Annotated in this window: 97 protein-coding genes (1 of these 97 running past the window's edge); 43 read left to right on the forward strand and 54 right to left on the reverse strand. The window is 35.6% G+C overall.

Annotated elements, in window-relative coordinates; genetic code table 11:
- From PXD56_RS15380 to PXD56_RS15415, 8 genes are all read left to right on the forward strand, one after another.
- Window positions 1-1,404: the 3' portion of a TldD/PmbA family protein gene (locus PXD56_RS15380; RefSeq protein ID WP_276494232.1), read on the forward strand. Its footprint begins 237 nt before the window's first position; only the last 1,404 of its 1,641 coding nucleotides appear in the window; its start codon lies beyond the left edge, outside the window; the stop codon is at window positions 1,402-1,404.
- A 25-nt stretch (window positions 1,405-1,429) separates the two neighbouring features.
- Window positions 1,430-2,746: a TldD/PmbA family protein gene (locus tag PXD56_RS15385; RefSeq protein WP_276494233.1), complete on the forward strand. Its 1,317-nt coding sequence runs from the start codon at window positions 1,430-1,432 to the stop codon at window positions 2,744-2,746.
- Window positions 2,747-2,841: 95 nt separating this feature from the next.
- Window positions 2,842-3,462: a DUF4159 domain-containing protein gene (locus PXD56_RS15390; RefSeq protein WP_276494234.1), complete on the forward strand. Its 621-nt coding sequence runs from the start codon at window positions 2,842-2,844 to the stop codon at window positions 3,460-3,462.
- 11 nt (window positions 3,463-3,473) lie between these two features.
- Window positions 3,474-4,478: an AAA family ATPase gene (locus PXD56_RS15395; protein WP_276494235.1), complete on the forward strand. Its 1,005-nt coding sequence runs from the start codon at window positions 3,474-3,476 to the stop codon at window positions 4,476-4,478.
- A 22-nt stretch (window positions 4,479-4,500) separates the two neighbouring features.
- Window positions 4,501-5,400 (forward strand): DUF58 domain-containing protein, encoded by a 900-nt coding sequence (locus PXD56_RS15400; RefSeq protein ID WP_276494236.1) that lies wholly within the window; start codon window positions 4,501-4,503, stop codon window positions 5,398-5,400.
- A 1-nt stretch (window position 5,401) separates the two neighbouring features.
- Window positions 5,402-6,697, forward strand: coding sequence for a BatA domain-containing protein (locus PXD56_RS15405; RefSeq protein WP_276494237.1), 1,296 nt, complete (start codon window positions 5,402-5,404; stop codon window positions 6,695-6,697).
- Window positions 6,697-8,934 (forward strand): tryptophan-rich sensory protein, encoded by a 2,238-nt coding sequence (locus PXD56_RS15410; protein ID WP_276494238.1) that lies wholly within the window; start codon window positions 6,697-6,699, stop codon window positions 8,932-8,934. The genes PXD56_RS15405 and PXD56_RS15410 overlap by 1 nt, the downstream gene beginning before the upstream one ends.
- On the forward strand, window positions 8,927-10,681 hold the full coding sequence (locus tag PXD56_RS15415; RefSeq protein WP_276494239.1) for a hypothetical protein: 1,755 nt from the start codon (window positions 8,927-8,929) through the stop codon (window positions 10,679-10,681). The genes PXD56_RS15410 and PXD56_RS15415 overlap by 8 nt, the downstream gene beginning before the upstream one ends.
- Before the next feature lie 7 nt (window positions 10,682-10,688).
- Here PXD56_RS15415 and PXD56_RS15420 read toward each other — a convergent pair whose 3' ends face one another.
- From PXD56_RS15420 to PXD56_RS15450, 7 genes are all read right to left on the reverse strand, one after another.
- Window positions 10,689-11,102, reverse strand: coding sequence for a DUF6691 family protein (locus tag PXD56_RS15420; protein ID WP_276494240.1), 414 nt, complete (start codon window positions 11,100-11,102; stop codon window positions 10,689-10,691).
- Window positions 11,103-11,663 (reverse strand): YeeE/YedE family protein, encoded by a 561-nt coding sequence (locus PXD56_RS15425; protein ID WP_276494241.1) that lies wholly within the window; start codon window positions 11,661-11,663, stop codon window positions 11,103-11,105.
- 125 nt (window positions 11,664-11,788) lie between these two features.
- A complete protein-coding gene (locus PXD56_RS15430) occupies window positions 11,789-12,088 on the reverse strand; it encodes a hypothetical protein (RefSeq protein WP_276494242.1) in 300 nt (99 codons plus the stop codon).
- 15 nt (window positions 12,089-12,103) lie between these two features.
- Window positions 12,104-13,180, reverse strand: a complete 1,077-nt coding sequence (cydB, locus tag PXD56_RS15435; RefSeq protein WP_276494243.1) for a cytochrome d ubiquinol oxidase subunit II — start codon at window positions 13,178-13,180, stop codon at window positions 12,104-12,106.
- Between the two features lie 3 nt (window positions 13,181-13,183).
- Window positions 13,184-14,515, reverse strand: coding sequence for a cytochrome ubiquinol oxidase subunit I (locus tag PXD56_RS15440; protein WP_276494244.1), 1,332 nt, complete (start codon window positions 14,513-14,515; stop codon window positions 13,184-13,186).
- Window positions 14,516-14,771: 256 nt separating this feature from the next.
- The gene (locus PXD56_RS15445; protein ID WP_276494245.1) at window positions 14,772-15,251 is read right to left on the reverse strand and encodes a Dps family protein; all 480 of its coding nucleotides are present in this window, start codon (window positions 15,249-15,251) and stop codon (window positions 14,772-14,774) included.
- Window positions 15,252-15,339: 88 nt separating this feature from the next.
- Entirely contained in the window at window positions 15,340-15,867 is a 528-nt protein-coding gene (locus tag PXD56_RS15450) for a DsrE family protein (protein WP_276494246.1), read from the reverse strand.
- 181 nt (window positions 15,868-16,048) lie between these two features.
- Here PXD56_RS15450 and PXD56_RS15455 point away from each other — a divergent pair, with 181 nt between their 5' ends.
- Window positions 16,049-17,086, forward strand: a complete 1,038-nt coding sequence (locus PXD56_RS15455) for a c-type cytochrome (RefSeq protein WP_276494247.1) — start codon at window positions 16,049-16,051, stop codon at window positions 17,084-17,086.
- A 4-nt stretch (window positions 17,087-17,090) separates the two neighbouring features.
- Entirely contained in the window at window positions 17,091-18,425 is a 1,335-nt protein-coding gene (locus tag PXD56_RS15460) for an OprD family outer membrane porin (RefSeq protein ID WP_276494248.1), read from the forward strand.
- Between the two features lie 12 nt (window positions 18,426-18,437).
- On the opposite strand, the gene PXD56_RS15465 is transcribed toward PXD56_RS15460, so the two are convergent.
- Window positions 18,438-18,641 (reverse strand): YgaP family membrane protein, encoded by a 204-nt coding sequence (locus tag PXD56_RS15465; protein ID WP_276494249.1) that lies wholly within the window; start codon window positions 18,639-18,641, stop codon window positions 18,438-18,440.
- Window positions 18,642-18,878: 237 nt separating this feature from the next.
- Here PXD56_RS15465 and PXD56_RS15470 point away from each other — a divergent pair, with 237 nt between their 5' ends.
- Window positions 18,879-19,754 carry a sterol desaturase family protein gene (locus PXD56_RS15470; RefSeq protein WP_276494250.1) on the forward strand — a complete coding sequence of 292 codons (876 nt, stop codon included), beginning with the start codon at window positions 18,879-18,881 and terminating at the stop codon, window positions 19,752-19,754.
- Between the two features lie 25 nt (window positions 19,755-19,779).
- Here the strand turns inward: PXD56_RS15470 and PXD56_RS15475 are convergent, their stop codons facing one another.
- From PXD56_RS15475 to PXD56_RS15510, 8 genes are all read right to left on the reverse strand, one after another.
- A complete protein-coding gene (locus PXD56_RS15475; protein WP_276494251.1) occupies window positions 19,780-20,049 on the reverse strand; it encodes a cation transporter in 270 nt (89 codons plus the stop codon).
- A gap of 3 nt (window positions 20,050-20,052) precedes the next feature.
- Window positions 20,053-20,694, reverse strand: coding sequence for a Tll0287-like domain-containing protein (locus PXD56_RS15480; RefSeq protein WP_276494252.1), 642 nt, complete (start codon window positions 20,692-20,694; stop codon window positions 20,053-20,055).
- Window positions 20,695-20,795: 101 nt separating this feature from the next.
- A complete protein-coding gene (locus PXD56_RS15485) occupies window positions 20,796-21,143 on the reverse strand; it encodes a rhodanese-like domain-containing protein (protein ID WP_276494253.1) in 348 nt (115 codons plus the stop codon).
- Between the two features lie 86 nt (window positions 21,144-21,229).
- A complete protein-coding gene (locus PXD56_RS15490; RefSeq protein ID WP_276494254.1) occupies window positions 21,230-22,639 on the reverse strand; it encodes an MBL fold metallo-hydrolase in 1,410 nt (469 codons plus the stop codon).
- Between the two features lie 125 nt (window positions 22,640-22,764).
- Window positions 22,765-24,180 (reverse strand): MBL fold metallo-hydrolase, encoded by a 1,416-nt coding sequence (locus PXD56_RS15495; RefSeq protein WP_276494255.1) that lies wholly within the window; start codon window positions 24,178-24,180, stop codon window positions 22,765-22,767.
- 82 nt (window positions 24,181-24,262) lie between these two features.
- Window positions 24,263-25,063 (reverse strand): sulfite exporter TauE/SafE family protein, encoded by an 801-nt coding sequence (locus PXD56_RS15500; protein ID WP_276494256.1) that lies wholly within the window; start codon window positions 25,061-25,063, stop codon window positions 24,263-24,265.
- 69 nt (window positions 25,064-25,132) lie between these two features.
- Window positions 25,133-25,765 carry a Crp/Fnr family transcriptional regulator gene (locus PXD56_RS15505; RefSeq protein WP_276494257.1) on the reverse strand — a complete coding sequence of 211 codons (633 nt, stop codon included), beginning with the start codon at window positions 25,763-25,765 and terminating at the stop codon, window positions 25,133-25,135.
- Between the two features lie 6 nt (window positions 25,766-25,771).
- On the reverse strand, window positions 25,772-26,161 hold the full coding sequence (locus tag PXD56_RS15510; RefSeq protein WP_276494258.1) for a DUF983 domain-containing protein: 390 nt from the start codon (window positions 26,159-26,161) through the stop codon (window positions 25,772-25,774).
- Between the two features lie 185 nt (window positions 26,162-26,346).
- Between PXD56_RS15510 and hemN the strand changes: the two genes are divergently transcribed.
- Window positions 26,347-27,708: an oxygen-independent coproporphyrinogen III oxidase gene (hemN, locus tag PXD56_RS15515; RefSeq protein WP_276494259.1), complete on the forward strand. Its 1,362-nt coding sequence runs from the start codon at window positions 26,347-26,349 to the stop codon at window positions 27,706-27,708.
- Between the two features lie 53 nt (window positions 27,709-27,761).
- Complete coding sequence (locus PXD56_RS15520; RefSeq protein ID WP_276494260.1) at window positions 27,762-28,583, forward strand: universal stress protein; 822 nt, start codon at window positions 27,762-27,764, stop codon at window positions 28,581-28,583.
- An 81-nt stretch (window positions 28,584-28,664) separates the two neighbouring features.
- Here the strand turns inward: PXD56_RS15520 and PXD56_RS15525 are convergent, their stop codons facing one another.
- From PXD56_RS15525 to PXD56_RS15570, 10 genes are all read right to left on the reverse strand, one after another.
- Complete coding sequence (locus tag PXD56_RS15525; RefSeq protein WP_276494261.1) at window positions 28,665-30,122, reverse strand: vanadium-dependent haloperoxidase; 1,458 nt, start codon at window positions 30,120-30,122, stop codon at window positions 28,665-28,667.
- Window positions 30,123-30,183: 61 nt separating this feature from the next.
- Entirely contained in the window at window positions 30,184-30,675 is a 492-nt protein-coding gene (locus PXD56_RS15530) for a GTP-binding protein (RefSeq protein WP_276494262.1), read from the reverse strand.
- 27 nt (window positions 30,676-30,702) lie between these two features.
- Window positions 30,703-31,407: a sulfite exporter TauE/SafE family protein gene (locus PXD56_RS15535; RefSeq protein WP_276494263.1), complete on the reverse strand. Its 705-nt coding sequence runs from the start codon at window positions 31,405-31,407 to the stop codon at window positions 30,703-30,705.
- Between the two features lie 3 nt (window positions 31,408-31,410).
- Entirely contained in the window at window positions 31,411-31,857 is a 447-nt protein-coding gene (locus tag PXD56_RS15540; protein ID WP_276494264.1) for a FixH family protein, read from the reverse strand.
- Between the two features lie 18 nt (window positions 31,858-31,875).
- A complete protein-coding gene (gene ccoG / locus PXD56_RS15545) occupies window positions 31,876-33,294 on the reverse strand; it encodes a cytochrome c oxidase accessory protein CcoG (RefSeq protein WP_276494265.1) in 1,419 nt (472 codons plus the stop codon).
- 47 nt (window positions 33,295-33,341) lie between these two features.
- A complete protein-coding gene (locus PXD56_RS15550; RefSeq protein WP_276494266.1) occupies window positions 33,342-34,298 on the reverse strand; it encodes a cbb3-type cytochrome c oxidase N-terminal domain-containing protein in 957 nt (318 codons plus the stop codon).
- The gene (locus tag PXD56_RS15555; protein ID WP_076550414.1) at window positions 34,295-34,486 is read right to left on the reverse strand and encodes a cytochrome C oxidase subunit IV; all 192 of its coding nucleotides are present in this window, start codon (window positions 34,484-34,486) and stop codon (window positions 34,295-34,297) included. The genes PXD56_RS15550 and PXD56_RS15555 overlap by 4 nt, the downstream gene beginning before the upstream one ends.
- Window positions 34,487-34,497: 11 nt before the next feature.
- Window positions 34,498-36,696 (reverse strand): cytochrome-c oxidase, cbb3-type subunit I, encoded by a 2,199-nt coding sequence (ccoN, locus tag PXD56_RS15560; RefSeq protein WP_276494267.1) that lies wholly within the window; start codon window positions 36,694-36,696, stop codon window positions 34,498-34,500.
- Window positions 36,697-36,698: 2 nt separating this feature from the next.
- A complete protein-coding gene (gene ccoS / locus PXD56_RS15565; protein ID WP_276494268.1) occupies window positions 36,699-36,908 on the reverse strand; it encodes a cbb3-type cytochrome oxidase assembly protein CcoS in 210 nt (69 codons plus the stop codon).
- Between the two features lie 286 nt (window positions 36,909-37,194).
- Complete coding sequence (locus PXD56_RS15570; protein WP_276494269.1) at window positions 37,195-39,591, reverse strand: heavy metal translocating P-type ATPase; 2,397 nt, start codon at window positions 39,589-39,591, stop codon at window positions 37,195-37,197.
- A gap of 116 nt (window positions 39,592-39,707) precedes the next feature.
- Here PXD56_RS15570 and PXD56_RS15575 point away from each other — a divergent pair, with 116 nt between their 5' ends.
- The 14 genes from PXD56_RS15575 to PXD56_RS15640 all read left to right on the forward strand — a co-directional run bounded on the left by PXD56_RS15575 (window position 39,708) and on the right by PXD56_RS15640 (window position 56,561).
- A complete protein-coding gene (locus PXD56_RS15575; RefSeq protein WP_276494270.1) occupies window positions 39,708-40,397 on the forward strand; it encodes a Crp/Fnr family transcriptional regulator in 690 nt (229 codons plus the stop codon).
- An 80-nt stretch (window positions 40,398-40,477) separates the two neighbouring features.
- Window positions 40,478-41,350: a universal stress protein gene (locus PXD56_RS15580; protein WP_276494271.1), complete on the forward strand. Its 873-nt coding sequence runs from the start codon at window positions 40,478-40,480 to the stop codon at window positions 41,348-41,350.
- 129 nt (window positions 41,351-41,479) lie between these two features.
- A complete protein-coding gene (gene rpiA / locus PXD56_RS15585) occupies window positions 41,480-42,157 on the forward strand; it encodes a ribose-5-phosphate isomerase RpiA (RefSeq protein WP_276494272.1) in 678 nt (225 codons plus the stop codon).
- 243 nt (window positions 42,158-42,400) lie between these two features.
- Window positions 42,401-44,431 (forward strand): transketolase family protein, encoded by a 2,031-nt coding sequence (locus PXD56_RS15590; RefSeq protein WP_276494273.1) that lies wholly within the window; start codon window positions 42,401-42,403, stop codon window positions 44,429-44,431.
- Between the two features lie 55 nt (window positions 44,432-44,486).
- Complete coding sequence (gene fsa, locus PXD56_RS15595; protein ID WP_036155370.1) at window positions 44,487-45,140, forward strand: fructose-6-phosphate aldolase; 654 nt, start codon at window positions 44,487-44,489, stop codon at window positions 45,138-45,140.
- A gap of 133 nt (window positions 45,141-45,273) precedes the next feature.
- Window positions 45,274-46,305 (forward strand): hypothetical protein, encoded by a 1,032-nt coding sequence (locus PXD56_RS15600; protein ID WP_276494274.1) that lies wholly within the window; start codon window positions 45,274-45,276, stop codon window positions 46,303-46,305.
- A gap of 45 nt (window positions 46,306-46,350) precedes the next feature.
- Entirely contained in the window at window positions 46,351-46,704 is a 354-nt protein-coding gene (locus PXD56_RS15605) for a DUF7668 domain-containing protein (protein ID WP_276494275.1), read from the forward strand.
- 135 nt (window positions 46,705-46,839) lie between these two features.
- Window positions 46,840-47,352, forward strand: coding sequence for a hypothetical protein (locus PXD56_RS15610; protein ID WP_276494276.1), 513 nt, complete (start codon window positions 46,840-46,842; stop codon window positions 47,350-47,352).
- Between the two features lie 278 nt (window positions 47,353-47,630).
- Window positions 47,631-48,038: an energy transducer TonB gene (locus tag PXD56_RS15615; RefSeq protein ID WP_276494277.1), complete on the forward strand. Its 408-nt coding sequence runs from the start codon at window positions 47,631-47,633 to the stop codon at window positions 48,036-48,038.
- 111 nt (window positions 48,039-48,149) lie between these two features.
- Window positions 48,150-49,118, forward strand: a complete 969-nt coding sequence (locus tag PXD56_RS15620) for an MBL fold metallo-hydrolase (protein ID WP_276494278.1) — start codon at window positions 48,150-48,152, stop codon at window positions 49,116-49,118.
- Between the two features lie 111 nt (window positions 49,119-49,229).
- A complete protein-coding gene (locus PXD56_RS15625) occupies window positions 49,230-50,363 on the forward strand; it encodes an amidohydrolase (RefSeq protein ID WP_276494279.1) in 1,134 nt (377 codons plus the stop codon).
- A gap of 37 nt (window positions 50,364-50,400) precedes the next feature.
- Window positions 50,401-51,960 carry an arylsulfatase gene (locus PXD56_RS15630; RefSeq protein WP_276494280.1) on the forward strand — a complete coding sequence of 520 codons (1,560 nt, stop codon included), beginning with the start codon at window positions 50,401-50,403 and terminating at the stop codon, window positions 51,958-51,960.
- A gap of 226 nt (window positions 51,961-52,186) precedes the next feature.
- Window positions 52,187-55,378: a beta-galactosidase, LacZ type gene (gene lacZ / locus PXD56_RS15635; protein ID WP_276494281.1), complete on the forward strand. Its 3,192-nt coding sequence runs from the start codon at window positions 52,187-52,189 to the stop codon at window positions 55,376-55,378.
- Between the two features lie 49 nt (window positions 55,379-55,427).
- Window positions 55,428-56,561, forward strand: coding sequence for a formylglycine-generating enzyme family protein (locus PXD56_RS15640; protein ID WP_276494282.1), 1,134 nt, complete (start codon window positions 55,428-55,430; stop codon window positions 56,559-56,561).
- Window positions 56,562-56,567: 6 nt separating this feature from the next.
- Here PXD56_RS15640 and PXD56_RS15645 read toward each other — a convergent pair whose 3' ends face one another.
- Complete coding sequence (locus tag PXD56_RS15645; protein WP_276494283.1) at window positions 56,568-57,263, reverse strand: LytR/AlgR family response regulator transcription factor; 696 nt, start codon at window positions 57,261-57,263, stop codon at window positions 56,568-56,570.
- Window positions 57,264-57,483: 220 nt separating this feature from the next.
- Here PXD56_RS15645 and trxB point away from each other — a divergent pair, with 220 nt between their 5' ends.
- On the forward strand, window positions 57,484-58,461 hold the full coding sequence (gene trxB / locus PXD56_RS15650; protein WP_276494284.1) for a thioredoxin-disulfide reductase: 978 nt from the start codon (window positions 57,484-57,486) through the stop codon (window positions 58,459-58,461).
- A gap of 70 nt (window positions 58,462-58,531) precedes the next feature.
- On the opposite strand, the gene PXD56_RS15655 is transcribed toward trxB, so the two are convergent.
- The 7 genes from PXD56_RS15655 to PXD56_RS15685 all read right to left on the reverse strand — a co-directional run bounded on the left by PXD56_RS15655 (window position 58,532) and on the right by PXD56_RS15685 (window position 64,895).
- Window positions 58,532-58,978 (reverse strand): hypothetical protein, encoded by a 447-nt coding sequence (locus PXD56_RS15655; RefSeq protein WP_276494285.1) that lies wholly within the window; start codon window positions 58,976-58,978, stop codon window positions 58,532-58,534.
- Between the two features lie 119 nt (window positions 58,979-59,097).
- Window positions 59,098-60,150, reverse strand: coding sequence for a pyridoxal phosphate-dependent aminotransferase family protein (locus PXD56_RS15660; protein ID WP_276494286.1), 1,053 nt, complete (start codon window positions 60,148-60,150; stop codon window positions 59,098-59,100).
- Window positions 60,150-61,163, reverse strand: coding sequence for a dipeptide epimerase (locus PXD56_RS15665; protein ID WP_276494287.1), 1,014 nt, complete (start codon window positions 61,161-61,163; stop codon window positions 60,150-60,152). Before PXD56_RS15665 ends, PXD56_RS15660 begins: the two co-directional genes overlap by 1 nt.
- 90 nt (window positions 61,164-61,253) lie before the next feature.
- Complete coding sequence (locus PXD56_RS15670) at window positions 61,254-61,985, reverse strand: head GIN domain-containing protein (protein WP_276494288.1); 732 nt, start codon at window positions 61,983-61,985, stop codon at window positions 61,254-61,256.
- A gap of 113 nt (window positions 61,986-62,098) precedes the next feature.
- Window positions 62,099-63,889, reverse strand: coding sequence for a PspC domain-containing protein (locus PXD56_RS15675; protein ID WP_276494289.1), 1,791 nt, complete (start codon window positions 63,887-63,889; stop codon window positions 62,099-62,101).
- Window positions 63,890-63,891: 2 nt separating this feature from the next.
- The gene (locus tag PXD56_RS15680) at window positions 63,892-64,227 is read right to left on the reverse strand and encodes a PadR family transcriptional regulator (RefSeq protein WP_036158368.1); all 336 of its coding nucleotides are present in this window, start codon (window positions 64,225-64,227) and stop codon (window positions 63,892-63,894) included.
- Window positions 64,228-64,412: 185 nt separating this feature from the next.
- On the reverse strand, window positions 64,413-64,895 hold the full coding sequence (locus tag PXD56_RS15685; RefSeq protein WP_276494290.1) for a DUF4870 domain-containing protein: 483 nt from the start codon (window positions 64,893-64,895) through the stop codon (window positions 64,413-64,415).
- Between the two features lie 194 nt (window positions 64,896-65,089).
- Here PXD56_RS15685 and PXD56_RS15690 point away from each other — a divergent pair, with 194 nt between their 5' ends.
- The 4 genes from PXD56_RS15690 (at window position 65,090) to PXD56_RS15705 (ending at window position 67,917) form a co-directional block, all read left to right on the forward strand.
- Window positions 65,090-65,551, forward strand: coding sequence for a DUF4442 domain-containing protein (locus PXD56_RS15690; RefSeq protein ID WP_276472913.1), 462 nt, complete (start codon window positions 65,090-65,092; stop codon window positions 65,549-65,551).
- Window positions 65,552-65,556: 5 nt separating this feature from the next.
- A complete protein-coding gene (locus tag PXD56_RS15695) occupies window positions 65,557-66,072 on the forward strand; it encodes a hypothetical protein (RefSeq protein ID WP_276494291.1) in 516 nt (171 codons plus the stop codon).
- Window positions 66,073-66,134: 62 nt separating this feature from the next.
- On the forward strand, window positions 66,135-66,932 hold the full coding sequence (locus PXD56_RS15700; RefSeq protein ID WP_276494292.1) for a TIGR00266 family protein: 798 nt from the start codon (window positions 66,135-66,137) through the stop codon (window positions 66,930-66,932).
- Between the two features lie 331 nt (window positions 66,933-67,263).
- A complete protein-coding gene (locus tag PXD56_RS15705; RefSeq protein WP_276494293.1) occupies window positions 67,264-67,917 on the forward strand; it encodes a DUF2461 domain-containing protein in 654 nt (217 codons plus the stop codon).
- On the opposite strand, the gene PXD56_RS15710 is transcribed toward PXD56_RS15705, so the two are convergent.
- On the reverse strand, window positions 67,918-69,486 hold the full coding sequence (locus tag PXD56_RS15710) for a M81 family metallopeptidase (RefSeq protein WP_276494294.1): 1,569 nt from the start codon (window positions 69,484-69,486) through the stop codon (window positions 67,918-67,920).
- Between the two features lie 182 nt (window positions 69,487-69,668).
- Between PXD56_RS15710 and nudK the strand changes: the two genes are divergently transcribed.
- A complete protein-coding gene (gene nudK / locus PXD56_RS15715; protein ID WP_276494295.1) occupies window positions 69,669-70,250 on the forward strand; it encodes a GDP-mannose pyrophosphatase NudK in 582 nt (193 codons plus the stop codon).
- A 24-nt stretch (window positions 70,251-70,274) separates the two neighbouring features.
- Complete coding sequence (locus PXD56_RS15720; RefSeq protein WP_276494296.1) at window positions 70,275-70,775, forward strand: peptide-methionine (S)-S-oxide reductase; 501 nt, start codon at window positions 70,275-70,277, stop codon at window positions 70,773-70,775.
- Here the strand turns inward: PXD56_RS15720 and PXD56_RS15725 are convergent, their stop codons facing one another.
- Window positions 70,776-72,044, reverse strand: a complete 1,269-nt coding sequence (locus PXD56_RS15725; RefSeq protein WP_276494297.1) for a D-alanyl-D-alanine carboxypeptidase/D-alanyl-D-alanine-endopeptidase — start codon at window positions 72,042-72,044, stop codon at window positions 70,776-70,778.
- 144 nt (window positions 72,045-72,188) lie between these two features.
- Here PXD56_RS15725 and PXD56_RS15730 point away from each other — a divergent pair, with 144 nt between their 5' ends.
- Together PXD56_RS15730 and PXD56_RS15735 are read left to right on the forward strand one after the other, a co-directional pair.
- Window positions 72,189-72,386: a hypothetical protein gene (locus PXD56_RS15730; RefSeq protein ID WP_276494298.1), complete on the forward strand. Its 198-nt coding sequence runs from the start codon at window positions 72,189-72,191 to the stop codon at window positions 72,384-72,386.
- Window positions 72,387-72,461: 75 nt separating this feature from the next.
- A complete protein-coding gene (locus PXD56_RS15735) occupies window positions 72,462-72,878 on the forward strand; it encodes a lipocalin family protein (protein ID WP_276494299.1) in 417 nt (138 codons plus the stop codon).
- A 4-nt stretch (window positions 72,879-72,882) separates the two neighbouring features.
- Here the strand turns inward: PXD56_RS15735 and PXD56_RS15740 are convergent, their stop codons facing one another.
- The 5 genes from PXD56_RS15740 to PXD56_RS15760 form a co-directional block, all read right to left on the reverse strand.
- Window positions 72,883-73,818 carry a LysR substrate-binding domain-containing protein gene (locus PXD56_RS15740; protein WP_276494300.1) on the reverse strand — a complete coding sequence of 312 codons (936 nt, stop codon included), beginning with the start codon at window positions 73,816-73,818 and terminating at the stop codon, window positions 72,883-72,885.
- A gap of 81 nt (window positions 73,819-73,899) precedes the next feature.
- The gene (locus tag PXD56_RS15745; protein ID WP_276494301.1) at window positions 73,900-74,319 is read right to left on the reverse strand and encodes a DUF2141 domain-containing protein; all 420 of its coding nucleotides are present in this window, start codon (window positions 74,317-74,319) and stop codon (window positions 73,900-73,902) included.
- A 155-nt stretch (window positions 74,320-74,474) separates the two neighbouring features.
- On the reverse strand, window positions 74,475-74,963 hold the full coding sequence (locus tag PXD56_RS15750; protein WP_276494302.1) for a DoxX family membrane protein: 489 nt from the start codon (window positions 74,961-74,963) through the stop codon (window positions 74,475-74,477).
- 108 nt (window positions 74,964-75,071) lie between these two features.
- Window positions 75,072-75,566 carry a CIA30 family protein gene (locus PXD56_RS15755; RefSeq protein ID WP_276494303.1) on the reverse strand — a complete coding sequence of 165 codons (495 nt, stop codon included), beginning with the start codon at window positions 75,564-75,566 and terminating at the stop codon, window positions 75,072-75,074.
- Window positions 75,567-75,667: 101 nt separating this feature from the next.
- Window positions 75,668-76,276 (reverse strand): FMN-binding negative transcriptional regulator, encoded by a 609-nt coding sequence (locus PXD56_RS15760; protein WP_276494304.1) that lies wholly within the window; start codon window positions 76,274-76,276, stop codon window positions 75,668-75,670.
- A 127-nt stretch (window positions 76,277-76,403) separates the two neighbouring features.
- Between PXD56_RS15760 and PXD56_RS15765 the strand changes: the two genes are divergently transcribed.
- Window positions 76,404-77,240 (forward strand): alpha/beta fold hydrolase, encoded by an 837-nt coding sequence (locus PXD56_RS15765; protein WP_276494305.1) that lies wholly within the window; start codon window positions 76,404-76,406, stop codon window positions 77,238-77,240.
- A 100-nt stretch (window positions 77,241-77,340) separates the two neighbouring features.
- Here PXD56_RS15765 and PXD56_RS15770 read toward each other — a convergent pair whose 3' ends face one another.
- Entirely contained in the window at window positions 77,341-79,368 is a 2,028-nt protein-coding gene (locus PXD56_RS15770) for a S9 family peptidase (protein WP_276494306.1), read from the reverse strand.
- 126 nt (window positions 79,369-79,494) lie between these two features.
- Between PXD56_RS15770 and PXD56_RS15775 the strand changes: the two genes are divergently transcribed.
- Together PXD56_RS15775 and PXD56_RS15780 are read left to right on the forward strand one after the other, a co-directional pair.
- Window positions 79,495-79,884: a glyoxalase superfamily protein gene (locus PXD56_RS15775; protein WP_276494307.1), complete on the forward strand. Its 390-nt coding sequence runs from the start codon at window positions 79,495-79,497 to the stop codon at window positions 79,882-79,884.
- 72 nt (window positions 79,885-79,956) lie between these two features.
- On the forward strand, window positions 79,957-80,940 hold the full coding sequence (locus tag PXD56_RS15780; protein WP_276494308.1) for an SDR family oxidoreductase: 984 nt from the start codon (window positions 79,957-79,959) through the stop codon (window positions 80,938-80,940).
- A gap of 752 nt (window positions 80,941-81,692) precedes the next feature.
- Here PXD56_RS15780 and PXD56_RS15785 read toward each other — a convergent pair.
- Window positions 81,693-82,385, reverse strand: coding sequence for a Type 1 glutamine amidotransferase-like domain-containing protein (locus PXD56_RS15785; protein WP_276494309.1), 693 nt, complete (start codon window positions 82,383-82,385; stop codon window positions 81,693-81,695).
- 37 nt (window positions 82,386-82,422) lie between these two features.
- The gene (locus PXD56_RS15790; RefSeq protein ID WP_276494310.1) at window positions 82,423-83,718 is read right to left on the reverse strand and encodes a DEAD/DEAH box helicase; all 1,296 of its coding nucleotides are present in this window, start codon (window positions 83,716-83,718) and stop codon (window positions 82,423-82,425) included.
- Window positions 83,719-84,251: 533 nt separating this feature from the next.
- Here PXD56_RS15790 and PXD56_RS15795 point away from each other — a divergent pair.
- A complete protein-coding gene (locus PXD56_RS15795; RefSeq protein ID WP_276494311.1) occupies window positions 84,252-84,488 on the forward strand; it encodes a hypothetical protein in 237 nt (78 codons plus the stop codon).
- A gap of 203 nt (window positions 84,489-84,691) precedes the next feature.
- Here the strand turns inward: PXD56_RS15795 and PXD56_RS15800 are convergent, their stop codons facing one another.
- The 6 genes from PXD56_RS15800 to PXD56_RS15825 all read right to left on the reverse strand — a co-directional run bounded on the left by PXD56_RS15800 (window position 84,692) and on the right by PXD56_RS15825 (window position 90,061).
- Entirely contained in the window at window positions 84,692-86,242 is a 1,551-nt protein-coding gene (locus PXD56_RS15800) for an NAD(P)/FAD-dependent oxidoreductase (RefSeq protein ID WP_276494312.1), read from the reverse strand.
- Between the two features lie 75 nt (window positions 86,243-86,317).
- Window positions 86,318-86,929: an alpha-ketoglutarate-dependent dioxygenase AlkB family protein gene (locus tag PXD56_RS15805; protein WP_276494313.1), complete on the reverse strand. Its 612-nt coding sequence runs from the start codon at window positions 86,927-86,929 to the stop codon at window positions 86,318-86,320.
- Window positions 86,930-87,058: 129 nt separating this feature from the next.
- Window positions 87,059-87,538 (reverse strand): hypothetical protein, encoded by a 480-nt coding sequence (locus tag PXD56_RS15810; RefSeq protein ID WP_276494314.1) that lies wholly within the window; start codon window positions 87,536-87,538, stop codon window positions 87,059-87,061.
- 107 nt (window positions 87,539-87,645) lie between these two features.
- A complete protein-coding gene (locus PXD56_RS15815) occupies window positions 87,646-88,020 on the reverse strand; it encodes a hypothetical protein (protein WP_276494315.1) in 375 nt (124 codons plus the stop codon).
- Between the two features lies 1 nt (window position 88,021).
- Complete coding sequence (locus tag PXD56_RS15820) at window positions 88,022-89,494, reverse strand: potassium/proton antiporter (protein WP_276494316.1); 1,473 nt, start codon at window positions 89,492-89,494, stop codon at window positions 88,022-88,024.
- 123 nt (window positions 89,495-89,617) lie between these two features.
- Window positions 89,618-90,061: a hypothetical protein gene (locus PXD56_RS15825; RefSeq protein ID WP_276494317.1), complete on the reverse strand. Its 444-nt coding sequence runs from the start codon at window positions 90,059-90,061 to the stop codon at window positions 89,618-89,620.
- Window positions 90,062-90,177: 116 nt separating this feature from the next.
- Here PXD56_RS15825 and PXD56_RS15830 point away from each other — a divergent pair, with 116 nt between their 5' ends.
- Window positions 90,178-90,447, forward strand: a complete 270-nt coding sequence (locus PXD56_RS15830; protein ID WP_276494318.1) for an ArsR/SmtB family transcription factor — start codon at window positions 90,178-90,180, stop codon at window positions 90,445-90,447.
- Between the two features lie 48 nt (window positions 90,448-90,495).
- Window positions 90,496-91,512 carry an LLM class flavin-dependent oxidoreductase gene (locus PXD56_RS15835; protein WP_276494328.1) on the forward strand — a complete coding sequence of 339 codons (1,017 nt, stop codon included), beginning with the start codon at window positions 90,496-90,498 and terminating at the stop codon, window positions 91,510-91,512.
- A 13-nt stretch (window positions 91,513-91,525) separates the two neighbouring features.
- Here PXD56_RS15835 and PXD56_RS15840 read toward each other — a convergent pair whose 3' ends face one another.
- The 4 genes from PXD56_RS15840 to PXD56_RS15855 all read right to left on the reverse strand — a co-directional run bounded on the left by PXD56_RS15840 (window position 91,526) and on the right by PXD56_RS15855 (window position 95,448).
- A complete protein-coding gene (locus PXD56_RS15840; protein ID WP_276494319.1) occupies window positions 91,526-92,500 on the reverse strand; it encodes a carbon-nitrogen hydrolase family protein in 975 nt (324 codons plus the stop codon).
- Window positions 92,501-92,607: 107 nt separating this feature from the next.
- Entirely contained in the window at window positions 92,608-93,753 is a 1,146-nt protein-coding gene (locus tag PXD56_RS15845; protein WP_276494320.1) for a ligand-binding sensor domain-containing protein, read from the reverse strand.
- Between the two features lie 25 nt (window positions 93,754-93,778).
- Entirely contained in the window at window positions 93,779-94,630 is an 852-nt protein-coding gene (locus tag PXD56_RS15850) for a tetratricopeptide repeat protein (RefSeq protein ID WP_276494321.1), read from the reverse strand.
- 17 nt (window positions 94,631-94,647) lie between these two features.
- Entirely contained in the window at window positions 94,648-95,448 is an 801-nt protein-coding gene (locus PXD56_RS15855; protein ID WP_276494322.1) for a PIG-L family deacetylase, read from the reverse strand.
- 231 nt (window positions 95,449-95,679) lie between these two features.
- On the opposite strand from PXD56_RS15855, the gene PXD56_RS15860 reads away from it, so the two are divergent.
- Window positions 95,680-96,246 (forward strand): peptidylprolyl isomerase, encoded by a 567-nt coding sequence (locus PXD56_RS15860; RefSeq protein WP_276494323.1) that lies wholly within the window; start codon window positions 95,680-95,682, stop codon window positions 96,244-96,246.
- The last annotated feature ends 112 nt before the right edge of the window (window positions 96,247-96,358 follow it).

Here is a 96,358-nt window from a genome sequence, read left to right on the forward strand (position 1 = left end):
AAAGTTCAAAACGTGGTCAATACAGAATCTTTCGGTATAGGTATACGAGTAATCGCTAATGGTACATGGGGTTTTGCCTCTACCAATAGTGTTACCGAAGATGGTATTAAAAAAGCAACGGAACAAGCAGTTGCCATTGCAAAGGCAAATTCAAAAATTCAAAAAGAACCGGTAAAGTTAGCTCCTGTTAACGCATACGGAGAGGTGTCTTGGAAGACGCCGATCAAAAAAGATTTTAAGGAAGTTCCTGTTTCAGAAAAGGTAGACCTTTTATTAAGTGCTAATGCAGCCGCTTTAGATAACGGGGCAAACTTTGTAAACTCTGCCTTATTTATGGTGAACGAGCAAAAGTATTTTGCATCTACTGATGGTTCTTATATAGACCAAGATATTCATCGCTTGTGGCCAACTTTAAGAGTGACTGCTGTTGATAAGGCTGCCGGTACTTTTAAGACCAGAGAGAATATGAGTGCTCCCGTAGGTATGGGCTATGAATATTTAGACGGATTGGAATCTGAGAAAATCGATGGTCCAGCAGGATTACGCTTATATAAAAATAGCTATGACATGGTAGAGGATGCCACTATAGCAGCTAAACAGGCGAGAGAAAAACTAACAGCGAAATCTGTAGACGCCGGTAAATATGATTTAGTCTTAGAACCAAATCACCTTGGGTTAACCATTCACGAATCTGTAGGTCACCCATTAGAACTTGATCGTGTATTGGGTTATGAAGCCAACTATGCAGGTACAAGTTTCGCTACATTGGATAAATTAAAATCGGGCAACTTCAAATACGGTAGTGATATTGTAAACCTTGTTGCCGATAAAACCCAGGTAGGTTCTCTAGGTGCTGTTGGGTATGATGATGAGGGAGTGAAATCGAAGAAGTGGGATTTGGTACGTAACGGAGTGTTGAGCAATTTCCAAGCGATACGTGACCAAGCACATATGATCGGGGAAGAGGAATCTCATGGTTGTTGTTATGCACAAAGCTGGGACGATGTACAGTTTCAACGTATGCCAAATGTTTCTTTAGAACCGGGCAAAGAGAAGTATTCTAGTGCCGAAATGATAAAAGATGTAGAAAAAGGTATTTATATAGCAGGTCGTGGATCGTATTCTATTGATCAGCAACGTTATAATTTCCAGTTTGGTGGTACTGTATTTTACGAAATTAAAGATGGTGAAATTGTGGGTATGTTAGAAGATGTAGCTTACCAAAGTAACACCCAAGAGTTTTGGAATTCTTGTGTTAAGATTTGCGATAAAGATGATTACCGTTTGTTCGGTACTTTCTTTGACGGTAAGGGGCAGCCTTCTCAGGTGAGCGCTGTATCTCATGGTAGTTCTACTGCCAGGTTCAATGATGTAAATGTAATTAACACTGGTAGAAACATTTAATTGTTTCACTCAAAAAAGAACAACAATGGCAATTTATACAAAAGAAGAAGCAAGAAAAATATTGGAGAAAGCATTGAGCTTTTCCAAAGCCGATACCTGCGAGATAAATTTAAGCGGTTATAATAGCGGTAATATAAGATATGCACGAAATACGGTATCTACATCTGGGTACAGTTCTAATCAAAGTTTGGCGGTACAGTCTAGCTTTGGTAAAAAATCTGGGACGGCTACTATTGATGAGTTTGATGATGCATCATTGGAAAAGGTAGTTAGAAGGGCTGAAGAATTGGCACAATTATCTCCTGAGAATCCAGAATTTATGGAGCCTTTAGGTCCGCAGATGTATGATGAGGCTATCACATATAGCGAATCTACAGCAAAGATCACTCCTGAGTATAGAGCTGAGGTAGCAAGCAGTAGTATTGTTCCGGCAGATGCAAAAGATGTTACTGCGGCAGGTTTTTTAAATGACTCTGCAGGTTTTAGTGCAATGATCAATTCTAAGGGATTATTCGCTTACAATCAATCTACCGATGTAGATTTTACCGTAACCATGCGTACAAATGACGGTACCGGTTCTGGTTGGGTAAAAAGAGATTTTAATGACGTAGATAAGTTTGATGCTGATGAAGCTGCAAAAACTGCAATTGATAAAGCGGTACTCTCTAGAGAGGCAAAAGCGATTGAACCTGGTAAGTACACGGTAATATTAGAACCAGCTGCTTCGGCAGATTTGTTACGTAACATGTTCCGCTCACTAAATGCGCGTTCTGCAGATGAAGGTAGAAGCTTTATGTCTGCTGCAGATGGTAAGAACAAGATTGGTGAGAAAATAGTGGACGAACGTGTTAATATATATTCTGACCCGTTGAATCCTGAAGTACCAACATCTACATGGAACGGAGAAGGGCAGCCACTGAAGAAAACAAGCTGGATAGAAAACGGAGTGGTTAAAAATTTGGCGTATGACCGTTTTTGGGCAAAGGAAAAAGGTGTTGAGCCAGTTCCTTTTCCACCAAACGCTATTATGACAGGTGGTGATGCCAGTTTGGAAGAATTGATCAAGAGTACTAAAAAGGGAATTTTGGTAACCCGTTTATGGTACATACGTAGCGTAGATCCACAAACCTTATTGTATACGGGACTAACGAGAGACGGAACGTTCTATATAGAAAATGGACAAATTAAATACCCTGTAAAAAACTTCAGGTTTAATGAGAGTCCGATCATCATGCTGAACAATCTAGAAACGTTAGGGCAACAAGTACGTATTAATGGTAATCTAATACCATATATGAAAGTGCGCGACTTTACGTTTACCAGTCTTTCAGATGCAGTTTAAAACATCATAAAATTATAGAAACTGGTTGTTTGTGGCACATCACGACAACCAGTTTTTCTTTTTTCTATCGGAATAAAAACACAAACTACTTGCCCTTGAGCAACGAATTTTTCTTTACGAGATTACAGTATGAGTCCGGCGATTGGGATGTGGATCAGCGCATGCCATCTAACCTTTTGAATTCATTGGTAGAGTACACTACGTTAAAGGTTGATGCGCAAGAGAAGATCATCACTTTGGCAAGCGATGATATTTTTAAGAGTCCGTTTTGCTATATCTCGGGTCACAAGTTGGTGGAGTTTACAAAAAAGGAACAAGAGAATTTTGAGAAATATGTGCGCAATGGCGGCTTTGTTTTTGCCGATGATTGCAATCACGATATTGACGGTTTGTTCGCCAAATCTTTTGAGCGGCAGATGGAAGAAATATTTGGTGCATCCGCATTAAAAAAAATACCCAACGACCACGAAATCTATACAATATTCTTCGACTTTGAAGACGGTCCGCCGACCACATCACAAGAATTGAATGGTTGGGGAGATGATCTGGTACACGATTATTTAAAAGCTATTGTGGTAAACGGTAGAATTGCGGTACTGTATAGCAACAAAGACTACGGTTGCGAGTGGGATTATGATTTTAGAAACAAACGCTGGTACAAAATAGACAATACACGGTTTGGGGTCAACATTGTTATGTACGCCCTAACCTCATAAAATATTTTTGAATGGATAAAGAATTACAACGCATTGCAGATGAGGTAGAAATGCTCTCAGGTAAATTAAGTGCCCTAAAGCAAGAAATTGGAAAAGTGATTATTGGGCAAGAAGAAACCGTATCGCAATTATTGATTACGTTTTTAGCCGGTGGTCATGCATTGTTAGAAGGGGTTCCCGGTTTGGCAAAAACCTTAATGATCAGAACTTTGGCGAATGCCATCGATTTAAAGTTTAAAAGAATACAGTTTACGCCCGATTTAATGCCTTCGGATATTATTGGGACCGAGATTTTAGAGGAAGATCAAACTACCGGTAAAAAGTTCTTTAAGTTCAACAAAGGTCCTATTTTTTCTAATATTATCCTGGCGGATGAAATAAACCGTACCCCACCAAAAACACAGGCAGCATTGTTGGAAGCGATGCAAGAATTTGAAGTAACCTACGGTGATAAAACCTATCCCTTAGATAAACCATTTTTTATACTAGCTACGCAAAACCCAATTGAGCAATCAGGAACATTTGTTTTGCCGGAAGCACAGCAAGACAGATTCTTGTTATACATCAAAATAGGGTACCCAACAAAACAAGACGAGGAAGCTATTCTAAAGGCTACCACGGGAACCTTCAAAAAGAAACTGAACAAAGTAATTTCTGGTGATGATATTGTACGCCTTCAAGAATTGGTTAGAGAAGTATCTATCAGTGACGCCTTAATCAGTTTTGTAAGTGATATTATTAGAGCAACCCGCCCAGAGACCACTACCGATGCTTATGTAAAAGACTGGGTAGATTGGGGTGCAGGTCCGCGTGCAGGTCAAGCAATGATCTTAACGGCGAAGGCTAACGCTTTGTTAGAAGGTAGATTAGCAGTTACGTTGGATGATATCAAAAGTGTAGCGTTACCAGTACTTCGACATAGGGTGTTGGTAAATTTCAGGGCAGAAGCAGAAGGCATTACTTCAGACAAAGTAGCAACACACTTATTGAATGCTATTGCAATAAAAGGCGAATAACTAACGCTCCATTATCGAGTACATGGCAAAACAGGACTATCACAATTTATTAAAACCAGAAGTCATCAATACGGTTGAGGGACTTTCCTTGATATCGCGCATTGTGGTAGAGGGGTTTACGTCTGGTTTAAATAGAAGTGCTAGTGTGGGTCCTGGGATGGAATTTAGCCAGTACAGAGGTTACGAACCCGGTGACGATTTGCGATTGCTAGATTGGAAAATGTTGGCACGTTCCGGTAGATACTACATCAAGCAGTCAGAAATTGAAAGTCAGGTGACCATTAAGTTTATCGTAGATGCCAGCGCATCTATGTTGCATAAAGAAGAAGCGCTTTCAAAAGTAGATTTTGTGCGTGTGTTGGTAGCGACGCTGGCATACATGGCACATAAGCAAGGCGATGCCGTGGGGCTATTTGCTTTAAATGAAAGTGATGTAGTCAGTATTTACCCTAAGGCAGATAAAAAGCATTACAACAGACTGTTATTAGAATTGATAAATATTTCAACTACAGGCAAGTGGCCGGCAACCCATATTTCTAACAAACGCATACCTAACAGAGGAGGGAAGGAGTTAGTTTTTTTCCTGACGGATATGTACGAAACTAGTGAAGAGATTTCAAAATTTATAAAAGGATTGAAATCCGCCAGAAATGAGGTTGTAGTCTTGCAGGTTATGGGCGCTGCGGAGATGGATTTCAATTATGGACCTAATATCACCTTTGAAGATTGGGAAACGGGAGCAAGAATAAAAGTAGATACGCAGCAGGCGAAAACTGAATATTTAAACAATCTGGAGTTCAGGTTAAAAAAAATCAAGGAAGAATTATTGTCCAACGGGATAGATCACCATGTATTTAGAATGGATGCACCATTGGGCGAAGCTTTGCTATTATTTTTAAAACAACGAAAAAGACTCGGTTAATATGTCATTTGCACATCCTTCATATTTATGGGCTTTATTTGGACTTCTAGTTCCGATAGCAATCCATCTATGGAGTAAAAAGGAAGCAAAGACGATAAAGATTGGTAGTGTACAGTTGTTGTCAGAATCAAAATCTAAACAATCTAGCAGCATTCAATTGAATGAATTATGGTTGTTATTATTGCGAATGGGCATTATTTCGTTAGTGGTTGTTTTGATGGCAAAACCACAATGGCATGCAAAAATTAGTAATAGCAAAGTCACGTATGTGGTTGAACCAGAACTGGCACAGAATGCCGATTTCATGTCTCAATTTATAGAAGAAGGCAATGATCAAGAAATAAGACTTTTACAAAAAGGGTTGCCTTTAAATGAGGGAGAGGAACAAGTTACAAAGCTAGATGCTGTGCAAGATTACTGGGCGCTGGTATCTGAAATGGAAGAGTTGCCTACAGACAGCATCGTGGTTTTTACAAATGGTTTTGCCAGCGGGTTAAAAGGAGCAAGACCAGAAAGCAGACAGAACATAAACTGGATCGTTATTGACAGCGCATTATCAAAAGAAACTCCGTTACTAGCATACAAACGAGAAAACGAATTACAATTATATACAGGATGGAGTGGTGCTGGTGAAACTAAAGTCAGTAGTAGAAAAATAGCCTTGGGAGAAGATTTTACACTTTCTTCTAGTGGTGATAGTCTGGTGATCTCAAAACATGACCCAGTAAAAAAAGTACCTGTAATTGTACAAAACCCTATAGAAATAGCCCTCTTTTATGCGGATAGCTTGCAGCAAGATAAAAGGTATATAGAGGCATCGTTAAAAGCCCTTGCTATTTATTTGGATCGGGAAATTAATGTAACGTCTAAATTAGATAGCGAGGAAATTTCAAAAAACGAGGCAGATGTAGTTATTTGGCTTAGCAATAAACCACAACCTGAAGCAGCACAGAAACTATTGGTATTGAGAGAAGATGTTATGGCACAGTCTATCATAGTTACTGCAGAAGAGGATGCTGTCTATTATTTGACTAAGCGTATAACATCTGAAAATGCAGTATCGGAAAGAGTAACGGAGAAATTACTTGATGTCTTAGAGGTTAATAGTGAGTTGCAAGAATTACTGATTCACGTAGATAAACGTTCAGTTGCAGCATCAGAAATACAAACCAACTATGTAGCTGTAAAAAGCAAGGAAAAACAGTTGGCAAGTTTTAATGTGAATCCGTATTTATGGGGATTACTTCTAGTATTATTATTGGTAGAACGCTTTGTGGCACATAAACGTAAACAGTAATGGAGCAGGGCAAACTACATTTAACGAAATTTCAAAAGCGTTGGCAGTTGTTGTCGTACACCGAGGCTGTTTTGTATGCTTTAGGCATTGCTGTGTTATGCTATTTTATCACTAAAAATATACTAGTAGGCTTGGTAGCATTTGTAGTTGGTTTGCTCTTTGTTATCCTGGTAAAAAAACCTTGGCAACATAACTTAAATACCACTAGCTCGTTTATTGACGCCCATGTTTCAGAAGCATCTTTCAGTACAGGATTGTTGTTACAACCAGAAGATTCATTGTCCAATTTAGCGAAATTACAGCGCTATAGAGTATCAGAAGAGCTGTCTAAAAGGTTAGGAGGCATAACTCCGCCAAACGGATTAAAACAAGCATTTTTGGTTATGTTGGCATGCATTGCTATTGGGTTAATAGTACATCAAATGAACCTATTTCAAAGTGTAGATGAAATACTGAATAACCCCAAGAATACGGAACAGATTCAGTTTGTAGCAATAGATAGTCTACAAAAAGATAGTAGTATACCTGAAATTGAGAATCAGAAAATTACAGTTGTTTATCCCTCCTATACTAGATTAGGCAGTAAAACTACCGCTAACGCAAATATTAAGGCAGTTGCGGGTTCTAAAGTGATATGGAGCCTACAATTTGATAATCCTGTTGTTGAACCCGTTTTAGATGTAATGGGAGAACTAAAACCATTAAATAAAGTAGGGGACGATTATCAAATAGAATTACCATTGAAAGCATCAGGATTCTATAGTTTCAAATTCAAAAATGAGGAAGGAACAGAGTTTACGTCAGATTTGTTTTCGTTAGAAGCTACGGCAGATGATCCGCCAGAAATTGAAATACTTGGCTTGGAACAGTACACCTATTTCGATTTTTCAGACAAGAAAATTGTGCAACTACAAAGCTCCATTACAGATGATTTTGGAATTGATGAAAGCTACATCATCACTACGGTAAGTAAAGGAACTGGCGAGTCGGTGAAATTTAGGGAAGAAAAATTGAATTTTAAGGAAGCCATGTCAAAAGGAGTTAAATCTATACGAGCAACCAAAACATTGGATTTAAATGCCCTAAAAATGGAAGTAGGCGATGAGCTGTATTTCTACATAGAAGCCTTTGATGAAAAACAACCGAGAAGAAATGTAGCTCGGAGCGAAACTTATTTTGCAGTCATCAAAGATACGGTTAGCGAACAATTTGGAGTAGAAGGAACTTTAGGCGTAGATCAAATGCCCGATTATTTCAGAAGTCAAAGGCAATTGATTATTGATACGGAGAAGCTCATAAAAGATAAACCGAGCATAACGATTGAAGAATTTAAAACTCGAAGTAATGAACTAGGGTTTGATCAGAAAGCGCTACGTTTAAAATATGGTCAGTTTATGGGTGATGAAGCTGAGATGGAAGAAGCGCCTGCTGAGATCGAAAGTCATGAAGAAGGTGAAGAGCATGATCACGCTGAAGATCAAGAAAATGTAATAAAAGATTTCATGCATGATCATGATGGTGATAATGAGCATAATTTAGTAGAACAACATGAACATGGGCATGAAGGTGATGCGGAAGAACCAGAAGACCCCTTACATGATTATCTTCATAATCACGATGATCCAGAGGAATCCACATTATTTGAAGAATCGTTGAAAACGAAATTGCGAAAGGCATTAAGTATTATGTGGGATGCTGAATTACATTTACGATTGTATGAGCCAGAAAAGTCTTTACCCTTTCAATATGACGCTTTAAAATATATTCAAGAAATAAAAAATAGCGCGCGTATTTATGTACACAGAATAGGTTTTGATCCACCACCGATCAAAGAAGACAGCAGACTTACCGGTAAAATAAAGGATATTAAAAATTATAGGAAAAATGAATCGACTACAGCAGAAGAACCTTTTGAAGCCATTGAAAAAGCTATTGGTCGGTTAGAACAATTGGTGCAAAAGGAAAATGCGTATACTAAGAGCGATAATGCCCTTTTTACAGCTGCAGGTAATGAATTGGCACAGTTGGCAATAGAGAACCCTGGTAAGTATTTACAGGTGTTACAAGGTTTAAAAAGGATAGAGAACAATACAGGTAGAACAATAGAAAATTTTAGGTTTGTTCAAAAGGGATTGTTCTTGGCATTACCAAAAGCTCCACAAAAACCCGGAGCTGAAAAAATGTATGTAGACGAAATCAATTCATTATTTCTAAAACAGCTGGAAGTATATGATTGATGGTTATTCATTTTTACAGCAAGATTTGATAGTTCCCGTAATTATGGGCGGTGTGTTGTTGCTTGCAGTCTATATTTTTAAGGAATGGAAGGCACCAAATAAAGGGCGGTTTATTCTGAATTCGTTAATCGCATGTGTCTCAATTTTATCGTTGGCATTACTAATTCTTGAACCTACCAAAGAATTGGCTTTACAAGATAAACAAGGACTGCTTTTAACAGATGGTTTCAGGAAAAAGCAACAAGACAGTTTAGAGCGTATTTACAAGGGTATTCAGGTGTTAGAGTATAATCCTAAGAAATCGATTCGTTCGGCTTTAGATTCGCTCACCAATCTAATCATTATTGGTAATGGGGTAGAGCCCTACGATTTTTATGCATTTGATAGTCTCCCTACAACGTATATTCCCAATAAAATTCAGTCTGGCATTACACAGTTAGACTTTACTAAGCAAATTGTTTTAGGAGATGATGTAAAGGTAAAAGGGAAAATTTCTAAACCCATAGAAGGTTCATTTCTTGTATTGCAAGATTCTAGAGGAAATGGTCTTGATTCCATTGATTTTAAAGAGAATTCTGTGAATGATTTCTCGTTGAAGTCGGTTCCAAAAGTGAGTGGCGATTTTGTTTTTCTATTGACAGAAAAAGATAGTGTTGGTAAAGTGGTGAAGGCAAATCCGTTACCGATAACTATTCGGGAAAAGGAGAAAGTCAGCATTTTAATAGTCAATACGTTTCCTACGTTTGAAACTAAATATCTAAAAAACTTTCTTGCCGATGCAGGTTATGAAGTAACGGTACGCAGTCAACTCACAAAAGGCAAGTATAAGTTTGAATATTTTAATACCAAGGCATCGCCCGTTTATCAATTTACCGAAGAATCTTTGAATACTTATGATGTGGTCATTGCAGATGCAGATACCTATTTCAATTTTGGTAGATCTGTAAAGCATCGTTTTGAAAATAGTATTAGGGAAAACGGATTAGGTCTTTTTCTACAACCAAGTGATTGGTTATTTAATTTAGGAGCAAATACCTCTTATTTTACATTTAAGAGAGACGGTATCAAAGAAGTTCAGTTACCAAATACTAACATTACATTAGAAAAATATCCATTTAAGTTTACGAAAGATTTTGCTACAAATGTTATAAGAGTCAATGGAGCTACAGATTTGTCATTTTATAAACAAATGGGCTTAGGTAGGGTTGCAACTACAACAATGTTAAATAGTTATCAATTATTGTTGAATGGGAAAGATCAAGTATACAAGAATATTTGGACCCAGATTTTAGATAACGTAGTAAAGCAAAAAGAGCTGTCGGTACAGTGGCAATCCCTAACAGAAATACCTAAAGTTGATGAGCCTTATTCTTTCGCATTACGTACAAGTTTAGAAGAATTATCTGTTATACAAACAGATGAAAATAGGGTTTCTTTGCTTCAGAATGCAACGGTTCCTTTTAAATATACGGGAACAATTTATCCCACGAAAAAAGGATGGAATACCTTAAAAGTTAAGTCTGACAGTACCTCAAAATTTTCATACTACGTGTATGGTCCTGATGATTGGAAATCTTTATCCGCATTCAAAAACAGAGCTGCCAATACCAAACATTTTAGCGCTGAGGTAAAAGAAAATAGGGCAGTAGTAATAAAAAGCCCTATGTCTCCAATTCTATTTTACATCCTATTTTTATTGGGTGTGGGGTGGATGTGGCTGTCTCCTAAAATATCAAACCACAGTTAAACCAGTTTTAATGAGGTAACTTGTCTTTTATGATACCATATACGAAAGTTCCAAGAATGGCACTTGCAATTACAATTAAAATTGAAAAATAGCCTGCTCCTGCAAGCACATACATTGGTCCTGGGCAAGCACCTGCCAACGCCCATCCTAATCCGAAGATGATACCACCAATTAAATAACGGGCAACACTTTTGTTTTTAGGGTGTAAGTTCATTTCAGTACCGTCTATAGATTTAATATTGTTCTTTTTAATGATTTGTACACCCACAACACCTATGGCCAATGCAGAACCAATAATACCATACATATGAAAAGATCCAAATTGGAACATTTCATAAATTCGAAACCACGACGCAGCTTCAGATTTATACATGATGATACCGAAAAATATACCTATGGTCAAATAACTTAAATACTTCATTTAGCTAAAAATTAGAGGGAATAAAAGGTGAATCATAACTAGCCCACCAATAAAGAAACCGACAACGGCAATTAAAGAAGGCAATTGCAAATTACTTAGACCAGATATAGCATGACCGCTAGTGCAACCACCGGCATAACGTGCACCAAAACCAACCATGAATCCGCCTAAAATTAAAACAGCAAGAACAGAAGGGTCGGTTAGGTTTTCAGAAGCAAATAGCTCAGGTGGTAAATATGCCTCGCCGGCACTATTTATTCCATAATCCGTAGCAAGTTGTTGAGCAACCTCCGGATTAATATTTACCGTGTTGTCCGACATGAAATTTGAAGCAATAAAACCGCCGATTATGGCACCTAGCACAACTACAAGGTTCCAACGTTGCGCTCTCCAATCAAATCTGAAAAAATCAGAATATTTAGCCGCTCCACCAATAGAACACATGGTTCTAAGGTTTGAAGACATGCCAAACTGTTTACCTACATAAAGCAGAATAAACATTGTCAAGGCAATTAAAGGACCGGCAATATACCATGGCCAGGGATCATATAGTAAATTCATTTTCTTGAAAAATCTAGTTCTAAAGCGCAAAGAACGTATAAAGGACATCAATATAAAGTAACAATAGTTACATAGTTATATTCCAAACAAGGTTATGATGTTTAAGTGTCTAATAGTGAGTGATTTTAGCTATTGTTAAGTTTTTGATAAACTATTTTTGCAACGACCAAAGCTAAACAGCCACCTAATGTGGATACTACTAAATTAATGGTTAATAGTGAGCTGCTAAAATCGCCGTCTTCTATTATATACCAAGCGTTAAAGCCTAATCTACCAAAGGTTTGAATGACGAGAATACTGCCAAATACACCTATAAGCGTGTTTCCGGTGACACCAAATGAATAGTGCTTAAACATCAACCCCATAATATTTGCAGCTATAATACCCATAGCTATGCTTAAAAGAGAAATTAATGAGCCAGTCATTATTATAAAATTTTTTTAATGCTCTCCATAGCCCACGTCATCCATTTTACCGTTGAAAATGCGGTATTGTACAAACATGTAAACGGCAACTAAAACTATGGCAATGGCAAACCAGTAAACACCAACGGATAATCCGTATTCATCAGCTGCCACGTTATAAATAGTCAATGATGGGTTTATAGAATTGGTAGATGGTAATACTTTTGGAAAAATAGAAGCCGCCGTAGAGGCAAAACCACCAAACAGAAATAAAGCCGAAAAGAGAAAACCATATCCGTCTTTTTTAAATTTTTTAATCCAAAATTGACCAACAAGACCTGTTATAGTAATAGTAGGGAAAAGCCATAGAAAAGGTTTGTCAAGAAAATTTGTAAATGGTTTAGGTTCTATGATATGCCAAATAAGTATTGAAGTAATTACAAGTGCCAACAATACAAAATTCAATTTAAAAATTATTGATTTTAATCTAGTATTCAATTCTGCATTGGTCTTAAAAATAATCCAGTTAGCACCATGTATGGTAAGTGCAACCACACTAATGATACCTAGCAATAAGGTAAACCAATCTATAATACCTAAATGTTCTGCCGTGGGACTAAAGGTGGGGTTCCATAGGGGTAAAAAGAAGTAATGGGCTTCATAGGCAGATTCTCCATTTTCTACCATACCTAAATTTACACCACGTACAACATTGCCTAAAGCTACACCAAAAAATAGTGCTAGTAACAAGCTTGCTATACCAAAAGCCTTGTCCCAAATAGACTCCCACATCTCGTTATGGTATTGCCCCCTAAGTTCTAGACCAATGGCTCTAAAAATAAGCAACCATAAAATCATTATTAGCGGTAAGTAAAAACCACTAAAAGAAGACGCATACAGGGTAGGGAAAGCAAAAAATAAAACTCCACCAGATGCAATTAACCAAACCTCATTGGCATCCCAAAAAGGACCTATAGCGTTAGTTACCGCTTTTTTATCTTTTTCTTTTTTAGCAAAGAACAGATGTACTATACCAGCACCAAAATCGTAACCATCTAGAATGACGTACATACCAAGCATGCCCATTAAAACAATGTACCAGAATAATTCCATAATTTATAAGTTTTGAAGTTCAGGTCCTTTTTTTATGATTTTACCGGCGAGAATTAAAAATAACATTCCCAGCAATAAATACAGCCCTATAAATCCTAAAAGGGTAAACAGCGTATTGCCTGCAGATACGGTAGGTGAAGCACCTTCAGAGGTTCTTAGCAGGTTATATACCAACCAGGGTTGGCGTCCAAGTTCAGCAGTGTACCAACCAGTGGTATTTGCAATGTATGGAAAAGGAAGCATGAACATGATAGACCATAAGATCCACTTGCTAGTATATAATTTTTTACGCCATAGTTGAAAAGCAGCTATACCCATTAAGCCTATGAAAATAGTTCCCAAGCCAACCATAATATGATAAGAATAGTATAATCCAGGTATATTTGTAGGGTAGTCTTTTTCATCGAACTCATTTAGACCTTTTATTTGGGCATGCCACTTTTGATACGTTAGAAAGCTAAGTACATTGGGAACGGCAATTTTATTGTCCAGTTTTTTGAACTCCATATCTGGTTGCCCGATCAATACAATTTCAGAACCACCTTCTTCAGTTTCAAAAATACCTTCCATTGCAGCAAATGTCACAGGTTGATATTTTACTACATTTTTTGCCACAAGATCACCAGTTGGGAATGCAACAAGTACAGAAGACACCAATCCGAAAATTACACCGGTTTTAAGAAATAATTTACCAAATTCATTATGCTTCTTACTTAACAAATAAAAAGCACCAATGCTCGCTACTACAAAAGAAGCCGTTATAACGGAAGCTAATTGGTTGTGCAAATAAGATGGTAGTAACCACGGATTAGAAAATAATGCACCAAAATTATTTAAAACAAATTTTCCGTTTTCTAAAATTTCAAAACCTACAGGGTTCTGCATCCATGAATGTGTAGCAATTATAAGATAACCACTGGCCCATGAACCTAGAAATACTAAAAAGCCAGTTAAGAAATGCAGCTTTTGACCCATTAATTTTTCTCCGAAAAGAAAGAGACCTAAAAATGATGATTCCAAGAAAAAAGAGAACATACCTTCCATAGCAAGTGTCTGTCCTATTATTCCACCTGTAAGTTCAGAGAATTTTGCCCAGTTAGTCCCAAACTGAAATTCCATAGGTATACCCGTGACTACACCCATAGCAAAATTAAGAGCGAAAATTTTCATCCAAAATTTAGCGGCATCATTATATTTTATAATTTGAGTTCTAAGAAATTTCCATTTAAAATAGACGATCATTAATGAAAGCCCCATAGTAAGTTGTGGAAACAAATAATGGAAAGTAATAGTGAAAGCAAATTGCATTCGGTCATAGAAAAGCATGTCTTCCATAGTCTAAATTCTTTTCAATTTTTTTTATATGTAAAGGTATAATTCACATGATAATTAAAGGTAACCAATGTTACATTTAAAGGCGAATAATTATGGTAAATATGTTTTAAAATTCATGTAATGAAAACAGGTTTAGTTTTAATCTAAAAATCACCTATTCAAAAGGTTGTTCTATATTTTTCTTAAAATGATAGTAAAAAAAATCCCCAAAACTTGTTTAGCAAATTTTGGGGATATAAAAGATATTTTTGAGAATTTAGTCTTGATAGGCAGATAGCATCCAAACCAATTTCTCTTGTTCGGTAATATAATCGCTCATTAAAGAAACAGTGCCTTCATCCTCGGCTTCGGCAGCTATTTTTAGGGTAGCTCTTTCTTTTTTTAAAAGTATGCTTAAACTATCTAAAATGTTGTCTATAGCTTCATCGCCATCAACTACATTTTCACTAGCCTCTATTTCAGATTGTTCAATATATTTGGTAAACGTATGTATTGGAGTGTTGCTCAAGGTTAGCACTCGTTCTGCAATTTCATCAACCTTGATTAAGGCATCATTATAAAGTTCCTCGAATTTCAAATGAAGCTCAAAAAACTTTCGACCCTTAATATTCCAATGAAAACCCCTAAGGTTCATATAAAACATTTGGTAATTTGATAATAGGTCATTTAAATGTGTTGCAATATCGTTTGAATCTTCTGTATTTAATCCAATCTTCGATAAACTTGAATTTGCCATTGTTAATATTTAAAAGTTATAGTAATGTAATCTTTTCAAAAGTCGCTTTTGTATGTAAACCTTACGCCTTATCTAAATAGATAAGTGCTTACGGCATAAAAATATATCCGTCCATTTGATAATTGGCAAGAACCATCATTGCGGATAATCCTAATTCTGTATTCGGGTTTAAATCTGCAGCGCTAATATCTCTTGCGGCAGCAGCTTGCGCGCAAACATAAAATTCTACTCCGTAATCTTTTAATAATTTTATTACAGCTTCATTTGGGTTTGCCTTTTCATATTTAGCCTTGTATTTAGTTTCGTTTAAAGCAGTGAAAGTGGCACCACCATGTACAGCAGCGATGATATTTACTTTATCGGCAGAAACGCCCCCTGCACCTAGCATATTAATCATTCTTGCAATTTTAAAATAACCAATATTAATGCCATCCAACTCACGCTCATCTTTTAGGTCAAAAACAAGTTTATATTCTTTGTTAGGGTCAGGTTGTATGGCTACCTCTTTGAATTCCTTAATTTTTCCATAACCTTCTATTATAGGTGTTGTCCATTCTTGTGCCGTTGTAAGTTGTACTGCCATAATCGCTATAATAAGTAAAAGTGTTTTTCTCATGTGCTCGTTATATTTAAAATGAATGATTTGTTGGTTTAATAATATGAGTTACTAATGTCCGTAATTTTAGAAAAGAATGAAAGTAAGTTAAAGCATTTAACGCAAGTGTAACTATTGTTACATCAATAAACTTTCAATATTTATAGATTCGTTATTTAAATTAGCGTAAGATTACATTTCTATGGGTGATTTACGAATTTTAGCGAAACAACTATTTAAGCTCTTTACAATTGTGTTTGTGTTAGTAGGGCTAGTCTTTATATGGCTTTTGAACTATGAGCCTACTAAAGAAAGTGAAGAAACAATACAAGTAAAGGATATTGTAGTTATTGACAAATGGCAACCCAAAGATGCAATCGCTGAAATTAAGAATATGTCGACGGTGGTCAAAAAAGGCTATTATTTAATAGCTGAGACTTCAAAATATATGGGTCCCAATGCAGCCCGTGCCGAAGATAGATATAGCGGTAATAATTTGGCTTGTGCCAATTGTCATTTACAAAAAGGAGCTCAGGCAGGTTCAGGGTCATGGGTAGGTATTTTAGAGAGATTTCCACAGTTTGGTGGTAGGGGCAATAAAGTGGGTACTATTCAAGATAGAATTAATGGGTGCATGGAGCGCAGTATGAATGGAAAAATGCTTCCGTCAGACTCAGATAAATTGGTGGCCATAGTAGCTTATATGGATTGGTTGAGTGAAGGGGTGCCAGAGGATAGAAAGGCCGAGTTTAAAGGATACCCAAAAATAAAGATACCTGCTGTAGCTGTGAATTTAGAAAAAGGAAGACAGGTATATCAAAAAGAATGTGTTATCTGTCATGGGGAAAATGGAGCGGGAGTTCTCAATGCTATTGATGGTAAAAGCTACACGTATCCACCACTATGGGGTCCAGATAGTTTTAACGATGGTGCAGGTATGAATAGAGTAATCACTTCGGCAGAATTTATTAAGAGTAATATGCCCTATTTACAAGCGACCTGGGATAACCCTAAACTGACCGACGAAGAAGCGTATCATGTAGCAGGATATATTAATAGTTTCTCTAGGCCACATAAATTGAATACTGTAAACGATTATCCTGATAAGAAGCTAAAACCAGTCTCTACACCCTACGGACCGTGGGTAGATGATTTTTCTCCAGAGCAACATAAAAATGGACCATTTTTACCAATAATGGATTTCTATAAAGAGAAATACGGAATCACTAAAACAAAGTAACCCCATGCGATTAATATATCTGCTCATTTTTTGTCTGCCTATATTTTCTAAGGCACAAGATTCTGTTGCGGTAAAGAAAAAAGGCACATTATCTGGGCAATGGCGAACCTATTATATGATGACGTCAAATAAAGGGGAATTGAAAGATTTTCATGCATTGGCAACGGGTGGTAAAATAAAGTACGAGTATAAATTATTAAAGAATTTAGAATTAGGAGTGGCCCTTTACAACTCAACCAATATTGGCTTACAAGATTTGAAGGCACCTGATGCCACCACAGGAAGAATAAGTAGGTATGAAGAAGGGTTATTTGATAGGCTGGATTTAAGTAATGATGCTCTCTTTTTATTGGGAGAACTGTATGCGAAATATCACCTAGCTCAGCATTCATTTGCGCTTGGGCGGATGAAAATTAATACACCGTTGATTAACCCAGAAGATGGCAGAATGATACCTACTTTGGTCCAAGGGTTTTGGTATAATTTTAATGTAGAAAAAACAAAGTTTCAATTAGGTGTACTAAATGAAATAGCACCAAGATCTACCGGAGAGTTTTATGGAATAGGAGAAAGCATAGGAACTTACCCCGTAGGTAGGAACAAATTAGGTACGGCATCGCGGTATGCCAATAATACGGCATCTGATTATATACTATTGGCAAATGTGGATTATAAGATAACCGATAAATTTAAAGTGAATATATGGAATCAATTTGTAGATAATATATCGAATTCTATCTATTTAAAACCATCTTATAGTATATCTGAATCATTGATGTTAGAAGGGGAGTGGTTGCATCAAAATAAACTGGGTAATGGTGGAAGCAGTGTAGACTCGCTTCGCTATTACAACCAAAATTCTGCAGATATAGTAGGATTAAAAATTGCTCATGAAAGCAAAGCAGGACTGCTATCTTTGGCATACAATAGAATATTACCCCATGGTCAATTTATCTCGCCAAGAGAATGGGGTAGAGAAGACCTTTTTAGTTTTCAAAAGCGAGAACGTAGCGAAGGTTCTGCAGATAATCATGCATTGGTTCTAAATTATAAAGAAGACTTTGCATTGTTAAATGATCTAAATCTTATATCTATATTAAGTATTGGTAAGCACTGGAAACCAGATCCAACCAATGCTGTTTTAAATAAATATGCTATGCCAGATTACACGCATATAAATCTAGATATTTTCTTCAATATTAAAAAGCTGAAGCGTTTAAGACCAGAGCTATTATTGACCTCTAAAATAGGAAATGGTGATATACCAGATAATCCTAATTTATTTTTTAATAAGGTAGATATGTTTCATTTAGATGTCATTCTAAACTATAATTTTTAGATAATAATCTTACTATTTAACCTTACAAGTACTGCCACCAAATAGCGTATACAGAGGGCAAAAACTTACGAAAGAAGTTAATATAAAAATCGCTGCAATAGCTAATGCAACATAACCCAAAATACCAGTAACTGCATTTGTGAAAAACGCAATTAGAAGAATAGCGGCAATTATGAATCTTATAAACTTATCTGTTGTTCCCATATTTTTTTTCATGATACTAGTTTTTAAATTATGATTTAAAACATTATGTAATGTTGTTGCTCAATTTTAGACTTAACTTAAAGTAAGCAACGTTTAGTTAACTTTTCAATGGTAAGGTAGTACTAAATTGAAGTGCTAAAAATGATATTGGTCATAAGTAAAAATGCTAAAAATCAGTCAATTGAAATGTAACATTGGTTACAGTGATTTTGTTATTTAAAAAGTATTTTTGCAAAAAGCGTTATAGTAATGAAAGCATATTTAGATGCCTTTTTAAATGCAATTACAGGAACTTTAAGTTGGACATGGAAATCCATTATTTTCGAAGTGCCCTGGTACCTAAATTACTTCTGGGGACTCATTCTAATTTCCTTGATTGTATGGTCATTAGAAATTGTTTTTCCTTGGAGAAAACAGCAGGGTGTATTTAGAAAAGACTTTTGGTTAGACGGTTTTTATATGTTCTTTAATTTCTTTCTATTCGCCATAGCCATAAGTGGTATTTATAAATTATTACAGGTTTTTTTTAATGATATTGGTATAAAAGCAAATAGTTTAGCGATCATAGATATATCTGCCTGGCCAATGTGGGGTCAATTACTATTATTTTTTATCGTTCTAGATTTTGTACAATGGTTCACGCATACCTTATTGCACAAGTATGCTTTTCTTTGGAAATTTCATCAAGTTCACCACAGTGTCAAAGAAATGGGTTTTGCGGCGCATTTACGATACCATTGGATGGAAAACTTATTATACAAACCTTTAAAAACTTTTGGTGTAATGATTCTTGGTGGTTTTGAACCCGAGCAAGCCTATATTGTACATTTTGCAGCAATTGCCATTGGGCATTTTAATCATTCTAATATAAAGATTACATGGGGACCTTTAAAATATATAGTAAACAACCCGGTAATGCACCTATATCATCACGCCTATGATTTACCTGAGGGTACTTATGGTGTAAATTTTGGTATTAGCCTAAGTCTTTGGGATTATATATTTAAAACCAATTACATACCAGAAGATAGTGGTGATGTAAGATTAGGTTACCCGGGTGATGAAGATTTACCACAAAACTTTTTAGGACAAATAACCCATGGTTTCAAAGCAAAGAAGAAGTAATTTATATTACTTCTTCTTTGTGTGATTAATTAGATAGTTTACCCGTGGCGCAACTTACATAAGATTTAGCTTTTGAAAGCATAGAGTTATCATCATCTAAACTAGGATAACCTATTAATTTTAATTTTGTTTTTGCGAGTAGTATATCTTCTGGTTTCAAAGCATCAAAAGAGACCGATGACGATTCTACAGATACCGCTACATTGGTAATTGTTGCTATCTCCTCTAATTTTGAAACGATTGTTTTGGCACAACCGCCACATTTTAAATTTTGAATAGGAATTACTGATGTCATATTTTATTTATTTTGATCGTCTTTAAAACTAATACTCCAAATACCTCTAACCTCATTTTCTGTATAGCCAACAGCCTGGTCATATGGGTATTTATCGTTCAAAAGCTGTGTAACCTTTGGGTCGATATTTGTTTCTGGTATACCATGGCAATTTAGACACATGGTGTTCGTAACAATAGGGGAATAAAAATTTGTGATTCCATTATCGTTCGTTAATATAGGTTTATAAGACTCGTTGTTATTAATTTTTGATTTAAAAAATTCAATATATTCAAGCTCTTTTTCGCTTGCTTTATTATTAGTATTTCTTGGTCTGTCAGTTACTCTCTTAATCTTGGCATGATGTACAATAGCCATACTATCTGTTAATGGATATGCTTTTTCATTACAAAATTCTACAGCACCTACAAGACCATTTTTTTGAATGTTTAACATAAGGTTTTGGCCCAATACTTTTTGCGTGCTTTGGGCTATCATTTTACCTTTTTTTAAAAATATACTATCATTTGTTTCGGTATCAGCATCTTTTATAGAATCATATGAAAATTCATCTTTAGAATTATCAATTGTCTGTTGTTTTCCTTTAGAAAAATCTTTGCAACTAAAAGCAAAAACAATTGTGAGTAATAAAAATATCTTTTTCATAAATTTATATTTATAGCCAATTCTATAATTTTTAGAACGCATATGATTAACAAATTAATGTAGGGTATTAAGCAAACCGTTAAATGATTGCTCGTCTACTTTTAATTCCAAGAGTTATAACCACCTTTTAAATCAAATACTTGCTCAAAGCCCATTTTTAAAAGTCTACGAGCTGCTTTTTGACTTCTGGCGCCTGACCTGCAATAAACATAAACAGGCTTTTCTTTATCTAATTTTTCAAAATAATTTTTGAAGTTACCAGAATTGAAAAAATCAATGTTTATCGCTTTCTTAATATGGCCGCTATTATATTCTGATGAGGTTCTAACATCAAAAGGTTTTATGTTATTGGCAATAATTTGTGTGGCATATTCTCTTTTGTCCAACACAGTTATATTGCCTGTAGTTTCTTGTTCTTTATTACCAAAGAGTGTACTTAAAAATGACATGATGTTTTGTTTTAATTAATACTTAATGATAGAAAGAAACGGTCTTGGTATATGACCGTCTCTTTCAATAACCAACCAATAAAAAATTATAATGTAGTAGGGCAAACAAATTCCGTTACAGGTATACCAGCTTCTTTAATTGCTTTGAATCCGCCTTTTACATCTATAAGGTTGTGAATACCTCTGCTTTTTAAAATTGAAGAAGCAATCATACTTCTATATCCACCGGCACAATGCAGGTAAAAGGATTTACTGTTAGGAAATTCAGCTAAATGATCGTTTAAATAATCTAGCGGAGTGTTCACGGCATCTATAATATGCTCAGATAGAAATTCAGATTCTTTTCTAACATCAAAAACAGAAACATTTTCAGTTTCAATTAATTTTTTAAGTCCGGCTGCATTCACTTGACTTACGGTATCATATTCCATTGATGCTTTTTTCCAAGCATCGAATCCGCCTTCTAAAAAGCCTAGTGTTCCATCAAAACCAACTCTAGATAATCTAGTTACGGTTTCTTCTTCCATTCCTAACGGTGTTACCAGTAATATAGGTTGTAGCACATCTGCAATTAGAGCGCCTACCCAAGGGGCAAAACTACCATCTAAACCAATAAAGATGGATCGTGGTATGTGTCCTTTTGCAAAATCATCTTGGTGACGAACGTCTAATACTATAGCTCCAGTTTCGTTTGCAGTTGCCTCAAAAGCAGCGGGCGATAATGCCCTTGTACCACGTTCAAGTACTTTTCCAATATCCTCGTAACCCTCTTTATTCAGTTTTACGTTTAAAGGAAAGTATTGTGGTGGTGGTAAAAGACCATCAATTACTTCTTCAATGAACTCTTCTTTGGTCATATCTGAACGCAAGGCATAATTCATTTTTTTCTGATTGCCTAAGGTGTCTACAGTTTCTTTCATCATATTCTTGCCACAAGCAGAACCGGCACCATGAGCAGGATAAACAATTACGTCATCTGCCAAAGGCATAATTTTATTTCGTAAACTATCATATAAATAACCAGCAAGATCTCTTTCTGTTAACTCGCCCATTTTTTGAGCAAGATCTGGTCTACCAACATCACCTAAAAACAAAGTGTCTCCGCTGAATATAGCATGGTCTTTTCCTTTATTATCTTTTAATAGATAGGTAGTACTCTCCATTGTATGACCAGGCGTGTGTAAAGCCGTAATGGTGATATCACCAAGTTGAAACACTTGATTGTCAGTAGCAATAATGGCATCAAAAGACGGATTGGCTTTAGGACCGTAAATAATTTGAGCTCCCGTTTCCTTTGCTAAGGTTACATGGCCACTTACAAAATCGGCATGAAAATGCGTTTCAAAAATATATTTGATTTTGGCATTATCGGCATTTGCTTTATTAATATAAGGCTGTACTTCTCGTAGAGGATCAATAATTGCCACCTCTCCTTTACTTTCAATGTAGTAAGCACCTTGCGCTAGACAGCCGGTATATATTTGTTCTACTTTCATATGCTTTAATTTAGTATTGAAACAAAAATAAAAATGTAAATACAGCTATACAGTAACTTAGGTTACATAGTATTTAGAAATTAACAGCTCTGAAGAAGAAATCAGAGCTGTTTTTAAATGTAGTGTTATAATAGTGTCGACGGGCACACATATGCTGTCTTAGGTATGTTTGTCTTTGAAATAGCTTCAAAACCACCTCTAACATCTGTAAAATCTGTCCAACCTCTTTGCTTTAATATAGATGCAGCTATCATACTTCTATAACCGCCTGCACAATGTAAAACAAACGCATCGTCTTTTGGAAATTGGGCCAAATGCTGGTTAATTTCATTTAAAGGAATGTTTATGGCACCAACCACATGTTCAGAATCGAATTCGCTCTTTTTTCTAACATCAATAATTAAAGGTTTATCGGCGTTATATTCAGCTTCTAATCCATCGGCATCAATTCTGTTGCTTACCTCAAAATCTTTTCCTGATTGCTTCCAAGTATCAAAACCACCATCTAAAAAGCCAACGGTATTGTCATAGCCAACTCTTGCTAAACGGGTAATGGCTTCTTCTTGCTTGTCTTTGTAAGTGACCAATAAAATCTCTTGTTTAATATCGGGTATCATTTCACCGACCCATTGGGCAAAACTACCTTCTAAACCAATGTTAATACTATTAGGAATAAAACCTTTTGCAAAATCTTCGGCATTTCTAGTGTCTAAGACCAAAGCACCTGTTTCATTGGCAACAGCCTCAAAAGCATCTGGTAAAAATGGGGTAGTAGCCCTATCCATAATCTTATCTAAACTTTCATAACCTTGTATATTCATTAAAACATTTTTAGGGAAATAACCTGGGGGAGTGGTTAATCCTGTCAATAATTCCTTAATGAATTCTTCTTTGGTCATATCTGGGCGTAAAGCATAGTTTACTTTCTTTTGATGTCCAAGGGTATCAGTAGTTTCTTTACTCATCATCTTACCACAAGCAGAACCTGCGCCATGGTTAGGGTAAACGATTAAATCATCATTAAGTGGCATGATTCTATTTCTAAGCGACTCGTATAAATACCCGGCAAGCTTTTCTTCGGTTAAATCTGCAACCACATGTTGTGCCAAGTCTGGTCTACCAACATCGCCAATAAATAAGGTGTCACCGGTAATAATACCATGTTCTTTACCGGTCTCATCAATCAAAAGATATGTGGTACTCTCCATAGTATGACCAGGAGTGTGTATTACTTTTACCTTATAATCACCTAATTCAAATACTTGGTTGTCTTTAGCTGTAGTTGCTTTATATGCAGGTTTTGCACCAGGTCCAAATACAATTTCTGCACCTGCTTTCTTTTGTAAATCTAAATGTCCGCTAACAAAATCGGCATGAAAATGAGTTTCAAAAACGTATTTTATTTTTGCATTGTCTTTCTTGGCCCTGTCTAAATAAGGCTGTACCTCACGCAGTGGGTCAAAGACTGCCGCAACTCCCTTACTTTCTATATAATAGGCTGCATGAGCCAAACATCCGGTATAAATTTGTTCTATTTTCATGTTGTTGTATGTTTTGATTAGTAGCATAAAATTACCCTTTGTAATAGTCTTATACTGTGACTTTTGTCACATAAGCCAAAATTTATTTAAAGAATTCCATATAGAAAATAAAGACAGCCATAACAAGAATAAAATAGCCAAAACCTTGCTTTAGTTTTTTACCGTCAATGAAACTACTGAGGTAACTACCAATAAAAATACCTACGAATGAGATTGATGTAAAAATGGCAAGAAACTCCCAGTCTATGAGCATTGTCATGGCGTCGCCCAGAAAGAAACCCATTAAAGATTTAATGGCAATTATAATTAAAGAGGTGCCTACGGCAACTTTCATTTCAACATTCGCCAAAACCACTAATGCCGGTATAATCAAGAATCCGCCTCCTGCACCAATTAGTCCCGTAATGCTACCTACCAATAGTCCTTCTAATAAAATTAAAGGGTAGTTATAGGCAACCACTCCCGTATTCTCAATCTTCTTTTCTTTTTTAAGCATTGAGTACGCCGCAGGAATCATTAAAATTGCAAATAGACCAAACATGGCCATTCTACGTGTAAATTGAAAATTATCAATTTCAAATAAAATATTGGGCATTGCCGGTACCACATAATGTCTAACCAACGTTACACCTATTATTGCAGGAATACCAAAAACGATAGCGGTACGCCAATCTACATAACCTTTTAAATGTTGTTTCCAGCCACCTACAAGTGCACTGGCACCAACTATAAAGAGAGAATAGGCGGTAGCGGCTTTTTCGTTAATAGAAAAAAGATAAGCTAAAACGGGCACAGCAAGAATAGAGCCGCCCCCACCAATAAGACCTAAAGATATACCGATTATTAGGGCACTGATATACCCAAAAATATGCAAGATTTCCATGTAATATAATTAATATTACAAATGTAAATTGAGTAAGAAACCTGCGCAGTAACAATGGTTACAGAGGTATTATAAATCTAATATTTCTAAATAATTACGGTGAAGTTTAATTTTACCCATTTCTTCTAACTTCTTTAAAAGTCTAGAAATAACCACTCTAGAGCTATGTAGGTCATAGGCAATATCTTGGTGGGTACTATGAATAATATTGTCATTTGTTACTCTTGCCTTTTCTTTCAGATAACCAATTAAGCGCTCATCCATTTTTTGAAAAGCAATATTGTCCAAGGTGCTTAAAAGCTCATTTAATCTAACATGGTAGCTATTAAATACGAAGTTTCTCCAAGATTTGTATTTAGCGGTCCATTCTTCCATTTTCTGAATAGGCACCATAATCAATTTGGCATCTGTTTCGGCTATGGCTCTTATTTCACTTTTTTTATCGCCCATACAACATGCCATGGTCATAGAGCAGGTATCACCTTTTTCTAGATAATATAAAAGTAACTCATCACCATCTTCATCTTCTCTTAAGATTTTAATGGCTCCAGAAATTAATAAAGGCATACCTCTAATGTAGTCACCGATTTCCATGAATTTATAACCTTCTGGCACTTCTTTAAAAGTACCTACTTGTACAATTTCATTGATGAGCTCTTCTTCAAAGATATCTCCGTATTCTTCCTTTAAGTCCTGAATCATTCTTGGTTAATTAATTTTCTTTGCTATTTCTTTATCAAATTTAAAAAATATATTCGCCCAAATAGATTTAGAAACTGCAGCGATCCAGGGCATTGCTAATACCAATGCGGTAACTATCACTACAAATAACGCACCTATAGAAAGCTCTAGGCCAAAAAGTAAGGTTAGAACATACGCTGCAGCAGCTACGGCAATACCAACTGCATAAGACACGTACATAGAACCTGTGTAAAAACTAGGTTCAATGCTATATTTTAAATCACATTTTGGACAACGCTCTTTTACTTTATTGAAGTTACTTAATTTATAAGGATTAGCCTCAAAGAATTCACCTTTGTGGCAACGTGGGCATTTCAAAAATATAATACTGTACAATTTAGAACCCTGTGGTAACATGCTATTAAATTTAAAAACAAAATTATTAGATCTTACATGTTAGTATTGTAACATTGGTTACATAAGCCTGTCTATTGATCCGTTAGTTTTTTTGGAAAGTTATCTTTTTTCATTAATGCTTGAACTGATATAAATCATATTTTAAACTGGTAATGACATGTATGTTTGTCAAAAAACAAATTCATATGTGTTCGCTTGTTCAAAAGTATAATGTGCCTGGTCCTCGCTACACCAGTTATCCTACGGTTCCTTTTTGGGATATCAATACCTTTTCTGGAAAAAAATGGGAAGCTTCGGTAAAAAAGAGTTTTCATGTGAGCAATGCAGTATCTGGTATTAGCCTTTATATACACCTGCCTTTTTGCGAAAGTATTTGTACGTTCTGCGGATGCCATAAGCGTATTACAAAACGACACGATGTTGAAATGCCCTATATAAAATCTGTCTTAAAAGAATGGAGATTATATAGTGATATGTTTGATGAGAAACCTATAATAAAGGAACTGCACTTAGGTGGAGGCACACCAACTTTTTTCAAACCAGAGAATTTAAAGTATTTAATAGATGGAATTTTAAGAATTGCCGATAAAGCAGCTGATGCCGAGTTTAGTTTTGAAGGACACCCAAACAATACTACCAAAGAGCATTTACAAGCTTTATATGATGTTGGTTTTAGAAGGGTAAGTTTTGGGGTTCAAGATTATAATGAAACCGTACAGAAGGCAATTCATAGAATTCAGCCTTTTATAAACGTAAAAAATGTTACAGATTGGTCTAGGGAAATAGGCTATGAATCTGTAAGTCATGATATAATTTTTGGCTTGCCACATCAGAAATTGGAACATGTAAAAAATACCATAGAAAAGACCAAAGAACTGAAACCAGACCGTATTGCCTTTTACAGTTATGCGCATGTGCCTTGGTTGGCAGGTAATGGACAAAGAGGGTATAACGATGCAGATTTACCTGCGGGAGATGAAAAGAGAAAGCAGTATGAAGCAGGTAAGGAATTGCTTTTGAACTATGGCTATCATGAAATAGGTATGGATCACTTTGCTTTACCTACAGATGGTCTGTACAAGGCTATGCAAAATGGTAAACTACATAGAAATTTTATGGGCTATACCAGCTCTAACACCCATTTAATGATTGGGTTAGGGGCATCTAGTATTAGTGATAGTTGGTATGGTTTTGCGCAGAATGTAAAAAATGTAGAAGAATATCAGAATTTGGTAGATAATGATATTATACCGCTTTATAGAGGTCATATTTTAACAGAGGAAGATCAAATTATAAGAAGACATATCTTAAATTTAATGTGTCAGTTTAAAACATCTTGGAGCGAATTTAAATTACATCTACCACAAATGGATAGTATTCTAGATAGGTTAGAAGAAATGAGAGAAGATGGCTTGGTAAACATTACCGAACGTAGTCTTCAAGTAACCGAAAAGGGTAGACCATTTGTTAGAAATGTATGTATGGCTTTTGATTTGCCATTACAAAAGAAAAAACCGGATACCAAGTTGTTTTCAATGACGGTTTAAGTAATAAAAGAAAAAGAAGTTCCTAATCTTAATAAATGCTAAATAAAATTACCATGAAAAAAATAATTGTACTTACAGATTTTTCAAAACAATCAGAACAAGCACTAAAGGCAGCATCTGATTTGGCTAAAAAGCATGATGTTGAGCTGTTAGTGGTTCACATGTTAGAACTAAATCAGGCAATACTATCATCACCTGATGGTATTTATATTGAGCAAACCGTATTCTTGGTAAAGCTTGCAGAAAAGAATTTAAAGGAGTTTTTGGAAAAACCTTATTTAGAAGGGGTAAAAGTAACGCCGGTAATAAAGCATTATAAGGTATTTAGTGAGTTAGATGCCATTGCGGAAGAACATAATGCAGACTTAATTGTAATGGGTTCTAATGGCGCTAGCGGATTAGAAGAAATGTTTATTGGTTCTAATGCTGAAAAAGTAGTTCGTAACGCAACGGTACCTGTTTTAGTAATTAAAGGCGAGATTACTAATCTAAGTTTAGACCGTTTTGTGTTTGCGTGCGATTTTAACGATGATAACTTACCTGCCTTTCAAAAAGCTAAGGAATTTGCAGAAATGTTAGGTGCTAGTATGGAGGTTGTTTTCATTAATACGCCAAACGATGAATTCTTAAGTAATAGAGATGCCTATCAAAAAATAAATAAATTTTTAACTAAGGCCAATTCGGCACAACAAGTTGAGATTTACAACGATTACAGTGTAGAACAAGGTATATTGAATTATGGTAATACCATTTTAGCAGATGCCATAGCAATGCCTACACATGGCCGTAAAGGAATCTCACATATGTTCAATGGCAGCATTGGGGAAGATGTAGTTAATCATGCTAGAATACCTGTAATCACATTTAAAATATAGCTACTAACCTATACTATAGATAAGAATAAACCCAAGGTGAAAGCCTTGGGTTTATTTGTTTTAGATATTCTTAAAAGACACTTATTTAATACCTAAATGCTCATTATAAAATTTCCATGCTTGAGCTGCAACATCTCTGCCTAATTCTAAACCGGCTATGTTGTCCGCTTGAATATGGTAACCTCCCATAACTCTAGACATACCAGCCATATTTGCTGATTCTGTAAATGTTGGGAAGGTTATAGTCACTGGTTTTCCGTAAAAAGCAGCATCAATTTCAGTTAAGGTTCCTGGTGTTAATTCTACCGATTCACCAAAGTAATCATCGCCAGTAAATAAACGCAGTACTTCTGCACAGCCACCACTAATGGTACTATGACCAGAAGTATAACTAGGAAATGGTGGGCATAAGAAAATATCTGGAGAATAAGGTCTCCAATCTTGTCCTTTCATTTCTATTACACCAACTCCAGGTCCGCCCCAAGCTTTAATCGTTTTGTCTTTGTAATATTCATGAACCAATGCGTAAGGTCTTGCATAGTCATAAAACATCTTAGAATCCCAAGACGCTATAAAGGCATCCATAGCGGTAATCTCAGTTAAGAAATACATTTTTACATCTTGGTCTAAAGTATGTTTGTCACGTCTTGAGACATCTTGGGCAAACTTTAGCCAGTGGCCAGCTTGTTGAACAGATTGTGGGCCGTCACGCATGAACTCGACCAAAGCCTTATCTTCATCAGAAAGGTTGGCTTGTAAATCAACTACTTCTTTTACTTCTTTTTTCAACTGCTCAGAACCATACATTGGTGGCGGTCCCGGTCTAAATTGATCGGCAGATGTCATAGTAACAGGTGTTACTTTTTGCCAGTATGGCGTAAGGCACCCTGGTGCATATTGTCCCCCTTTTCCATCAGAAAAGTACTTAGGTTGCCAACGGTTAATGTCTGTACTTTCATCTGCAGTATTTACAGGATTATAATTAGTATAGTCAAAATAAGCTTCTCCGTTCGAGCCTTCTGAATTGCCATATTGATTACTACCATCATTTTTTCTTGCTTCTATAGTTGCTTTGGCGGCTAAGTTTCCAATACCTTCAGGGGTAGTGGGGTCCATTGATGTGTTGTCTGGATCAAGACCTAATTCAACCATAAATTTCCTGAACATTTCGGTATCTGAATAATAGTATTCTTTCATGGCGCCAAAAGCGGCATAACTAATGGCAATTTCTTTATTTGAAAGTATTTGTTCAGCTAAAGGTCTTCTTTCTATATTTTTTAGGTAAACAGGAATTGCATTTTCATCATATAACGACCATGCATCAAAAATAGAAATGAAAATCAACCCTAAATATCGCGAAGTAATTGTTGGTCTTGGTTTAAATTTTTCGGTATCGGATGCTGTTGCATCCAAAGCCATTTTTCCCCATTTATAGGCTATATTATTAACACCTTTGGGTTCTTCTTTTTGTTGTTGGGCAATAGTAGTTTCTGCACTAAGAAATATTAGTGTTATTGCTAAAAGTAAGATGCGTTTCATTTTTTATTCGTTAGTTATTCTGGTATATTAAATATAGTAAGGAGTTTAAAAAAAATAAAATTTATGCTGTAAGAACATTCTGCATAAAGTCTAGTAATTGCTGCATTTGTGGCTCGCCTTTCTTTTTACCACTTCTACCGGCAAAATATAATACAAACCAAATAAGAACCAATAGCACCATAAGACCAACTTGTATATGATAGTTTTTACCTAATGATGCACTTGAATATGCCCAAATACCTATAATTATAAATAAAGTAGCAACTATAAAGTGTACAAACATAAAGAAGGTCCATAGGGTAGGGTTAGGACCAAAAACACCATATAGCTTACAGCTAATATCATCTACTTCATCTATTTCTAAATGGAGCTGTGGTGACCAAAAGTGATGCTCTTTTTGATTGAATTTAATGAATACATGCTCATCTAATCGTTTTACCAAAAACGGATTCTCTTTTGATTGTTGAAACCTGCTAAGAACAATTTCTTTATTCTTTGGAATGTGCAGTTGAAACCTAGGGCGAAGTACAATCTCGTTCGGTAACGGTTTCATATGAATAGATTTATTTGGATATCGTCATTAGTTATGACATTCTATAGCACTAGATACTAATTGGGTAACTGGGGCAGGGGATACATAAGGAATGCCCAAGCCAAGACCTCTAAGAATAAAGAGAGCACCAATGATAATAACAAATACAGGAATGGCTTTTTGCACTTTTTGACGTATACCGCCTTTTAATAAATTACTGAAGTAAATGGCAGCTGTCATAAGTGGTAAAGTGCCAACGCCAAAAAGCATCATGTACAAACTACCTTGTAAAGCATCGCCCATAGCAATAGATCCAAAAAGAGCCATGTAAACCAGACCACAGGGTAAAAATCCGTTTAAGAAACCTATGGTTAAAAATGTATCTGGCGATTTCTTTTTAAGCTCTTTACCTAATTGGTTCTTTACTTTAGATATGACTTTGTAAATAGGTTTTGATAGGTTGTATTTGTTGAAGGTTTTGTAAGGAATCAATACAATCAATATCATGATAATACCTATACCAATAGACAGTTTTTGTTGTATGCCAAAAATGGAAAGTCCTTTTCCTAACAGACCAAAAACAAGACCAATTAGTCCATATGCCATTAATCGACCAAAGTGATAAATGAATATTTGTCCAAATTTTTTATAATTGTTTGTTCTATCTACCGGAAGCATAAAGGCAATGGGTCCGCACATACCAACGCAGTGCAAACTTCCCATGAGACCTAATATGAGGGCAGATAATAGCATAATTTAAAATGTTATACTCTCTTTATGAAGAAACTCTTTTTCTTCGTGTTCCCAGAAAACCTTAATATCCCAACGACCATCCAACAATTGATTGTCAGGTATGAGCAAATGTGAATTGGATAAACTAATGGGTAAGTCAAAATCCAAATTCTTGTTGGATGGTCTATAAAGGGATACGATACCTTTTACATTGGTATCATCATATCCATCAGGAAAAATTACGAGTAAACCCTCAGGAGATTTTTTAATTTCTATTTGTGAAGAGGCAATACTTGCATTTCTTTCAGCATCGATTTCTTTCTGGTAGCCAAGTTCGGCTTTATAATATTCTTCTGTTACCAAATCATGATTAGCATCATGACTAGTAGTCATTGTAACTACAAAAAACATAATAAAGCTAATGAATGCTACAATGGCAATTACAATACCGGTACCCCAATTAATCTTCATAATATTTCTGTTTAATTACTATTTATAACTACGTGGTGCTAGAAAGCGAGCCGTAGTGGTCTCAATTAGTTTATCATTACTGTACACCCCAATTTTAAGGTTGTTCTTATCACCACTTAAGGCAGATTGGTTAATTTCAATGAACAATGTACCTTCTGCCAAAGCCTCTGGGTCAACATCAAAATTTTCGTGGCGCACCAGTTTAATTTCTCCTTTAGGTGATATCAATTTAAAATGAACATCTTCTACGGTTTTCGTAGTCTTGTTCAGTAATTTATAGGTGTATACATTACTTATAATATTACCTTCTTTGTGTTCGTAAAGCTGACCAGGTAACCTTAAAATATTTGCTTCTAGGTCATTTCTTAAGAACATCATACCAACTAGAACACCCGTTAAAATAACTAGAACTGCAGTATACCCTTTTAGACGTGGTGTAAACTTGAATTTCTCTTTTTTGGTAATTTCATCTTCACTGGCGTAGCGGATCAAGCCTTTTGGCAGATTCACTTTTTCCATAATAGTATCGCACTCATCTATACAAGCGGTACAGTTAACACATTCTAGTTGCGTTCCATTTCTAATATCTATTCCTGTAGGGCAAACATTTACACATTGGTTGCAATCAATACAATCACCATTGCCTAGAGCTTCACGGTCTTCATTCTTACGCCATTTTTTTCTGCCATTTTCAGCTTCGCCACGTTCATAATCGTACGCAACTACAATAGATTTATTATCAAGAAGCACCCCTTGCATACGACCGTAAGGGCATGCAATGATACAAACCTGCTCTCTAAACCAGGCAAAAACAAAATAGAAAACACCGGTAAAAATCAATAAGGATACCATGGTGCTTACGTGCTGGGCAGGACCATCTGTGATGTATTGAATTAAACGGTCGCTACCAATAAGATAGGCAAGAAAGACATTGGCAATAATGAATGAAATGATAAAAAAGATAAACCATTTCAAGACACGTTTTCTAATTTTTTCAGCATTCCATTCTTGTCTATCTAGTTTTATTTGGGCACCTCGGTCTCCGTCGATCCAGTATTCTATTCTACGGAAAACCATTTCCATGAAAATAGTCTGCGGACACATCCATCCGCAGAAAATACGTCCAAAGGCAACTGTAAACAGTGCTATAAAAATTACCCCGATAATCATTGAGATTACAAAGAGGTGAAAATCTTGAGGATAAAATGGAAAACCAAAAATGTTAAAGCGTCTTTCCAGTACATTGAACATTAAGAACTGGTTGCCATTTATTTTTATAAAAGGAGATGCAATCAAGAAAATAAGCAGAACATAACTTACATACTTACGGTACTCATAAAGCTTACCACTTGGTTTTTTTGGAAATACCCAAGCACGTTTACCATCTTCCTTAATGGTACCTATGGAATCTCTAAAATTATCTTGATCTTGTGACATTATTTCTCTCTTTATAGGCTAAGAGAGGTTTTACCCTCTCACTATACTCAGTTCATGGTGACCGCAGCAGAATCTATAACTACCTCAGTAGCTTCTGCCTCAGCGGGAGCTTCTTGCTCTGGAGCATTTGGATCTACCCAAACATCACCTTCGGGCGCCTTAGGGTTAGCAGGTGTGGTACCTTGAAAACTTAAAACGTAACTAGCTACCTGAGCAATTTCTGCAGGTTTTAAGTTCTGTTTCCAAGCGATCATACCCTTACCGTCACGACCACCTTCAGAAATGGTATGGAAAACGTTTTTAATACCACCACCAAGAATCCAGTTTTGATCTGTTAGGTTTGGTCCAATACCACCGCCACCATCTGCCATATGGCAAGCAACACAGTTACTTTCAAAAATGCCTTTACCGGCACTAATATCAGATGCATCGGTTAATAATTCTACCGTATTGGCATCAACAAGACCTTTGGCTGTCTTTTTATATGCTTCAATTTCTAATTGTGCTGCAGCAACTTCTTGTTCGTATTCCAGTTTTTGATTGTAATCATTAAAGACATGAAAACGAAGTAGGTAAACTACTCCAAATACAATAGAAGCATAAAATAGATACACCCACCAAGGTGGTAAGTTGTTGTCCAACTCGCGAATACCGTCATAGTTATGGTCAAGAATAATTTCACCTTCAGACTCTATAGGTTTACTGCCCAACATTTTGTTGTACATGTTTTTTCCCCATGTCCATTCCCATTTTTCTTCTTTGGCTTCTAAATAGCGCAGTCTTGCTTCTTCATCTAGCGTATTGTATAAAACATTCTCAATAGCTTGAACTATAAAGGCTATTGCTATTAAAAGCAATAAAATAAGAGCCATAAAGCCAAACATCATTGTAGGGTAAGCTAGAAAAGCTGGTTTATCACCACTATCAATGTAAACTTCCATAAGTACTACGACCAGGAAAAAGGCCACTGTTATTCTTAACCACCAGGCTGTATTGTTTTTCATAATTGGTTGTTTTGTTGGTTATCTTCTTCTAAAGGCAATTCGCTAACTTCTTTAATGTATGATTTTGATGCTGTAATAACCCACCAGAATAATAGGGTGAAAAACACAAAGAAGATTAGTAATGATATCATAGGGTAGGTTGCTACCCCATCTATAGTTTCCATGTAACCTTTTACAAATTTGAACATGATTTTTTGTTTTAGTTATCAGATAATAATTCACCAGTTTCCTTGATCTTAATATCGGTACCCAAACGTTGTAGGTATGCAATTAAGGATACAATTTCACGGTCTCTCATTTCTATGAATTCCTCTCCGTTTTCAGCAGCATACTTTTTGTCTGCCTCATAAGATTTTGCAAAATCCGGATCACTATATAAGTTTTTCTCAATTTTTTCTGCCTGAGCATCCATCAATTCGTACGCATTTGCAATTTCTTCTTCAGAATAAGGAACACCTAAAGTCACCATTGCTTCCATTTTCGTTTGAATATTACTTCTGTCATGTTCATCTCTAACAAGCCAAGCATAGGCAGGCATTATGGAACCAGATGAGGTACTTTGAGGGTCGTACATATGGTTCAAGTGCCAGTTGTCTGAGTATTTACCACCGACTCTTAATAAATCTGGACCGGTACGTTTACTACCCCAAAGGAATGGGTGATCGTATACGAATTCACCAGCCTTGGCATATTCGCCATAACGTTCTACTTCACTTCTAAACGGACGAACCATTTGTGAGTGACAGCTAACACAACCTTCACGAATGTATAAGTCACGACCCTCTAGTTCTAAAGGTGTATATGGTTTTACACTTGTAATGGTGGGTATATTTGATTTTACCAAAATGGTAGGTACAATTTGTATAAGACCACCGATCAAAATAGCTACAGTTGCTAAAATGGTTAATTGAATAGGCTTACGCTCTAACCAAGTATGAAAAGTTTCACCCGCAGTTCTTCGTTTAGAAACTGTTGTAAGTGCTGCTGCTTCTGCCAATTCATCTTCTATTACGCTACCAGATTTAATAGTGCGTACAACGTTGTAGATCATAACACATGCACCAACAATATAAAGGCTACCACCAATGGCACGCATCCAATACATAGGCATAATTTCGTGTACAGTTTCTAAGAAATTACCGTAAACTAAAGTACCATCTGGGTTAAAGTCTTTCCACATTAAGGCCTGGGTAAACCCTGCAACGTACATTGGTAGGGTATACAGTATAATACCTAGTGTACCAATCCAGAAGTGGAAATTAGCCAATCCAATAGAGAATAATTTATTTTTCGTCATTTTAGGTACCAACCAATAAATCATACCAAAGGTCAAGAATCCGTTCCACGCTAAGGCACCTACGTGTACGTGAGCAATAATCCAATCACTAAAGTGGGCAATTGCGTTTACGTTTTTAAGTGAAAGCATTGGACCTTCAAAAGTTGCCATACCATAACCGGTAATTGCAACTACCATAAATTTTAAAACTGGATCTGTACGAACCTTATCCCAGGCACCACGAAGTGTTAGAAGTCCGTTGATCATACCACCCCAAGATGGAGCCAACAACATAATTGAAAAGGCTACCCCTAAATTTTGTGCCCAATCTGGTAAAGCAGAATATAATAAGTGGTGTGGACCCGCCCAGATATATATAAAAATCAATGACCAAAAGTGAACTATAGATAATCTATAGGAGTATACAGGTCTATTTGCGGCTTTAGGTACAAAATAGTACATAAGACCTAAGAAAGGTGTAGTCAAGAAAAATGCAACCGCATTATGACCGTACCACCATTGTACTAATGCATCTTGTACACCAGCATATACAGAGTAACTTTTTAATGCACTAACAGGTAATTCTAAATTGTTGAAAATATGCAGTACCGCTACAGTTACAAAAGTTGCCAGATAAAACCAGATAGCCACATAAAGGTGACGCTGTCTTCTTTTTATCATGGTACCAATTAGGTTAACACCGAAGGCAACCCAAATTACGGCAATAGCAATATCAATAGGCCATTCAAGTTCGGCATATTCTTTAGAACTAGTATACCCTAGAGGTAGCGTAATGGCAGCAGAAACAATAATGGCTTGCCAGCCCCAAAAATTAAGTTTACTAAGAAAATCGCTGAACATACGCGCCTTTAGCAAACGTTGGGTGGAGTAGTAGACTCCTGCAAAAATTGCATTACCTACAAATGCAAAAATTACTGCATTGGTATGTAATGGACGTAAACGACCAAAACTTAACCACGATATACCATCGGTTACATTGGGGAAAATGAACATAAAGGCTAACAATAAGCCTACAGACATACCCACAATACCCCAAAACATAGTGGCATAAAGGAAATTTTTCACGATTTTGTTATCGTAATAAAACTGCTGTACTTCCATAATTATACTTGTTTATTTAGTTGGATTTTCTCTTGTTTAAAATCTTTAGTTTTGGTCTCTTTTGGTTTGACCAGTTCATCTTCAAAAAGCATACGTACAGATGGGGTGTAAGCATCATCGTATTGTCCTTGCTTGACCGATACGATAAAAGCGACAAAAAAGATAATTGCCACAACTAGACTAATTGCTAGTAAAACATAAATTACACTCATACCTACCTGAATTATTCCGTAAAAGTAAGAGTGAAGCAAACCTTAGAAAATGACAATTGTCATACTTTAAAAATTTTCTTTAAATATTTAAAATGACTGATAAGTTTGGTGCTGTTTTGTAGTTATTAAGTAGCGGAAAATCAACAAATAAAATTAATTTGTAAATGGCGTGTTTCTGTGGATTAAATTATTTTAATACGGCTACAGAAAGAAAAAATGAATACTAGATTTACCATCTTAAATTACTAAGATTGGTGTAAAATGAATTTTGATAATAATTCTTTGCTTATGGAAGTTTTCTGCCAATGAGGTTGGTCATAACCGTAGTAAAAATAACAATGCTAATAGAACTTAAAGGCATAAGAATTGCCGCTATTACGGGTTCTAATTGACCTGTTATGGCAAAATATAGACCCACGCAATTGTAGAGTAATGACAATATAAAACTCATTTTAATAATTCGCATTGCTTTTTTAGACGCCAGTATATAAGAGTATAGCTGTTGAAATTTTGTAGCATCTAAGATAGCGTCGCAGGCAGGGGAGAAGACATTGATGTTTTCAGAAATGGCAATGCCTACGTTACTTTGCGCAAGCGCCCCTGCATCATTTAATCCGTCACCCACCATTAAAACTTTTTTGCCTTGGTCTTGTAAAGATTTTATGAACTCTAGTTTTGTTTCTGGTTTTTGGTTAAAGTACAACGGAGTCAATTTTGGCAACAGCGCTTCTAGTCGTTCTTTTTCGCCTTCATTATCACCAGATAGTATTGCCAGGTTTAAAGTTGCAGACATGTTTTTAAATACAGATGAAACTCCATCACGATATTGATTTTGAAAAACATACCGTCCTTTATAAGCGTCGTTAGAGCTGATGTAAATAGAAGTATCCAATAGATTTTCTGAGTTGCCCTTACCTACAAAATTGGCAGAGCCGATCTTCATGTTTATATCATCTTTTGAGCTTTCAAGCCCTTTGCCAACATGTTCTTCATACTCATCTAAGGTGATGATATTCTGCTCTTTAAGTAGATCATATAAAGATCTGCTTAAAGGGTGGTTAGAAGCTCTTATGGTGTTCTTTAAAATAGATTCTTCTTCTGGGGATAATGGCATACCTTCATAATGAGCCGTACTTTTTTGAGAAGTGGTAATTGTTCCGGTTTTATCAAATATGGCGGTATCTATTTTTGCCAAACGTTCAATAGTTTGGGTGTCTTTGATATAGAATTTCTTTTTACCGAAAATACGCAGCATATTGCCTAACGTAAACGGTGATGCCAGCGCTATGGCACACGGGCAAGCAATAATCAATACTGCAGTAAAAACGTTCATGACTTTAGACGGGTCATAGTATAGCCAAAAAGCAGTGGCAATAAATGCAATAGAAAGTACGGCAATGGTAAAACGTTTACCAATACTATCGGTAAGGTTTTGAAAAGCGGTTACTTTATCCGTTTTAAAAACAGCATTTCCCCATAACTGTGTCAAGTAACTTTGTGATACGGATTTTAAGGCAATCATTTCAATAACACCGTTCAGCTGCTTTCCGCCGGCAAATACTTGTTCTCCAATTTCTTTGGCCACAGGTTCAGATTCCCCTGAAACAAAGCTATAATCTATTTGTGCATTACCGTATACCAAAGTACCGTCAACAGGAATCATCTCTTCGTTTCTGATCAAAATTCTATCGCCCTTTTCAATTTCTTGAACAGGTACCGTTTCTTCTTTACCTTTTAAATTTAATCTGGTAATAGCAATAGGAAAATACGATTTGTAATCGCGCTCAAATGATAAAAAGCTATAAGTTCTTTGTTGAAAGAACTTGCCTAGTAATAGAAAGAATACGAGTCCGGTGAGGGAATCAAAAAATCCACTGTCCAGGTTAAAAGCAATATCATATGTACTTCTTAGAAATAATACTAAAATACCCAGTGCAATGGGCACATCAATATTTAAAAGCTTTGCTCGTAACCCTTTGTATGCAGACACAAAATAATCCCACCCGGCATAGAACACAACGGGTAATGAAAAGATGAACATCATCCACCTAAATAAGTCTTGATATTTATTCAACCAATACTCACCACCAGAAGCGGCACTAGTTCCTAAGTCAAAATAATCAGGAAAAGATAGAAACATGACATTACCAAAGGCAAAGCCTGCAACTCCAAGTTTATATATTAAGCTTCTATCAGATACCTTCTTTTTACCTTCAAAATCTTCTAGTGAGATATAAGGTTCATATCCAATTTTTGCCAATAGCAATACCAGGCTCTTTAAGCTGAAATCTTCATTTTTGTAAGTTACCCTAATCGTTTTCTTAGGGAAATCTACCTGAGAGTTTGTTATGTGCTTATTCAGTTTATTCAGGTTCTCTAAAATCCAAATACATGAACTGCAGTGAATGGTTGGTATATAGAGGTTGATGATTTGAATGTTACCATCATTAAACTCTGTCAGTTTCGCTATAATTTCTTCATTATCTAGAAAATCATATTTTCCTTCAATAGCATTAGGTGTAGAGCCTGCGGCTTCCTGTAGTTCATAATAATGAGCTAGATCGTTTGTAGAGAATATTTCATAGACGGTTTTACAACCGGTACAACAAAATGATTTTTCGTCAAATGTTATATGTTGTCTATCACAAGGATCACCGCAATGAAAACATGTATCTGCTTGCATAATTATTAACTAATATATTGCAAAGGTGAAAATGAAACACTTTTTAAAACATGATAATTGTCACTTATTACAATTATGGGCTTATGTAATTTTGCACCATATTTAAAAATGTAACCATGGAAAATAGATGTGAAAATTGTATCATAAGACAGTTTAATTCTCTCCGTGCGTTAAACAAGGACGAATTAAAAAAAGTATCTGACTCTAAGATATCTAAGAAGATTAAAAAGGGAGAACCTTTATTTATAGAAGGGCAGAAGTTAGATGGCGTATTTTGTGTTAGAGATGGTGTTTCTAAGTTGTCTAAATTAAGCAGTAATGGTAAAGAGCAAATTGTAAAGCTTACCAATAGAGGAGAAATAATGGGGCAACGATCGGTAATTGCCGAGGATTTTACCAATTTAAGTGCTACCGCCATTAATGATATGGAGGTTTGTTTTATACCAAAAGAAGTTATTTCAAACACGCTGAATACCAATCCTAATTTTTCTTTAGAAGTGTTACGGCACCTGGCCCATGATTTAAAAGAGGCAGATGATGTTATCGTTAATATGTCTCAGAAAACGGTAAGACAGCGCTTGGCAGAGGCCTTTATCTATTTAAAGAAGAACTACGGAGAAGATGATAACGGTTTTTTGTCCTTAACCCTAAGTAGAGACGATTATGCAAATATAGTAGGTGCTGCTACGGAGTCTTTAATTCGTATGATTTCAGATTTTAAGAAAAAAGGATATATAAAAACAGAAGGTAAAAAGATAGGAGTTTTAGAAGAGGATACCTTACAAGAACTTGCCGATGGTTTTTAAATAATTATCGAAGTTGATAAATGTCATAGTTTCAATTCATTGGTGAAACTATTTTTATCATCAAATGATGAGCCTCATTTATGAAAAAAATTTTAATACCAACCGATTTCTCGTTAGCAGCATGGAACGCCACAACGTACGCCCTGCAATTGTTTGCAGAAACTGAATGCGTATTTTACTTCTTAAATGCCTATACGCCAGAGATGCACAGTAATCGCTTAATGGCGGGTAGGGCTTCAGATACGACAAAAGGATGTTCCGCTCAATCTGCTTCAGAAAAAGGATTACGAAAAACGATACATCGTATTAAAAAGGAATACAGAAATCCGCTACATAAGTATAGTTCTATTTCTACATTTTCAATGTTGGTAGATGAAGTAGAAGAAGTAGTCAAAGAAAATGATATAGATTTTATAATGATGAGTGCTAGCGGTGGTGCTGATGACGAATCTATATTCTTGGGAAGAAATACGGTAAAAATTTTGAATCATGCGTACCAATGTCCCGTAATGGTGATTCCGCCAAGGGTCCATTTTGAAAGTCTACAATCCATTTCAGTCATATCAGAATTCAATCATTTACTTAAAGGTGATGAATTGAATCCTGTGGTAGAATTGGCGCGGTATTTTAATAGCACTGTACAAATTGCAAGCATGCAAAATACAACTGCTCAAGTAACAGAATTACAGCAGTTGAATCATGAGACTTTTACTAAAAAGTTAGAAGGTATTTATCATAATTTCTACAAATTAGATGCCGAAAGTTCCTTAACGACTACTTTAAAAAACTATGTGGATCAGACTAATTGCCAATTACTTGTTATGTCTAATGATGTCAATGGGTATTTAAGAAATTTATGCCATGATTATATCGTTGGCAGATCTACATTTTGCTGTCATGTACCTTTATTGGCATTGTCACTTGTTGAGCATAATATCAGTATAAGCCGTTAATATCTTTTTCGTTAGGGTTGTTTTAACGCATATATCACAAAATATTTAATATTACTTTGGGCTTAGGGTAATGCTATCTATTAATTCTAAATATCTTTAACATCAGATAAACTATAATCAATAGAAAAGGTGAGCGCGGTAAACGAAAAAAAAGTAGCAGCATTAGAAGCGGTAAAATATGTAAAATCTGGTATGACGGTTGGTCTAGGTACTGGATCTACCGCATTTTTTATGATAGAGGCAATTGGTGAAATGGTGGAAAGCGGAATGCAGATTAAAGCCGTTGCAACTTCTAATGAAACGGAAAAACTAGCTACAAAGCTAGGTATAGATGTCATAACCCTTGCAGAAGCTAAAAGATTAGATGTAACCATTGATGGTGCAGATGAGGTAGATGAAGACTTTCAGCTGATTAAAGGCGGTGGTGGAGCATTGTTACGTGAAAAAATCGTTGCGCATAATTCAGACTTGAATATTATTATCACAGATTCATCAAAGAGTGTTTCTAAGTTAGGAAAATTTAAATTGCCTATTGAAACAATACCTTTTGCTACAAATTTAATTATCAAGGAATTGGAAGCAATGAATTTGAGACCCGTACAGCGTATGAACGGTGATGCCGATTATAAGACCGATGAGAATAACGATATTGTTGATATTGACATTTGGGATACTAATATCACTTTGACCGATTTAGAGCAGCAATTAAAAACCATACCCGGTATAGTTGAAACCGGATTATTCTTGACCACAACCAATTTGGTCATTATTGGTAAAGGTGAAGAAGCCATTGTAAAAAAGAGGTAGAGCCCTTTTGTTAGTATAGTTTAGATTGAACAAATTGATAAAATAGCGTCTAAACATAATTCGAAAACCCTTTCGCAAACATAAATCTTATAAACTGGTAGCGTATGAGTGCTTATCACTTGAATTCTATAGAATTATGTTGGTCAAAATATTTTAATTAGCGCCCATTATAAAGTATCTTTGGGGGAGAATTTTAGTAGCGAGTAAAATAAACACGAACCTGAAAAATAATCTAATAATATAATGAACAAGGAACTAGATCAATTAGCAGCCGACAATATAAGGGCATTAGCTGTAGCGATGGTAGAAAAGGCAAATTCTGGACACCCAGGTGGACCAATGGGAGGCGCAGACTACATGCACATTTTATATTCTGAATTTTTCAACTACGATCCTTCTGATATGAAGTGGCCGTTTCGTGATCGTTTTTTCATGGATGCAGGGCACTTATCAACTTTAATGTACGCTCAATACTATTTATTGGGAAATTACTCTAAAGACGATGTATCTAATTTTAGACAATGGGGATCGGTAACACCGGGTCACCCAGAAGTTGATGTTGCAAGAGGTATTGAAAATACATCAGGTCCATTAGGTCAAGGTCATACTATGGGTGTTGGTGCTGCAGTAGCGGCTAATTTCTTGAAGGCACGTTTTGGAGATTGGATGAACCATAAAATTTATGGTTTTATTTCTGATGGTGGTGTACAAGAAGAAATCTCTCAAGGTGCAGGTAGAATTGCAGGTCATTTAGGCTTAAGCAACTTTATCATGTTCTATGATTCTAACGATGTTCAATTATCCTCAAAAACAGATGAGGTAACTTCAGAAGATACTGCTAAGAAATATGAAGCTTGGGGATGGAAGGTAGTAACTATAGATGGTCATGATCATGATCAAATAAGAAAAGCGTTGACAGATGCCAATGCAGAAACAGAAAAACCAACATTGATAATCGGTCAAACGATTATGGGTAAAGGTTGTGTAACTGCAGACGGTACACCATATGAAGGTTATACAGAACTACACGGTAAGCCAATTGGCAATACAGGTGCGGATTATGAAAAGACCTTGGTAAATTTAGGTGCGGACGTAGCCAATCCTTTTGATATCTATTCTAAAGTAGAAGAGTACTACGAAGGCATTATCAATAAAAAGAAAGATGAAGCACAGGCTAAGAAAAAAGAGATAGATGCATGGCGTTCAGAGAATGCCGAGCTATCTGCTAAATTAGACGGTTTCTTAGAAGGTAAATTACCAGACTTGGATTTCAGTTCGGTAGCGCAGAAAGAAGGTCAGGCAACACGTGCCGCTTCATCTAACGTTTTGGCATACTTGGCACAGAATGTAGAGAATATGATCGTTTCTTCTGCAGATTTATCTAACAGTGATAAAACAGACGGGTTCTTAAAGAAAACCAGCGTGTTACAAAAAGGAGATTTCTCTGGAGCTTTCTTACAGGCAGGTGTAGCAGAATTAACTATGGCGACTATGGCAAACGGTATTGCGCTTCACGGCGGGGTAATGGCAGTAGTGGCAACATTCTTTGTGTTCTCTGATTATATGAAACCAGCTATACGTTTAAGCTGTATTCAAGAATTACCGGTGAAGTTTGTTTGGACTCATGATGCCTTTAGAGTAGGAGAGGACGGACCAACACACCAACCAATTGAGCAAGAAGCTCAAATACGTTTGTTAGAGAAATTAAAGAACCATAGTCACGAGCAAAGTTTTGTAGCATTGCGTCCTGCAGATTCTCAAGAAACCAATGTAGCTTGGAAAATGGCCATGGAAAATCAAAAAACTCCTACCGGACTTATTTTATCTCGTCAAGGAATAAAAGATCTTCCTGCTAAGAGCGGTGACCGTTATGAAGAAGCATTAGGAGCTGAAAAGGGAGGTTATTTGGTACAAGAAGTAGCAGATCCAGATGTAATTTTAATTGCGAATGGTTCTGAAGTGGCAACATTGGTAGCTGCAACAAAATTATTGGAAGAAAAAGATGGGTTAAAAGTGAATATCGCTTCTATTCCTTCAGAAGGTATTTTTAGACAACAGTCAGAAGCATACCAAGAAAAAGTGATTCCGCCGAACAAACCGGTTTTCGGACTTACGGCAGGTCTTCCTGTAAACTTAGAAGGTTTGGCAGGACCTAACGGAAAAGTATTCGGTTTAGAACACTTTGGTTATTCTGCACCGGCAACGGTACTTGATGAAAAATTCGGTTTCACCGGTGATCAAGTATACCAACAAGTAGTAGATTTTTTAAAGTAAACGATCTTTAAGGCTTGCCCTAAAGACATTCATAATAATTTTAAAATAAGACAAAATGAAATTTTTTATAGATACAGCAAATTTAGACGAGATTAAAGAAGCTCAAGATATGGGTATTTTAGATGGTGTAACTACCAACCCGTCTTTAATGGCAAAAGAAGGTATTACAGGTGCCGATAATATTTTGGCACATTACAAGAAAATATGTGATGTAGTTGACGGTGATGTTAGTGCTGAGGTGATTTCTACAGATTATGAAGGTATGATCGCAGAAGGCGAGAAGTTGGTTAAAATTAGCCCTCAGATCGTTATTAAAGTTCCTATGATCAAAGAAGGTGTAAAAGCAATTAAGTATTTTTCTGATAAAGGATATAGAACAAACTGTACATTGGTATTTTCTTCTGGTCAAGCATTATTGGCAGCTAAGGCAGGTGCAACATACGTATCGCCTTTCATTGGTCGTTTAGATGATATCTCAACTGATGGGTTAGGATTGATAGCCGATATTCGTATGATATATGATAACTACGGTTACCAAACTGAAATACTAGCAGCTTCTGTACGTCACGTAATGCATATTATCGACTGTGCTAAAATTGGTGCTGATGTTATGACAGGTGGTTTAAGTTCAATTACTGGACTATTAAAGCACCCATTAACTGATAGCGGTTTAGCTAAGTTTTTGGCAGATTACCAAAAAGGAAACTAAGTTGTAAGATTTAGTCTAATGATATAAAAAACCATCACTGAAAAGTGATGGTTTTTTTTGTTTTATATTAGTTGGCATATAAGATGGATATAGTAACTTGTTATCTTATACAGATGTTGTATCCAATTAAAAAATGATGTTTCCTAACCAAGACATAAATACAGGAATTCTAAGTGGTCTACTTATTGACAATTCCTTTGGTCCTTTTGCAAAGGAATACTCAGAGGTAATTTCTTTACCTGAGGAAAAAATCTATGTCTGGACCCCTGAAAAAGATGAGTACTCAAAGCTAATTTCTACAGTTAAGCCTTCAATTCATAATCTGAGCTATTGGAAAAATTTTGGCATTTTGTTTAAATATGTAATGGCTTTGACTTCAGATTTTGAATCTTTAATAGAACTTGAATATAAATGGATTGAAAATTTTGATAAAGGCAAGACTAAAAATGAGCTGATTTATCCCGATATGGAGAAGTATAGACATGATGAATTTATGTTCAACTATGATTTGAAGGAAATTTACGAGCAGGGACGAGTTCTAAATTTATCTTATTTATTTGATAACAGAAGACTTTTTAATGAGCTCTACATCAATGATAAATTTTTCTTTGCAGTACAGCATGTTGTTTCAGCTGTTTCAACTCATTGGTATTGCCATTTATGCGAACTGTCACCTCCACATTTGAGAAAGCATCCAAATCATGACTTTGAAAAATATTATGAAGTTTTTGCACTACCACGTTTGGAAATTGCAATCATTCAGGCAACAAAAGCGGTTGAAGGTTTGTTGGGACAACCAGGCTCAAATAAAGAAAAGAGATTAAGAAGATGGAAAGAGGTTCTTGATATCGATCCAGATGAAAAGTTCTTAGATTCTAACAAATCATACTTCACCTTTCATTCATATCTCGTAAATGAAATAAGAAATAATGTTGCCCATAACATAAAGAACAAACCGTTCAAGGCAAATAGGAAGCTGACAATTCAAGCTCAGATTTACGCTTGGAAATTAGTTCATGATTATTATGGTAAACTTTTGAAGTCAAATCTAGAAAATGAACCTATCACTTTTAATAGAGAAATTGAATCAAGAATTAGGAAAGACTTGGGAACAAAAATAACAGCTGAAAATAAACTAGCTACAACAATATATAAACAGCATTAAAACGACCGTTTATAGTAATCGTTGTGCTTAATGTTAAAAAAAGTGATGATAGATAATGATATAAATCAATTAGCCTATAATTTGAATAACGAATTATTGGATTATATAAATCATCGAAATTTAAATAAACTTAATTCCAATTATGGAATAACTTCTGCAATGTTTGAGGAAATTGAAGAAGTTATAAATGATGTGGGAGTTGACTTGAAAAAAGTAGGTTTAAAAATTAAAGGCGGAAAACTTCTTGATATTTGGGAATTTGATGAACTTAATGGGTATGGTGTTGAAGTGGATTTAATAACTATTAATGGCGAAAGAACAGATTTAACTTTGATAACTGAGTTAGATAAAGTTGGAGAAGGATATAAATTAGAATATCGACAGTTAGGGGTAATGTGACGTTTTTAAAATAAACTAAGCTTTAGCTTCTTGCGTAGACGGAAACGAAAAATTTTTGCCTCCGCATTATAGTTAGGTATACCATGGGCAATAATTATGAAAAAAAAATTCAAATGTTTGATTTTTGTAATAATAATGGCACTTTCATTTGTCTCAAACGGACAAAGGGAAAAGCCAAAATACACTTTCAAAATGGACGAAGTTGCTGCAGAATTCGAGGCTGAACTTACCAAAAAAAAAGTGGACACCATAATGCAGGCATATTACCTGTATGATAATGGAAGAGGGGATAAAGCAACCAATCTATATTTTTGGACAAAGAACGGTAAACATCAAGTGAAGGCTATTGGATTTGGCAAGAAAAATAAAGCGAAAGATTTTGAAGCTAAAGCATGTCCAGAATTTGAAAAAATTCTAGATTTTTATTTTCAAAATATAGAAGCTATTTTTCAGTCAGTTCCTGAACAAACTCCTGGAGCGACTTTGTCTTTGGTTCACAATTATGGTTTTTTAATAAAACTAAAAATGAATCAGACAGAGTTCAAAACCTTTTTGAGAGATGAACGTAGAATAAAAAATACGCACCCTAGAGCCGAATGGATTAATATGATTGCGGAGGTAGCTGAACCATACATTGCGGGAAAATAACTAATACCTATATAACCTAAGGGTATTGATGATCCTAGGGCAAAATGGAAAAGTCTGTGTATACGTGCCTAAAGTCAGGTAGGTTTATAAAACTGGTAATCCCGATAGCTATCGGGAATGGACTTAGTTCTATAACAATAAAAAGTAAAACCCTCCCAGATTTGCCTTTTCCGTACAAGCGGTAATAAGTTTTAGCTATGACGGGTGTCACAGCCAGGACTATAAATAATTACCATACAACAATCATAACCAAGCTTTATAGCTAATTTAAAAACAACATGAAAAAATTAATTTTACTAGTTTCGTTTATATTTTCAAATTTTAATTTTGCTCAAATTAATAGTGAGTTGATAAATAAAACTATTAAAGAAAATCAGAATACTGCTAATTTTGACAGCATTTCTAAAATACTAGGCTATAAAGGAGGTGATATAGTGAGAGTGTCAACAATGTTCATAGTAACCAAAACAGGAGAAATAGACAGTATTGTGGCAAAAGGTCCTCATTCAATTTTTGAAAATGAGGCTATAAGGTTAATTAAAAAAATACCTCCGTTGAATCCGGCGGTTGTAAATGACACACAAATTAGTCAAAGATTTGCTCTTCCTATTAATTTTGTAATAGAAACCGAAAAACAAAGAAAAAAACGCATAAAAAGGGAATTGAAAGCGCTTAAAAACAAATAGAAACTTCCCAACAGATAATGGTTAGTAGACAGAAGGTTTGGGTACAAATTATGGATTACTATGAATCTATAATTCTAATCAATTATCGTTTTTGTACTTGATGAAAAATAAATGAAAAAACATATTTCAATACTAGCAGCATTAGTATTTATTTCTTGCGCAGATACAGTAGCAGCAAAGCAAACTACACAACAGGTGAAAACTAGTGTTCTAGAAGAAACTTCTATTGTTGTTCTTGGTAATGTTCAAGATGCTGGATCACCTCAAATTGCTTGTAAAAAAGAATGTTGTGAAGCTTTATTTGAACATCCAGATTCTCAAAGAAGAGTGGTGTCGTTAGGTTTGGTAGATACGGAGAATCAAAAGTCTTACATGTTTGAAGCTACCCCAGACATTGCACAACAAACGAAAATGCTAACCCAGTATACTGCAAATAGTACTAGTGAGCTAGTGAATGGAATCTTTCTGACCCACGCTCATATTGGTCATTATACCGGTTTAATGTATTTGGGTAAAGAGGCTATGGATGCTCGTGAAGCTCCGGTCTATGTCATGCCAAAAATGGAAGATTTTCTTCTGAACAATGGACCGTGGGATCAACTTGTTATCAGAAAAAATATTCGACTGCATAAAATGGTTGAGCAAGTTGCCATAAATCTATCCGATAAAATTAGTGTCACCCCAATATTGGTGACACATAGAGATGAGTATTCAGAGACTGTGGGGTATCATATTAAGGGTCCAAATAAAAGTGCACTGTTTATTCCTGATATAGATAAATGGGATAAGTGGAAGAAGAATATAATTGATGAAATACAAAAAGTAGATTATGCATTTTTAGATGCTACATTTTATAGCGGAAAAGAAATCAACAATAGAGATATTGCCGAAATTCCACATCCCTTTGTGGTAGAAAGTTTAGAGAAGTTCAAAGGGTTGAGCAAAACTGAAAAAAGCAAGATTGTTTTCATTCACTTTAACCATACCAACCCATTGTTAAATCCAAAAAGCGAAGAAAGCCAGTTCGTGCTTTCGCAAGGTTTTAAAATTGGAAGAATAAATGATGTCTTTAAGTTATAGTAGTTAAACTAATTTGTTTCTACTAATAAGAAATGGTTTTCAATAGCTATTGCACATTTTAGAACAAGCGCGTTACTACAAATTTTAGATTTAATAAGTATATTTAAATCTATGAATAAAACCTTGCTTCAGCTTAGAAAGCAGCTACACCAAAACCCTGAACTTTCAGGAAAGGAATATGAAACTGCAAAAAGCATTATTGAGTTTGTAAAAGAGTTTAATCCTACCCAAATAATAGAAGCTATTGGTGGGGCAGGAGTAGCGGTGGTTTATGATTTTGAAGAAAGCGGACCAACGGTGGTAATTAGGTGCGAGTTAGATGCTTTACCTATTGTTGAAGAAAATACATTTGCCCATAAGTCTGGTAATTACGGTGTGTCACATAAATGTGGTCATGACGGTCATATGACTATAGTAGCGGGTTTGGCGGAGTGGTTGTCAATGGCTGAATTTAAAAAAGGTAAAGTAGTTTTGCTTTTTCAACCCGCCGAAGAAACAGGAGAAGGTGCTGCCAAGGTTTTAGAAGATGAGCGATTTTTAAGCCTTGATCCAGATTATGTTTTTGCGCTTCATAATTTACCTGGAGAAAAGATGAATGCTGTCATTGTAAAATCAGGTTTTTTTTCAGCAACGGTACAAAGCTTCAGAATTCAATTGACCGGGAAGAAATCGCATGCTTCTGAGCCAGAAAACGGAGTAAATCCTGCTATTGCGGTAGCTGAATTAATTCAAGAAATACAATCGTTTACGAATGCAAATGCCAATAGTGCCGATTTTGCACTTCTGACGCCTGTTCATATCCATTTAGGAGAAAAGAATTATGGTATTTCTCCCGATAATGCAGAGCTACATTATACTATTCGAACTTGGAGCGGTGAGGTAATGTCGGCTCTAGAAAGTAAGATAAAACAAGCTGTTAGTAAAGTGTCAAACACGCATAAATTAAAGGCGGAAATAGATTGGTTCGAGTTTTTTCCAGCTTCCAATAATAATTCCGATTGTGTTTCATTAATTGAAAAAGCAGCGCATCAAAATAATCTTGAATTAGTAGAACATCCGAAGTCATTAAAATTCGGCGAAGATTTTGGGTGGTTTTCATCAAAATATAAAAGTGCTATTTTCGGTTTAGGGGCAGGGGAGCATCAACCTGCATTACATCATTCTGATTACGATTTTCCCGATGAGCTCATAGAAACGGGGCTTTTGATGTTTAAAGGTTTGATTACCGATATTTTAGGAAAATAGGTATCTTTAAGACAACCAACCTATTCCTATCAAAATAATGAAAAATCCATTTGTATTAATTTTTGTTTTTACTGCATTTTTATCATGTAAAAGTGAAAAGAAAGTTGAAGAGTCAACGGCTCAAAAACCGAATATTATTTACATTTTGGCAGATGATTTAGGTTATGCCGAAATTGGTGCCTTTGGTCAAGAAAATATAGAAACGCCCAATATAGATGCCTTGTCAAAAGAAGGCATGATTTTTACACAACATTATTCAAGCGCACCGGTATGCGCACCAGCCAGGTATATGTTTTTAACCGGTAAACATGCCGGTAATTCTTTTATTCGTGGTAATGATGAATGGAACGACCGTGGCGATGTTTGGAACTATGAAGCCATGGCAAGAGATTCTACGTTAGAAGGGCAGCGACCTGTTCCGAAAGGAACAAAGACAATTGCTAATTATTTAAAAGATGAAGGGTATAAAACTGGTTTGGTTGGTAAATGGGGGTTAGGTGCTCCGCATACGCATTCCATTCCCAATGAAATGGGATTCGATTTTTTCTATGGTTTTAATTGTCAACGACAGGCGCATACCTACTACCCATTGCATTTGTACAAGAATAGAAATCGTGTGCATTTGGCGAATGACACCGTAGCGCCAAGTTCACCCTTCCCAAAAGGCTTAGATCCAAAGAATCCAGAAAGTTATAAAGACTATACGCTATCGGATTACGCTCCAGACTTAATGTTTAAGGAGCTTACGGGCTTTGTAGATGAAAATAAAGATAATCCGTTTTTCTTGTATTGGGCAACGCCCATACCGCATGTAGCATTACAAGCGCCGCAACGTTGGGTAGACTATTACAAGAAGAAATTTGGACCAGAAGAACCGTATTTGTCTGGTGAGGGTAACGGTTATTTTTCGCACCAGACTCCCCATGCCGCTTATGCCGCCATGGTTTCTTATTTTGATGAGAATATAGGTAAGTTGGTGCAGCAGTTAAAAGACGAAGGTATTTATGATAATACCTTGATCGTGTTTACTTCAGATAACGGGCCAAGTTATGCGGGCGGAGCAGATCCTACATTTTTTGAAAGTGCAAAACCTTTTGACGCTGAGTATGGAAAGGGAAAAGGATTTGTGTATGAAGGTGGTATTCGTGTACCTACGTTCTTTACATGGCCAGGAAAGATTGAACCAGGTACCACAAGTGATCATGCCTCTGCACACTATGATATGTTGGCAACTTTTGCAGATATGTTAGCATTTGAAAAACCAACAACAGACGGAATTAGTTTGTTGCCTACATTACTAGGAGAAGAGAATCAGACAGCGCATGAATTTATGTATTGGGAATTTCCTGAATATGGCGGGCAAATAGCTATTAGAATGGGTGATTGGAAGGTAGTTCGCCAACATTTAAAAGATGATGAACAGCCCACATTAGAACTCTACAATTTAAAAGATGATCCTACCGAAAAATATAATATTGCCAACGAACATCCTGAAATTTTAGAACAAGCGGCTGAGATATTTAAAAAAGAACATACCAAACCGGAAACTGAACGTTTTCAAATTCCACTGCTAGAGAACGGGTTATTAAGTGATTAAGTAAGTTCATTGATAAATACCATAATTATATGAAGCTGTCAGAGGTTTGATGGTTTTTAGATGTACAAGTTTAGTTGTATTTTGCAATGATGAAATTATAGGTAGTACATAATAATTAATGTGCTAAAATGTGAATTTCATTTATTCTGATTGGCAAACATGAGAAATCACTATAATATTAGTGATTTTGTATGCTTTGAAACTAACACACTTGAACAACTAGAACATGAAAAATTGTATTAAAATTTGCGTACTCGGCATCTTTTTATTCACTGCATTTGTAACGGCACAAGCTCCTAAATGGGAAAATCCTGAATGGGAGAATCCAGAAATATTTCAGATCAATAGAGAAGAACCAACGGCATCTTTATATCGTTATGAGGATGAACAAACTGCTTTGGTAAATGAAAGTTGGGAGAATTCTTCATTTTATCAGTCTTTAAATGGAGAATGGCTATTTAATTATGCTGCAAGTGTACCAGAACGTCCAACTACTTTTTTTAAAACTGATTATGATACTTCAAGTTGGGGTAAGATAAACGTTCCGTCTAATTGGGAATTGGAAGGTCATGGTACACCAATATATACCAATGTTGTATATCCATTTCCAAAGAATCCACCATTTATTCCTCACGATATCAACTCCGTAGGTAGCTATAAACGCAGTTTTAAAACTCCTGAAAACTGGAAAGATAAAGAGGTCTATTTACATTTTGGTGGTGTAAGTGGTGCTATGTACGTATACGTGAACGGAAAAAAGGTTGGGTATAGCGAGGGCAGTAAGACTCCAGCTGAATTTCATATCAACAAGTATTTAAAAGAAGGTACAAATGATTTGGCTGTTCAGGTATTACGATGGTCTGATGCTAGTTATTTAGAAGATCAGGATTTTTGGCGTTTAAGCGGTATTGACAGAGATGTGTATTTGTATGCGACCAATAAGGCTACCATAAAAGATTATACGGTGGTGGCAGATTTAGATGATACATACACCAATGGTAAATTCAGTTTAGATTTAAAAGTAGCGAATACAGGCAAGAAACAGAAGGGGTCTCAAGTAGAAGTAACTTTGCTAGATGGTGCCAATGAAGTTTTTAAGGTAAACCAAAACATAGCTATTGTTGAAAGCACAACTACAGTAAAATTTGCTCAAGAAATAGCAAATGTGAAAACATGGAATGCGGAGAATCCTAATCTCTACACATTGCTATTTACTCTAAAGGATAAGAACGGGAATACAACCGAGGCTATAAGTTCTAAAGTTGGATTCAGAAAAATAGAAATCAAGAACAATCAGTTTTTAGTGAACGGCATGCCTGTATTGATTAAAGGCGTAAATCTGCATGACCATGATGAAGTCACCGGTCATGTCATTAGCGAAGAAGTTACCTTGAAAGATATGCAGGTAATGAAGCAAAACAATATCAATGCTATACGCTGTAGTCATTATCCTAAAAATGAGTTTTTCTATAGAATGGCAGATAAGTACGGCTTTTATGTAGTTGATGAAGCCAATATTGAAATTCATGGTATGGGTGCCACCAATCAAGGTTTAGATGGTGATGAAGCGGCAATTGCCATTCACCCGGCATATCGTCCAGAGTGGAGAGAAATGCATTTAGACAGAACGATCCGTATGTTCGAGCGCGATAAAAATTACACATCTATTGTTACTTGGTCTTTAGGAAATGAAGCCGGTAATGGACAAAATCTTTTTGATACCTATGATTGGTTGAAGGCTCATGATACTACAAGACCCGTACAATATGAAGGAGCAACAAACTTCTCTAATACAGATATACAAGCGCCTATGTACGCAAGAGTTGATCAAACTATTGCGTATGCAGAAAATAACCCGAAAAGACCCTTAATTCAGTGCGAATATGCACATGCAATGGGTAATAGTGTAGGTAATCTACAAGAATATTGGGATGTCATAGAAAAGTATGACGTATTACAAGGTGGTTTTATTTGGGATTGGGTAGACCAAGGTTTAAAAGCTACCAACGAAGATGGTGTAGAATTTTATGCTTTTGGAGGCGATTTAGGCGGAGCCGAATTACAAAACGATAATAATTTCTGCTTAAACGGTTTGGTAGATCCTGATCGCTCGGCACACCCAGCTTTATATGAAGTGAAGAAAGTATATCAATATGTGAAGTTTAATGCTGAGAACCCTAAATCGGGAATTATCAGTTTAAAGAATATGTATGATTTTACCAACCTTTCTGAATACAGTTTTTCATGGAGATTATTGGAAAATGGGGTAGAAGTAGGTAAAGGAAATATTTCTGATGTTGATATTGCTCCTTACAAAACCAAGGAGGTTCAAATAGGCTTGCCAGAATTAGTAAATGAAAATTCTGAGTATCATTTGAATGTATATATGACTACAAAGAAGGAAAGTACGTTAATTCCTGAGCACTTTTTATTGGCATATGAGCAGTTTCAATTAACAGATTTTAAGCCATCTGTTTTTAAAGAGAATATTGAGGGATTAAAGGTGGCAAAAAAGGAAGATGTCGTTACCATATCAGGTGACGGATTTGAAATAGGTTTCAACAGTAAAAATGGAACATTGTCTTCTATAGATTATGGTCAAGGAAATCTATTACAAAAAGGACCTTCAGTAAATTTTTGGCGCGCACCTAATGATAATGATTATGGGTACAATATGCCAAAGCGTTTAAAGAAATGGAAAGATGCTACAGATACTCAAAACCTTAAGAGTTTTATAGTCAATTCTAATGATGGTAAAAAGATTTTAGATGCAGTAAAACTAACGTCCAACCCATTTAAAATTAAAAACGATTTACAGTTGAACGCCACATATAGTTTGCCTTCGGTAAATGGAGAGGTGAATGTGGTGTATACCATTAATACGAAAGGAGAAATTCTGGTAAGCACAAAACTGTCGGGTATTGAAAGTGATTTGCCAATCATCCCGAGGTTTGGAAACAATCTTATTATAGATAATAGCTACGACCAAGTAGAATGGTATGGTAGGGGAGAACATGAAAATTATTTAGACCGTAATACCTCTGCCTTGGTAGGTGTATATAATGCTAAAGTATCAGATTTGTATTTCAAATATATACGTCCGCAAGAAAATGGGAACAGAACAGATATTAGAACCTTGTCATTTGAAAATAACTTAGGAAAAGGAATAAAGATTACCGCTCCAGAATTGTTCTCATTTAGTGCACATCACCAGTTAAATTCAGACTTTGATGAAGGCATGGAAAAAAGACAACAGCACACCTATGATATCCCTACAAGAGATTTGATCAATATTAATATAGATCATAGTCAAATGGGTGTTGGTGGTGATAATAGCTGGGGATTGTTACCAATGGAGAAATATCAGATTAAACCAGAAAATCTTTCGTTTGAGTATGTTATAAGCCCGATTCGTTAAAATCTTAGTATTGATAAAATTATTAAATAGGAGGAAGTATATTTAGCGTATGAATAAAAGTGTACAGTTTTTAGGCTTGGGTTTATTGGTGTTAAGTATGGCAAACTGCAAGCCGGAAACCAAGAATAATGTAACAAAAGAGGAAGTTAATGCAAAGGTGGAAAAGCCTGCTCAAGTAAATGAGCATACGCTTGTAACAGAGAGACCAAAAGCAGTTACCACACCAGAGGGTATGGTTTGGGTTTCTGGAGCAACTTTTAAGCAAGGTGCTGTTACTAGTGATAAAATGGCAATGGATCATGAAAAACCAGCTATAGAGGTTATGGTAGATGGTTTTTTTATGGACGCCACAGAAGTGACCAACGCCCAATTTGCAGCATTTGTGAAAGCAACGGGTTATGTAACAGTAGCTGAAAAAGGTATTGATTGGGAAGAATTAAAAAAACAAGTACCTGCAGGCACTGTAAAACCTCATGATTCCATTCTAAAACCAGGGTCGCTTACGTTTAAAAAAGCAAAATCTTCTGTACCTAACTTATATGATTTTTCACAATGGTGGAACTGGACTATTGGTGCGGACTGGAAACACCCTAACGGACCAAAAAGTAGTATTAAGGGCAAAGATAATTATCCTGTAGTGCAAGTGTCTTATGAGGATGCGTTGGCATATTGTAAATGGGCAAATAGACGTTTACCTACTGAGGCGGAGTGGGAGCTGGCATCAAGGGCAGGTTCTAATGGTACAATATATAATTGGGGCGATGATGTTTCTGTTTTAAAAGAAAAAGCAAATACCTGGGAGGGTGAATTTCCTGTAGAAAATACATTGACAGATGGGTTTGAATTACGTGCCCCTGTAAAATCGTATCCGCCAAATGCGTACGGATTGTATGATATGGCAGGTAACGTTTGGGAGTTGACGAGCGATTGGTATAATACCAAGTACTATAAAGACACTAAAGCAAAAAATACGGTTTTAATAAACCCAAAAGGAGCAGAAAATCCATTTACACCAAATAACCCACTTGCAAAGGAACGCGTAATTAAAGGAGGTTCTTTTTTGTGTAGCGCATCATACTGTGCTAGTTACAGGGTTTCAGCAAGAATGGGTTCAAGTATGGACTCTTCATTAGAGCATACAGGCTTTAGAACTGTTGCTACCGTAGACATGATTACGGAATAATTTTCGCTAATCAATGCAATTTAAAAGCTGGTCTAACTCTACTATTTTGGCTCGGCTAATCGGTATTTTCTTATTCTTGATCTCTAAGAACTCGTGGTTGTAGCGTTCCACCATTTTAAGGTTAGCGATGTAAGATTTGTGTATTCTAATGAATTTATCGGCTTCTAGTCTTTTATTAAAAGCGCTCATGGTAGAAAGAATAACATAGTTGCGTTCTTCGGTTACTACCTTAACATAATCGCCTAAAGCTTCTACATATAAAATACCATGTACATTAAGTTCCACCTGCTTAAGATTGTGCTTAACCACTAATTTACTCTCAGGTTGTTTCTTTTTAATAGCTTTTACCTTGTCGATGGCTTTGGTGATAGCGGCATCAAATCTAGAGTTGCTAAAAGGTTTTAAAAGAAAATCGGTAACATTGAACTCAAATGCTTCAAGAGCATATTTTTGATCGTGACTGGTTATAATGACTTGAGGAGTTATTTTTAAACCTGCTAAAAACTCAAATCCGTTCATTGCTGGCATTTCAATATCAAGAAACAAAAAATCTATCTTTTGGTCATTTACCTGAGTCAAACTCTCACTTGTAGCACTTGAAGAATGTACAAGTTTTAAATTTTTATTTTTATCTATAATTTGCTCTAGAAGTTTCCTTTGTATGTGGGAATCTTCTATAATAGCACATTTAAAAGTTTTCATTCTAAAATAATATAAGTTCTACTATACATACGTAAAGAATGGGGGAAAGTTCATTTTTTCTAAATTTTATTTGCTCTTAATGTTAGAAAAACAGGCGAAAAATAGTAAATAGTTATCTTTATAGCTAATATTCGTATAAAAACTTTTGATAACTATATTGTAAGTTTTTAGCTCAAAAACCTACTTTTGTTGTAGAGAATTAATAGAACCACTTGATATTATGTCTGATAAAATAGAACGTGTAAAAACATTGATTATAGGATCTGGTCCTGCAGGTTATACAGCTGCAATATATGCTGCCCGTGCAGATTTAAAACCTGTTATGTACACAGGTATGGAGCCAGGCGGACAATTGACTACCACTACAGAAGTAGATAACTTTCCTGGATACCCAGAGGGTATTGATGGTCCTACGATGATGGTACAATTGCAACAACAAGCTGAGCGTTTTGGTACCGAGGTTAGAATTGGTATGATTACTTCAGTGGAGTTTTCAAAAGAAAAAGGGGGAATCCATAAGGTGGTTGCCGATAATGATAAGCAAATAGAAGCTGAAACTGTTATTATTTCTACAGGTGCATCTGCTAAATATCTAAATATACCTAGTGAGCAACGTTTACGTGGCGGTGGGGTATCTGCTTGTGCGGTTTGTGATGGCTTTTTCTATAAAGGTCAAGATGTAGCAATCGTTGGTGCGGGTGATACTGCGGCAGAAGAAGCGTCTTACTTGGCTAACATTTGTAACAAAGTTACCATGTTGGTACGTAGAGATGAGATGAGAGCTTCTAAAGCAATGCAGCACAGGGTACATAGCATCAAAAATATCGATGTACGTTACAATACTGAAGTTGATGAAGTTTTAGGTGAGCAGGTTGTTGAAGGTTTACGTATGGTAAACAACCAAACAGGTGAAAAAGAAGAAATTGCTATTACTGGTATCTTTATCGCAATTGGTCATAAACCAAATACCGATATATTCAAAGGTCAATTAGATATGGATGAAACTGGCTACCTTATTACAGAAGGTAAGTCTACCAAAACTAATTTACCAGGTGTTTTTGCTAGTGGCGATGCGCAAGATAAAGAGTATAGACAAGCTGTTACTGCAGCAGGTTCAGGTTGTATGGCTGCCTTGGATGCAGAGCGTTACTTGGCATCTATAGGTTCTGTTGAAGAAGCTGTGGCAGATAAGTACTAGAATGCAAAGAATTAGAATACAAAAGAGCCCATTCATTAGAATGGGCTCTTTTTTTGTTTTATAAAATTAACTAATCTATTCTAACATAGTTTTCCGAGAATGTTCTGTTACCTTCCTCATCTAAGCTTATTTGACTAAACCTATCATCGCTTAATTGAAGTTCAAAAGTGAAAATACGCATGGTGTCCATGGCTTGGATCATTTCGTTATCTCCGTATTCTAAGGTTTCCATGAGTTGGTCATCTGTAATGTTATAAGTGCCGTAACCGAACCTGCCTACTTTATCAACAGGTACATATCTGCTCCACATGATTTTTCCGTTATAATACATTTTAACCTGCCTGTACCCATCAGTTGTAGGTACGGTATCAATAACTTGTTGTCCGTCGTAATTATAAAAACTCTCTAGCTCCCATGTGCCTTGAATGGAATGCATGTAGTTTTCATTAATAGAATTTGTAGAGGCTGCTGAAACCAAAAGAAGCATCAACAATACCAAACCTATAATTTTTTTCATAGTGATAAGGTGTTAGTTAATAAAAGAGTTGAATGTTACTAAAAAGATACGAATTAATTATTAGAATTTGATAAAATATATAGCAAATAATTGAGAATAATGCAATGATAATTAGTTAATTATGCTAATTTAGGGTTGATGGTAGGGAAGGAATTTAGAATATAGCAAAGACTTAAAATGTCTTGTTTTGTGTGTGAAGCGCTTAAAACTATACGACTCATTAAAGAATCCTTTTCTGTGGGATACCTGAAATTTGTAACTATAATTCCGTTTTCCTCCAGATAGGTAGCTAGTGATTCATTTTGAAAATTAAAGCTAGGATGCCCCTCTGCAAAGACAAAAATAGAAGGAGTTGATAATTTTGATAAAAAGAGCACGGTATTCTTTTGTAATTGAGCTCTTTTTAAATTGATAAGTTCTTCGGCATCTTTCAAAGTTGCCAATGAAGCAGGTGTAGCTGGGCTTGCACCACCAAAAAAAGGAGTTTGCTTTAATTGATAAATTCTCTTTGAGTTTCCAAATACGGCACCTGCCTGTATACCAAACCCTTTTCCTAAGGAGCAAGAAATCAATAGCTCTTTTGGTTGTAGAGATTGAAGAAATCTAAAGCTGCCGCCACCGTTCTTACCGGTAATTGCTATACCGTGAGAATCATCTACAACTAGAATTATATCTTTAAGAGGCAAGTTATCAAGGAATCTATAATCCGGATAGTTGTCACCATGAAAATCAATACTATCTAAAAACAGGACAGCTATCTTGTTAGTATTCTTTTTAATAGCATTTTCAAGCGCGGTCCAACTTTTAAATACTTCTTGTTGATTTCTATGTAATGCAGAATGGGTATTTGGAGCGTAAAATAATTGATGATCTGTATTACTAAAATAATCACATACCAATTGCCCTGCTAAATAACCAGAAGACATGGTAATGCAACTTTCGCTGCCTACTAGTTTTGCCAGATGGGTATCGACTTCATCAAAAATGGAAATTTTAATATTAGATTTACGTGAAGCACTATAAGCGGTACCATATTTCTTTATATTATTGATGAAAAGCGATTGAAATTCAGCATTGGTCTGTAACCCTAAATAAGAAGTGCCACCAAAGTATAGGTATTCTTTACCGCTAACGCTAATAGTTCTATCAGGAAATTCATCAATAGTAAACATTAATCTAACAATTGAACACCGCTACCGGCAAGTTTTGGGAAAATAACTTTTCCGTCAGGTTCAATATGAACACCCTTTGCAATATCACTTTTTAATAATAAAGCACCGTCCATATCAACGTAATCTAATTGTGAGATCAGCTGTGCTATTGCCGATATACCAACGGTAGATTCTGTCATGCAGCCCACCATTACGCTTATTCCCAATTCTTTAGCTTTCTTAATCATGCGTAGGGCAGGGGTGAGTCCGCCACACTTGGTTAGTTTAATATTTATCCCACTAAAATGTAAAGCGCATTTTTCCACATCACTTTCTACAATACAACTTTCATCAGCAATTACGGGTAACACGCTATGGTGCATAACCTCTTCCATACCAGACCAATCATCTGCTTTTAGCGGTTGCTCTAAAAATTCGACTCCCAATTCTTTTAATAATGGTGCATTGTGTATGGTCTCTTGTGCCGTCCATGCACAGTTGGCATCTATTCTAAAAATAGCATCGGTATGTTTTCTTAATTCACGAACAATAGCGACATCATCGCTAGTGCCTAATTTAATTTTATAAATAGGCCATGGCATTTCTTGCATTTTTGCCAACATAACATCAATAGATGCAATGCCAATTGTGTAGTTGGTTGTTGGGTAGTTTTTTATACTTGTGCCCCAAATTTCATATAATGGCTTACCAAGTAATTTTCCATACAGATCATGGGCAGCCAAGTCTAGAGCACAAATAGCAAAATTTGATAAGCCTTTACGTACTAAAAAGGCATGAAAAACTTCTGGAGTAGTAAATTCAAATGATTCAATATCAGATACAATGGCATTGATTTCATCCATCATGCTCTGTGTAGTGATTTTGTAATACGGATTGGAGGTGGCTTCGCCATACCCGGTTTTACCATCTAAAGATAAAGATGCAATCATAGTATCTTGAAAATCATGAGATTCTCTAGAGATACTGAAGGTATGTTTTAGCGGTAATGTATATTTTTTAAGGTGTACTTGCATACCACTAATATACAGATTAGGGGTATACAAAAAAATGAAAACCCACTGATATTTCAGTGGGTTTCAATGTTGAATTGATTGAGGAATATTTTAGTATTTGTGTACGCTACCAGAAACCGATTTGTTTTTTTGAACAGAAGGATCACCAACGTAAGAGATATTACCTCCGCTTGAAGCCTCTGCCGTTAAATTATCAGTAACGTCAATGCTAATATTTGCACCGCTGCTTGCGTCTGCGTTAGCAACTAAAGTTGATAAATCTTTAGCTCTTACATTAGCACCGCTACTGGCATCTACATAAACTTCTTTAGCTGTACCTTCTAAAGAGATATTTGCACCGCTGCTGGCATCTATATCCATATTGGTAACAAGCACATTGGCATTGATAATGGCACCGCTACTAGCATCGACCTCTAGTTTATCTGACTGAATTTTATTCTCGGTAGTCAAATGAGCTCCACTAGATGCTCGTAAACTAGTAACATTTGGCATGGTTACATATACTTTTTTGGTTGCTCTACCAATATTCTCTATACTGTGAATTCTTAATTTTCCGTTTTTAATATCGGTGCCAATTAAGTCAATGATATTTTCATCTGCTTCAACTGCAATATCAAAATCAGGACCTTGGGTAACAAATACTTCTAAACCTTCAGCGCTAGAGATTTCTGTAAATTCACCTGTAATCTCTCTAGTTTCTTCAACGACTACACCGTTACCTTTTTCGCCAGATCCAAAATCTCCGAAGTTAATGTCAAAGCCACAAGATGAAAGTAATAGGGCTAATACAAGTGCTACTGTTATTCTTACTAATGTTGTCATGATTGTTCGTTTTTTGATTGATTACTATGTTATGATGATGTAAAAATGATTGTTTTTTAATTCCTTTTATATTTATAAATACTGAATTGTTGTTTTAGATGTCTGAACTGTAGTTAGTTGATACTATCATTAGTATCTACCTTTACGCCGTTCTGATCTAACTTCATTTTAAACGATTCTCCATTATCGTTAACGTCAATGTCTATTCCGTTTTCGTTGATGATGATTTTACCTTTGTCACCATTATCGTTGATATTAATGTCGATACCATTTTCATTGATATTGATGCGATTAGAACTGTCGTCATCTTCATTGTTCATTTCAATGAATTCAGGACAATCTTGACATTCAAGCTCACCGCTTTCGGTCATTTTCCAAATGTACCCTTCAAGACCTTCAACATCCCTATCCGTATTAACCGTGGTAATCCAATCTCTAGAATTTGTCTGATCATAGGTTAAAATTGTACCTACGGGTAAAAATATGTTTACACGAACTTCCTGGTCTTTAAACTTAGGGCCTTGTGTGGTCAAATAATCATCAAAAGAGATAGTATTGCCGTTTACTTCATATTCATAAACAATCTGACTGGCGATATCTTTTGCCTCTCTGTTGGATGGACCATCAGCCTCTTTTCTAATTTGAACACGAACCAAGGAGTCTTTAGACTTACGAATTCGGAATCTAACATCATCGGAAACCAACACCTTATTGCCAGCTTCGTCATAAGAAATAAAGGTGTCGCCCATGTGCATATCCTTTTCGTAATCGTACTCATCTGTAGACACTAATCTAATATTTAAAGTGTCTGTAGGTATCACTGTGGTAATCTCTTGTTCAACAGATGTGCTACCGGTATAGGCGTGTGCCGCAGCTTCTCTAATACCAAAGATGACCAAACATATAATTGATATCAACCATAGACCTAACAATGAGAATTTAGCAACGGTACCAATTGATTTTAAATTGTTTACCAATATTTTTAATCCTAAGTACATTAAGAAGAAAAACGGAATACCTATAGCAAAAAATGCCAATAAAGATACAACCCAAATAGGGAGGTTGGTAGAATTTACAACATTGTAGAAATCAATACCAGGTACATGAATGATATCTAAAATACCAACGGTGAACATGCCTACAAAAAGTCCTATCAATGTAGCAGCACCAATGATAACTAAAAGAATACCAATGAATTTGCCAAAGATTTTGAAAAGAAACATTACGATATCACCAAAGGTGTCAAAAATCGTTTTACCTCCTTTTTTGACGGTGTCTCCTACTTTTTCATAGTCTACACTTTTTACACGATCCGCTACGTCATCAAAACCCTCTTTAACTTTACGTTCAATATTACTGATATTCACAGTTTCGCCGCTCATATCTAATTTTTGAGCGGTAGTTTTCGCTTCAGGTATAAGGATCCAAAGAAGACCATAGATAAAGATGAATCCTCCCCAAGTGAAAATAGTCAAGAAAATCCATAGTAAACGTATCCATAACGGGTCAATACCAAAGTAATGCGCTAATCCTGCAGATACACCGGCAACGTATTTCTTTTCAGTGTCTCTGTATAATTTCTTTACTCTTTCTTTAGTGAATGAAGACTTCGCCTTTGGTTCATCTTCAAAGATATCTTCGTCAACCATATAATCTTCAGGTTGCCCCATTATAGCGATAACTTCATCTACTTCTTTCTGAGTGATAACCTGTCTTTCATTCTCTAATTTGTCATGAAAAAGTTCGGCTATACGAGCTTCTATATCTGCAATGATTTCATCGCTGCCCGGTGTGTTGGCAAAAGAACGTTTTACAGATTCTAAATACCTACGCATTATATTGTATGCCTCTTCGTCTATATGGAAGAGCATGTTTGCTAAATTTATATTTACTGTTTTGTTCATGATTAGCTGTTTTTTGAGTTGGTTACCAGGTTGGTGGCTTTTCTTAATTCGTCCCAAGTGGTATCTAATTCTTTAAGGAATATTTTACCGGTCTCGGTTAGTGTATAGTATTTTCTTGGTGGTCCAGAAGTAGATTCTTCCCAACGGTAGTTCAGAAGTCCTGCATTCTTTAACCTGGTCAATAGCGGATAAATAGTACCTTCCACTACAAGCATTTTTGCATCTTTTAGCGTAGCTAAGATTTCAGAAGCATACTTATCATGCCCATTTAAAATGGACAGGATACAATACTCCAAAACCCCTTTACGCATTTGTGCTTTTGTATTTTCTACATTCATAATCTCTTTTTGCTTTTTATGCAGTCCCGCTTTCGGAGGGGATTGCTCCATTGTCTCTGTTGTCTGCATAGGTTAACTGTTCGTTTTTTGTTCGATGAATAAACATCCTGATTGATTTTTTTTGATTGATTAATAAACTCTTAAGGGTGTGATGAATACCCGATATATAATGTAAGCTGATGATGCTATTTAATAAATTTTATAGTGAAGGGATATTCAAAAACTTCTCCTTCATTTGTTTTTATAGTTGCTAATATGGTATATACTATGTTGATGATAAATAAGGCTGATTGAGCCAAACCAAGTAATGCTACAGGTATCATCCAAGGACCGAATAAGTCGTCTGTGTCAAAATTAAAATTGATACTGTTGAAACTATGAACATTCACTAATCCGAAATTATCAAAGTCGAAAATGTTTGGTAGAAATCCGCCTAAGAAAAATGGAATACTGACCATACCTACAAGAATAGAGTAGAGCAGTATGCTAATTTGAAAGTTCAAAGCTTGTTTACCGTTGTGGTCTACAAACTCATATTCTTTTTTATTCGCCGTCCATAATACCAAAGGAATGATGAAGTTCCCAAACGGAATAAAGAACTTAGAGAACGTGCTTGCATGAATAAGTGCAGAGAGGTTTCTTTCGTGTTTTGTTACTGATTCTGTCATGATTGATTCGTTACTGATGATGATTGATTTTAATACTATGCGAAAGCTAATTACTTAGATTACCTATTAACTTCCTATGCAAATATATGTCTAAAAAAAGGTACTATGTAACGCATAGTACTAATATTTAACAATATTTTAACATTTTAGAATGGTGTAAATAATGGCTATTTTTATCGAAATTTTCAGATAAAATGGCGGTAACACCTAGTAAAATCAATATGTTTTCATTTTTTAAACTACCGTCTGCATGGTGGTGCGGGGTACGTTTAAAAGAAATTGACAAAAACCGTTCAGTAGTGACGGTAAAGCACAGATGGTTCAATCAGAATCCGTTTAATTCCATGTTTTGGGCAGTGCAGGGTATGGCGGCAGAATTAACAACTGGGGCATTAATGATAGATCAAATTGAAGCAACAGGAAAGAAAATCTCCATGTTGGTGGCGAATAATACCGCAAATTTTTCTAAGAAAGCTACAGGTAGAATTACATTTACTTGTGAAGACGGACACTTAATTAAAGAAGCTTTGGATAAAACGATTGCAACCGGAGAAGGACAAACCATTTGGATGAAATCTGTAGGAGTGAATACAGATGGAGTAGTGGTAAGCACATTCAAGTTTGAATGGACGGTGAGGTTAAAGCAGAAAAAATAAATGGAATGAAAGAAGGGGTACAGTTTAAGGAAACGCAAAAATTTACGCAATGGTGGTTGTGGTTGATTATACTTGCTCCAATAATTTTAGCAGTTTTGAATATTTTAAGTAGTATTCTATATGTATTTAGCGGTTTTTCTTCCGTTGATTCAGAAAATGTAAGTGTATCTTGGATATCGGGTAGGGTATCCACTATTCAATTTATCTACTTTTTAATTTATGTAGGGACCATATTATTTTTGGCATTATCTAAACTTAAAGTTGTCGTATCAAATAATGAAATAAAAATTCGTCATCTATTATTCTTCAAAAGAGTAATCAACCTAAGTGATATTAATGAGTCTAAAAATATCGATTATGATTTTGTAGGATATGGAATCAGAAAAACTAAAAAATACGGTACTGTCTATAATGTAAAGGGTAAAGAAGGAGTTGCCATAACACTGACTACTGGTAAAAAATACCTTATTGGCTCGCAAAAGTCAGAACAGTTTTTGAAATCTCTTTCAAAAAATAATTGATTTGATGTAACAAAACGTCTACTTCCTGCAACTAATAAGCATCAATCAAAAACAATATACAAATGAACGCACACGAAATAGACTACGAGATTTTTGGAGAAGAAATGCAATACGTTGAAATAGAGCTAGACCCGCAAGAAGCAGTTGTTGCCGAAGCAGGTAGCTTTATGATGATGGATACCGATATTAAAATGAGTACCATTTTTGGTGATGGTAGCAACCAAGACAATAGCGTTTTAGGTAAAATATTTTCTGCTGGAAAAAGAATGTTGACCGGCGAAAGTCTGTTCATGACGGCATTTTTAAATATAGGTCAGGGTAAAAAGCAAGTAAGTTTTGCTTCTCCGTATCCTGGTAAAATTCTACCAATTGACCTTTCTGAAATGGGTGGTCGTTTCGTTTGCCAAAAAGATGCCTTTTTATGTGCAGCACAAGGAGTATCCGTTGGCATTGAGTTTTCAAAGAAATTGGGTCGCGGACTCTTTGGTGGCGAAGGTTTCATCATGCAAAAACTAGAGGGTGACGGAATGGCTTTCGTTCATGCTGGTGGTACACTGGCAAAAAAGACTTTGGCACCTGGTGAGGTTATAAAAGTTGATACCGGTTGTATTGTAGGTTTTACCAAAGATGTAGATTACGATATTGAATTTGTAGGCGGAATAAGAAATACAGTTTTCGGTGGAGAAGGCTTATTCTTTGCAACCCTTCGTGGACCGGGAACAGTATATATTCAATCCTTACCATTCAGTCGTTTGGCAGGTAGAGTGCTGGCATCTATACCAAGAGGAGGAAAGGATAAAGGAGAAGGTAGTATTCTTGGTACGCTAGGAGATATTGTTGGTGGAGATACTAGGTTTTAAGATTTAAGGACAAGGTAAAGAGTACAAAGTAGGGGTACAAAGTGAAAAGTACAAAGTATTAAGTACTAAGTCTAAAGTTAGAAGCGTGAAAATAGAGTATAGAAAATAGACTTGTTTTGGATCAGGCATTTTAGGAGAATTAAGCGAAGCTAAATTGTAGTTTTTGCAAAAGCCAAAAGCCAAAAGCCAAAAGCCAAAAGCCAAAAGCCGAAGGTATTAAGTACGAAGTACAAAGAATATTTGAATTTGATTTTTGAGTTTGAGTTTGAGTTTGATTTTTGAACTTGACTCTTGAACTTGAGTTTATTTTCCAACAACCAACAACGAATACATGAGTTTCAAAAACCAGATAGAATTCCTTAAAGAATTGCAGAAAAACAATGCTAAGGAGTGGATGGATGCCAATCGTAAATGGTACAAGCAAGTACGTGATGAATACATTGATTGGCTTAATAGTATGAATAAAAGACTTGCTGATATTGATGATGAATATTATGATACTCCTGGTAAGAAGGGAATAAATCGTATTAATAATAACTTGATGTTTCATCCCAATAAACCGGTGTACAAAGACCATTTTGGAGCGGGATTTGACAAGAAACCAAAAACAGCGGATTTCTATTTTGAACTGGGAATTGAACGTTGCGTTTTCGCAGGCGGATTATGGAGACCAGAGTCTAAAGTATTACGCAGTATTCGTGATGCTATAGATTATGACGGGGAGGAATTAGTGAAAATTTTAGATAAGAAATCTTTTAAAACTCGTTTTGGAGATCTTTTTGAAGATGCGAAACTAACAAACGCACCTAAAGGATTTACCAAAGATCATAAGCATATAGAATTGCTCAAAAACAAGACTTTTGCCGTTTTTCAAGAATTTGATACTAAAGATACCAACAAAGCTAATTTTAATGACGAGTTGATTAACGCCTATAAAGAAATGCTTCCGTTTAGGCGTTATTTGAACAAAGCGATTACAGTTTAATTATTCCACATCTGAAGCAGGAATCCACCTTGGTGTTAAATCTGGCTGTGTCATTAAACTATCTAATGGAAACATTGGTCTTTTTATTCTCTTATATCCTAAACGATTCAGGTCTTGATCAACGCCTCCCGGAGTAAGCGCCATGGTCCAATCGCCACGCATATCGTACAACTCAGGTACTAGGTAGCCAATTTTCACAACTACAATATTAGCGTTTTTAGGGTTCAAACCTAAGTTGGTAAAATCGCTCATGTGGTGGTAAGGCTTTCGTTTTTTAGTCACGATAACATCAATATTCCCCACTTTTACAACGACTTCAACTTCGGCATTTGTATCGCCTTCTTTTATTGCAGTTATCGTCCCGTCCAATAATAAAGGTCCGGCGAATCTATGGTCTACGGCAGCACCTGCTTCCGCTTTAATTTTTCCGCCAACACCTACTTCCTTTGCTTTTTCTACAAATTCTGGTCCTGGTATTGAAGCATAGATTAAGGACTTTCCGTTTTTAGATGTAAATTCTGGTCTAGCCAATAGCTCTTTCAAAGTCCAAGTTACATCACCGGCACCACCAGCGGTAGGGTTATCTCCCATATCACTAATCATGTAAGGTTTCTTATCACTTGCCAATGCCAATTTTAAACTTTCGTCTAAGGTTGTTGTAGGTGCTACAAATTCAAATTCATTACGAACATCCCAAAAGCTTTGTGCTAATTTCTCGGCACCCTTTGCTACTTTTTCTTTATCATCACCCGTAACCATTACTACGGCATGGTTACGAGGTTCATCTGCCCAAGCATAACCAATCCAAATTGCTGCATCAATTACACCGTCTTGATCGGCAACTGTAGGTACTTTGGCATAAAGACTTTTACCTGGTTCTATACGCGTACTAGTTTTTTCTCCGGGTAATAGAATAGGTACAGGAACCCAAGCTTTAAAAGCCGGTTTCCCTTTACCGTTCTCCAACCTATCAATTAAATTGGTAACTGCTCGCTTTTTAGATTCAATAGCATCTTCATGCGGCGCCATACGGTAACAGGTGATTAAATCAGTGTGTTTAGCTAGTCGTTCAGAAACATTGCCGTGTAGATCCATAGAAGTTGAAATCAATACATCATTACCAAGAACTTTGCGAATACGAGCAATAAAATCACCTTCAGGATCATCTAGACCAACAACGCTCATTGCGCCGTGTATGTCAAAAAAGAGTCCGTCATACGGCTTGTTTTCGTCTAATAATTGTAAACTTTTAGTCACCAAAGATTCGTATGCTTCTCGTGTAACCGTACCGCCAGGTAGTGATTTACCAACTAGCGTAGGTACCCATTCCGCTCTTTTTCTATTTACGGAGTCTGGTTGTAAAAATGGATATCTGCTAAAAACCGAGTCGCCCACTTTTGCGTGAAAAGCCTCTTCTGTAGAAAGGGCAGGTGAGAAGGTACTACTTTCAATACCCAAACCGGCAATAGCAATTCTAGGTAGTTCTTTATGTTCGTCAGAAGCTTTGTCATCTTTACAAGAGGTTGAACAAATTAAAAGTAAAAAGGCGAAGAGGTAGAGTGGTTTCAAGGTTGTCGTAGTTTAGAGTTTGTATTGAAAAGATAACTAAAAAGAGTTTTATGGAACAATAGTTTTTGCTGGATAACGGATTTAAAGCTATTACCGTAGAAGAATAGCGGACATAAGTACTTATGTTATGAATTAGGCGGTACTAGTTATATCTTTATAATCGAATTATAAATTCAAATCAATTGAAAAACGGAAGCATCAAAGACGTCGAGAAAAAATTACTTTCTGATAATTGGTATAGGTTACATAAATATACATTTAAGTATCAACGCCCAGATGGTACTTGGGAAACACAAGAGCGTGAAGCTTACGATAGGGGTAACGGGGCAGCTATTTTATTATATAGCTCTAAAAAAGGAACTATTGTTCTTACACGCCAGTTTAGAATGCCAACATATGTGAACGGAAATGAAGACGGAATGATGATAGAGGTTTGTGCCGGACTCCTAGATGGCGATAACCCTGCCGATTGTGTACGTAAGGAAACGGAGGAAGAAACAGGATATAAAATAAGTAATGTACAGAAGGTGTTTCAAACCTACATGTCTCCGGGTTCGGTAACCGAAATCGTTTATTTATTTGTGGGCGAATATGACGATAGTATGAAAGTAAGTGAAGGTGGAGGTGCGGAAGATGAAACCGAAAATATTGAGGTATTAGAGTTAGATTTTAATGACGCTATGAAGATGGTAGCGAGAGGAGAAATCAAAGATGCCAAAACTATCATGCTGTTACAATATGCAAAACTGAACGGGTTAGTTTAATCATTGATGACCGACTATAAGAATATGAAAAATGTCCATAAAGTCGGATTTGGTGGTGGATGCCATTGGTGTACCGAAGCTGTATTTATGGCGCTCAACGGAGTTGAAAAAGTAGAACAAGGTTTTATTTCCCCAAAAGAAAACCCAATAGATTTTTCCGAAGCCGTTATCGTACACTATAATGCTAGTAAAATTGATTTGAAAGATTTAGTAGCTATTCATTTAGATACGCATAGAAGTACGGAAAATCATTCTATGCGAAATAAATATAGGTCTGCTATTTATTGCTTTAATCGCGAATTCATACCTGTGCTGATGCAAATAATGACCGATAAGCAAGAGGAGTATAAGGGTGAATTAATAACGGCAATATTACCATTTGGTGATTTTAGATCATCTGAAGAAAGATTCCATAATTACTATTTTAGCGATACGGAGAAGCCATTTTGTAAAACGCATATCTCGCCTAAAATTAAAATGTTGAAAGAGAAATACGCTAAAAATTTATCTGCGAAAGTGAAATAGTCAATAGGTATCTCTTAGTGTTTTAAGCATTTGTTCCATTCTAGACCTTTCTTCCCTCGTTGACTTTCTATAATGATTGTTCATAAAACTAAAAATCAAAGTTTTACCAGATGTTGTCAGTAGATATCCGCTAAGACAATAGTTATTGCTTAAACTACCAGATTTTGCATAGATGTAAGGTTGCCCATCACCAGCGAATCTATTCTTTAAAGTCCCGGATACTCCGCCAGTCGGAAAAATAGCAAACAAACGCTCTTTGGGAATTTGGTTATGAAGCTTATCTAAAACGCTTACCATGTTTTGTGGCGTAAATAGGTTGTAACGTGATAGTCCGGATCCATCTACCCATCTAGGGGTTTGTTTTAAATCTTTCAGTTCATTTTTTAGAATGTGAGTTCTTATCAGTTCACTGTTCAAGGTATCTTTCAATTCAGAACCAGCCAGTAGCAATAATTGTTCAGCTATAAAATTATCGCTTTCATGCATCATTCTTACGTACAACGAATCTGAAGAAATACCGTATAAAGTCCGTTTTTTTCCAGAGGGCATAGCAACATTCATTCCTATCTTTTTATTCAATAGGTTTTCTAAAATTGATTTGGTAGTAAAGTTACTTGTGATAAATGGCGTTTCAAGAGTATCTCTAGATTGTGTGGGATAGTAAAAGGTATTAGAGAATTCATTACGGTTATTCTTGTTTGTCAATTGAATAACACTGTCCTTAAAATAGGTAGGGGAAACTTGTAAAGCTTCATTACGATATGTCATTACAACATTACCATGTATAGGTAAATTGCTTTTTTCTGGGGAATAGTACCATTGGTAATCATCCCAAGCCCAACCTGGTCCGTATTTTTTATCTTCAAAATTTCCAGAAGAGTATACTAAATTATCATGCTGTTGTAAAAACTTTAAAGCAGTTGAATCTTTTAAATATGGATGTAAAAAGGACGGGTCTCCTGTTCCTTCAAAGTAGATGGAGTCGTTACGATCTATATATTTTAAAGAAGGTATTTCTGCAGGCAGTGTTTTAAGCGCAGCAAAAAGTGTAAAAATTTTAGTGTTACTGGCAGGTATAAAATATTTGTGGCTATTTAGATTATATAGCGTGTCTTTGGTAGTTGCATCAATAATCAAAACTCCGGTAAATTGATTTTGATAGAAAGTAGATGATAACTGTTTGTCAAAGGTTTTTGAAATCAATGATTTCTTTGAACTACATGCTGAAAATAGGATCAAAACTATTCCTAAAAAAAGAAAATTCTTCATGTATTCGAAATTACAAAAATGGAAACTTATCAATGTTATAAAAATTTAACAAGTAAGTAATTACTTTAACTTTTTGTATGCAATATTAAAACTGCATTTCTGTTTACCTTTATACAACAACAAATCTATTAATCTAACAACAAAATGTCTAAGTCTATGCTAGAGTATAGTAAAACAGTGCTTAAAAAGGTTAGTTTTGATACCTTATTATTTTGTAAAGAATTAAAGAAAGCGTTAATGACGCTGCTGCCAGAAGAGGCAGAGGAATTAAAAATCTGGTTAGAAAGTTATATAACAGATAAACCAGAATTACATCAAAGTTTAGTTTATTTAAAAGCATAATAGAGAGCCACGTTAAGTGGCTCTTTTTTTTAGGCAACCATTTAATCTTTTTGGTATCTAGAATAAAAAAGCTCTATGAACCTTAAGTTTCTATTTATATGTTTTGCATTATCATTTCTTGCTTGTGAAAGTAATGATGTAAATGATGATACACCAATTGACAATACTAATTTAGTAGGTGAGTGGTTGTTGACAGCTTCATACGTTAGTCCTGGTGGTGCAACAGAGTGGAAAGATGTGGATAAAGGATATCGTTACTTCTTCAATGAATTTGGAAATTATGAGAGAACAGATCACGATAAAAACCTTTTAGATGCTGGTACTTATGAAATTACAGATGAAGAGTTGTATCTCTATTTCAGTACTGAAGGTGAAAAAGATACGCTAGGTTATAGCGCAAACTTTAATGAAAGTAAAACTAGATTAACCTTATCACCTTCTTACCCTGGTATTTGTGTAGAGGGTTGTTTGTATAGATTTAATAAGCAGTAGTTAATTATTTGTTTATTGGACTAATGATTTTCACATCTTGAAATGCAATAGCTCCACGTACAATACCAGTTATAACATCTCTTAATGCCTCTGTAATCTGTACTTTTAGTTCTTTTTTATGGTAAATAAGACTTACCTCACGTGCAGGTGATGGATCCTTAAAATACTTCAGATTCTTCTTTTTTACATCGTCAAGTTCTAAAGTATTTAGATAGGGAAGTAGGGTCATACCTAATCCTTCATTAGATAGATTTATAAGTGTTTCAAAACTACCGCTTTGTAAGCTAAAATGTTCGCCACCTATTTTTGGTGCTTTACACAAGTTAAGAACCCCTTCTCTAAAACAGTGTCCGTCTTGAAGTAACAGAATATCTTCAATATCTAAATCTTCTGGTGTAATTTGAGAACTATTTCCTAAACGATGTTCTTTAGGTACATAACCAACAAAAGGCTCATAGTACAATGGTCTTTCGGTAATAAAATCGACCTCTAATGGCGTAGCTGCTATTGCGGCATCAATGTGGCCGTCTTCAATATTTTGAATTAAACTCTCTGTATTCTGTTCTTTAATTATAAGATTTACCTTCGGATATTTTTGAATAAAATTCTTTAAAAACATAGGTAATAAAGTGGGCATTATAGTTGGGATAATTCCCAATACATAATCCCCACCTATATATCCTTTTTCTTGTTCTACAATATCTTTTATACGCGCCGCTTCATTTACAATATTCTTTGCCTGAGCTACAATTTTTTTACCTACTTCTGTAATAGTAATTGGTTTTTTACTACGATCAAAAAGAAGTATATCTAGTTCATCTTCAAGCTTTTGAACTTGCATGCTTAAGGTAGGTTGTGTTACAAAGCTTTTTTCGGCAGCTAATGTAAAATTCTTGTATTCGGCAACAGCAAGTACGTATTGTAATTGGGTAATGGTCATGTATATAGTATAAGGTTATAAAATTACTAAAAACCATTATTATAACCTATTGGCAACAGGTATTCAGACGATAATTTAATGCTAAAAACGAAGGGTTAATTCCATATCCTCTTCTCCAATAAGGAACTTTGCATCACTAAACGTTGGTGGTCCCATTGGCATGGAACTACCGCTCATGGCATAATCTTCAGTAGGCATACCGTTGTTGGCAAAATCCATACGGTTGTTATCATTGGCATCATGAAGAACTGAAAAGGCATAATCTCCCGGTTGAATGTTCTCAAAGGTGATAATCAATTCTCCTGTTTCAGCTTTGTCTTTACTCGTTTTAATAGCTTCTGCTTTCATAAAGGTATTTTCATTGTGCAATCCGCTTAAAATATGACCATCATTGTTCAACACATTTTCAATGATGACCGTTAAGGTGATGCCATCATTTTCTTGAGCATTCATGGTAAAACTCATTGCTAATACGGTTAGGGTAAATAGTAACTTTTTCATTCTATAAGGTTTTAAAGATTAATTGATACTTCAAAGATGCCTTATGAATATGCTTTTTTAAAAAGCGATTCACTCAATTGTAAAAATGTGTTACTGAATTGTAAGTTTTAAATACTTAAGAAAAGGTATGGTATTGTAAGATTTAAAAAGTCTATTTATTCTTTGGTCGTAAGAAAATAATCTAGACCAAATTTACCTGACCCAAAACCCATATAGAAAAGACCTAAACAGAAGAAAATAAAAGTTGGCATTATATTCCACGAATAGTCCCATGGTCTAAATACTATGGTAGTAAACATAGTTACGGTAATAAAGAAAGATGTTATTCTCGTATTTAGGCCTAAAATTAATAATATGCCGCCCAATGCTTCCGTAAATCCTGCGGACCAAGCAAACAGTTCTGGCATCAATGAGAATGGAGTTCCAAATTGTTTTACCAATTCAACAAACCAATCTGAAACCTCAAAATACGCTAACCCCATTGATGTGGGAGTCCATGGTGTTCCAAATTTATTTATTGCAAAAACAAAAGAAAGAAGATAGCCTGTAATTACTCTAGGTATTAATATTAGTACGTTAGGTAACAGTGCATCTACCTTAAATGGAATAATTAACTTTTTAATGGGTTGTAGTTGGTGGTACATAGGTTTAAGTATTGGTTACTTAAACTTATAAAAATTTAAGGTATTTAAAGATGATAAAAATCAATGTTTATTTTTTTTAAAATGATTATTTTAAATGGGAGGTTTGGATTACTTTAATTTAATACTATCTATTTCAAGCTTAAAATCCTCATTGACACCGTTCTTGATAATAAATGCAATCTGAGCTAGATAGTCGCCATGGTAGTTGGGTAATTTTAATTCTTCACCTCTAAAAACAGGTTCCATTTCTTTAAACGGAATTTCAATAATTTGCCACTCTTTACTAGATTTAAAATCATAACTATAGGTGTGTCTTTGGTGTTCACCAGATTTACATCTAAAAGCATATTTCTTGCCATCTCCTTTTAATTTAATTATAAATGACGAGAACATATCAATAGGCATACGATTTATATCATGCCTAACAAGACAAAAGCCGCCATTATTTTCTAAGGAAACGTGTCCGCTGAATACGCCATTACCTTCAAGGTTCACTTGTATAAGCCCCATAGATAAACCGCCCATAACATCGTCATTGACTATTTGCCATTCTTTAGGGTCTGTCTTTTTGTTGAATTCAAAAATGGATGCTACGTCGCTCATAATTTTTTATATTTTTTTTAAACTTAATACATCTAAAATTAGATGAAAGCAGCATGAACAATATATGCTTTTCGCAATTATTTTAACTTGTCAAAAGGTGATTAGCGTAGACGCTTTTTCATTTCGGTGGCAACCGCTTTCTCTGTAGGAGTTTGTTTTTCTAGCTCATTTATAATTTTTGGATGATCATGCTCTCTACCTTGTGATAATTTGTTGACAGCCTGTATATCATTAATTTCAATTTCAAAACCAATGATGCCTGTTACCTGCCGCATTGTTTTTTTAGACATGTCATTTAGTGAAATAGGATGTTCAGACTGTTGTTCATATTTATCTACAAGAGCATGTAATGATGTCAATAGTTCTTCTGAATTTTGAATTTTAACTGTACCATAAACGTGAACGGCAATATAGTTCCAAGTAGGTACTTCTTCATCTTTATACCATGAGGAAGATATGTAGCTATGTGGACCGTTGAAAATGCAAAGTACTTCATCACCATCTACTAGATTTTTACTCTGTAAATTCGCTTTAGCAATATGACCTACAAGAACATCTTTTCCGTCCAAGCTTTTTCCTAGCTCTAAAGGAATATGTGTGCCCCAAGGTTTTCCATTTATCGTATTGATTAAGATGCCAAAACTATTATTCTTTAAAAAGTCATGAATCTCTTCAATATCGTTGTTCTTATAGTGTTCAGGTATAAACATGGTCTGTAATTTAATTGGTTAGGATAAAGGTATTAAGTAATTAGTTTTAGAACCAATTATTTAATGTTTAGTGTTATGTAAATAATGATTTACTATTTATCTTGTATTTGAATTTTAAAATAAGAATATGCCATTTATAACGAATACAAAAGCAAAGGAACAAGTAGATATATTTTATGAAGATTATGGAAGTGGACAACCGGTAATATTAATCCACGGTTGGCCTTTGAGTAGAAAATCATGGGAACATCAAGTGTGGAAGATAGTAGAGGAAGGCTACCGTTGCATATCATATGATCGCAGAGGTTTTGGTACATCATCTTCACCATGGAATGCATATGATTATTCTGCCATGGCAAGTGATTTAAATGCCATAATAGAAGAATTGGATTTGAAAGAAGCCGTAATAGTAGGCTTTTCAATGGGAGGGGGAGAGGTAGTGCGTTATTTAACGGATTATGGTTCCGATAGAATTGCGAAAGCAGCATTGGTTAGTTCTATTGTTCCTTTAGTAAAACAAAAGCCAGATAACCCTGCGGGAGTTCCAGAAGATGCTTTAAATGGTATAATAGATATGTTACAGAAAGATAGGGTTGGCTTTCTTAAAGAAAAATTTCATAAAGGTTTTTACAATTTTGATGATAATAAAGGAGAAAGAATTAGTCAGGCTCAATTAGATTATGACTTTACAATTGCTTCTTTCGCCTCACCTAGAGCAACAATACAAGCCGCATTAGCGTGGATGCACACAGATTTTAGACCAGAATTAAAAAATGTTACCGTACCAACATTGATTGTACATGGTGATGCCGATGCTACCGTGCCTATTGAAACATCTGCAAAACAAGCAGCTGAAGGTATAAAAGATAGTACTTATGAAGTTATTAAAGGTGCACCACATGGACTCAATGTTACGCACCCGGAAGAGTTGAACGAAATATTGATTTCTTTTCTAAAAAAGTAGATTAAGAATATTGCTTAAAATAAAAATCCCGATTGCTACTTGCAATCGGGATTTTTTAATGTTATTAAATAACTGAAATGTTTAATATGTCAATGAATTCTTATTCAGCATCCTTATACTTTTCAAACCACGCCAATACACTGGCAATTTTCGCAATTAAATTACTTGGTCTGTTGGCAATACCATGCCCTGCACCAGGTATACGTACCATAGCTGTTTCTACACCTTCTAATTTAAGAGCGGTATAGAATTGCTCAGATTCTGCAATAGGTGTTCTATAATCTTGCTCACCTGTAAGTAGCATTGTTGGTGTGGTAACATTGGCAACATACATAAGTGGAGAGCGTCTAAAATAGTTTTCTGGATCTTCCCAAGGTTTTTTGCCGAACCAATATTTAGAAAAGAAAGCCGCGCCATCTGCATAAAGCACAAAGCTTGTCCAGTTTATAACAGGTTTTGCAACAACAGCAGCTTTAAAACGGTCAGTTTTGCCTACTATCCATGCAGTAAGCACTCCGCCGCCACTACCACCGGTAACATATAAATTATCGGTATCTACGTACCCTTTTTCAATAACAGCATCAACACCGCTCATTAAATCTTCGTAGTCATGATTTGGATAATCGTGGTGAATTAAGTTTCCAAATTCAGCTCCGTAACTTGTACTGCCGCGTGGGTTGCTATAAAGAACCACATAACCTGCCGCTGCGTATGCTTGTATTTCTGCGCTATACACAGAACCGTAGCTTGTAAATGGACCGCCATGAATTTCAAGAATGAAAGGGTATTTTTTATTTGGATCAAAGTTTGGAGGAGTAACTACCCAACCTTGTATTTTTTGTTGGTCATATGTAGATTCCCACCAAATCTCTTCAGTCTTACCTAGATCTCTAAAAGAGAAAAGATCATCATTTACAAATGTTAATCGTTTAGAACTCTTTTTATCGGCAGCACCTAGATCAGACGGGTGTTCGGTATTTCCTAATGTATAAGCAAAACGAGAATTTTTAGAAACGGTAAAGTCACCAGCGTTATACGGTCTTCCCAGGGAGAGTCCGCCAAGACCTTCAACAAGGGTAGTTACTTTTCCATCTAACGTAATATGACCTATTTTGGTAGCCCCTTCGGTATCATACTGAAAATAAAGACCTTTGCCGTCATTAGCCCATTGTGCATTGGCAATGTCTCTATCAAAATTTCCGGAAAGTAATTTAGAATTGCTTCCGTCGGTATTCATTACATAAAGATTGGTGATTTGGTAGCCTTGTAATTTGTCATCATTACCCGTGTATGCAATCATTTTACCATCAGGAGAAACCTTTGGAGAACTATCAGGACCATATCTGTCAGTTAGTGCAGATACTTTAGCGGTTGCAACGTCCAAAGCATAGACTTCGCTATTTGCAGGTTCAAAAGCTTCATCTGGATTAAAATTTGCCGAAAAATATAATGTTTTGTCATTCTTTGCCCAAACAGGAGCGCCATGGTCAAACGTTGATGTCGTCAGTTGTTTAGGTGTGCCACCGTCTAAAGAAAGGGTGAATATTTGATTATGCCCTCCTTTAATATATCCCTGTCCGTCACCTCTATAATTCAGCTTGTCTATATAAGTTGGTGGTGTATTCCATTTAGCACCTTCAGGTTTAGCAGGTAATTTAACTATAGACTGCTCCGTTTCTGGTACAAACATGGTGAATGCTAAATAACGGTCATCATTAGACCAACTTACCGCCCCCGGTGCTTTAGGTGTGTTGGTGAGCGGAGCAATTTCTTTGGTGTCCATCCACATGACATATAATTTCATCTTGCTATCTGATTTGTTAGATTTAAAGATGATTTTTTTTCCATCATGAGACCAACGAGGATAGTAGTCGTTCTGGTTACCTGTCGTTATAGGTCTATTTTGCGAACCATCATAATTAACCATCCAAAGATTAGATAAATTTCTATCGGTCATAATGTCTTTGAAATTACGAACGTAGATAATTTTACTTCCGTCAGGCGATATCTGTGGGTCAGATACATACTCCATGTTAAAAATATCGGTCAGCTCAAGATTTGAAGAAACTTGGGCAGTAGCCGATAGTGTAAAAAATAGGAGAAAGAGTGTTTTAATAGTAATTTTCATAGTGTTGAATTTGGTTTGAAATGATGCCATGAAGATAGCGAAATACTTAAAAAAATGAACTTCTTGCGTTGAGAATTGAGGAAGTATTAACATTCTATTTTTTAATCCTTTTTGTATTTTCACAGTATGGAGGAAAAAGGCTATTTACATCAAATTCATCCCGTGCTTCCGGTTTGGGATGTAGTTGAGGCTTTAGATTTTTATGTAAACCGATTAGGGTTTAAAATTGCCTTTGCAGATGATGCTAAAAACCCAAAGTATGCAGGTATTTTAAGGGATGATATAGAGATTCACTTGCAATGGCACAATCAAAAAATGTGGGATGCAGATATAGACAGACCAATGCTACGCATTGTTTCACAGAATATTGAATCTCTATACAATGAATTCTCTAGGGTAGATGTTTTTCATGCTCATACATTGTTAAGGGAAACAGCTTGGGGTACTCGAGAATTTGCTTTTTACGACCCCTTTAAAAACGGATTAACATTTTATAGAGATGTATCAGGTGTTTAGCTTTATTAAGTAACCTCGCATCAAACCAAAAAAACATTCAATCTCGATTTTCGAGTATATTAAAATAAAAAAATGAAAGTATTATTTATAGGAGGAACAGGAAATATTAGTACACCCAGTAGTAGATTGGCTGTGGCTAAAGGAATGGATTTATATGTGTTGAATAGGGGTAAAGCTAAAATAACTATTGAAGGTGCGCATAGTATTATTGGAGATATCAACAAGCCCGAAGAACTCACGGAACTTAAAAAACATGAATGGGATGTTGTAGTAAATTGGATAGCTTTTACACCCAATGATATTGAACGTGATATTGATTTGTTCAAAGGAAAGACCAAGCAATACATTTTCATCAGTTCTGCATCTTGTTATCAAACACCGTTGAGTTATCCGGTGATAACGGAATCTACACCGCTACATAATAATCTTTGGGATTATTCACAAGGTAAGATTCAGTGCGAAGACCGATTACAAAAAGCATATCGTGAAGAAGGATTTCCTATAACCATTGTTCGCCCATCGTTAACCTATGATACTGTAATACCTATTGCCATTGGCGGATTCAATAAATACAATACCGCAAAGCGAATATTGGAAGGAAAAGAAATTATAATACATGGTGATGGTACATCGTTATGGACCGTTACCCATTCCGATGATTTTGCAAAAGGTTTTGTGGGACTTTTAGGCTTACAAACCGCAATAGGTCATGCTTTTCATATTACATCTGATGAGGTGTTGACTTGGAATATGATTTACAAAATACTGGCAGATGCCCTAGGGAAAGAAGCAAAAGTAGTGCATATAGCATCGGACTTCATTTGTAAAATAGAGCCATCATTTACGGGTACGTTATTGGCAGATAAAGCAGAAAGTGTCTTGTTTGATAATACCAAGATAAAAACCTTTGTACCAGGCTTTAAAGCTACCATTCCGTTCTCGGAAGGCATTAAAAGAACAGTGAAATGGTTAAAGGATAATCCAGAGCATCAGAATATAGACGAAGAAACCGAGGTTAAGATTGAGAATGTGTTGAGGGCTTATAAGCGGTTGTAGAATGTGGTTGGTATTTTAAATAATTTCACCATCCGTAATACCCACCCCTCAGTTACCTCCCAGGAGGGGAGGAATACGTTTTTGATTGGGAATTTCGGATAGATTTGAAGTATTAAGATGAAAGGAATTGTGCCGTAAATTTTAATTAAAGCATGGAGTTATTCCCCTCCTGGGAGGGGCTAGGGGTGGGTGTCGAGGCTTAGCGTTTCACTATGAAGTTCTAGAAATTATTGAACGGTTAGTTTTTCAATTTTAGAATCTTTATTTCATCATCCGTATAACCCACCCCTCAATCCCCTCCCAGGAGGGGAGGAATACGTTTTTGATTGAGAGTTACAGAGAGGTTTTGAAATATTAGGATAACAGGAATAGTACTGTGAATTTTAATTAATGCACGAACTATTCCCCTCCCTGGAGGGGCTAGGGGTGGGTGTCGAGGGTTACTATTTCACCTTTAAGCTCTAGAAACTATTGAACGGTTATTTAATTGAACCTTAGAATCTTGATTTCAACATCCGTATTACCCACCCCCTCAATCCCCTCCCGAGAGGGGAGGAATACGTTTTTGATTTAGGAGTTTCAGAGAGATTTGAAGTATTACGATAACAGGAATAGTGCTGTGAATTTTAATTAATACATGAACTATTCCCCTCTTGGGAGAGGCTAGGGGTGGGTGTCGAGAGTATTATGCTCTAATATTTATTTCAATAATTTAAACAAGAAATTACAGAATTAGGATAAGATCAGAGAACTTAAGAAATAACAGTACTCGGTATCAATTCTTCAACAATTTCACCATTTTTTAAATACACGTAGTACGAATGGTTTTCATCGTTCAAGGAAATCGAAGTATGAACTTCGCCGTCAATGAAATGTATAGCAGAACGGTCGTCACACGCGTAACCATCAGATAATTTACCTGTTTTAATATTCTCGAAATACAATGGTCTGCGTGAAGTTTCAGAATTGTAATGTGGACAGTGGCTTTTGTCAATAAATGTCATGCCACCAACGATACTTAATTCTTTAGGTCTAGAATCTGTAGTACCACCATTAAACCAACAAAGCGAGCCGGCGCTACCGCCACCCATAACTACGCCGTTATCATAAGCATTCTTAAGGGCAACATCAATGCCTTGTGCTTTCCAAATAGCAAGCATATTCAATGTATTTCCACCACCAACAATTATAGCATCCATACGAGAGATAATCTCTTCGAACGATTCTTTTTGGTCATAAGAATTGATCCAAACGGAAAGTACATGTGGAGTAACATCTATCTGAGAGCAAACATCATAAAACGAAGCAATATATTGTTCGTCTTCACCACTAGCTGTAGGGATAAAACACATATTCGGTTTTTGCTTACCAGTAGCTTTAGCAATGTAATTTAAGAAAGGTATGGTATGGCGACCACTACCGTAAATAACCATTTGCTTTTTCATTATGCGGAGTATTAGTGTAGCATAATTCTAGCAGAAGCTATTCGCTTCTGCTAGAGTCATTTCGTTTTTTAGGTCTGCTGGTATTTCTATTATTCTTTCCACGAAAGTTGTTACCACCAGGTCTATTTCTATTTTTGTTACGAGAATTTCCTTGCTTTTTCTTTGGAGGCATCGGTTGGTCATCAGAAGGCGTATCGGCATCAACAAATTGATGTTCAGGCATACGTGGTACCGACTGTTTAATCAATTTCTCGATATCTCGTAAGTATGCTCTTTCTTCTTTATCGCAAAATGAAAGTGCAATACCGCTAGCATTTGCACGCCCTGTTCTACCAATACGGTGTACATAGGTTTCAGAAACATTTGGTAAATCGTAGTTTACTACTAAGGATAGGTCCTCTACATCTATTCCTCTTGCTGCAATATCCGTAGCTACTAAAACTTTAAGATCCCCCTCCTTAAAGGCACTTAACGCTTTCTGTCTTGCTGTTTGTGATTTGTTACCGTGTATTGCTGCAGAACGTATACCGGCTTGGTCTAGCTTCTTTACAATCTTATTAGCACCATGCTTGGTTCTTGAGAATACGATTAAGGTATTTTCAGGATTCTCCTTTATAAGGTGAATTAAAAGTTTAGGCTTGTTTGCTTTACTTACAAAGTAAACTCCCTGTTCTACCTTCTCTGCAGTAGCTTGTTCGGGCTTAATGGTAACGCGTTCAAAATCGCCCAACATTTTTCTAGATAGCTCTACAATGTCTTTTGGCATAGTAGCCGAAAAGAAAAGAGACTGTCTTTTAGGAGGCAATTTTGCAATGATTTTCTTGATATCGTGAATAAAGCCCATGTCTAACATCTGGTCCGCTTCATCAAGTACCACATGTTCTAAATCTCTAAAAGAAATAAAACCCTGATTCATTAAATCTAATAAACGACCAGGTGTAGCTACTAAAATATCAACGCCACCTCTAAGCGCATTTACTTGTTTTCCTTGCTTTACTCCGCCAAAAATTACGGTGTTACGTAAACCTGTATGCTTACCATAGGCGGTAAGACTTTCACTAATTTGTATTGCTAATTCACGCGTAGGGGTAACTATAAGTGCTTTGACTTTTCGCTTTGTCTGGCGTAAGCTAATGCCCTCATACAATTGATGTAAAATAGGAATACCAAATGCAGCTGTTTTACCAGTACCTGTTTGCGCAACTCCCAGAAGGTCTTTGCCTTGGAGTAATATAGGAATAGATTGTTCTTGAATTGGAGTAGGGTGAGTATATCCTTCAGCCTCTAATGCTTTTAGGATTGGTTCGGCTAAGCCGAGTTCTTTAAATGTCATAAAAATTTTAATAAGTTGCAAAGGTACGGTTTAATGTGGAAGAAGCAGTATAGTAGTGTAAGGGGTGGTTTGTCTAACGTAATAAGTACAAAGTAGTATGTTGGAAGTATCAAGTAAGAAGTATTAAGTACAAAGCTGAAAATAGATATTAGAGTAAAGAGGAAAGAATAAAGAGGAAAGATTTTTGATAATGAAAATTTCGCTTCGCTATATTTTCATTTTCCAGCAACCAGCAACCAGCAACCATGAACCATCAACCATCAACCAGCAGTCAACAATCTATTTTCTCTTCTCTATCTTCTTTTTTCTATTGTTTTGTATTTGAATTTGATTTTTGCATTTGAATTTTAACAAGAAATCGTTTAACGACACTTAAAATCGCTAAGGTGTTTTTTGGGCTGTTGCCGTTTATCGATGCGATTTTACACTTTACCCGAACTTGTGTCGAGTAACGAGAATTAGGGGTTTTTCAGCGATTCATCAACTAGCAAAACAAGGTCTGCGGCGTTCTATTAGTGTAACAAACGCAAGTCATGAAAACAATAATCGCAACTATCTTCATTATCTTTTTAACTTTCACAGCTCAAGCACAAAATAATACAGCTGATGTGAAAGTTGAAACGATTGAAATGAGCATCGTGACTGAAACTACAAACGAAATCAAAAGCGAATCAAATACAGAAGTTGCTCGTTTATACAAATTCAAAAATTCTAGAATCAAAAGAGATTTGAACTTTTTAACTAAAGCTAACAAACCTAAGATGGCTTAAGTTTTCAGTTGCCAGTTACAGTTTACAGTAATGAGTACTAAGTATTAGGTACGAAGTATGAAGTATGAAGTAAGAAAATAGAGAATAGACTTATTTTCATTAATTCCTTGTGTAGAAGATTTAGCAAAGCTATATTTTATTTTACCAACAACCAACAACCAACAACCAACAACGAACAACCAACAACCAAGTTGCACTTGAACTTACAACCCTGCCATTGCAGCTTCGGCGCAGCGTTCGCCGTCCATTGCGGCAGAAACGATACCACCAGCATAGCCACCACCTTCGCCACATGGAAAAAGACCTTTGATTACCGGGTGTTCTAACTTTTCATTTCTTGGTATACTGACCGGTGATGAGGTTCTAGATTCTACACCCACAATATTAGCTTCAGCGGTATAATAACCATGCATTTTATCACCAAAAGCTTTAAAGCCTTGGCGTAATCTACTACCTATCAATTTGGGTAGTAAAGAGTGCATAGGTGCGGAATTTAGACCGGGCTGATATGAAGTAGGGTTGAGGTCAGCAGATAAGTTACCTTCTACGAAATCCGTTAAACGTTGTGCAGGAGCAGTTTGGGATCTTCCACCAGAGGTGAATGCCAATCGCTCTAAGTTCTTTTGATATTCTAATCCTTTTAAGGCTCCGAATTTCTCGTATTTAGGAATATCCTTATCCACATTTATTTCAACCACGATACCCGAATTTGCATACAGGTTATTACGTTTAGATGGTGACATACCATTTACAACCACCTCACCAGGTGAAGTTGCAGCAGGAACTATAAACCCACCAGGGCACATGCAGAACGAATATACACCACGGTCTTTCACTTGTTCTACCAAGCTATATGATGCTGCTGGCAGCAACTCACTACGGTCACCAGAACAATGGTATTGAATACTATCTATAATATGCTGTGGATGCTCTACACGAACGCCCATAGCAAATGATTTAGCTTCAAGAGCAATGTCTTTTTTATGTAATAAATCGAATATATCTCTGGCGGAATGTCCCGTTGCTAAGATTACTCGTTCCACAGCCATTTCATCGGTTTCGTTTAAAACAATTGCTTTAAGCGTATTGTCTTTAATAACAAAGTCGGTCACTTTAGTATTAAAATGGATTTCACCACCATGTTCTTGAATAACCTCACGAATATTCTGTACAATTTTAGGGAGTTTATTGGTCCCAATATGTGGGTGGGCATCTACCAAAATTTGGTCTGTTGCACCATGAAATACTAAGCTTTCAAAGATTCGACGTACATCGCCGCGTTTAAGACTTCGAGTGTATAATTTTCCGTCAGAATACGTGCCTGCACCACCTTCACCAAAACAGTAATTACTTTCAGGGTTTACCTGATGGTCTTGATTAATAGCTTTTAAATCTCGCCTTCTATCTTTTACATTATTACCACGTTCAAGCACAATAGGTTTGTAGCCCATTTCTAGACAACGCAGTGCAGCCCACATACCAGCAGGTCCAAAGCCTATAATGTGTATGGGTTTAGCGTTGGATACATCTTTGTATTCGAAATTTAATGCATCATTAGGAGCTGGTTCATTAATGTAAATTTCCAGTTTGTAGTTAAAGAAAATTTTAGGCTTACGCGCATCTATTGACTTACGCAGCACCTTAATTTTAAATGTGCCATCTTCAAGTCCCAGATACTTTGCCGCACGTATTTCTAATCCGTTAGGCGTACCTTCTTCCTTTAATGATAATCGCAATTGTACATTTCTGACCATGCTGCAAAATTAAAGTAAAAAAGGGGATGTGAACTACAGAGTGGCAAAATTGGTAAAGAGAAGTTTTTAGTAAAATTATTTCTCTACAATAGTTCTAAAAGTCAAATTCACTCTAGGGAGTTTGCTTTTGGTAGTTGGCGGCAGGCGATGTAACCAATGCGTCTGTGTTTCATCTTTCATAATCAACAAACTACCTTTTTCTAAAACTAATTCTACTTTCTCTTTGGTTTCTTTATGTTTAAAAGCAAATTTTCGTTCCGCACCAAAACTAACGGAAGCAATGGCACCATTTTTTTTAAGGTCCTTTTCTCCGTCACTATGCCATGCCATACCTTCGCTACCATCATGATATAAATTTAACAGGCAAGAATTGAACGTTTCACCACTTTCTTGCTCTACTTTAGATTTTAATTCAAGCAATTCGGTCGTCCACGGTAATGCCAGTTTAGTAGTTTTAGAATAGGTGTATTGAAACGGTTTTTCACCGTACCAAGCTACCTTTCGTTTGGTTATAATTTTCTTTCCAAAGATGATGGCTTCATCGTTTTTCCAGACAATGTTGTTTAACAATGCATCTAAATAATGTATAGCTTCTTCTTCATTTAAGATTTTTCCAAAATAATGCACCGTTCCGTCATGCGGAAGTAGGTTTATTGTATGGTCTACTTCTATATCAAACAACTTCATAATTCTATCTTTCTAACTATCCAAAGAACTAAAGTACTTGGTAATCTTTTTAAAAACAAAAGCGAATAGCTAACCTTAATGAGATTATCTATCCGCTTTTAAAATTAAAGAGAACCGTGAAGACTGAACTTAATTGTTCATCAGCAAGTTTTTAATGGTCTTGTTCCATTTTTCTATAGACTGGAATTCACCACTTAATTGGTAGTTCACTTCTACGTCATAGAATTCAAAAACAATATCCGGTTCATTTGCTTTTTTTGAGAAAAATTTTAAAAGTAAACGCTCTGTTACTTTTTCTTTTCTAGCATAAGATTTACCAATATTGGCAATTTCACAGGTTTTGATCGTAGATAAGTCAACATGTTGATGATTTAATGTTTCCCCCGATTTTGAAATAAAAAAAACAAATTTCTTCTTTGCATCAACACCAATAGCGTAGTGTCCAAAAATCTCATGTTCCGTAATTTGACAATTATGTTTATTGGCGATATCGTTTAAAGATGACATCATTTGTTTTTCTTTTATTTTTCTACTTCTGCTGGTGACAACAAAAGGCATTGCACAAAGTGCAACAGATGCTAAACCAATAGCAGTTACTCCTAAATCCATTTTATATTTTTTAAATATGAGATACTGATTTTTTTATGATGTAACTGTTTTACATCATACCATACTTTAAACTGGGCTAACCAATTGGATAGCCTAATTACAATGGTTTACCAGAAACTATGGAATGGGAAAATAAGGTCAGACTTTCTGTGCCTGATTAAAAGGGTATTAGCGTACAGTTTGTACTGCTTAAATGTAGCGGTGAAAAGTAATTCACTACCGTAAATGTTTGAATTGAAACTTGTAAAAGGAAGCTTGTAGTTTGGCGATGTAACTTCGGCAACGTCAGAAATTGAAACCTCAGTTTGCTGTGCATGCGGAGATAAAACCTTTGTAAATTCAGAAAAATACGTGTTCTGATCATCACTTTGGGTTGTGGCAATATCATTAGAAAAGGGTAATGTATTTGCAGAGCTATATATACCGAAACAATAGATTGTAACGAGTAAAAGAACTTTGAATATGTTATTTGTACTTTTCACATTATGCAATAACCGCTTGGTTTAGAATTACATTAACTTCTTCCAGAATTTCATCATTATCTAAAAGTAAAACTAAAGTATCATTCGCTTCAATAATTGTTGACCCACCGGGTCTAACAAAAGTTCCTTCTCTTTTAATCATAACTATGAATGCGGCCCTTGGTAGGTGCAAATCTATTATTCGTTTATCTACTGCAAAACTATTTGGCAAAATTATAACTTCTTCCATCGCAGATTTAGGCAGATTTAGAATATATCTGTCATTTTCTGCAATAGGTTTTACTTTATCCGGTAAAGCTACATTCAACCATTTTGCAAAAACGGATAGCGTAGTGCCTTGTATTAGAACCGAAGAAACCGATATAAAAAATACAATACTGAATATGATATTGGCTTTGTCGATACCTGCCAATAGGGGATACGTAGCAAATACAATGGGAACAGCACCGCGTAAACCGACCCAAGAGATGTAGAATCTTCTACCTAACTTCATTTTAAAAAACATTAAGCTAAGAAAAACACTAACAGGTCTAGCAACTAGTATTAAGAATACAGAAATTAATAAACCAATGCCTAAGTAAGGTACAATTTGAGACGGAAAAACAAGTAGTCCTAAAGTCAAGAACAATACAATTTGCATTAACCAAGCCATACCGTCGAACATTTTCAAAATGGTCGATTTATGAATTAGATTTTGATTTCCTAAATACACGGCACAAATGTAAATGGCCAAGAATCCGTTACCACCAATAGCGTCTGTTGCTGAAAATGTAATAAACATTAAGGCAATGACCAATACCGGATATAGTCCTTCAAAACCTAATTTAATTTTATTAATAATGATTTCACTAAGTTTCCCAAAGGCAAATCCTCCAATACCACCTATAATCATTTGTTTTAAAAACAACGGAATTATGGAAAGTATACTTAAATCTTGATTGATGACCAGCGTTAAAAATGCTAGCGTAAGTACATATGCCATTGGGTCGTTACTACCACTTTCTAATTCTAGGGTTGGTCTTAAATTACTTTTTAAAGCCAAGTTTTTAGAGCGTAAAATGGAGAATACCGCAGCAGCATCGGTAGATGAAACAATAGACCCTAACAACATACTTTCATAAATAGTAAAATCTGTAATATAGTATACAAAAGTACCTAGGGTCAATGCAGTCAATAAAACCCCTAAAGTAGAAAGCACCAAACCTTCTTTAAGTATTGGTTTTACTGCACTCCAGTTAGTATCTAGTCCACCAGAAAACAAAATAAAATTTAAAGAAACTATACCTATGAATTGAGCAAGTTTAGGATCATCAAATTGAATGCCGCCAATACCATCAGAGCCTGCCAGCATACCAATGGCCAAGAAAAGAATCAATGTAGGTACCCCAAATTTATATGAAGTCTTACCTACTATAATACTGATAAACAGCAAAATAGAACCTACAAGAAGTATGTTTTCTATGGTGAGATTCATTGGTGGTTATTGCACTTAATTTTAGCATGGCAAAGTTATATTATTTATCAAAAAACCAATGTAAATGTTAAGGTTTGGCACAATGTTAACATGTTGAATTAATATCCAAGATGTATTGAAAATTTAATCTGTCTTTCTAAATAGGGCAGTTATAATATTTATGAGGTATAATAACTGGATTATAATGACCAAAAATAAAGTGCTAATTCCAATTTGCCCAAGATCATGATGAAAAACAAAGTCTAAACCTGGGCTGTCTTGATGTATTTCAGGTGATATAATTGGGATTAACAGAAGTATAAGAAATCCCAAAATGGTGAGGATTAAATGAATCACTGTCAGCCAATTTAAAAGTTTTCTGTTCAACTTAATTATTACCCAATAACCAAAACCAAGAATACCGAAAATAATAGAGATTAAAACAGTTAAGTTGATTAAATCCATTACTAAATAGGTGTCATAAATATTGATGACTAGTGTCTTATCAGGTTTTAGAAATCCAACTAGTAGTATAAAGGGAATCAAAATCCAGAAGATTATATGTGGTGTTTGAGTAATTTTCTTCATTTATCAAATGTAGTATTATTCTTAAGGTCAAGTTAATCATTATTAAGATCATCCCAATTTATACTTTAAGTCAATATTTATAAATACATTTGCATGTATCAATATATTAAAACATCATGGAGCTAATACAAGTAGAGAAAATTTCTAAAGCATTAAGTGATGTAAATCGGTTGAAATTGTTGCAGTACATGCAAAAGAACCAAGGAAAGGTAGAATGTACTAAAGCTTGCAATCTACTAGATCTAGCACAGCCTTCTATAAGTCACCATGTAAAAAGACTTGTAGAAGCCGGTTTGATAAATAAGCACAAAATAGGTCGTAATTATAGTTACACTTTAAATCATGAAGTGTGGGATAATTATATATTACGCTTACAAAACCTGTAATTTTTAAAAAAAAAACATATTGATACTTTTAAATGTATAAATGAGTTTATTGGTATGAAAAAGATAGATTATTCCATATTAGATTTAGCTATAGTATCTGAAGGTACAACGCTTAAAGATACTTTTGATCACTCGGTAGCTCTTGCCCAAGCAGCGGAAGAAGCAGGATATACACGTTTTTGGTTGGCAGAGCATCATAATTCTGTCGCTATAGGCAGTAGTGCTACATCAATATTAATAGGTAAGATTGCAGAAGAGACTAAAACAATACATGTAGGGTCAGGGGGAATAATGCTCCCAAATCATTCCCCATTGATAATAGCAGAGCAATTTGGTACGTTAGGTATTCTATACCCAAACCGTATAGATTTAGGCTTAGGTCGTGCGCCAGGTACGGATCAGTTGACTGCCCAAGCAATACGTTCAGATTTTTTTCAAGCAGCGCAGTCGTTCCCTTTAGAAGTGGAAAAAATACAACGCTATTTTTCTACTGAAAATGCCGATGCTAAAGTACGAGCAACATTGGCAGAAGGGGTAGAGGTACCTTTATACATATTGGGGTCAAGCACAGATAGTGCTCATTTAGCCGCTAAAAAAGGTTTGCCCTATGCATTTGCCAGTCACTTTGCGACCGCACACCTAATGAACGCCTTGCAAATTTATCATCAAGAATTTCAGCCTTCAGATGTATTAGAAAAGCCATATACTATGGCAGGTGTTAATATTATCATTGCAGATACAGATGAAGAAGCAGAGCGCATTTCAACATCGCTATATAAAATGATTATTGGGTTGCTTACCGGTAACCGCGGATTTATGCAGCCACCGGTAGACATGACTTTAGATTTGCGAGAATTAAGTCAGAATCCGTCAGTGCAACAAATGTTGAAATATTCTTTCATTGGTAGTAAGCAGACCGTTAAAAAACAAGTGCAGCAATTTATTGTAGATACACAAGTAGATGAACTTATTGCGGTAACCAATATTTATGACGGTCAAGACCGCATAAAATCATATCAATTATTTGCAGAGATTATGAAAGAATTGAATGGAGAGAAAAATTAATTTCTCTCCATTTTTAATTTTTTATTTCAACCGTAGATTGCCTTTCCCTGTTTACAACAAGTTTTGTAACATCAGGTCTAGAATAATGCCCAACAGGATCAAAGTTTTGACGTTCTTCTAGAACCCTATTAAAATCTATGGTTGTCGTTATAATTCCCTCTTTATCAATTACAGGAGGTAAAACCCATTCCCCATCTGGACCTGCAATACAAGAACCTCCGTTTGCCAAGGTTTCAGGACAATTTTCTAATATGGCATTGAGGTGCGGCGTATCTTCTGGAAAATCTTTTTTGCTCATTAAGCTAGAAACGGAAACAACATAAGAGCGCGATTCTCTGGCAATAAATCGTGTGATGTCTGCCGTATTGTAATCGGAACCTGGCCATACGGCAATATGTAAATCTTCACCTAAACCATATAAGGTGGCTCTTGGCAGTGGCATCCAGTTCTCCCAACAGTTTAACCCGCCAACGGTAAAGTTTTTAAGATCATGAACTTGTAACCCGTTACCATCACCAGGAGCCCAGGTAAGTCGCTCTTCATAAGTAGGCTGTAATTTTCTATGTACCGATTTAATTTCACCATCACTATTTATATATACAAGAGAACAGTAAATACTATGACCACCTCTGTTTTGTGCACGTTCCATTAAACCTATATAAATAGCAATTTTATGTTCTTTGGCAAGCGCACAAATATCATCTAATTCGCCAGCCTCGATTTGAATGGAATTCTTAATATAATGCGCATGAATTTCTTTTTGCACGGTAGAGTTGAATTTTGCACCATCGGTCATGGAAACCCAAAAAGGATAACCCGGTAAAAGTGCTTCCCCAAAAACGACCAGTTCACAACCATCGTTACTAGCCTTAACAATGTTTTCTTTTATTTTATCAATAGTAGCTTCTTTATTTAACCAAACAGGGGAGATTTGAGCCATGCCTATTTTTAGGTTGTTTTGATAGGGAGTATCTATAATTTTAGTCATTTGAGCAGTAATGTTATATTATATTTTTTAGTTTTATTTCTATTATTTTCTTAAAGATCAACTTTAATTTAAAATTTTAAAACAACTGAATTACAGTCTATTATGATTTATTCTTTTAAGATGTCATTTTGACTAACATGATAAAAAGAGATACCGTTAAAACGAAATAGACCCAAATAGCCACCTAGCCAAATGCGACCTTGGTCATCTTCAAAAATACTTTGTATGGCAGCACTTTCTAGTCCGTTAGAATCGTTGAAATTTGTGATAGAGGTTTCATTATATCGGTAAACTCCAAAACTTTCAATAGGAAACCAAATTTGACCAGATGAGTCTTCAAACAAGCTCCATACTTCGGTACTATTAGCTCTTTCTTTTGTTGCTACTTTATGAAATGATTTTCCATCCCAAAAGCATACTCCTCCGTAGTGCGTGGCAAACCATATATTTCCATTTTTATCCTCTAAAATATCATTTACAGCGTTATTACATAGTCCGTCGTTCTCAGAAAGATTTGCTAACGATTTACCGTCATAAAAATATGCACCGGCATTAGTACCGAACCACATATTACCTTTGCTATCTTCCATAATACTATGAACAATTTTTTCACTGCTAATGCCTCTATTGTAATCAGGTGTTCCTTGAGGTAATGAAAATGTAGAAAAGCTTTGACCATCAAATAAGTTGATTCCTTCTAAAGTGCCTATCCATATAATACCTTTACTATCCTTAAATAAACTCCAGGTACTATTATGATGTAAACCTTCTTTTTGTGTGAAATTAGTAAATGAAATACCGTCATATTTTGTTAAACCATTTTCGGTTCCAAACCAAATGTTACCCTCGTTGTCTTCAATGATTCCTCTGACGGCGACACCACCAAAGCCTTGATTAATAGAGAAATAGTCAAGAGACGTGCCGTTATATCTAGCAACACCATCTCCATTGGTGCCTAACCATAAATTTCCTTTTTTATCTTGGAATATTCTACGCACAAACGTACTTATAGGTATATCAATAGTAGGTTGTAGATAAGGACTACTATATTCAATTTTAGCAGGTTCCGTATGTTGTTTTGGAATATCTTTTAAAGAGGTTTTTGAATCTGTCTTTTTGGTATTTGGTTCATTTTCAGATTTTTGACCATTACAAGAGATAATACATGATGAAAATAGGAGAAGGAATAATGCCGACAACGGGGTATTGTATCTATAAATATTTGCCGTCTTTATTATTCTTGTAGTCTTCAAATTGGTTTATTTAAGGGGTATGGTTTTAGTCGTTACCATCAGTAATTTCTAATTTGGTAACAATTTGTTTTTTAAACCGTTGGGCAAAAATATGCTTTGGATCCAATTTAAGTGCTTTGTCAATATATCTGTTGGCTTTCTCTAGACTATCCATTTTTAAATAGATACTACCATAAAGAACATAGGGCTGTGGAATCTTTGGGTCGTTTATTTGTTCGTTAAAATCATGAGCAGTAGAAAGTGCAGCTTCAAAATCACCTATTTCAGACATTAATGTGGCAGCGTAGCTAACAAAGAAAGGTATTTTCTTTTGCTTCTCAGTAGTAAGCTTATGTAGTGAATCTAGCGCTGGTTTTGCGCCATAAATAGCATTTAATACTTCTATATATTCCCCTTTTATATAGCTTTCATTAGGGTATTTGTGTACAAAGGTTCGGTAGTTTTTTTCAGCTGTAGCTAAAAAATCAGGAATAAACTCTTTAGGTAATGGTATGTTCTGGTCGCGGGCATTAAAAAGTTCTATGGTTATACGGGTAACCTCTAAAATTAATTGGTCGTCTTCGCTTACCGGTATGTTAGAATTGTTGAGATCCTTTAATATTTGAATTCTTTCCGTTCCGTTTTGCGTGCTTTTACCAACTATAGCTTTACCGACTACAAAGGTAGAATCAAAGGTTATGGCTTTTCTAAATGCTTTTTCAGACAAGGTCCATTGTCCATAATCTAATATATATTCCCAGCCTTTGTTAAAGTAAAATACGGCAGAATCGTTTTTAGCACCGTAAGAATAACCTGCTGGTTTAGAAGAAGATTTACTTTGTTTTTGATGACATGAAGAAAACAGTATGAAAACTAGTATATAAATTGAATGCTTCATTGCCATGTAGAATATGTTTACTCGAAAATATTATTTTTAATTTCATTAGAACCATTCCACGGTCTAAAATAAATGACCGAGTCAGTTTGGGCAACTATGGTAAGAAGATCATCAATGGCATCTTCGTTATATTGAGATTTATGACAGTTAGCAGACTTATGCCCAAGTTCCAGATCTTCTTTACTGTAGAGTATTTGATAGCTAAGAAATTTTTTCTGAGTTCTTTTAAGGTTATCGTTTAACCATTGTACCAAATCGGTTTTAAAATTTACGTTCTTATTATCGGTCTCTTTAGGGTATGCGTAGTAGAGCAAATTTTGTAACGATTCTGACGTTTCTCTTTGAAAAACCTCAGTTACCACGTTGCTCACAATTCTGTGGTCTGGGTGCCCGTATTGCCCACCAGGTCCAAAACTAATAACTGTGTTGGGTGTATAGGTGGTAAACAGACTGTCTATTTTTTCATCTAAAGAATTGATGTTTTCTTTCAACGCTAAATCACCATCTGTATATTCTAAAAATATAGGCGGATTAATATTTAAAGTAGTTGTAACACACAAAGCTTCTTCAGCACGAGTTTTTGCAAGTAATTCACCAGCGGGAATTTTGGCATGTGGCGTGACGCCATTAGAACCATCGGTTACGATAACTAGATGTACATTAACACCTTGTTTTTGGTATTTTGATAGGATAGGGGATATTACTATTTCATCATCAGGGTGTGCAAAAATAGCCATTAAGGTTTTGCCTTTGTATGTTTCTTGATGAGATGTATTACGCTGAATTGAATTCTCTTTTTGATCTATCGATTTTTTCATTTTTTCATTACAGCTAGTAAGTGATATAAAAACGGAAAAGGAGAGAAGCAGTATTGAATTACGGGTCATTATGTTTATTAAAATGTGAACTATGATGGTATTGATATTATACTGAAAGTAACGAAAATAATTGTCTAGGCTAGAGTCAATATATTTAAGCTTATGACAAGTTAAGAACTAATTTTATATATCAATATTTATTACTTTAACTGTCTGTTAAAATATAACTAGATGAAGTTTTTAAAGTATTTGTTGGTATTCGTACTATTTACAGCGTGTAAATCATATAACATAGGTAAAATTGACACTCCCCAAGGAGAAATTTTAATTTGGTTGCATGATGAAACTCCAAAACATAAAGCTAGTTTTATAGAACTAGCGAATGCAGGCTATTGGGATTCACTGACTTTTAATAGGGTAATTCCAGATTTTGTAGCGCAAGGTGGTTGCCCAGATACTCCAGAAGGATTTAATGATCCCGAATATTTATTAGCTCCAGAATTTGATTCTAAATTAACCCATACGTACGGAGCGGTAGGAGCAGGGCGAGATGGTAATGCCGAAAAGTTATCGGCACGTTGTCAGTTTTATATCGTACAAAATAAAGATGGTCTACATCGTTTAGATGGGGATTATACCGTTTTTGGTAATGTTTTAAAAGGAATGAATGTTGTGAATGCAATAGTAGATGTACCAAAAGATACAACCGATACACCTTTTACACCAATACCATTAGACGTTTCAATTATAAAAATTTCTGAGAAAAGGTTAAAAGAACTCAAGCGGGAAAGTAAATAATTAATTGTTTACCCCCTTAAAGTCCGCATTATATTTAGCATCGATGAAAAAGCAGCAAGTCGAGTATCTTTAAAGTTCTCTAAAACAATAAGATATGAACACTCAACAAACT

The sequence above is a fragment of the Maribacter zhoushanensis genome (assembly GCF_029350975.1).
GTDB lineage: Bacteria > Bacteroidota > Bacteroidia > Flavobacteriales > Flavobacteriaceae > Maribacter > Maribacter zhoushanensis.

Excerpts from the sequence above, each read along its gene's own strand:
- PXD56_RS15385 (WP_276494233.1), top strand. The coding sequence starts at position 1,430 with ATGGCAATTTATACAAAAGAAGAAGCAAGAAAAATATTGGAGAAAGCA.
- PXD56_RS15395 (WP_276494235.1), top strand. The coding sequence starts at position 3,474 with ATGGATAAAGAATTACAACGCATTGCAGATGAGGTAGAAATGCTCTCA.
- PXD56_RS15400 (WP_276494236.1), top strand. The coding sequence starts at position 4,501 with ATGGCAAAACAGGACTATCACAATTTATTAAAACCAGAAGTCATCAAT.
- PXD56_RS15405 (WP_276494237.1), top strand. The coding sequence starts at position 5,402 with ATGTCATTTGCACATCCTTCATATTTATGGGCTTTATTTGGACTTCTA.
- PXD56_RS15410 (WP_276494238.1), top strand. The coding sequence starts at position 6,697 with ATGGAGCAGGGCAAACTACATTTAACGAAATTTCAAAAGCGTTGGCAG.
- PXD56_RS15415 (WP_276494239.1), top strand. The coding sequence starts at position 8,927 with ATGATTGATGGTTATTCATTTTTACAGCAAGATTTGATAGTTCCCGTA.
- PXD56_RS15420 (WP_276494240.1), bottom strand. The coding sequence starts at position 11,102 with ATGAAGTATTTAAGTTATTTGACCATAGGTATATTTTTCGGTATCATC.
- PXD56_RS15425 (WP_276494241.1), bottom strand. The coding sequence starts at position 11,663 with ATGAATTTACTATATGATCCCTGGCCATGGTATATTGCCGGTCCTTTA.
- PXD56_RS15430 (WP_276494242.1), bottom strand. The coding sequence starts at position 12,088 with ATGACTGGCTCATTAATTTCTCTTTTAAGCATAGCTATGGGTATTATA.
- cydB (WP_276494243.1), bottom strand. The coding sequence starts at position 13,180 with ATGGAATTATTCTGGTACATTGTTTTAATGGGCATGCTTGGTATGTAC.
- PXD56_RS15440 (WP_276494244.1), bottom strand. The coding sequence starts at position 14,515 with ATGGAAGACATGCTTTTCTATGACCGAATGCAATTTGCTTTCACTATT.
- PXD56_RS15445 (WP_276494245.1), bottom strand. The coding sequence starts at position 15,251 with ATGGCAAATTCAAGTTTATCGAAGATTGGATTAAATACAGAAGATTCA.
- PXD56_RS15450 (WP_276494246.1), bottom strand. The coding sequence starts at position 15,867 with ATGAGAAAAACACTTTTACTTATTATAGCGATTATGGCAGTACAACTT.
- PXD56_RS15455 (WP_276494247.1), top strand. The coding sequence starts at position 16,049 with ATGGGTGATTTACGAATTTTAGCGAAACAACTATTTAAGCTCTTTACA.
- PXD56_RS15460 (WP_276494248.1), top strand. The coding sequence starts at position 17,091 with ATGCGATTAATATATCTGCTCATTTTTTGTCTGCCTATATTTTCTAAG.
- PXD56_RS15465 (WP_276494249.1), bottom strand. The coding sequence starts at position 18,641 with ATGAAAAAAAATATGGGAACAACAGATAAGTTTATAAGATTCATAATT.
- PXD56_RS15470 (WP_276494250.1), top strand. The coding sequence starts at position 18,879 with ATGAAAGCATATTTAGATGCCTTTTTAAATGCAATTACAGGAACTTTA.
- PXD56_RS15475 (WP_276494251.1), bottom strand. The coding sequence starts at position 20,049 with ATGACATCAGTAATTCCTATTCAAAATTTAAAATGTGGCGGTTGTGCC.
- PXD56_RS15480 (WP_276494252.1), bottom strand. The coding sequence starts at position 20,694 with ATGAAAAAGATATTTTTATTACTCACAATTGTTTTTGCTTTTAGTTGC.
- PXD56_RS15485 (WP_276494253.1), bottom strand. The coding sequence starts at position 21,143 with ATGTCATTTTTAAGTACACTCTTTGGTAATAAAGAACAAGAAACTACA.
- PXD56_RS15490 (WP_276494254.1), bottom strand. The coding sequence starts at position 22,639 with ATGAAAGTAGAACAAATATATACCGGCTGTCTAGCGCAAGGTGCTTAC.
- PXD56_RS15495 (WP_276494255.1), bottom strand. The coding sequence starts at position 24,180 with ATGAAAATAGAACAAATTTATACCGGATGTTTGGCTCATGCAGCCTAT.
- PXD56_RS15500 (WP_276494256.1), bottom strand. The coding sequence starts at position 25,063 with ATGGAAATCTTGCATATTTTTGGGTATATCAGTGCCCTAATAATCGGT.
- PXD56_RS15505 (WP_276494257.1), bottom strand. The coding sequence starts at position 25,765 with ATGATTCAGGACTTAAAGGAAGAATACGGAGATATCTTTGAAGAAGAG.
- PXD56_RS15510 (WP_276494258.1), bottom strand. The coding sequence starts at position 26,161 with ATGTTACCACAGGGTTCTAAATTGTACAGTATTATATTTTTGAAATGC.
- hemN (WP_276494259.1), top strand. The coding sequence starts at position 26,347 with ATGTGTTCGCTTGTTCAAAAGTATAATGTGCCTGGTCCTCGCTACACC.
- PXD56_RS15520 (WP_276494260.1), top strand. The coding sequence starts at position 27,762 with ATGAAAAAAATAATTGTACTTACAGATTTTTCAAAACAATCAGAACAA.
- PXD56_RS15525 (WP_276494261.1), bottom strand. The coding sequence starts at position 30,122 with ATGAAACGCATCTTACTTTTAGCAATAACACTAATATTTCTTAGTGCA.
- PXD56_RS15530 (WP_276494262.1), bottom strand. The coding sequence starts at position 30,675 with ATGAAACCGTTACCGAACGAGATTGTACTTCGCCCTAGGTTTCAACTG.
- PXD56_RS15535 (WP_276494263.1), bottom strand. The coding sequence starts at position 31,407 with ATGCTATTATCTGCCCTCATATTAGGTCTCATGGGAAGTTTGCACTGC.
- PXD56_RS15540 (WP_276494264.1), bottom strand. The coding sequence starts at position 31,857 with ATGAAGATTAATTGGGGTACCGGTATTGTAATTGCCATTGTAGCATTC.
- ccoG (WP_276494265.1), bottom strand. The coding sequence starts at position 33,294 with ATGTCACAAGATCAAGATAATTTTAGAGATTCCATAGGTACCATTAAG.
- PXD56_RS15550 (WP_276494266.1), bottom strand. The coding sequence starts at position 34,298 with ATGAAAAACAATACAGCCTGGTGGTTAAGAATAACAGTGGCCTTTTTC.
- PXD56_RS15555 (WP_076550414.1), bottom strand. The coding sequence starts at position 34,486 with ATGTTCAAATTTGTAAAAGGTTACATGGAAACTATAGATGGGGTAGCA.
- ccoN (WP_276494267.1), bottom strand. The coding sequence starts at position 36,696 with ATGGAAGTACAGCAGTTTTATTACGATAACAAAATCGTGAAAAATTTC.
- ccoS (WP_276494268.1), bottom strand. The coding sequence starts at position 36,908 with ATGAGTGTAATTTATGTTTTACTAGCAATTAGTCTAGTTGTGGCAATT.
- PXD56_RS15570 (WP_276494269.1), bottom strand. The coding sequence starts at position 39,591 with ATGCAAGCAGATACATGTTTTCATTGCGGTGATCCTTGTGATAGACAA.
- PXD56_RS15575 (WP_276494270.1), top strand. The coding sequence starts at position 39,708 with ATGGAAAATAGATGTGAAAATTGTATCATAAGACAGTTTAATTCTCTC.
- PXD56_RS15580 (WP_276494271.1), top strand. The coding sequence starts at position 40,478 with ATGAAAAAAATTTTAATACCAACCGATTTCTCGTTAGCAGCATGGAAC.
- PXD56_RS15590 (WP_276494273.1), top strand. The coding sequence starts at position 42,401 with ATGAACAAGGAACTAGATCAATTAGCAGCCGACAATATAAGGGCATTA.
- fsa (WP_036155370.1), top strand. The coding sequence starts at position 44,487 with ATGAAATTTTTTATAGATACAGCAAATTTAGACGAGATTAAAGAAGCT.
- PXD56_RS15600 (WP_276494274.1), top strand. The coding sequence starts at position 45,274 with ATGATGTTTCCTAACCAAGACATAAATACAGGAATTCTAAGTGGTCTA.
- PXD56_RS15605 (WP_276494275.1), top strand. The coding sequence starts at position 46,351 with ATGATAGATAATGATATAAATCAATTAGCCTATAATTTGAATAACGAA.
- PXD56_RS15610 (WP_276494276.1), top strand. The coding sequence starts at position 46,840 with ATGGCACTTTCATTTGTCTCAAACGGACAAAGGGAAAAGCCAAAATAC.
- PXD56_RS15615 (WP_276494277.1), top strand. The coding sequence starts at position 47,631 with ATGAAAAAATTAATTTTACTAGTTTCGTTTATATTTTCAAATTTTAAT.
- PXD56_RS15620 (WP_276494278.1), top strand. The coding sequence starts at position 48,150 with ATGAAAAAACATATTTCAATACTAGCAGCATTAGTATTTATTTCTTGC.
- PXD56_RS15625 (WP_276494279.1), top strand. The coding sequence starts at position 49,230 with ATGAATAAAACCTTGCTTCAGCTTAGAAAGCAGCTACACCAAAACCCT.
- PXD56_RS15630 (WP_276494280.1), top strand. The coding sequence starts at position 50,401 with ATGAAAAATCCATTTGTATTAATTTTTGTTTTTACTGCATTTTTATCA.
- lacZ (WP_276494281.1), top strand. The coding sequence starts at position 52,187 with ATGAAAAATTGTATTAAAATTTGCGTACTCGGCATCTTTTTATTCACT.
- PXD56_RS15640 (WP_276494282.1), top strand. The coding sequence starts at position 55,428 with ATGAATAAAAGTGTACAGTTTTTAGGCTTGGGTTTATTGGTGTTAAGT.
- PXD56_RS15645 (WP_276494283.1), bottom strand. The coding sequence starts at position 57,263 with ATGAAAACTTTTAAATGTGCTATTATAGAAGATTCCCACATACAAAGG.
- trxB (WP_276494284.1), top strand. The coding sequence starts at position 57,484 with ATGTCTGATAAAATAGAACGTGTAAAAACATTGATTATAGGATCTGGT.
- PXD56_RS15655 (WP_276494285.1), bottom strand. The coding sequence starts at position 58,978 with ATGAAAAAAATTATAGGTTTGGTATTGTTGATGCTTCTTTTGGTTTCA.
- PXD56_RS15660 (WP_276494286.1), bottom strand. The coding sequence starts at position 60,150 with ATGTTTACTATTGATGAATTTCCTGATAGAACTATTAGCGTTAGCGGT.
- PXD56_RS15665 (WP_276494287.1), bottom strand. The coding sequence starts at position 61,163 with ATGCAAGTACACCTTAAAAAATATACATTACCGCTAAAACATACCTTC.
- PXD56_RS15670 (WP_276494288.1), bottom strand. The coding sequence starts at position 61,985 with ATGACAACATTAGTAAGAATAACAGTAGCACTTGTATTAGCCCTATTA.
- PXD56_RS15675 (WP_276494289.1), bottom strand. The coding sequence starts at position 63,889 with ATGAACAAAACAGTAAATATAAATTTAGCAAACATGCTCTTCCATATA.
- PXD56_RS15680 (WP_036158368.1), bottom strand. The coding sequence starts at position 64,227 with ATGAATGTAGAAAATACAAAAGCACAAATGCGTAAAGGGGTTTTGGAG.
- PXD56_RS15685 (WP_276494290.1), bottom strand. The coding sequence starts at position 64,895 with ATGACAGAATCAGTAACAAAACACGAAAGAAACCTCTCTGCACTTATT.
- PXD56_RS15690 (WP_276472913.1), top strand. The coding sequence starts at position 65,090 with ATGGCGGTAACACCTAGTAAAATCAATATGTTTTCATTTTTTAAACTA.
- PXD56_RS15695 (WP_276494291.1), top strand. The coding sequence starts at position 65,557 with ATGAAAGAAGGGGTACAGTTTAAGGAAACGCAAAAATTTACGCAATGG.
- PXD56_RS15700 (WP_276494292.1), top strand. The coding sequence starts at position 66,135 with ATGAACGCACACGAAATAGACTACGAGATTTTTGGAGAAGAAATGCAA.
- PXD56_RS15705 (WP_276494293.1), top strand. The coding sequence starts at position 67,264 with ATGAGTTTCAAAAACCAGATAGAATTCCTTAAAGAATTGCAGAAAAAC.
- PXD56_RS15720 (WP_276494296.1), top strand. The coding sequence starts at position 70,275 with ATGAAAAATGTCCATAAAGTCGGATTTGGTGGTGGATGCCATTGGTGT.
- PXD56_RS15725 (WP_276494297.1), bottom strand. The coding sequence starts at position 72,044 with ATGAAGAATTTTCTTTTTTTAGGAATAGTTTTGATCCTATTTTCAGCA.
- PXD56_RS15730 (WP_276494298.1), top strand. The coding sequence starts at position 72,189 with ATGTCTAAGTCTATGCTAGAGTATAGTAAAACAGTGCTTAAAAAGGTT.
- PXD56_RS15735 (WP_276494299.1), top strand. The coding sequence starts at position 72,462 with ATGAACCTTAAGTTTCTATTTATATGTTTTGCATTATCATTTCTTGCT.
- PXD56_RS15740 (WP_276494300.1), bottom strand. The coding sequence starts at position 73,818 with ATGACCATTACCCAATTACAATACGTACTTGCTGTTGCCGAATACAAG.
- PXD56_RS15745 (WP_276494301.1), bottom strand. The coding sequence starts at position 74,319 with ATGAAAAAGTTACTATTTACCCTAACCGTATTAGCAATGAGTTTTACC.
- PXD56_RS15750 (WP_276494302.1), bottom strand. The coding sequence starts at position 74,963 with ATGTACCACCAACTACAACCCATTAAAAAGTTAATTATTCCATTTAAG.
- PXD56_RS15755 (WP_276494303.1), bottom strand. The coding sequence starts at position 75,566 with ATGAGCGACGTAGCATCCATTTTTGAATTCAACAAAAAGACAGACCCT.
- PXD56_RS15760 (WP_276494304.1), bottom strand. The coding sequence starts at position 76,276 with ATGTTTATACCTGAACACTATAAGAACAACGATATTGAAGAGATTCAT.
- PXD56_RS15765 (WP_276494305.1), top strand. The coding sequence starts at position 76,404 with ATGCCATTTATAACGAATACAAAAGCAAAGGAACAAGTAGATATATTT.
- PXD56_RS15770 (WP_276494306.1), bottom strand. The coding sequence starts at position 79,368 with ATGAAAATTACTATTAAAACACTCTTTCTCCTATTTTTTACACTATCG.
- PXD56_RS15775 (WP_276494307.1), top strand. The coding sequence starts at position 79,495 with ATGGAGGAAAAAGGCTATTTACATCAAATTCATCCCGTGCTTCCGGTT.
- PXD56_RS15780 (WP_276494308.1), top strand. The coding sequence starts at position 79,957 with ATGAAAGTATTATTTATAGGAGGAACAGGAAATATTAGTACACCCAGT.
- PXD56_RS15785 (WP_276494309.1), bottom strand. The coding sequence starts at position 82,385 with ATGAAAAAGCAAATGGTTATTTACGGTAGTGGTCGCCATACCATACCT.
- PXD56_RS15790 (WP_276494310.1), bottom strand. The coding sequence starts at position 83,718 with ATGACATTTAAAGAACTCGGCTTAGCCGAACCAATCCTAAAAGCATTA.
- PXD56_RS15795 (WP_276494311.1), top strand. The coding sequence starts at position 84,252 with ATGAAAACAATAATCGCAACTATCTTCATTATCTTTTTAACTTTCACA.
- PXD56_RS15800 (WP_276494312.1), bottom strand. The coding sequence starts at position 86,242 with ATGGTCAGAAATGTACAATTGCGATTATCATTAAAGGAAGAAGGTACG.
- PXD56_RS15805 (WP_276494313.1), bottom strand. The coding sequence starts at position 86,929 with ATGAAGTTGTTTGATATAGAAGTAGACCATACAATAAACCTACTTCCG.
- PXD56_RS15810 (WP_276494314.1), bottom strand. The coding sequence starts at position 87,538 with ATGGATTTAGGAGTAACTGCTATTGGTTTAGCATCTGTTGCACTTTGT.
- PXD56_RS15820 (WP_276494316.1), bottom strand. The coding sequence starts at position 89,494 with ATGAATCTCACCATAGAAAACATACTTCTTGTAGGTTCTATTTTGCTG.
- PXD56_RS15825 (WP_276494317.1), bottom strand. The coding sequence starts at position 90,061 with ATGAAGAAAATTACTCAAACACCACATATAATCTTCTGGATTTTGATT.
- PXD56_RS15830 (WP_276494318.1), top strand. The coding sequence starts at position 90,178 with ATGGAGCTAATACAAGTAGAGAAAATTTCTAAAGCATTAAGTGATGTA.
- PXD56_RS15840 (WP_276494319.1), bottom strand. The coding sequence starts at position 92,500 with ATGACTAAAATTATAGATACTCCCTATCAAAACAACCTAAAAATAGGC.
- PXD56_RS15850 (WP_276494321.1), bottom strand. The coding sequence starts at position 94,630 with ATGAAGCATTCAATTTATATACTAGTTTTCATACTGTTTTCTTCATGT.
- PXD56_RS15855 (WP_276494322.1), bottom strand. The coding sequence starts at position 95,448 with ATGAAAAAATCGATAGATCAAAAAGAGAATTCAATTCAGCGTAATACA.
- PXD56_RS15860 (WP_276494323.1), top strand. The coding sequence starts at position 95,680 with ATGAAGTTTTTAAAGTATTTGTTGGTATTCGTACTATTTACAGCGTGT.